Source organism: Promicromonospora alba (assembly GCF_042654905.1).
GTDB classification, from domain to species: Bacteria; Actinomycetota; Actinomycetes; order Actinomycetales; family Cellulomonadaceae; genus Promicromonospora; species Promicromonospora alba.
Map to the genome: position 1 here is coordinate 1 of NZ_JBHSFI010000002.1, position 115343 is coordinate 115343.

Consider the following 115343-nt stretch of genomic DNA (forward strand, 5'->3'; position numbering starts at 1 on the left):
GCCCAACGCCTCAAGCAACTCTTCGAACAAGCCGCATAACTTGCACTGACCGCTTGACAACGCCGGCCTCGGCTGGCAGCAGGTGCATGGTCATCGGGCGGCGCGCCGGCCACCGCTGCGCTTGGCACACTTTTCGGCCGGTGACCAGCGATGACGCCGTCGTCTTGAAGGGTGGACGCTTTTCCGTTCACATCGCGGTCATGCTTACGATCCAGGTCAATCATCCAGAGCGGTCGAGAGTCCTGGCTCAACGACACCGCAGCAACCTGCCTCCGGAGCGCCAATTCCGGGCAAGGTGCTAACGCCAGGTCCGATGGAGCTGATACGCATGGCAGTCGAGTTCACGCACCTTCCCCACGCCACGATCCTGGGTTACCCGCGCATCGGCCGACGACGCGAGCTCAAGCGCGCCGTCGAGTCCTTCTGGGCCGGGCGCACCACCACCGACGAGCTGGAGACCACAGCCCGCGACCTGCGGCTGGCTACCGCTCGGCATCTCGCCGGACTGGGCCTGGACGGCGCGGCCGCCGTCCCCGGCTCGTTCTCGTTCTACGACCAGGTGCTCGACGCCGTCGCCCTGCTGGGCGCGGTGCCCGAGCGGTTCCGGGACCTGGTCTCGACGGACTCGGCCAGCGACGGCGCGGGCGCGCTCTCCCTGGAGGGCTACTTCACGCTGGCCCGCGGCGAGGGCGACAAGCCGCCGCTCGAGATGACCAAGTGGTTCGACACGAACTACCACTACCTCGTCCCGGAGATCGGGCCGGACACCCCGATCGGGTTCGTGGACGACCGCGTGGTGCGCCAGTTCACGGAGCTCGCCCGGCCCGCCGACGGCGGCCAGGCAGTCGTGACCCGCCCCGCGCTCGTGGGCCCCGTGACGTTCCTGCTGCTCAGCAAGGCGGCTGACGAGGCACCCGACGGCTTCCACCCGCTCGACCGGCTCGACGACGTCGTCGCCGCCTACGCCGACGTGCTGCGCGCGCTGGCCGCCGCCGGCGCCCCCTGGGTGCAGCTCGACGAGCCCGCGCTGGTCACCGACCTGCTCGACGTCCCGTTCCCCGATGTAGCCGACGCCGTCCGCCGGGCCTACACGCGGCTCGCCACGGAACTCTCCCCCGCTACCGGCGCGACCGGCACCGCCGAGCGCCCCTCGATCCTGGTCACCGCGCCGTACGGCGACCTGCGCAGCGAGGCGGGCGACGGCCTCGCGCTGCTCGCCGGCACCGATGTCGAGGCGATAGCCGTCGACCTCGTCAAGGGTGCCGTCCCCACCGGCCCCGTGGCCGGCCTGGACACCAAGACCCTGGTGGCCGGCGTCGTCGACGGGCACAACATCTGGCGCGCCGACCTCGACGCGCGCCTGACCACGCTCGAAGGCCTGTCCGCACTGCAGGCCGGAGCGATCGCCGTCGGCACCTCGACCTCGCTGCTGCACGTGCCGCACGACGTCGCCGACGAGCCCCGCCTCGACGCCGGCCTGAAGTCGTGGCTCGCGTTCGCCGACCAGAAGGTCGCCGAGGTCGTGACGCTGGCGACCGGCCTGACCGGCGGCCGGACGGCGGTCGCCGACGCGCTCGCCGCCTCGACGGCCGCGGTGCGGTCCCGCGCCGAGGCGCCCGGCGTCGTCGTACCGGAGGTGCGCGAGCGGACGGCGGCCCTGACCCCCGCCGACGTCGAACGCGCGCCGTACGCCGAGCGGGCCGCGGCCCAGCAGGCGAAGCTCGACCTGCCGCCGCTGCCGACCACCACCATCGGCTCGTTCCCGCAGACGGCGGAGATCCGCAAGACCCGGGCGGCCTGGGTGCGCGGCGAGCTGTCGGACGCCGAGTACACGACGGCCATGCGCGCCGAGATCGCGAGCACCGTGGCGCTCCAGGAGGAGCTGGGCCTGGACGTGCTGGTGCACGGCGAGCCCGAGCGCAACGACATGGTGCAGTACTTCGCCGAGCAGCTCGACGGGTTCGTGACCACGGTGCACGGCTGGGTGCAGTCGTACGGCTCGCGCTGCGTGCGCCCGCCGATCCTGTGGGGCGACGTGTCCCGGCCCGCGCCGCTGACCGTGGAGTGGACGGCGTACGCGGCGTCGCTCACGGACAAGCCCGTCAAGGGCATGCTCACGGGTCCGGTCACGATCCTCGCGTGGTCGTTCGTGCGCGACGACCTGCCGCTGGGCGACACCGCCGACCAGGTAGCCCTCGCGCTCCGGGACGAGGTGACGGACCTGGAGGAGGCGGGCATCGGCGTCGTGCAGGTGGACGAGCCCGCGCTGCGCGAGCTGCTGCCGCTGCGCAGGGCCGACCACCCGGGGTACCTCGACTGGTCGGTGCGCTCGTTCCGGCTCTCGACCGCCGGGGCCGACACAGCCACCCAGGTGCACACGCACCTGTGCTACTCGGAGTTCGGCCAGGTCATCGGCGCGATCGACGGCCTGGACGCCGACGTGACGTCTGTGGAGGCGGCGCGGTCCCGCATGGAGATCGTGCCCGAGCTGGCCGACGCGGGCTACGGGCGCGGCATCGGGCCGGGCGTCTACGACATCCACAGCCCGCGCGTCCCCTCGGTCGAGGAGGTAACGGAGCTGGTGCGGCTAGCCGCCAAGTCGATCGACCCGCGCCTGGTCTGGGTCAACCCGGACTGCGGCCTCAAGACCCGCGCCTACGCGGAGACCAAGGAGTCCCTCCGCAACCTGGTGAAGGCAACGGAAGAGGTCCGCGCCACCCTCTGACCCACCCGGCCCGCCCGCACGGGTCGCCGAAGTAGAGCGCCTGTCCGTGTCTCCCTGGTGATCCCAGGGAGACACGGACAGGCGCTCTACTTCGGCGTACCGATGTCAGCCGACGCGCCACTTCTGGGCCGCCGTGCCGTTGCAGGTCCAGATCTGCAGCTGCGTGCCGTTCGCGCTGTTGCCGTTGGGGACGTCCACGCACTTGTTCGCGAGGATCGAGACCAGGTCCCCCGCGCCGCTGAGCGTGAACCGCTGGGCAGCGTTGCCGCTGCAGTTCGCGAGCTGCACCGCGGTGCCGTCCGCTGTGTTGGCCCAGGCGACGTCCATGCACTTGCCGCCGGCGCGCAGGGTGCCGTCGGAGTGGAAGGTCCAGCGCTGCGCCGCCGTGCCGTTGCAGGTCCAGATCTGCAGACGCTTGCCGTCGATGAACTCGGAGTTGGGGACGTCTATGCACTTGCCGCCGACGCCGATCAGGGCCTGTCCGCCGCCGCCCGACGTCGTCGTGAGCTGCAGCCCGTACGTGCTCAGGATCGGGTTCAGCGGCTGGTAGATGAACCGGCCGCCCGAGGAGCAGTCGCCGATCCGGCCGGACGTGACGCCCTGCGCCTGGTCGCCCGACAGCACCGAGCCGCCGGAGTCGCCGCCCTCGGCGCACGCCGAGCCCGTCGCCATGCCGGGGATGTCACCGTTGCCGTAGTTGATGGTGACGTTCTTCTCCTGGATGACGCCGCAGCGCCAGCCCGTCGTGCGGCCCGAGCGGCACACCGTCGCGCCGATCCCCTGCTCCGCGGAGCCGGCGACCGCCGCCGTCCCGCCCGCGTAGTTGTTGACGCGCGGGGTGGGCGTCCAGTTGCTGTTGGTCGCCACCCAGGCCCAGTCGTGCCCCGGGAACGTCGACGCGCGGTAGGTGCCGAGCGCCGCGCCGTCGGGTGCGTTGACCGGGTTGCCGGCCGCGCCGCAGTGCCCGGCGGTCACGAACCCGCCCTGCACGGCGAAGCCGATCGAGCACAGCGTGACGAACCCGTCGCCCGTCGGCCGGTGGAACTCGTCGCCGCCGCGGATGTCGCGCGCGATCTCGGGCGCGACCTTGGACTTCTCGATCCGCACGACGCCGGCCGGCAGGTCCGCCTCGGCGACCATCGCCCTGGCCTCGGCGACGTCGGCGGCCCGGACGACCACCTCGTTGGTGGTCGGATCCGCGTACCAGGCGTGCACCGACGGCGCGGCGCCCACCTTGTCCAGGGACTCCTTCCACGAGGTGAGCGCCTCGAGGCTGTGCGGGACGACGACGGCGTCGGCGCCCGCCCGCTCCGCGATCTTGGCCGCCGCGGGAGTGGTGACGGCGACCCGGGGCGCGTCCGCGCCGTCGGGCAGCCAGGTGCCCGCGTAGGCGCCGCCGAGCCGGGCCGTGAGATGGGCCTCGACGATCGCGGCCTCGGCGTCGAGGGCGAGCCGGCCGGGGATCTCGGCGCGGGTGAGGCCGAGGTCGCGCACCATCGCGCGGACCTGGGCGTCGGGGAGGTCGGTGGCGGACTGCTTCGTGCTGAGCTGGGCGGTGCTGGACTGGCTGGTGCCGGCCGACGTCTGCGAGGGCGGCGCTGCCCCCGCTGCGGCGGCTCCGGTGAACGTTGTACCGACGACGATCGCGGCGGCCGACAGCGCTATCAGAGAGCGGGAGGCTCTCAGGGATCGTGACATGGTGTGCTCCTCATCAGGCCTGGGGAACCGGGTGCCTGGGAGCGTATTGACGCCGCGTCACCACCAGAACGGGTGGGACGGCGTCGTGTGGAAAGTACGTATCACCCCTTATGTGCCCCAGAGGTGGGGCAAGGGACGACGAGAACCGTCAGCGGGGCGGGCGCTCCCCGCTCCCCCGGGCGACCACCCGGGTCGGCAGCACCACGAGCTCGACGGGCCGCGCGGGGTCCGCCGACCGCGCGACGGCGAGCTCGGCAGCACGGCGGCCCATCTCCACGGCGTCGTAGGCCACGACGGTGATGCCCAGCAGGTCGGCGAGCTCGAAGTCGTCGAAGCCGACGACCGCCACATCGTCGCCGCCCGGCGCGTCCCGCAGCGCCTGGAGCGTCCCGACGGTCACGCGGTTGTTCGCGGCGAGCACCGCGGTGGGCGGGTCCGGGGCCGCGAACAGCTCCACCACCAGGTCACGGGCGGCAGCGACGGAGTGCGCGCCCGAGCGGTGCAGCCGCTCGGCGTCGGGCACCCCGGCGTCGCGCATGGTGGCGAGGAACTCGGTGCTGCGTTCCTGGTACGTCCACAGGTGCGGCTCGTCGCCCACGAAGGCGATGCGGCGGTGCCCGCGCGCGAGCAGGTGGTCGACGGCGGCCCGCGTGCCGCCGCGGTTGTCGATGACCACCGTGTCGACGTCCATCCCGGCCGCCGGCCGGTCCACGGCCACCACGGTCAGCCCGGCGGCGATCTCGGCCTGCAGCGCCGAGTGGTCGGCGCCGGCGGGCGTCACGATCAGCGCGCCGACGCGCCGTTCGAGCAGCTCGCCGGTCAGCGACCCCTCGCGCGCGGGGTCCTCGTCGGACGATGCCGTGAGCAGTTGCAGCCCGTGCTCCCGCAGCTCCCGCTCGATGCCGCTGGCGAGGGCGGAGTAGAACTGGTTGGCGAGGTCGCCGGTGATGAAGCCGACCAGGCGCGAGAAGCCGCCGCGCGCGAGGTCGGCGGCCACCGCGTTGCGCCTGAAGCCCAGCGAGGTGGCGGCGTCCTGCACCCGTTCACGCGTGGCGGCGGCCACGTTGGGCTCCCCGTTGAGCACGCGGGAGGCTGTCTTCAGGCTCACCCCCGCGGCCTCGGCCACCACTGCCAGCGTCGGACGACGGATCATTCAGGCCTCCCGGCGCTTGCGCAGCAGCATGTCGATGATGATCGCCAGCAGCAGGACGGCACCGGTCACCATGTAGCGGGCCGCCTGGTCGACGTTCATCAGCGTGAGCCCGTTGGCGATGGACTGGATGACGAGCACCCCGAGCACCGCGGACCACGCGCTGCCCCGTCCGCCGAACAGGCTGGTCCCGCCGATCACCGCCGCGGCGATCGCCACGAGGTAGGTGTCGGCGCCGCCGGTGCCCTGGTTGGCGGCGCCCAGGCGGCCTGCCGCGAGGACACCGCCGAGCGCGGCGAGCGTCGAGCAGGCCACGAAGCACAGCACGACGGTGCGCCGCACGGGCACGCCCGCGAGCATCGCCGCCCGCCGGTCACCGCCCACCGCGCGCACGGACCGGCCCCACCGCGTACGGCGCAGCAGCACGTCGGTGACCACCACCAGCAGCGCGAACAGGAGCACCGACCAGCCGATGCCGCGCGCGGTGCCCGCGTACAGGTAGGCCACTATCGCCGACAGCACCGCGGCCAGGACGAAGGTGCGGACGACGATCTGCGGCACGCTCGCGCAGGCGAGGTCCGCGCGCCGTCGTCGGGCCCGGGCGGCGACCTGCAGGGCCGCCGAGGCGACCACCGTCACGGCGACCAGCGCCCAGGCGAGGCCCGGGGGCAGGAACCCCTGCTGCACCGAGCGGACGAACCACGACTCGAACGGCAGGTTGATCGAGCCCAGCGGGCCGAGCACGCGCAGCTGCACCCCGGCGAGGAACAGCAGCCCGGCCAGGGTGAACACGAAGCTGGGCAGCCCGAGCCGCGTCGAGAGCGCGCCGTAGCCCAGCCCGACCACTACCCCGCAGGCCAGGGCGGCGAGGATCGCGACAGCCACCGGCCAGCCCAGGGTCACGGAGCCGACGGCGACCACCGCCGCCGCGAGCCCGCTGAGCGACCCGACGGACAGGTCGATCTGGCCCACGAGGAGCACGAGCACGACGCCGAGCGCTATGACACCGACGGGGGCGCTCTGCAGCGTGAGGTTGACGAGGTTCTCGGGGGCGAGGAAGGCGGGGTTGACGGCGCCGAGGATCAGCCAGATGCCGGCGAGCGCGGCGACGATCGGCAGCAGGCTGTTGCGGCCGCGCATGCGCTGCCAGACGGCGCCGGGCAGGCCCGCACCGGTGACGCTCGGCCCCGCGCTCATCGGCGTGCCGCCCGGTCCGGTCCGGCCTGCTCTGTACCCGTTCGCTGGGCTCCGGCCGGCTTGGTCCCGGACTGCTTGGCCCCGGGCCGGACGGCGCCCGTCATCGCGGCGAGCAGGTCCTCGTAGGACGCGTCGCCGTCGAACACGTCGTGCACGCGGCCCAGTCGCAGCACGAGGATCCGGTCCGCGACGGCCTGCAGGTCGCCCGCCTGGTGGCTGACCAGGACGACGGCGTGGCCGCGCTCCCGCAGGCGAACGATCAGGTTGAGCACCTCGGCGGTCTGGCGTACGCCGAGGGACGCCGTCGGCTCGTCGAGGACGACCACGCGCGGCGAGCCGAGCAGCGCACGCGCCACCGCGACCACCTGGCGCTGGCCGCCGGACAGCGTGCGCACCGGTTCGCGCACGGTGGGCACGCTGGCGGCGAGCTGGTCGAGCAGGCGCCAGGCCTCGCGTTCCATGGCCACCTCGTCGAGCAGGGGCCCGCGCCGGGTCTCGTGCCCGAGGAACAGGTTCTCGACGACGTCGAGGTCGTCCACGAGCGCCAGCTCCTGGAACACCGCGGCGATGCCGAGCGCGCGGGCCGCGGCGGGCGAGCCCAGCACCACGGGGCGCCCGTCGAGCAGCACCTGACCGATGTCCGGCCGGTGGGCGCCCGCGAGGACACCGGCGAGCGTGGACTTGCCCGCGCCGTTGTCGCCGACGACGGCGAGCACCTCGTGCTCGTGCACGTCGGCGTCGACGTCGACCAGGGCGCGGACGCCGCCGAACCGCTTGGACACGCCCCGCAGGGAGAGCACCGGGTCGCTCATGACTCCTCCTGCCCGATCAGGCCGGCACGCTCGCACGCGGCCTCGTACGCGGGCACGCAGATCTGCTCGGTGGAGTAGACCCGTCCGTCGACGATCACGTGCTGGACGTCGGCGGCCGCGACCGCGCGGGGTGCCAGCAGCATCGTCGGCACACCCTTGATGACCACGCTCGCACGGGGGTCCTCCCCGCGCAGCACGCGCACTGCCAGCTCGGCGGCCGTCTGGGCCTGCTGGTCGGTCGCCTTGTAGACGGTCATGAACTGGTCCCCCGCGATGATCCGCTGGACCGCGGCGAGCTCGCCGTCCTGCCCGGTGGTGACGGGCACGGGGTCGAGTCCGGCGGCCTTCGCCGCGGCGATCGCGCCGCCCGCCATGCCGTCGTTGGCAGCGAGGATGCCGTCGACCTGGCCCGGGTACCTGGTCAGCATCGCCTCGGTCCACTCGGTGGCCTTGTCGGGGCTCCAGTCGGGCGTGTAGTGCTCGGCGAGCACGTCGATGTCCTCTCCTTCGAGGGCGCGGCGGGTGCCGGCCGCGATCGCGAGCGCGTTGGGCTCGGTCGCCGAGCCGTGCACCAGCAGTACCCCTGGCCGTCCGTCGTCGGAGCCGTCCGAGCCGTCGTCGGCCCGTTCTCCTGCTCGCTCGTCGACTCTCTCCTTGACCGCGCCGACCAGGGCCGAGCCCAGCAGGAAGCCGATGAACTCGTAGTCGTACGACACGTAGTAGTCCGCGCCGTCCACGAACCGATCGTAGGCGATCACCTGCGCACCGAGCCTCTTGGCCTGCACCACGATGCCGACGGCGGCGACGGTGTCCACGGCGTCGAGCACCAGCACGTCGGCGCCCTGCGCGAGCATCGACTCGGCCTGCTGGAGCTGCGCGGCGGCGTCCTGCCCCGCGTTGGCGTACAGGACCGTGCAGCCGGGGCAGCGACGGTCGACGACCGACACGAACGTGGGCCGGTCGGAGGCCTCGTACCGCGCGGTCTGCGCCTCGGGCAGGAGCAGCCCGATGGTCCCCTCGTGCACGGCCCCCTCGGCTCCGGCCGACCCCCCGGGCCCGCTAGCCCCACCCCCGCTACACCCGCCAACCAGAAGCCCAACCGCCACCACCCACCCCACCGCCCGTTGAGTGCGTGATATCTGCCCCCTCGAAACGGTTCGACGGGGCAAATACCCAGCACTCAACGGGCGAAGAATCGGGAAGGTCACTGGGCCACTCCTAGGGAGCCGAACATGCGGGCCTGGTCCAGGGCGGCCGCCAGGGCGCCGCGGACGCCCGCGTCCGCGCCCAGGGTCGACGGGATCACCTCGACGGGGCCGCGGGACGTCGCCACGATGCGCTGGCCGAGCGCGGTGCGCAGCGGGTCGAGCAGCACGTCCCCGGCCTCGGCGAGGGTGCCGCCGATGACCACGACGTCGGGGTCCACGAGGTTGCACAGGTTGGCCAGCGCGATGCCGAGGTGCCGGCCGGCGTCGAACACGACGCGCCGGCAGCCGGCGTCGCCGTCGAGCGCGCGGGCCACGAGGTCCGCGAGGGTGAGGTGCCCCGCCTCGGGAGGGAGCATCGACAGGAGGCTGGTGGCGCCCACCAGCATCTCGAGGCAGCCGCGGTTACCGCAGCGGCAGACGGGACCGTGCTCGTCGACGGACACGTGCCCGATCTCGCCGGCCACCCCGGACCTGCCGTGCAGCGCCCGGCCGCCGAGCACCAGGCCGCCGCCCACGCCGTGCGAGACCCGGACGTAGGCGACCGAGTCGTATCCCGCTCCGGCGCCGAACCGGGCCTCCGCGATCGCGGCGAGCGTCGAGTCGTTGTCGGCGGTCACGGGGACGTCGAGCTCGGCGCCCAGGATCTCGTCGACGTGCACGCCGTCCCAGCCGCGCATCATGCCCACGGTCACCACCTGGCCGGTGCGGATGTCGACGGGCGCGGGCACCCCGACGCCGACGGCGAGGAGCTCGGACGGGTCGGCGTCCACCGCCTCCATCATCTCCCTGACCAGCATCGCGACGCGCTGCAGGCCGGCGTCGGCGCGGTGGTCGGGGGCGAGCGGCATGCGCTGCTCGGCCAGGACCCGCATGGAGGCGTCGGAGAGCGCGACACTGAGCGAGCGCATGCCGAACCGGATGCCGGCGACCACGCCGAGGTTGCGGGCCAGGGTCACCTGGAGGGCGCGCCGGCCGTTGCGCGTGGACTGCGCTGTGTGGAGCACACCGGCGGTGGTGAGCTCCTTGACGATGTTGGAGATAGTGGCTGGGGACAGCCCTGTGACGCCGGCCAGCTCGATCTGCGTGAGCGAGCCACGCTGCTGGACGGCGCTCACGATACGGGCTCGGTTGGCCTCACGGAGTGAGGTCTGCGAACCCGGTGTTACCCGATCCGCGCGCACAGCGCCCAGGGTAACCGCCTTCCGGGGCACTATGCGGGGTTTGGATACACGAACTGAACCTTGAGGTCACGATCAGGCGTCGCTTGCGTTCAATTCTTGACACCAACGCGGCTCGGTCGTTCGAATAGGACCCGGGTTCACGGGCGTACAGGCGCGCCCGGCCGGTCGCGGGAACGATGTGGTCCTGGGCGCGAAGTGACTTCACCTTCGGCGCGCACCACGACGTCGTCCGGGTCGGTGCTCCAGCGACCGAGGAAGGTTGAGGGACCCCAGATGCGTTCGAACCGGAGGATTACCGCGACGGTGGCGACAGCCGCTGTTCTCGGTCTCACGCTGGCCGCGTGCGGCGGCGGGAACACGGGTGGCGACGGCGGCGGCCAGGGTGGCGGCGACCAGGTCGAGGTGTTCACCTGGTGGGCGGCCGGCTCCGAGAAGGCAGGCCTCGACGCCCTGGTCGGCGAGTTCGAGAAGCAGCACCCCGACATCGAGTTCGTCAACGGCGCCGTCGCCGGTGGTGCGGGCTCCGCCGCCAAGGACCTGCTGCAGACCCGCCTGCAGGCGGCGGACCCGCCGGACACGTTCCAGGCCCACGCGGGCGCGGAGCTGCAGGACTACATCGACGCCGCGCAGATCGAGGACGTCTCCGACCTCTACGACGAGTTCGGGCTGACGGACGCGTTCCCGGCCGACCTGGTCGACCGGCTCTCGTCGGACGACGGCGCGATCTACTCGATCCCGTCGAACATCCACCGCGCGAACGTCGTCTGGGCCAACCCGACGGTGCTCGAGGAGAACGGGATCGACCCCGAGGCCGAGTACGCGGACCTCGACGCGTGGATCGCCGACCTCGAGACCCTCGACGCCGCAGGCGTCACGCCGCTCTCGGTGGGCACCACCTGGACCCAGGTGCACCTGCTCGAGACGGTGCTGCTCGCCAGCCTGGGCGCCGACGCGTACAGCGGGCTGTGGGACGGCAGCACCGACTGGGAGGGCGCCGAGGTCACGGCCGCGCTCGAGAACTTCGAGACCCTCATGGGCTTCACCAACGACGACCGTGACGGTCTCGACTGGCCCGAGGCCACCCAGATGGTGATCGACGGCGGTGCCGCGTTCAACGTCATGGGCGACTGGGCCGTCGCGGCCTTCGAGGAGCAGGACAAGGCGCTGGGCACGGACTTCACGGCGGCCCCGGTCCCGGGCACCGACGGGACGTTCGACTTCCTCGCCGACTCCTTCACGCTCCCGGTCGGCGCGCCCGACCCCGAGGGTGCCAAGGCCTGGCTGGAGACCGTCGGCTCGCTCGAGGGCCAGGTCGCGTTCAACAAGGCGAAGGGCTCCATCCCCGCCCGCACCGACGCCGACCCCGCGGACTTCTCCGAGTACCAGCAGACCGCCATCGAGTCGTTCGCGAACGACACGATCGTGTCCTCGCTGGCCCACGGCGCGGCCACCCCGGTGGCGACGCTCAACGCGATCTCCGACGCGACCAGCAAGTTCACCACCGGCGCGTCCGACCTGGCCGGGTTCCAGTCCGAGCTGGCAGCCGCCGCACAGGGCTGACACCGCCGCACGTCGCGCGCCGTCGGGGCTTCCCGACGGCGCGCGGCTGCGCCCACCGTCTCGCCCACCCATCTCGCCCATCCATCTGGGGTACCTACATGATCAACAAGCTGCGGCGACTCGGGCCACCGCTCCTCCTGCTCGCCCCGTCCCTGATCCTCATCGGCGTCTTCGTCTACGGGCTGATCGCGGCCAACTTCACGACGTCGCTGACGGACAACCACACCGCGGCGCAGGCCACCGGTCAGAAGCCCACCGCCTTCGTGTGGTTCACGAACTACCTCGACCTGCTGGCCAGCGAGGACTTCCAGCACTCGCTGATGAACCTCGTCCTGTACACGATCGTGTTCCTGGCCGGGACCATGGTCATGGGCTTCCTGTGGGCCTGGATGCTCGAGAAGCCGGTCAGGGGCGAGGGGCTCTTCCGCTCCGTGTACCTCTTCCCGATGGCGGTCTCGTTCGTCGCCTCGGGCGTGGTGTGGCGCTGGCTGCTCAACTCCAACCAGGACGACAAGGCCTCCGGCCTGAACCGCCTGTTCCAGATGGTCGGGCTCGACGCGCTGCAGAACAACTGGTGGAACAACGTCACGTTCGGCATCGTCGCGATCGCCATCCCCGCGATCTGGCAGCTGTCCGGCTACGTGATGGCGCTGTTCCTCGCCGGGTTCCGCGGCATCCCCGAGGAGCTGCGGGAGGCCGCGCGGATCGACGGCGCGAGCGAGTGGAAGCTTTACCGATACGTCCTGTTCCCGCAGCTGTCGCCGGTCGCGCTGTCCGCGCTGATCATCATCGGCCACATGTCGCTCAAGGCGTTCGACCTCATCATGTCGATCTCCAAGCCGGCCAACTACCAGACCAAGGTTCCCGCCGTCGACATGTACGTGTTCAAGTCGAGCTTCGACTACGCGAACGCCGCCGCCGTCGGCTCGATCCTGCTGATCATCGTCGCGCTCGTCATCGTGCCGTACCTGATCCGCACGAACCGCGAGGAGAAGCGATGACCGCCGCGACCAACGTGCTCGCCAGCCCGCGCCCGGCGCCCGCCGGCCCCCCGCCGCGCGTCAGCAGGAGCCGCTACTCCCTGGCCCGGACCCTCAAGTACGCGGGCCTCATCTTCTTCCTGGTAGTGGTCCTCATCCCGGTGTACGTGCTGCTGGTGACCAGCTTCAAGGGGACCGGCGACGCCGACCCGAGCCGCGCGTGGGCGCTGCCCCAGCTCTGGACGCTCGACAACTGGGCCACCGCCTGGACCGCGCTGTCCCCCGCGATCCTGCGCAGCCTCGCGATAGTGGTGCCGAGCTCGATCATCTCGGCGTTCCTCGGGTCGCTGAACGGGTTCGTGCTGGCCCGGTGGAGCTTCCGCGGCGCGGACCTCGTCTTCACGCTGATCCTGTTCGGGATGTTCATCCCCTACCAGGCGGTGATGATCCCGCTGAACCAGCTGGTCCTGAACCTCGGCGTGCCCACAGGTGTGCCGACGCTGATCATGCTGCACGTCGTCTACGGCATCCCGATCACCACGCTGATCTTCCGCAACTACTACATGACGGTGCCGCACGAGCTCATCGAGGCCGGACGCGTCGACGGCGCGGGCATGCTGCGCACCTACTGGTCGATAGTCCTGCCGATCTCGATCCCGAGCTTCGTCGTGGTCCTCATCTGGCAGTTCACCTCGGCATGGAACGACTTCCTGTTCGCGGTGTTCTTCTCGTCGTCCCAGAACGGCCCGGTCACGGTCGCCCTGAACAACCTGGCCAACGGTGCGCTGCTGCAGAACTACGGCGTCTCGATGGCGGGCGCGCTGTTCGCGTCGCTGCCCACGCTGCTGGTCTACATCGTGCTGGGCAAGTACTTCGTGGGCGGCCTGATGTCGGGGTCGGTCAAGGGCTAGTTCCAGGGCCGAGGGCTAGGGCGGCTCGGGTGGCGGCTCGTGTCATGATCGGCGCATGTATCGCCTCGTGGACGAGCCGCCCACCCTGGACGAGTACCTCGAGCTGCGCCGGTCCTCCGGCCTCTCGCCCAAGACGCCCGAGCAGGGCGCGCCGGCCCTGACCGGCAGCTGGTACTTCTGTCACGTCCGGACCGACGCCGACCACGCCGACCCCGGCCGCGCCGTCGCGATGGGCCGGATCATCGGCGACGGCGGCTGGTACTTCCACATCGCCGACATCGCGACGCTGCCGGAGTTCCAGCGCCAGGGGCTCGGCCGGATGGTGATGGACCGCCTGCTCGACGAGATCCGCGCCAAGGCGCCGGCGGACCCGTACGTGACCCTGATCGCCGATCCCCCGGGGCGCCGCCTCTACGAGAGCCTCGGCTTCGTCGACGCCGACCCGAGCCTCGGGATGCGGCTGAGCCGGTAACCGGGACCGGCAAGCCCGCGTACCCAGTGATTCGGCCCGAAGACGGACGGTGTTCGGGCCGAATCACTGGGTATGCGCAGCAGGTCGCTGCCCCCCGCGGCCTACCCTGGGACCCATGACAGCGGAAGCCGGCAGCGGCGTCGATCCCGACAGCGGGTTCGGCGCCGGGTTCGATGCCGTGGGAATCGACGACGACACCCGCCTCGTCTACCGCTACGTGCTCGCCCAGGGCACGGTCCGGGTGGACGACGTCGTGCGCGACGTCCCGCTGGAGGGGACCGACGCCGCCGGCATGCTGGCCCGGCTGCGGGCCGCCGGGCTCATCAACCGCACGAGCGGCGGGGAGGGCGAGTACACCGCCGTCGACCCGCGGATCGCGCTGCGCGCGCTGACCGAGCGTACGGAGACCCACCTCGACCGGATCCGGGCGGCGATCCCCGACCTGGCGGACCTGTTCGAGCAGACCGCCGACGCCGGCGAGTCCGGCGCCGGCGTGCACGTGATCGACGACCCCGCGCTGATCGGCGCCTGGTACACCCGCCTGGAGCACGAGGTGACGGGCGAGTTCATGGCGTTCGACCGGCCGCCCTACGTGCTGGCGGGCGAGAACCCCGTCGAACCGCTCGTCCTCGAGCGCGGCGTGCTGTGGCGCGCGGTCTACGCGGCGGAGGTGCTCGACCGGCCGGGCGCCTGGGCCGAGATGCGCTACGCCGCGAGCAAGGGCGAACGGGCCCGCATCGCGCGGACCCTGCCGACCAAGCTGGCCATCGCCGACCGGCGGACGGCGCTCGTCAGCTCCACGCTCGACCCGCACCGGCCGACGGCGATCGTCGTCGAGGGCGGGCCCCTCGTCGACCTGCTCTGCGCCGCCTTCGAGGCCGTGTGGGCCGACTCGATAGAGGTGCCGGCGACCGACAGCCTGGAGGGCGCCGCTCCCCCGGACCGCGGTCCGGGCAAGGACGACCGGGCGCTGCTCGCCCTGCTCGGCTCGGGCGCGAAGGACGAGACGATCGCGCGCGAGCTCGGGCTGTCGGAGCGCACGCTGCGCCGGCGCAGCGCGGACCTGCTGCGCCGCCTCGGCGCGGCCAACCGCTTCCAGGCCGGTGCGCAGGCGGTCCGGCGCGGCTGGATCTGACCCGCCACGACGTGTCAGACGCTCAGGTCACTCGGTTGACCTGTGTGTCTGACACGTCGATCGGCGGGTGAAAAGACGCCGCCCGCGTGACAGACGTGTAAACAGTGGCGGCCGGTACCGGCCAGTGGCCGGAACCGGCCATTACCGCCATTGCCGATCCGGTACGACGGCGGCTAGACAACCCTTATGCAACCTCGTTCCTCCGGCCGCCGCTGGGGTGCTCTCGTCACGGGCACCCTCGTCGCTGCCTCTGTGGTCCTGTCGCCGGGCGCCGCCGTCGCCGCCCCGGATCCCGCCTCCCCGAGCGACCCGGTCCGGGTGATCATCGAGCTCGACGCACCGAGCGCCGCCGACGTGGTCGGTGCCGATAAGGTCGCCGCCGCCCGTTCCGGCGCGGGCTCGGCCCGGGCGCGCAGCGCCTTCGCGGCCGAGTACCGGGCCGCCGTCGAGAGAGTCGAGGACGCCCAGGGCGGCGTCACCTCGTGGGCCGTCCGCAACGACGTCGTGCTCGACGACACGCGGTCGGTGACCGGGGTGCTCAACGCGATGGCCGCCACCGTCGACCCCGCGAACCTGTCCGAGCTGCGCGCCGCACCCGGCGTCGCACGCGTCACCGAGGACGCACCCGTCCGCCTCCTCGGTGAGGCAAACATCCCCGCCACGGGTGCGCCGCAGGTCTGGGAGCGCACCGACGCCGACGGCGCCCCCGTCAGGGGCGAGGGCCGCACCGTGGCGATCATCGACACGGGCATCGACTACACGCTGCCCGACCTCGGGGCCGGTTTCGGCCCCGGCCACCGGGTCGTGGACGGGTACGACTTCGTCAACGACGACGCCGACCCGATGGACGACCACATGCACGGCACCCACGTGGCGGGCATCGTCGGCGCGGGCGGGGACAACCTCACGGGCATGGCGCCCGACGTCACGCTCACCGCGTGGAAGGCCATGGACGCCAACGGCGGCGGCACCACCGAGGGCCTGCTGCTCGCGCTGGATGCCGCGATCGACCCGCTGGGCGACGCCCCGGCCGACGTCGTGAACATGAGCCTCGGCACGCCCGGCGACGGCACCGACCCGCTGGGCCGGGCGTCCACCGCCGCCGTCCGGCAGGGTGTCGTGGTCGTCGCCGCAGCGGGCAACTCCGGGCCCTACGGCCAGAGCGTCAGCTCGCCGGCCGCCGCCGACGGCGTCATCGCCGTCGGCGCGAGCGTGACCGGCGTCGCCGACCCGACCCTCACGCTCGACCCGGCCCGGCGGGGCGGCGAGCGCCGGCCCCTGGACGTGACCCGGTTCCCGCTGTCGGCGAACCCGCCCGCAGGCGGCCTCAAGGCCCGGCTGGTCGACGTCGGCGACGGCTTCGACGAGGAGGACTACGAGCAGGCGGGCGACGTGCGCGGCGCGATAGTCGTCATGAACAGCCTCACGGTCGACTCGCTGGGCGAGGTCCAGGCCCCGCACCTGCTGCAGGCGCAGCTCGCCGAGGAGCACGGCGCCGTGGGCGCGCTGCTGTACACGCCGAGCCCGACCGACCCGGCGGGCGACGACGGCGCCGGTCCCCAGGGCTCGGCCGGCATCCTGGCTGGCGGCGGCTTCGACCTGCGCCGCGAGCGCCTGGTCATGATGAACATCAGCTCGGCCCAGTACCAGACGTTCAAGAAGGAGGTGCTGGCCGGCACGGCACGCGGCACCATCGGGTCGGTCGACCGGACGGACACGGTCACCGGCTTCAGCTCGCGCGGCCCGAGCGACGCGATGACGCTCAAGCCGGAGATCGTGGCGCCGGGCTTCGAGATCATGTCGGACATCCCCGCCGAGTTCGGGGTGGACGGCGACCAGTACCGGATGTCCGGGACCTCGATGGCCGCGCCGCACGTCGCGGGGGCCGCCGCGCTCCTGGCCCAGGCGCGTCCCGAGCAGTCCGGGGAGCAGCTGCGCGCGACCCTCATCGGCAGCGCGCGGGAGCTCCGGTCCGACGACGCCGACGCGTCGCCGTCGGCCCAGGGCGCCGGAAAGCTCGACGTGGCCGCCGCCGTCGACCAGCGGGTCACGGCCTCCCCCGACGCCGTCTCGCTCGGGCTGGCCGACATGGGAACGAAGCCCGCCCGCACCAGCACCGTCGTGCTGCGCAACTCCGGCACGAAGTCGGTCACGGTGAAGCTGGCGGCCGAGCCGGCCGAGGGCAGCACCGGCAAGGCCGAGCTCTCGGCCCGCCAGGTCAAGATCCCGGCCGGTCGCAGCGCCTCGGTAGACCTCACCGTCACGCCGGACACCGCATCCCCGGAGGCCGGCTCTGTCGACGCCGAGACGTCCGGCGTCGTCGTCGGCAGGATCTCGGACGGCAGCACCGTGCGCGTGCCGTACGCGGCGTACGTGCGCCCGCTGCAGGTCCAGGCCTCGCCGTCGCTGGCGACCGGGACCACCGAGGTCTTCGTCCACGCGCCGATGACGCCCGAGGCGGCGCCGACCGTGCGGGCGACCGCGCCCTCGGGCAACGTCTACACCGCCGCCCTGACCGCCGTCGGCTCCAGCCCTGGCTGGTTCCGCGGCACCGTGCCGCTCGACGAGCCGGGCACCTACCGGCTGGACGCCCGGGCGACGGTCACCGGGCGCACCATCACCGGTTCCGGCGGCGTGCAGTCCGAGGGCGCCGACCAGCCGGGCGACTGGGAGCAGGTGGGCCTCTCGGGCACTGCGCGCGAGCTGGCCACGTCGCCGACGGCGCCGGGCACGGGCCTGGCGATGACGCCGACCGGCGTGCACCCGTTCGTCACCACCGACCACGGCGCCACCTGGCAGCGGGTGCGCAGCATGCCCGTCGCCGACGGCTGGGGCATCGCCGTGGCCGACACGGCGACGCCCGGCGGGTTCTACGTCGCGCTCAACGGCGCGTCCGGCAGGGTCGTCCTCGACCCGAGCTACTCCGGCCGCATCGTGCACACCCCGGACGCCGGGGCCACGTGGACGGTCCTGCCGTTCCCGGACGTCGCGGTCCGTGAGCTCGTCGCCGACGGGGACGCGCTCGCCGCGGTCACGGACGACGGCCTCTACCTCAGCCAGGACGGCGGGCAGCGCTGGCGCCGCGTCGCCCCCACGTGGGGCAGCCTGGTCTACAACGCGGCCTTCGCGGGCGACGACCTGCTGATCGCCACGTACGAGGGCGTCTACCGGATCGCCGACGTGCTGAGCGGCGGCAGCGAGGTCACGCAGCCCTACGTCACCACCGACTACCTCGACCGGCCCCAGGGGGTCGTGGCCGAGGGCTCCACCGCTGTGCTGATCCGCGGCGACGGCGTCTCGCTGACCTCGGCGGACTCCGGGGCCACCTGGACGGAGGGCGCCGACACCGGTCAGTCCTACGTCACCGTGACCACGCTGACCGACGGCACCGTGTACGCCTCGGGCCTGTCGTCCTACAGCACGAGCTCCGACAAGGGCGCGACGTGGCAGAGCCACCCGCTGCCCGTCCAGGGCCCGCTCGCCTCCGACGTCGACCACTGGCCCGGGGCTCCCGCCGGCCAGGTGATCATGGCGATGGAGGGCGCCGGGTACTACACGACCGACGACGGCGAGGAGTGGACCAAGACCGGGGTGTCCGGCAGCGACATCTCCGGCGTGCACGCCGGGTTCGACGGCGACGGCGAACCCGTCCTGAGGGCGGTCGACTACGAGGGCCTGCACCAGCAGCCGCTGGCCGGGCTGGACCCGGGCGCGCAGGACTGGGGCTCTATCGGCGCCGAGGGCGTCGTCGGGCGTCAGCTCACGCACGTGGCCCAGTCCCCACTCGGCGACCGCGACGTCTGGGCGGTCGGCACCAACGCGTTCGGCGGCGGCCGCATCCTCACGGCCGGCGCCGGCGAGTCCGACGCCGACCTCGCGCAGGTGGGCCCCACCGGGGGCTTCAGCCCGACGGCGCTGGCGGTGTCCCCGCACGACGAGGAAACCGTGGCGGTGGGCTACACGTCGATCATCGACTCGGGCCTCATGGTGTCGCGCGACGGGTTCGAGACGTGGACCAGCTACGACCACGGCCTGCTGATCCAGCAGGTGGTGGCGGACCCGGTGGACGACGAGCGGCTGTGGCTGGCGACGTCGTCCGGCCTGTACCGCTCGGACGACCTGGGCAAGACGATCACCCGGCTGACGCAGGACGAGGCCCGGTCCGTCTGGGTCGACCCCGAGGACACCGGCCACGTGGTGGTCGGCGAGCTGCCGGGCATCCGGGTGAGCACGGACGGCGGCGAGTCGTTCCAGGCCGCGGAGGTGCCGAACACGTCCGCCGCGGTGGACACGTTCGTGGCCGTCGAGGTGCCGGACGGGCCGGCCGCCGGGACCGGGCTCCTGGTCGCGGGTGCCGCACGGTGGCGGCCGTACGGCCTGGCGGCCAACGGCGCCGGGGTGCTCGTCTCGGCCGACGGCGGCGCCACGTGGGCCTCGGCGTCGAGCGGTCTGACGGCGATGTCCGTGCGCTCCCTGGCCGTGAGCCCGGACGGCGCGTGGGTCTACGCGGGCGCCTCCGATGGCGGGGTGCACCGCACGGCGGTCAGCGCGCTCGTGCCGGACGACCTGCTGCCCGCGGCGACCAGCACCGGGATCGAGGCGCCAGGTTCGGTGCGACCGCTGGAGCCGTTCCTTCTGAAGGTGACGGTGTCCGCGGAGGACGTGACGCCGTCGGGGCGGGTGACCGTGACGGTCGGCCGCGAGGGCGACCGGCACCCCTACGAGCGGACGGTCCGGCTGCGGAACGGCCGCGCCGAGGTGCTCGTGCCCCCGCTGCTGCGGCCGGGCGCGTACACGGTGACGGCGCGGTACGAGGGCACGGACGACCTGGCGCCGTCGAAGGCGAGCGCCGACCTGAAGGTCCGCCGCCGCTGAGATACGCCCGACAGGGTGATCGGTAGAACGTCAGGTGGTCGGCAGCCCGGGTTGCCGACCACCTGACATTCTGCCGATCACCCGGGTCCGGCCCGCGCAGGCCGAACGGGGCGGTGGCATGGTGGGGGCATGACACATGCAGGGGTGCCCGCAGGGGTTGACGCCGTTCTTGCGCCGCTCGGCGGGCTGCGGCAGGAGCTGTACGACACCTATGTCGACCTGCACCAGCACCCTGAGCTGTCCTTCGAGGAGCACCGGACCGCTGCCGTCGCCGCGGAGCGGCTCACGGCCCTCGGGTACGTGGTGCACTCCGGCCTGGGCGGGACCGGCGTCGCGGGCGTGCTCGGCAACGGCGACGGACCGTGCGTGCTGCTGCGCGCCGACATGGACGCCCTGCCCGTCACCGAGGAGACCGGCCTGCCGTACGCCAGCACCGTGCGCGCCACCACCGCTGACGGGGTCGAGTCCGGCATCATGCACGCGTGCGGGCACGACGTGCACGTCGCCGCCCTGCTCGGTGCGGCCGACCTGCTGGCCCGGGGCCGGTCGGCCTGGTCGGGCACGCTGGTGGTCGTCTTCCAGCCCGCGGAGGAGCTGGGCCGCGGCGCCCGCGCCATGATCGACGACGGCCTGTACGACCTCGTGCCCCGCCCCGACATCGTGCTGGGCCAGCACGTGGCGCCCGTCTCGGCGGGCCTGCTCGGCGTCCACGCCGGCCCGGCGTTCGCCGGAACCGACGTCGTGAACATCCGGCTCGTCGGCCAGGGCGGCCACGGGTCGCGGCCGGAGGCGACCGTCGACCCGGTGGTCATGGCCGCCTCCACGGTGATGCGGCTGCAGACCATCGTCTCGCGCGAGGTCGCGGCCGGCGACGCCGCCGTCGTCACCGTGGGGACGCTGCACGCCGGGACGAAGGAGAACATCATCCCCGACGACGCGTACCTCGGCGTGAACGTCCGCTCCTACGACGAGGCCGTGCGGACCCGGGTCCTGGCCGCCATCGAGCGTGTGGTGCACGGCGAGGCGGCCGCGGCGGGCGCGCCGGAGCCCCCGGCGATCACCACCGGCGACTCGTTCCCGCCGGTGGTCAACGACCCGGTCGAGACCGAGCGCACGCGAGGCGTGCTCGCCGACCGCTTCGGCGCCGAGCGGGTCATCGACCCCGGCCCGGTCGCGGGCAGCGAGGACGTCGGGCTGCTGGCCACCGCAGTCGGCGTGCCGATCGTGTACTGGCTGCTGGGCGGGTGGGACCCGGCCGCCTACCAGGCGGCGTTCGCCGCGGGCACCACGGATCGCGACATCCCCTCCAACCACTCCCCGCGGTTCGCGCCGGTGCCCCATCCGACGCTCGAGATCGGGGTCGAGGCGCTCGTGGTCGCGGCCCTGGACCGTCTGGCGGCGCCGGCCGCCGGCTGAGCCGTCGGTCAGAGCGGACTTCTCAGCGACGCCCCGTCGTGGTTGGCTTCGGCCGTGGAAATCATCGTGACCAGCATCGTCGCCGTCCTCGGAACGCTGCTCGGTTCGCTCGCGACGCACTACTTCCAGCGACGGAACCGGGCGGATGCCGAGCGCTTCGCGCGCAACGAACGCCTGCGCCAGGAGCGGGTCAGCGCGTACACGACGTACGGCGGCGCGCTCGTCAGCCTGCGGCGGGCGCAGATCGACCGCTGGTACGCGGTGCACGAGGGGCGCCAGCACGCCGACCCCGACGCGATCCGCTACGAGACCTACCGGCTGCGGACGGCTGCGCTCGAGGCGATGTTCCGGGTTCAGCTCGTCACGGAGTCGCGGCAGCTGATCGACCTCGGGCAGCAGGCGATCGACAGCGTCGACCGCCTGAACCTGCGTATCCCGGCAGAGGAGTTCAAGGACGCCCGCGACGTGTCCAGGCAGCACATCTTCGACTTCGTCGAGGCCGCGCGAAAGCACGTCGACGTGGCGTAGAACCCCGCAAAGTGGACGCCGCGTGTGTCCAGTCGGCTGCCCGCCCTGAGATTTACCTCATCGGCTCACCCGTGCGCCTTTGATACTCAGCTCGAGCGAGATAAAGCAGGTTCTCAGCCGATTGAAGCCTTGGAGCGACAAAGTTGCTGAAGCGCTCCGAGTTCTCGAGCACCGCCCGCACCTCCTCCTGCCCAGCGAGCAAGCATGCGCACCGAGCGTAGAGGAAGTGATCGGCGGTCTGCTCCAGAACCAGACCGTCCGCCGATGCAACTTGGACGGAGGCAAGAGAACTCACATCCAGCGCATCCAGATTCCGATCAAGCAGATCTTGAAAGCCGACCAGGTCCGGCAGGTCCAGCGTACGTAGCCGACGCTCAACGTGCCGCACCGCCGCTTCGACGTCCTGTCGACTCGTCACAGCATTCGAACCCACCACCGACCAGAAATCAGCAGCCATTACTGCCCCCACTCCTCGGCGCCAGGAAGCATCGGCTGGTTGCGCCTGTCAAGAATCGACCGCCCAGGCGATTCTTTGATATTCGACAGGGAGATACCCAGCTTGCGCAGTTGCTGAATCCTGAGGTGTTCGGCCACAAATACGTCGTCCTCACATCCACAAACATGCGTGATCTTGACGTCATCCATGCTCGCCAACCGACCACTACCGAGGTGGTCCCCCAGACGATTCGTCAAGTTTATTGACTTGCCAACATAGGTCTCGCCGGGGTTGTGCTGGTCCGGGAACTCGTAGATTCCTTGGTCTTTCCCGCAGTTGTGTACGAGTACGGGTGTGGTGCCGGCGAGCACATAGTACGTCTGGTCCCGGTCGACCGTGACGTTGTGCACCACCGCGCGCTTGTGTTCGACGTCGACGTCCACCACCTGTACCCAGGTGCCGGCGCTGGACTTGAGCCACTCGCCCGAACGGAGGTCGACCGCATCGACCCAGGTGCGCTTCTCAGGGTTCCAGAAGGGGTGCTCGTCCGTAGCGACGATCTTCTGCTTGTCACCGTCGCCGTCCCGGATGGTCACCGTGACAAGAGTCTTCTCGCCACCGCCTGTGATGTGGGCGGTGACAAGCTGTCCACCCGAACGCTTGCCGGTCTCCTCGTCACCAGCAAGAACTTCTTCACCTGGCTCAAGGTCCTCGATCGGCTTTCGACTACCATTTGCCAGCAGGACCAGGGTGCCCGGCAAGAAGCTGTTGCTGAGCTGACAGCTCGCCGGTTCATCGGCCTTTGCGCCGTCTCCCTTACCGGTCGTGTCAGCCTTCTTCTTGGCCGCATCGGCGCGCGCCTTCGCCTTCGCCTCGGCGGCCAGCTGCTTGATCTTGGCATCTGCCGCCGCCTTGGCCTTCGCCGCCTTCTCAGCCGCCGCGCGCGCCGCCTTCGCCGCGGCTGCCTTCGCCGCCTCGGCAGCCTCTTTCGCCTTCTTGGCGCCGGAGAGGATCTGCTTGGCCCACTTGAGCTCGCCGGAGAACGCCATCACGGCCTTGCCGGCCTTGTAGATGGCCTCGCCGATCTTCGCCGCCTTGAAGATCTTGCCCCACGGCAGCGCGCCGACCACGAGCATCACGCAGGCGCCGAGGTCGCCGTCGAGGCAGTCCATGAGGTCGGTGATCCCCAGGAACTCCATGAGGATCTGCCCGCCGGCCTCCAGGATGACGTCCAGCATCGACTTCGACTCGAGCTGCTGAGCCTTCGCGATGTCCTCGGCGCTCGGCCCCTCGACCTCCGCGCCGGGGTCGTTGGGGTTGGAGGTGGTGCTGCCGCCCGTCGGCCCCTCCAGCTCCCGTTCGCCCGTCGGGTCCGTGTAGACCAGCGGGTTGCCGCCCGCGAACGCGTACGGCGAGGAGCCGATCGGCTGGGCTCCCGCCGGGTCCCTGGTCGAGAACCGCCCCGTGCCCGGGTCGTAGTTCCGGGCCCGCATGGCGTAGTTGCCCTCGCCGGTGGTCGAGTCCTGGTACGCGCCCTGGAACTGCATCGGGTTCGTGATCGCGGCGGCCGGTTCGGCCTCCTCGGACGCCGCTCCACCGGGCACCGCTCCACTACCGGCCGCCTCAGCAACGGCCCCGGCAAGCGTCGCCCCCTGTCGCGGGTTCCCGAACGGGTCGTAGTCGTAGCCCTCCTCGACCTGCCCGTCCGCCGACAGCATGTTCGCCACGCCACCGAGCCAGTCGTGGGTGTACGAGTGCGCACCGCCCTGCGCCTCCAGCAGCGCCAGCGGCTCGTCGGTCGGCCCGTAGGCGAAGGCCTGCCGGCTCATCACCGCCCCGCTCGCGCCGGTCACCGTGTCGACGGCGATGTTCTCCAGCGACCCGTTCGTGTCCCAGGCCCAGTGCCGCGTCTTGGCGCCGGCCCCGATCCCCGAGATGGCGTCGAGCCGCATGCGGGTCGCGTCGTAGGTGTACCGCGTGACCACCCCGTCGACGTTCGCCTTGGCCAGCGTGCTGTCGAGGTTGTACTCGAGCCGGTCGTCGCCCGCACGTGTCTGGTTGCCCAGCACGTCGTACTCGTAGTCCTTGCGGTCGACCCCCTCCTTGCCGACCACGATCTCCTTGACGAGCTGGCTCGCGTCGTCGTACGAGTAGCGCGTCACGTCGTTGCCCGCCGAGCCGGACCGCTTCTGCTCGGTCCGGTTGCCGAGCAGGTCGTACTCGTACGAGATCCGGCCCGCGTCCTTGCTGTGACGGTCGCACTCCTGCGCCGCGTAGCAGGCGGTGGTCACCCGGTTGGCGTCGTCGTACGCGTAGGCGACGGCCTCCGTCACGCCGCCGCGCGTCGTCTGCACCTGGGTCGGGTTGCCCACCGGGTCGAGCGTGAGGTCGAACGCGGACACCGGGTCCTGCACCCCGTCGACCGGCTCGCCCGTGCGTTCCGTGCCGATGAACGTGAGCCGGCCGGCGTCGTCGTACTCCCGCTTCTCGGTGAGGCCCGTCGATGCCGGCAGGGTGGTCGCCGTCCGGCGCCCGGCGACGTCGTACGCGTACTCCCACTTCGCGGTCTGGCCGCCCGTGGAACCGCCGGACGCCGTCGTGGAGGCGAGCCGCGAGTCGTCGTCGTACGTCGAGGTGATCTCGGTGCCGTCCGGATACGTCCGCTCGGTGATGTTCCCGCGCTGGTCGTACCCGTAGGTGAAGGTCTCGGTGGCCTGGTCGGGCTCCTCGCGGACCACCTTGGTGATCTGGTCCTCGTCGTCGTACGTCACCGTGCGTACGCCCAGCGGGTCGCCGTACGACGTCGTCCGGTCCTTGGCGTCGTAGCCGAAGGTGTACCTCGGACCCGTGGACCCCACCTGCTGGCTGGTGAGCCGGCTACGCAGGTCGTACTCGGAGGTGATCGTGCGCTCGGCGCGCTCGGCCTCGGACAGCTCGTCCAGGTCCTCGTGCCGGTCGGTGGTGATGCTCCAGAGCGCGTTCGACTCGGCGTCGTACCCCATGTGCGCGGTGCGGCCCAGCGGGTCCGTGGTGGTCACGGGCCGGCCGGCGTCGTCGTACGTGATGTGCGAGCGCCCGCCCTGCGGGTCGCGGACACCGACCACGCGGCCGTCGTCGTCATAGGTGAGCACCGTCGCGAAGGCCTTGCTGAAGATCGGCAGGTTCGGCGCGTCCGGCTGCCGCACATGGCTGATCTGGTCGTCGTCGCGGTAGGCGTAGTAGGTCGTGCCGCCGCGCGCGTCGGTCATCTCGGTAGGCCTGTTGTTCGCGTCGTACGTGACCGACGTCGTGTTGCCGAGCGGGTCGATCTCCTTCGTCCGGTTCCCCACGAGGTCGTACTCGAACCGCGTGGTGAACCGGGCCTTGTCCGCGCCCTCGACGTTGCCGCGCGGCTCCGTCACCGAGGCGAGCAGGCCGTCGTCCGTGTACGCGTAGGTGGTGATCCCGCCGGTCGGCGAGATCTCCTTGATCTTGTTGCCCGCCGCGTCGTACTCGGTGCGGGTCGTCTTGTTCCCCGAGTCCGTCCGCTCGGTCTGCCGCCCGTTCTTGTCGTACCCCATCCGGGTGGTGCGGCCCTTGGTGTCCGTGACCGAGTCGACCTGGCCCGTGTTGCTCCGCTCGAAGCTGGAGGTCTTGTTCAGCTCGTTGATCGACGCCGTCGTGCGGTCCAGCGCGTCGACCTTGATGTCCCGGTCCGTGTGCCCGCCGCCCGGGTACGGCATGCGCATCCGGATCGGGTTGTCGTTCGCGTCGTAGAAGTACTCGGTGGTGAAGTCCGCCTTGTTCGCGCCTGGCACGTTGCCTCGCGGCGACGTCACCGTCTTGACCAGGCCCTTCGCGTCGTACGTGTACGACGTCGTGAGGTCGTCGCCCTTCCTCTGCACGCTCTCGGACTGACGCCGCCCGGCGTCCGTGTAGGCAAAGGTCAGCACCCGGCCGCCACCCTCGACCCGCGACTGCAGGCCGTTGTCGAGGTACCTGGTCCGGGTGACCGCGCCCTCGGGCGTGATCTGGTGGGTGAGCCGGCCGACGTCGTCGTAGACGGTGCGCCAGCCGCGGTGCTTGCCGGGCTCCACGACCTCGACCACGCGGTCCTGCTCGTCGTATCGCGTCTCGATCGTGTAGTGCCGCCGCTGCCGCGGGTCGGCGGTACCGCGCGGGTCGGTCTGCGCGACCTGCCGGCCGGTGTGATCGTAGAAGCTCTCGGTGCGGCGCCCCTCCGGTGAGACGACGGCGAACAGCAGCCCGGCGTTCTCGTCGCCGTCCGGCAGGTACTCGTACCGCGTGACCTTGTCCCGCTGGTCGGTCGTCGAGGTGCGCAGGCCACGGACGTCGTAGGCGTACGTGATGTCGTTGCCCTCGGCGTCGACGCTGCGGACCAGCTCGTCGAACTCGTTGTAGGTGTTCTTCCAGACGTTGCCCTTGGCGTCCGTGTACTCGATCGGGTTGTTGCGGTCGTCGTACTTCGTCTTCTCGTCGAAGCCCTGCGGGGCCACGGCCTGCGTCGGGTTGCCCTTCGCGTCGAACTGCACCACGTGCTGGAACTGGTTGCCGTTGACCACGAGGTTGCGGTCGAGGCGCCGGTTGTAGCGGTGGTTGTCGGCGTCGCCCGTGCTGCGCTGGCTGTAGATCAGCACGTTGCCGCGGTAGCCGTCGTAGATGGAGATGTCGTCCGCGTCGGTGCTGCGCGCCTCCTGCTTGCCGGCGTCCCACGCGAACGTCATCTGAGCGCCGACGCCGTCGCGCTGCGCGACCACGCGGCCGTCCGCGCCGTACTCGTTGTGCACCGTGACGACCTCGTGCGGGTCGACCACCTGCGCGAGCCTGCCCTCGGCGTCGTACCGGTACCGCCACTCGTTCCCGCGGGCGTCCTCGACCTCGGTGAGCAGTCCGTCGGTGTACTCGAAGCGCACGTGGCGGCGGTCCGGGAGCGAGAGCTTCTCGATCAGCCCGTCCACGACGTGCGCGACGGCGGTGCGGCCCGACGCGTCGGTGATCCTGACCTCGTCGCGGTCCTCGTCCTTGCCCTTGTCGTCGACCTCGACGTAGTCCAGGCGGACGCCGTCGTCCCGTGCGCTGAGCACGGCGGCGAGCCGGCCCGTCGCCCCGAACTCGTACCTCACCTGCTGGGGCGTGACCAGCACCCAGCCGTCGCCGTCCCGCCTCAGGTCCGACCGCACGCCCGGCGGGCGCGTGTACCCGTCGCCGTCCGGGGTGTAGAGCGCCTCGGCGCCGTCCTCGGCGCGCACGATGACGCCGTCGTCCGTCTCGGTGACGCGCATGTCGTAGGACCACGCCCAGCCGACGCCGAACGGGCCCTGGCGGTTGTTCGCCGAGGAGTACGTGCGCGCGCTGGCGAACGGGATGCCGAACGACGCCATCTGCAGGTCGCGCTCGACCCGCACGAACGCGCCGGTGCCCGTGTTGACGCCCACGCCGCGCTGCGCCTGCCCGCTGGCGGTCGGCGCCAGCGCGTTCTCGCACCCGCAGCCCGCCGCCTGGTCGTCCGGGATGCTCGGCGGCAGGATCGTCGCACGCGGCCTGGCCTCGCCCGAGCGGTCCGAGACCACCTCGTCGCCGCCGGGCAGCACCGCCGCGACCGTGACGAAGTAGTCCTTGTCCTCCTCGAGCTCCCAGCCGTCCTCCGTGCCGAAGCTGCGGCAGAAGTCGGCGCTGCCGCAGAACCGAGGCCCCTCCAGCTCGGCACGGGTGAGCCGCACCGACTCCTGCTCGGTCTGGTCGTCACCCTCGTACAGCCGCACGACGGCATGGGTCCAGGCCGGGTCGACCTCGCCCGCGGAGAAGTAGAGGACTACCGACGTATCGCCGAGCAAGAAGCCCGGGCGCAGGTCCAGCCCGTCGAAGCTCCCGGGGGCGGCGAGCTGCCGGGCGGGCGCGGTGAGCGCCCGCCACTCCCCCGCGGTGACCTCTGTCGCGTCGCCGTCGGCGGACACCGCCTCCGGGACCACGGGCGGGCGTTCGTCCTCCGGCAACGCGGTGGAGCGACGCACCCCGTCGGGCATCGGCCGGTCGGTCGGCCCCTGGCCTGCGGTTGCCGACGGCACGTCCGGTGCCGCCTCGGCGGCCTCCTGCGGTCCGACGGCGATCAGCAGCGATGCCGCGAAGCCGACGGCGACCGCGGCTCCGAGCCAGCGCCGTTCCAGTCGCGTGATCACCAGGTCGTGCAGACGTGCCTCGGACATCGCCAACCCCCGTGTTGGTGTTTCCTGAGAAATGACCCGACACCGAGTGTGATCACGCTGAACGAGGCTGACAACCAATTTATCCGCTATATCGGATTCATATGCATTTAATGTGCTGCGACTGCGCAGGTCAGAACGGCGAGGCTCGTCCGCGAATCAATGTCAGATCAATCGTCGCGGCCGGCCGGAGAAACGATTCGAGCCCGAGCCTCGGGCGCAGGTTTGCGGGCCGAACGGCCCGACCGTTCAGCCCCGCGGTCCGACGGCGGCCATCGCCCGGTCGACGAGCACCGCCATCTTCTGCGTCGCGCCGCCGGCGAGCCACGCGTGCTCCGCGGCCAGGACACAGCTCAGCGCGGCCGCGACGACGGCGCGCGGTGTCGGGTCATCGACGGCCCACGGCCTGCCCGCCGCGGCCGCGCGCTCGCGCACTACCAGCTCCGCCGCGCTCTCGACCCGCTCGATCTTCTCCAGGTACCGCGCGCGCAGGCCTGGCGTCTCGAGGATGATGCGCTGCATCGGTGCGGCCAGACCTGTGGAGCCCGCGTGGTCGAGATGCGCGATCATCCCGTCGAACGAGTGCCGCAGGGCGGTCCAGACGGGTTCGGCCGCCGGCCGTTCGCGCAGCGCGGCGAGCACCTCGTCGCCCACCACGTCGAGCTTCCCGAGCACCACGTCCTCGCGGGTCGAGAAGTACCGGTAGAGGGTGCGGCGCGACATCCCGACGGCCTCGGCGATGTGCCCGATCGTCGTCGCCTCGTAGCCGCGCTCGACGAACAGCCGCTCGGCGGCCTCGGTGATCTCCTTCTGGACCGCGAGGCGGGTGCGTTCCCGGAGGCGGGTGCGTGCCTGGTCGGTGTGCGCCTGGTCCATGCTGCGAGAGGTTACACGATGCGTCGTTGTTGACACACTGTGCCACTCGCTACATGCTGTGCAATATGCACACCACCACCCCCAAGATCATCGTCATCACGGGCGCGAGCGACGGGATCGGCGCCGCCGCGGCCCGGCTGCTCAGCGCTGCCGGCCACCGCGTCGCCGTCGTCGGGCGGTCACCGGAGAAGACCGCGCACGTCGCCCGCGAGGTCGGCGGGGAGCACTTCGTCGCCGACTTCACGAACCTCGCCGACGTGCGCCGCCTGGCCGCTGAGCTCGACGCCGCCTACCCGCGTATCGACGTCCTGGCGAACAACGCCGGCGGCATCCTCGGCGATCGCACCAGGACCGTCGACGGCCACGAGCGGACGCTCCAGGTCAACCACCTCGCGCCGTTCCTCCTGACCAGCCTGCTCCTCGACAAGCTCCTCGCGAGCCGCGCCGCCGTCATCCAGACGTCGAGCGTGGGCGCCCGGCTCTTCGGGCACCTCGACCTCGACGACCTGGACCATGACCGGGACTTCACCGCGCACCGCGCGTACGGCACGGCGAAGCTCGAGAACATCCTGTTCACCACGGAGCTGCACCGGCGGTTCCACGACCAGGGCGTGTCGTCGGCGGCGTTCCACCCGGGCGGCGTCGCGACCAACTTCGGCGCCGAGAGCACCAGCTTCTTCCGGCCGCTCTACCAGAGCCGGATCGGGAAGATGGTCCTGGCCACGCCCGAGAAGGGCGCGTCGCAGCTGGTCCGGTTCGCGCAGACGGAGCCCGGCGCCGGCTGGCAGTCGGGCGCGTACTACGAGGGCGGCAGGGTTGCGCGGCGCGTCAACCCCCAGGCGCGCGACGCCGACCTCGCCCGCCGCCTGTGGGACCGCTCGGCGGAGCTGGTGGGGGTCGACGCCCGCTGATCCCCGGCCGCGCCCGTCACCTGGACCGTCATCGGCCGGCTGCGCGCGGCCCGCGGGCGGTGAGCCGGGCGCTCCCCCACCGCGCCACGACGTCCCGGCAGGCGGGCACGTCCTCGTCGGCGACCAGGAGCACCAGGTTGCCGACGTGGTCGCTGTACTGGACCAGCACGTTGACCCCGGCGTCGCCCAGCCGGCGGGCGAGCGTACCGAGCTGGCCGGGCACCTCCTGGTCCAGCCGTGCGAGCACCACGTCGCGCACCGCCACCGGGCCCAGCCCGGCCGCACGGACCGCCGCGAGCGCGCGGGCGCCGTCGTGCACGAGGTAGTGCGCCACCGCGCGGCCGTCGTGGGTGAACACGCCGCCGCCCTCCAGGCTTACGCCGGCCTCACCGAGCGCCTGGCCGAGGTCGGCGAGGGCTCCCGGACGGTCGGGCAGGTGGACCTCGAGGTCGTGGGTCGCGGCGCTCGTTGATCGATTCATGGCGGGAGCGTAGGCCGGGAAGGCTTCGGTGGACGCCGAAATGTCCCGGCCGTACCGTCGGCTCATGACCAGGGATCGCGACTTCACCGCGCTGGGCCGGGCGCTGTCCACCCCCGCCCGGTCGACGTTCCTGAACCTGCTCATGGACGGCACGAGGCGTCCGGCGAGCGAGCTCGCCCAGGCGGCAGGGGTGAGCGCGTCGACCGCGTCCGAGCACCTGGGCGTCCTGGTCGACGCCGGTCTGGTCACCCGCGAGAGCCGCGGCCGGCACCGCTACTACTCGCTCGCGGGCGGGGAGGTCGCCGCCGCCCTGGAGTCCCTCGGCATGGTCGCGGACGCCGCCCCCGTCTCGGGGTACCGCCGCAGCCGGCGCGCGGAGTACCTGGCGACGGCCCGGTTCTGCTACGACCACCTGGCGGGCCGGCTCGGCACCGCCCTGACCGACGCCTGGGTCCGGGCGGGCTGGCTCGCGGGCCGCGACGAGCTCGCCCTGACCGACCCGGGCGCCGTCGGCCTGCGCGAGCTCGGGGTGGACGTCGACGGCGCCGTCGCCGCCAGCCGCCCCACCACCAGGGCGTGCCTGGACTGGACCGAACGGCGCCCGCACCTGGCGGGCGCGCTGGGCTCGGCGGTCGGCACGCGGTTCCTGGAGGCCGGCTGGGTCACCAGGCACCGCTCGGGCCGCGGCCTGACCGTGACGGAGTCGGGCCGCGCCATGGTCCGCGACTCGTGGGCCATCACCCTGGCCGACGCCGATCCGGGTCACCAGGCACGTTGACCACAGCGGTTGCTGCCAGAAGCCGGCCCGGTCTGGCAGCGGCTGCTGTGGTCAGCTTCGCTGGCCGCCCAGCGGGGCGGCGGCGTCAGACCGTCTCGCGGGGGCCCCGGCCCGCGCCACCGGTCCACTGGCGGCGGAACCAGCCCTCCCAGGTGTGTCCGCCGAACCGCTCGCCCGCGGCGATGAGGTCCGCGAACGAGTGGTAGCCGCCAGGCAGGCCCAGGCGCAACCGCACCGGGGGCAGGCCGGGCAGCGGTGCGGGCTCCTTGACGCGGTACCGCTTGAGTCGGGGCAGCTCGAGCAGCTCCTCCTCGCGCATCGGCACCATCTCCAGCGCGATGCCCCGCTTGTCGGTGATGCGCAGCGCACCGTAGAGCCGGTCCTTGAGCCAGCCGCTCAGCTTCGCCTTCAGGTGGGCAACGGGTCCGCCGATGGTCGGCAGCTCCGGCGGCATCTCGTACGACAGGCCGACCCGGGCCGCCTGCGTCCACCGGACCAGGTCCCACGAGGTGCCGTGCCAGAACCAGATCCCGGCCGCGTCGACGACGACGCCACGGGGCCGGGTCACGCGCCAGAAGTTCGCGATGAACAGGACGCACAGCCCGCCGAACAGGAGCCCGAAGAAGCCTGCTATCGCCTTGGCGACGGGGTCCGGGTCGGTCACCACCGCGTAGCCGCAGGCCCACCCGAGCGGCCCGGTCAGCAGGATGCCGACGACGAGGGTGATCGCGCCGAGCCGTCCGAGGTCGAGCCGGTGCGCGTCCGGGGAGAAGACCGGTTCGGTGGCCGACGTCGGGCCACCCTGCGCCGAGCCCATCATGTCCTGGTTTGTCACCCGCGTGATCGTAGCGGCTGGGCAGGTCGCACGGGTCGCCAGGGCCCGGCTCTGCGGCCCGGACGCCGAACCCCTACGCGCGCCCCTCGCCCGGCTCTTCCTCGCCCGGCTCCGCGGCAGCCTGCCCGAGGGCACCCTCGGCAGCCGCGCCCTCGAGGAGGTCCGCGAGGGCCCGCAGCTTCTTCGCGACACCCTCGCCGAGCGGCGTCAGCGCGTACTCGACGCGCGGCGGGATCGTCGTGACGACGTCGCGCGTCACCATGCCGTCCCGTTCGAGCGCCTGCAGCGTCTGGGACAGCATCTTCTCGCTGACCCCCTGGACCCGCCGGCGCAGCGCGTTGAAGCGGTAGCTCCCCTCGCCGAGCGCGAGCAGCGCGAGCGAGGCCCACTTGGAGGTGACGACCTCGAACGCGGCGCGCGAGCCGCAGTCGCGCGCGAAGACGTCCGCCACCAGCTCCTGCGGGGGGCTGTCGGATCCCAGGTCGGTGATGCTCACGGACCCAGGGTACCGCGCACGGCGGGAATGTGGTGTACTTTCGATTCGTTAGTGCTACCTGCCAGCAACTACCCGAGCAATGGAGAGCGTTATGACCACCTACGCCGTCACTGGAGCCACCGGCGGCCTCGGCCACCTCGTCGTCGAGGAGCTCCTCTCCCGCGGCGTTCCCGCCTCGGACGTCGTCGCGATAGTCCGCACGCCCGGCAAGGCCGCGGACCTCGCGGAGCTCGGCGTCCAGGTCCGCGAGGGCGACTACGCCCGGCCCGAGACCCTTCCCGCCGCACTGGCCGGGGTGGACCGTCTGCTGCTCGTCTCCGCCAGCGAGCCGGGCACGCGTGTCGCGCTGCACAGCGCCGTGATCGACGCCGCGAAGGCCGCCGGCGTGGAGCGCATCGCGTACACGGGCATCCTCAAGGCGGGCAACACCTCCAACCCGCTCGCGGGCGAGCACGAGGGCACCGAGGGAGCGCTGCGTGCGTCCGGCCTCCCGATCAGCATCCTGCGCAACGGCTGGTACTACGAGAACTACACGTCGCAGCTGGGCCAGTACCTCGAGCGGGGCGAGATCGCCGGCGCCACCGCGGACGGCAAGATCTCCGGGGCCGCGCGCGCCGACTACGCCGCCGCCGCGGCGGGGGCGCTGCTGACCGACGAGGGCGACGAGGTCGTCCACGAGCTGGGCGGCCCGACGTTCACCCTCGCCGACCTCGCCGCGACGATCAGCGACGTCACCGGCACCAAGGTGGCCTACCGCGACCTGTCGGTCGAGGACTTCCAGGCCGAGCTGCAGCAGGTCGGGCTCGACGCCGGCACGGCCGGCTTCGTCGCGGGCCTCGACGCCTCCATCGCCGCGGGCGACCTGGAGACCGACAGCGACGCCCTGACCCGCCTGGCGGGCCGTCCGGCCACGTCGCTCGCCGACGCGGTCCGCGCCGCGCACGCCTGACAGCCCCGCCGGGTGGTCGGCAGCCTGTCAGATGATCGGTAGCCCGGACTGCCGACCACCTGACAAGCTGCCGACCACCCGGCACCTGCACAATGGGCACATGCGAGGAGCAATCATTCATGCGCCCGGGGACGTCCGCTTCGAGGAGCGACCCGACCCCGTCATCGTGGAACCCACCGACGCCGTCATCCGGACCGTCGCCGCCTGCGTGTGCGGCTCGGACCTGTGGCGCTACCGCGGCATCTCCCAGGTCAAGCGGCCGACGCCGATCGGGCACGAGTACGTGGGCGTCGTCGAGCAGGTCGGTGCCGCGGTCACGACCGTCCAGCCCGGTGACTTCGTCGTCGGCGGGTTCCTGCACAGCGACAACACCTGTGCGGTGTGCCGCAAGGGCATGCAGGCCAACTGCCTGCACGGGGGCGGCTTCGACGGCTGCCAGGCCGAGAAGATCCGCATCCCGAACGCGGACGGCACCCTGATCGCCACCCCCGGCGAGCCGGACGCCGAGCTGATCCCCAGCCTGCTAAGCCTCTCCGACGTGATGTGCACGGGCTGGCACGCGGCGGTCTCCGCCGGCGTCGGGCCGGGTTCGAGCGTCGTGGTGGTCGGCGACGGCGCCGTCGGCCTGAGCGGTGTGCTAGCCGCGGCCCAGCTCGGCGCGACGACGATCATCGCGATGAGCCGGCACGAGTCGCGGCAGAAGGTGGCGAAGGAGTTCGGCGCCACCCACATCGTCGCCGAGCGCGGCGAGGAGGGGCTCGCGAAGGTCCTCGAGCTGACCGAGGGCATCGGCGCGGACGCCGTGCTGGAGTGCGTGGGCACCGAGGAGGCGCGCGCGCAGTCGGTGGGGCTCGTGCGCCCCGGCGGCATGATCGGCCTGGTCGGCGTGCCGCACGGGGACCTGCCCACCGACATGCTGTTCTGGGGCAACAAGGGCGTCCGCGGCGGCGTCGCCCCCGTGCGCGAGTACCTTCCGCACCTGCTGGACCTGGTGTGGAAGCGCGAGATCGACCCGGGCAAGGTCTTCGACCTCACCCTGCCGCTGGCCGAGGTGGCCGAGGCCTACCGCGCGATGGACGAACGGCGCGCCATCAAGGTGCTGCTGCAGAACTGATCCCTGACTGTCACGGCCGGCCCGTCGGCCGTCAGAGATGACCATGCACTTGCTGCCAGGATCCGCCGGCTCGGTCTGGCAGGAAGTGCATGGTCATCTCACCGCTCAGTGGCTGAGCGCCGCCGTCAGGTCGGCCTCGACGAGCTGACCGGGGAACCCGAGAGCGGCGACCCCCAGGAGAGTGCTCGCGGTGGTGAACGCCTGCGCGAGCGGGCCGTCGTTCAGCCGCTGCCAGACGGCGGAGAGGTCGGCCCGCTCGCCGCTCGCCACGTAGATGACGGAGCGGACGACGTCGCTCGGCGCGGCTCCGGCGGCCGACAGGGCCGCCAGGGCGTTGGTCGCCACCCGGTCGGTCTGCGCCAGGAGGTCGCCGGGTCCGACGAGGGTGCCGGACCCGTCGAGCGGGCACTGGCCCGCGAGGTAGGCGGTCCGGCCCGAATCGACGATGGTCACGTGGTGGTAGCCCGGCGTGGGGTGCAGGCCGTCGGGCTGTACTCGGTTGATGTGCATCGTCGGAGTCTCGCAACGCGCTGCGCGTCGTGCGACCTCTTTCGGCGGGCCGGAACCGCGTCGCCCGTGTCCCCTGCCCCTGAGCCGTGCGAGCATGGTCCCGCGCGAGTGGAACACCCCGTCCGTTTCGGCGAAACGAGAGACATGACCGAGCACCAGTCCGAGGCCGCAGGGACCACCGTGGCCGCGCCCTCGGCGCACGAGCTGCGCTCCGACGCGCGCGACAACCGCGACCGCATCCTGCAGGTGGCGCGCGCGATCTTCGCGGAGGAGGGCATCGACGTCCCGATGCGCGAGGTGGCCCGCCGCGCCGGCGTCGGCCCGGCGACGCTGTACCGGCGGTTCCCGACCAAGGAGGCGCTGGTCACCGAGGCGTTCCGGGAGCAGATGGCGACCTGCAACGCGCTGGTCGACGCCGCCGTCGCCGACCCGGACCCGTGGCGCGGGCTTCGTACGGTGATCGAGCAGGTGTCCGCGATGCATGCCGAGGATCGCGGCTTCACCGCCGCGTTCGTCTCGGCGTTCCCCCAGGCCGTCGACTTCGCCCAGGAGCGCAGCCGGGCCCTGGTGGCGCTGTCCGGGCTGATCCAGCGGGCCAAGGACGCGGGCGGTCTGCGCCGCGACTTCGTGCTGGACGACCTCGTCATGCTGATCATGGCCAACTCCGGCATCCGGGCGACCTCCCGCGAGGCGGTGCAGGCCGCCTCGCGCCGGTTCGTGGCGCTGCAGCTGCGGTCCATCAGCACTCGGCCCGACGACGGTCCCCTGCCGCCCGCCGTCCGCCTGCCGCTGCTGGCCGCGCTGCGCTGAGACCGGGCCTACGGCCCTGACTCGCCGTACCTGGCACATCGAGTCAGGGCCGTGGGCCAGTCAACCCGTTCCCGTCGGTCAGGGCTTGAGCGACTGGCTCTCGCCGAGCGCCCCGCGCACCTCGCGCACGATCCGGGCCATCGCCTCCTCGGCGGCCGGGCCGTCGCCCCTGGCCACGGCGGCGGCGACCGCCTCGTGCGCGTCCAGCGCCTCCGGCTCGGGGTAGGCGGGCATCAGGCCCAGGTGGGTGCGTCCGGAGATGACGACGGCGACGACGCCGGCGAGCGCGCTGAACAGCTCGTTGCCGCTGGAGCGCAGGAGGAGCTCGTGCATCTCGATGTCCAGCGCCAGGAACTCCTCGCCGTCGCCCTTGCCCGCCTCGCCGAGCTCGCGCATCCGGCGCGCGATGCCGACCAGCTCGTCGCGGACGGCGGCGGTGGCCGCGCGTGCGGTGCAGGCGGCGGCGAGCGGTTCGACGGCCTGGCGCAGCTCGGTGAGCGAGCGCAGCTGCGACGCGCGGCCGGGACCGGCCAGCCGCCACTCGATGACCCGGGGGTCGAGCACGTTCCAGGCGTCGTGCGGCAAGACGACGATGCCGACGCGCGGCCCGGAACGGACCAGGCCGACCCCTTCGAGGAGGCGCATCGCCTCGCGCGCGACGGTGCGTGAGACCCCGAACTCGGCCCCTATCCCGTCCAGCGTCAGCGACGCTCCGGCAGGCAGCTCGCCTGCGGTGATGCGACGGCCCAGGGCATCGAGGACGGGGCCGTGCAGGACTGGGGACATCCCCCAAGAGTAGGGCGCTCTGCGGTCGCACCTGGTGTGGCGCTCGTGAGCAACGGACGACGGCGGCACGGCCGCACGCTGCCGAAGTAGAGCGCCTGTCCGGACACACGCTCTACTTCGCCTATTGGTGACATTAATCACGCGTCAATGGTGTCATCAATGGGTGAGGATAGGGAGATGGACACAGACGTCACCGAGACAGCGAAGTTCTCGGCCCAGGCAACCAGCAGGCCGCTCAGCAGCGGGTCATCGAGAAGCGGGACGGACCGCGCACCCCGGGCGATAGTCGTCATGGGCGTAGCCGGATCGGGCAAGACGACGGTCGCCGCGCTCCTGGCCGGCCGGCTCGGAGCGTCGTTCGCCGAGGGCGACGACTTCCACTCGCCCGCGAACGTCGCCAAGATGGCCGCCGGCCACCCCCTGGTGGACGACGACCGCTGGCCGTGGCTGAACGGGATCCGCGACTGGTTCGCCAAGGAGCTCGCGGCGGGCCGGAGCGCCGTCGTGCCGTGCAGCGCCCTGCGCCGGAGCTACCGCGACCTGCTGGAGACCGCCGGCGACGGCACGGCGGGCACGGTGCAGTTCGTGCACCTCACCGGCTCCTACGACCTGCTGCGTGAGCGCATCCAGGGGCGGGCCGGGCACTTCATGAAGCCGGAGATGCTCGACAGCCAGCTCGCCGCCCTCGAACCCCTCGGCGACGACGAGCCCGGGTTCGCCGTCGACATCACGCCGCGGCCGGACCAGATCGTCGAGGAGGCCCTCCGCCTGCTCGGCGAGCCCGCCGGCGCACCTGCCACCGAAGCCGGCATCCAAGCCCGTACCGAGCACGAGGACCACTGATGTTCCACTCCACCACCCTGCTCGCCCAGGGCGCAGCAGCCGCACTCCCCCAGGCCGCGGCAGCGGCGGAGCCGACCGCCTCGACGCCCCAGCTCGTCATCGCCGCCGTCGCCGGGATCGCCGTCATCATCGTGCTCATCGTCTGGCTCAAGGTGCACCCGTTCCTGGCCCTCGTGCTCGGGTCCGGCGTGCTCGCGGTCACGGCGGGCATCGGCCTCACCGACACGTTCACCAGCTTCTCCGCGGGCCTCGGGTCGACGGTCGCCGGCGTCGGCGTGCTCATCGCGCTCGGCGCGATCATCGGCAAGCTGCTCATCGACTCCGGCGGCGCCGACCGCATAGTCGACACGATCCTCGACAAGACGCCCGCCAAGCGGCTGCCCTGGGCCATGGCGCTCATCGCGTTCGTCGTCGGCATCCCCCTGTTCTTCGAGGTGGGCGTCGTGCTGCTCATCCCGGTCGTGATGATCGTGGCGCGCCGCATGCGCACCAACCCCGTGCTGGTCGGCATCCCGGCGCTCGCCGGGCTCTCCGCGCTGCACGGCCTGGTGCCCCCGCACCCTGGCCCGCTGCTGGCCATCGAGGCGCTCGGGGCCGACCTGGGCCTCACGCTCGGGCTCGGACTGCTCGTCGCGGTCCCGACGGTGATCGTCGCCGGCCCGCTGCTCGCCATCCCGCTCACGCGCTGGGTGCGGCTCGCGCCGCCCGTCAGTGTCCTTGGTGTGTCCGACGGCGCGGGCGCGGCCGGGACCGCCGACGCCGGCGACAGCCCGGCGAACGCCACCGCGGGCCTGCGCAAGCCCACGTTCGGCATGTCCGTGCTGGTCGTACTGCTCCCGGTGATCCTCATGCTGGCGCGGTCCGTCGTCGAGATCGCAGGCGCCACCGAGACGGGCTACGGGACCGTGCTGGAGTTCCTCGGTGAGCCGCTCGTCGCCCTGCTCCTGACGTCGTTGTTCGCCCTGTTCGCCTTCGGCACCACCGTCGGGCGCACGCGCCAGCAGCTCGGCGACCTGGTCGGCTCGTCGTTCGCGCCGATCGCCGGCATCCTGCTCATCGTCGGCGCGGGCGGCGGCTTCAAGCAGACCCTCGTGGACTCGGGGGTCGGCGAGGTCATCGCCTCCGGCATCGCGGACGCCGGGATCACCCCGCTGCTGGCCGGCTGGATGGTGGCCGCCCTCATCCGGATCGCCACCGGGTCGGCCACGGTCGCGACCATCACCGCGGCGGGCATCATGGCGCCCCTCGCCGCCGGCCTCGAGCCGACGCACGCTGCCCTGCTCGTGCTCGCCATCGGCGCGGGTTCGGTGTTCCTCTCCCACGTGAACGACGCCGGGTTCTGGCTGGTCAAGGAGTACTTCGGCATGACCGTCGGCCAGACGTTCAAGACCTGGTCGCTCATGGAGTCTGTGCTCTCCGTGGTGGCGCTGCTGGTGGTGCTGCTCCTCGGCGCGTTCGTCTAGCGCCGTCCCGTCGGCTCAGTCGACGAGGCGCAGCAGCAGGCGGGCCAGCCGGAACCGCGCTCGCCCGTCCAGGGAGCGCGGGTCGTAGCCGAGGTCGTTCGTCAGGGCGTCGTGGCGCGCCTGGAGCGTCGAGTGGTGCATGCCCAGCGCCGCCGCCGCGGCACGGACGCTCTCGGCCGCCGCAAGCTCGTCGAGCACCGTGCGAGTGCGCGCGTCGAGCCGCGTCAGCGCGACGACGTCCGGCTGCTCGGCGGCGACCGGCTCCAGCGCGCTGACGGCGGCCAGCAGTATCCCGAGGGCGGCGGCGTCCACGACGGCGTCGCTCCTGGGAAGCAGCCGCAGCGCGAGCGCCGCCGTCCGGAAGGACTCCGGGAGCTCGTCCGCACGGAGCGGGACACCCACCCCGGCGGGGCCGGAGACCTGCGCGTCCCGGTCGAGGACCACCGCCCGCACCAGGCCGTGGGGCGTGGCCACCACGGTCGACGGGGCCGACCCTGCCCGCTGCTCGACCGGGTGGGCGAGCGGGTGCGCCACCACGCGGACGACGCGCGCGGGATCGAGCCGGAGCCGGGCCAGCGCGACCCGGCGCTCCTCGATGTCGCGGGCGGCGTCGAGGGCCGTCTCGAGCGCGCTGTCCGGTTGACCCGGGCGGCGCGCCCCGACGACGTCGACCGCGAGCGCCAGCCGTTCGATCACCATCTCGTCGTTGGCGTGCGGCGAGCCGTCCCGCTCCAGCCAGACCGTCCCGGTGCTGGTGGTGCGGGTCGGCCAGTCGGGCCGGGGACCGGCGGAACCGGCGCCGTCCGGCCGGTCGCCGTCCGGGCCGATGCGATGGGTCCGCCGGCCGTCGAACGCACCGGCGACCGTCCCGCTGAGCACCGCCGCACCGCGCAGCAGAGACTGGAGACCCACGCGGCCGGCGACCAGCACGTCGAAGTAGGCCACCACCTTCAGGGTCTCGCTGGCCTCGGGATCGAGTGCCGTCAGTCGTCCCACGAGCTCTTGCATAGTTCGCTCCATCGCGCGCGTGGGACAACCCTAAGCGACCTCAGTCGCCGAGCGTTCGGGCCACCCAGGAGTCCCGCGCCGCGCGTGCGGCCTTGGCCAGCACACTGTGCGGCGCCATCATGTCGAACCCGTGGAACCCGCCGGGCCACACGTGCAGCTCGGCCTGCACGCCCGCCGCCCAGAGCGCCGTCGCGTAGGCGACGTCCTCGTCGCGGAAGACCTCGGCGCTGCCGCAGTCGATGAATGCCGGCGGCAGACCGGAGAGGTCCGTGGCTCGCGCGGGTGCCGCGTAGATCGAGACGTCGTCCGTCCCACGCCGGTCGCCCAGGAGCGCCGACCAGCCGGTGACGTTCGAGCCGCGGTCCCAGACACCGATCCCGTCGATCTGCCGGGTGGAGACCGTCTGGTCCCGGTCGTCCAGCATGGGGCAGATCAGCACCTGCCCGGCCAGGGCGGGACCGCCCTCGTCCCGGGCGATCAGAGCGACACCTGCAGCCAGGCCGCCGCCCGCACTGCCGCCGGCGATGATGAGGCGGTCCGGGTCGATGCCCAGCTCCTCGGCGTGCTCCGCCGTCCAGACGAGACCTGCGTAGCAGTCGCGGACGGGGTACGGGTCGGGGAACTCGGGTGCGAGGCGGTACTCCACGGTGACCGCGACCGCGTCGAACTCGGTGATCCAGGCGAGGAGCAGGTCCAGCCCGGTGAACCGGTCGCCGATGATCATGCCACCGCCGTGGGTGTGATAGATCCCCGGGCCGACGCCGGCGCTGCCCTGGCGGCGCAGCACGGTCACCTGGATCTCGTCGCCGTTGTGCCCGGGGATCGTCACGTCCCGCCGCTCGACACCCGCCGCGGCGAGCGAGTCGTCGACGCTCACGTCGAGCCCCGGCATCCCCTGGCGCATCAGCGGGATCATCTCGGGCGTGATCGTCGACGGCATCTGCTCGGCCAGCAGCGTGAGCGCCGCCTCGAGCTCCGGGTCGAACGGGGGCCTGTTCAAGGTCTCGGCCACGAGAACTCCTTCGTTCCGTGCGCCGCACAACGGGGACGGCAGCGCGCTCTACCCGAAGTCTCTGCCACTGGCACCCGTGGAGGCACCCGCCGAACGGGGCGCTCTACCGCCTGACAGTCCGCCATCCGGCGGGTCCGGTCAGCCCCGCAGGTACGCGAGCACCGCCCGGACCCGACGGTGGCCCGCGTCGTCGGCGGCGAGCCCGAGCTTGGCGAACACGTTGCCGATGTGCTTGGCGACCGCCGCGTCGCTCACGACGAGCCGCTGAGCGATCTCGGGGTTCGCCCTGCCCTCCGCCATCAGTGCCAGCACCTCCCGCTCGCGGGGAGTCAGGGTGTCGAGCGGCGACGAGCTCCGGTCGAGCAGCGACCGGACGATCTGCGGGTCGATGACCGTGCCGCCGGCCGCCACGACCTCCAGCGACGTCATGACGTCGCTCACCCGCCCGATCCGGTCCTTGAGCAGGTAGCCGATCCCGCCCGACGAGCCCGCGAGCAGGTCCCGCGCATAGGCGTCGGCGACGTACTGCGAGAGCAGCACCACCGGCAGCGCCGGATGGTGGCGCCGGAGCTCCACCGCCGCGTCGATGCCGTCGTTCTGCAGCCGCGGCGGCATCCTGACGTCGGTGATCACCAGGTCGGGCAGCTCGCCGTGGGCACCGTCCGCCAGCACGAGCCGGACCAGCTCGTCGGCGTTGTCGGTCACGTGCACCACCTCGTGCCCGACTCGTTCGAGCAGCCCGACCAGGCCGTCGCGGAGCAGGATCGAGTCCTCGGCCAGCACTATCCGCATGTCAGACAGTCTCCGTCATGTTCTGCGGAGCGGACGGCGAGGCGTTCTGCGCAGCGGACGGGGGCTCGGCTGTTCGCGGCTCGGCTGTTCGCGGCCCGGCGTCCGGCACGGCCGCCCGCGCGCGGGCCGGCAGGAGCAGGGCGACCGTCGTCGGTCCGCCGGGCGGGCTGGCCACCGTCAGGCTGCCCCCTGCTGCCTCGGCGCGCTCCCTGAGCCCGACGAGCCCGGTCCCCGAGCCGGCACCCGAGGCTGCGCCCGAGCCGAAGCGAGCCCCGCCGACGCCGTCGTCATGCACCTGGACCGTCAGCACCTCACCGTCGCGAGCGAGCACCACCCGCGCCGTCCGCGCCTGGCTGTGCCGCGCGACGTTCGTCAGCGCCTCGCTGACGACGAAGTAGGCGCAGAGCTCGATCTCCGGGTCGAAGCGGTCCTCGACGGCGCTCTGCAGGGCCACCGGTACCGGCATCCGCGACGTCAGCTCGTGCACGGCCGCCGTCAGCCCGTGGTCGGCGAGCACCCGCGGATGGATGGCGCGGACTGTCGAGCGGAGGTCCTCGAGGGCGGCCTCGGCGAGATCGTGAGCCCTGCCCAGGTGGCCGTGCAGGCGCCCCACGTCGACGCCCGCCCGTGCCAGGTCGGCGGTGTCCAGCTCGGCCGAGCCCAGGGCAATCGTCAGCGTCACGAGCTTCTGCTGGACGCCGTCGTGCAGGTCGCGCTCGATGCGGCGCAGGTCGCCCTCGAACGACCGGACCAGGCTCGTGCGCGAGGCGGTGAGCCGCTCGATCTGGTGACGCAGCTCGGGGCCCCGCGGCGCCAGGAGAGCCCGCGCCAGGGCCGCCTGCAGGAGCGCGAGCAGCCCGAGGACATAGCCCACGGCGGGGACCGTGACGATCGCGGCGAGGAGTCCGAGCACGACTCCGGACGGGTTGTCGACCCAGACGGGGTCGCCGACCATCCAGTACTGGGGAACCGCGACGATCATGAACAGGGCCCACACGACGGCTATGTGCGCCGACGCGGCGACCCAGCCGATCGGCAGCGCGACAGCCACATAGGCCACCTCCCGCCAGGTCGCGGGTTCGCGCAGCCGGAACGCCACGCGGCGGAGCCCGCGGAGCCCGGTCGGCGAGTGCGGGTCCGCGATCGGCGTGCTGCCCACCCGGCGCACCCGGCCGCGGTCGAGCCGGGCGATCAGGGGGCTGAGCACCAGCATGGTCGCCAGGAGCACGGCGAACGCCCGCAAGGACGTAGGCCACTGCATGGCGCCGCTCAGGCCCACGGCGCCCAGCGGGCCCGCGATGATCGCGGTCAAGGACGTGAACAGCCACGCCTGCAGCAGCCACCTCGAGACGAGGTAACTGGGCCGCCGCAGGGCGAGGGCGAGGCTGTCTGATCGGCGCATTCGATCAAGGTACCGTCGCGGATTCAGGACCGGGATAGCGCCCGCTCGACCTACGGGGTAGTGCCTGGTCTACCCCCGGTCTCGCCCTCGCACCAGTGCCCCGCAGGCCCGCCCCCGGTGGGATCAGAGGCATGCTGACCACCGGCCCAGACGACCCCAACTCCCACGAGTTCCGCCCGCACCACCGCCGCCCCCGCAATCGCTCCGGACGGGGCGAGGGCATGCCCGGACCGCTCTCCGCACTCGGTCCCGCGCTCGCGCTGGCCGTGGCCTGGGCCGCCCTCGCGACGGTCGCGTGGCTCGTCCTGGCGGCAGCCACCCGCCCCGCGATGCCCCTGACCTGGGCAACGACGGTGCTCGCCGCCGCCGCGATCGCCGCGGCCTGGCTGGTCGGCATCCGGGCTGCCGTGCTCCTGGCAGCCGCGACCCGGCGTTCGCACCCCTCGGTCGGGATGCGGGCCCGCAGACCGCGCCCCGAGCTCGACGACCTGGTGGTCGCCCTGCTCTGCACGACAGCGGACGACTTCCAGCCCGACGTCGTGGAACGCAGCATGCGTCAGACCCATCCGCGCACCCGGACCGTCGTCCTCGACGACTCGCATGGCGCCGGGACCCGGGCTGCCGTGGACGCCTTCGCGGCCCGCACCGCCGCTGCCGACTCCGCCGCCGGAGCCGTCCAGGTGGTCCGCCGCACCGACCGCAGCGGGTTCAAGGCGGGGAACATCAACAACTATCTGCGCCATCATGCGCAAGGCGTGGACGCCGTGGTGATCATCGACGCCGACCAGGAGATCGGCCCCGACTTCGTCCGGACGGCACTGCGCCACCTCCACGCGGGCCCTGAGGTGGCGGTGGTGCAGGGCGCCATCCGCTCGCGGCGGGGCGAGACCCAGTTCGTCCGGGACTTCCGCGGGATGTTCGACACCCACCTGCGCGCGACGTCGGCGGGCCGGGCCTGGTTCGGCATGGCAGCCTTCGACGGCCGGGGCGCGCTGCTCGACGTCGGCGCGGTGCGTGACGCCGGCGGGTTCCCCGAGGTGGTCACCGAGGACGCCGCGCTGACCCTAGAGCTGGCGCGCCAGGGACGCACCGTGCGCTACGTGCCGGACCTCGTCTCCGTCGAGGACGCCCCCACCGACTACACCGCTTTCACCACGCAGTTCGGCAAGTTCACCGAGGGTGCCATGCAGCTGCTCGGCCGCGACCGCGGCCTGCTCTTCGACACCCGGCTGCGCCCCGCCCGACGGCTGGACGTGTTCCTGAACCTGGCCTCGCCGCTCGTCGGCACCAGCATGATGGTCGCGCTGTTCGGATTCGCCCTCGCTGCGGCCGCCGAGCGGATACCAGGAATTCCGGTCGCGCTCGGTGCCTCGCTCGGGATCCTCGGGTCTGTGCCGCTGCTGCCCGAGGCGATCCGTAGCATTCGCCGCAGCGGCCCCGTGACCGCGTGCCTGTTCCTGCTGCGCGGCGGCCTGCTCTACGCGTCCGTCGCGATCGTCATGCTGCGGGCGGTGCTGCGGGTATGCCTCGGAGTCCGAGCGCGGTTCGTGGTCACGCCCAAGGCGAACGACCGGGCGGGGCTGGTCACCGCCGTCCGCAGACGACAGCCGGAGCTCGCGGCCGCTGCCGCGTCGATCCTGGCGGCGGTCCTGCTGACCGGGACCGTCGCACCGGCGGGGGTGTTCTGCGTCGTGGCGGCCACCGCCGTCGGGTACTCGCTGACCGGCGGCCGCGCCGCCCGTCCGCGATCACGCTGACCCGCCGTCCAGTCTCAGTCGGCGGTATCTGCGCGTCGGCAGTATCTGCGTCAAGAACGCCCGATGCACGTATCAGGGAGTCATTTTCGGAGATATTAACTTCAACGTAACTAATTTGGTTATTTACAGCCTCTTCGTAGCAAACGCCACTCTGACAGTCAACGAAAATGCCATGCTTTGGCCCGTTATCACCCTATCCCTGTCAGGGAGTGGCTCGCGCTGCCGGGAAGGCGGTGTGATGGCCACGCCGCGGAACGAGGACGTGCCGAGGAGCCAGAGCCGGCCGTCCTCGTTCCGCTTTGTTGTGCCCAGGTCTGTTGTCCCAATTTGTTGCACCCGGGTTTGTTCCAGCCAGGGTGTGTTCTCGCCAGAGTGGTGGTTCGCAAGGGAACCGTCACCTGACGCTGAAGACACAGGGAGTCGTCGTGAGCGCCATGACCACCCAACGCCTGTCCTTCTCCAGCGACCTCGCGTCCGCCGTCGTGCTGCACGACGCCGTAGGGGTCCCGATCACCGAACGCAGCATCGTCGTGAACTGCGCGACGACAGACGCGCTCACCGGCACCACGCAGCCCTCGCCCCTGCCTCCGCTCAGCTCCACGATCGTCACCGCGGGCACCGTCACCGGCGAGCTCGTCGTCGTGCTCGTCCCGGACGACTCTCCCGACCAGGAACACCGCGCTCGTGAGCTCGGCTGGTCGGACTTCTACGGCGGCGGAGGACCAGTGCTGCTGAAGTCGCCGCAGGACACCGTCGGCACGGTCTCGATCGACCGCAGCGCCGTGCTCCGCCAGCCCGGGCTCGCGCCGGGTCGCCAGGCGTTCACCGTCCGGGCGAACCTCTGGTTCAGCCCCGCGGGGACCGACTGCGGGATCCACAACATCCACCCGTTCATCGAGGTGCACACCCAGGTCAGCGGATACGGACGCATGCAGAAGTTCGACGCGTCGGACCACGCGAGCATCTACGAGGACCAGCAGCTCAGCCCCGGCGCCATGAACCCCGTCCCGTTCTGCATCGACCAGGGCGGCGAACTGGTCTACCCCTGGCACCAGTACCGGGCGGACACCGACTGCATCTGGCTCGCGCTGGAGTACCACCAGGCCTGAGGCCGCACCTCCCGCTCGCCCCCGCGCGGCACCCGCGCCACCCCGCACCGCCTCACCCCGCACCGCCTCACCACGCATGACGTCGCCGGCGACCAACCGGTCCCTTCGGCGTACCCCGAACCAGGCAGGAGCATCCCATGAAGACGCTCGGCATCGTTTTTGGCACCAGACCCGAAGCCGTCAAGCTCGCACCGATCATCCACACCCTGCAGGACGACCCACGCTTCCGCATCGTGCTCATCTCCACCGGCCAGCACCGCGAGATGCTCGACAGCACGCTCGAGGAGTTCCGCATCACGCCGGACGTGAACCTCCGCGTCATGCAGGACGGCCAAACGCTCTCCGAGGTCACCTACCGCATCCTCGAGCGCCTGTGCGCGGGCGGGCACCTCGACGACCTCGACGCGCTCCTGGTGCACGGCGACACCGCGACCACCCTCGCCGGCGCGCTCGCCGGGCTGCACGCCCAGGTGCCGATCGTCCACGTCGAAGCCGGGCTGCGCAGCGGGAGCAACGAGTCGCCGTTCCCCGAGGAGGCCAACCGCAAGCTCGTCGGCCAGGTCGCCGCCCTCCACCTTGCCGCCACCCCGGGCAACCACGCCAACCTCATTCGCGAGGGGATCAGGGAGAGCGCGATCACCGTCACCGGCAACAGCATCGTCGACGCCCTCGCCTGGGGGATGCGGAACCTGCGCTCCTACGGCGACCCGCGGCTCGAGGACCTCGACGACGACCCGCGCCGCGTCATCCTCGCCACCACGCACCGCCGGGAGAGCCACGGCCAGCCCATGCAGGAGATCGCCGAGGCACTGGCCGACATCGCCACCCGCGACGACGTCCGGATCGTCGTCCCGCTGCACCTCAACCCCAAGGTCCGGTCGGTGATGCTGCCCGTGCTGTCGGACATCGACAACGTCGACCTCGTCGACCCGCTGCCCTACCTGTCCTTCTGCCGCCTGCTGCGGCGCAGCGACATCATCCTCTCGGACAGCTCCGGCGCAGAGGAGGAAGGCCCCGCGCTCGGCAAACCCACCCTGGTGCTCCGGGAGATCACGGAACGCAGCGAGTCGATCCTCACGGGCTCGTCCCGGCTCGTGAGCCGCTCCCGCGGCCAGATCGTCGCCGAGGTGCAGCGGCTCCTCAACGACCCGGTCGCGTACGCGGAGATGTCCGACGCCATCAACCCGTACGGCGACGGCCGGGCCACCGAGCGCACGGTCGCCGCGATCGCGAACTACTTCCGCATGGGCCCAGCGGTGACACCTTTCGTGCCCGGCGCCGACGTCGCCAGGTCCCTCACGTGACCGGAAGCAGCCGCATGCCCGCAGGCCTGGCCGCGCTCGCCCTCGGCGGCTTCGGCATCGGGCTGACCGAGTTCGTCATCCTCGGGCTCCTGCCGGAGGTGGCGGCCGACTTCCGGGTGACCATCCCACAGGCCGGGTATCTCGTGTCCGGCTACGCACTCAGTGTCGCGGTCGGTGGCGTACTGGTCACCGCCGGCACCGCGCACCTCCGGCCCAAACGCGTGCTCGTGGGCCTGATGGTGCTCTTCGTCATCGGGAACCTCCTCTCCGCGATCGCCGAGACCTACTCGGCGATGATGGTCGGCCGGGTCGTCGCGGCGCTCTGCCACGGCGCATTCTTCGGCATCGGATCCGTCCTCGCGGCCTCCCTCGTCCCGCCGCAGCGGAAGGCGCAGGCGATCTCGATCATGTTCCTCGGCCTGACGCTCGCGAACGTCCTGGGTGTCCCACTCGGCACCTTGCTGGGCCAGGGCCTCGGGTGGCGGTCCACGTTCTGGACGATCACCGCGATCGGGGTGGTCGCGCTCCTCGGGCTCCTGGCGTTCATCCCCGACCGGACCGCCGACGCCCGCCCACCGGGGCAGCTCCGACGCGAGCTCGCGGCCTTCCGCGACGGCCAGGTCTGGCTCTCGATCCTCGTCACCGTGTTCGGCTTCGGTGCGATGTTCGGCGCCTTCACCTACATCGCGCCAATCCTCACGCAGGTCACCGGACTCCCGGACGGCGCGATCCCCTGGATGCTGGTGCTCTTCGGCGTGGGCCTGTTCGCCGGCAACCTCGCCGGCGGCCGAGCCGCCGACCGGGACCTCGACCGCACCCTGCTGACCCTGCTGGGCTCGCTCACCGTGGTCCTGGTCGGCTTCGCCCTCGTCGTCGGCAACCCCTGGGCCGCCGGGATCGCCCTGTTCCTCCTGGGCGCCGTCGGCTTCGCGTCCGTGCCTGGCATGCAGATGCGTGTCCTCGAGTTCGCGTCCGCCGCACCGACCCTGGCGTCCGGCGTGAACATCAGCGCCTTCAACACCGGCAACGCCATCGGCGCCTGGCTCGGCGGAGTCACCATCGCCGCCGGCTACGGGTACCGGTCGCCGATCGTCGTCGGCGCCGCCCTCGCCGTGGTCGCCCTCGCCGTCATGGCGCTCGCGGCGGCTTCCCACCGTCGCCTCGCCCAGCGGCAGGCGACCGCACCACTGACCAGCTCCACCACGGCTCACTGACGAAAGGCACTGGCATGACCACACCGATCGTTCGCAGCACCTCGGTACCGAAACTGGCCGTCACCGAACCGGCCTTCGGCTCCGAGACGGTCACCGACTTCCTCCGCGACGGGTACTGGCTCGAGGCGTGCGACATCGACGGCGACGGCAACCTGGACCTCGTCGGCTACGGCCTCAACGTCGGCGAGATCTACTGGTACCAGAACCCGACCTGGCGCAAGCGGCTCGTCGTCGACAAGATCAAGGAGCCGGTCGGGGCCGGGTTCGGGGACATCACCGGCAACGGGCTGCCCGACCTCGTCGTCTGCTACCAGCTCTACGGCCCTGGCGGCACGATCCACCACGCCGACGGCGAAGGCGGCAAGATCGACTGGCTCGAGAACCCCGGCGACCCCGCCGTCAGCACGGAGAACTGGAAGCGGCACTACGTCGGGCGCGCGACCGGCATGCACCGGCTCCGGGTCGGGCACTTCTCGCGCGCCGACCGCCTCCAGATCATGGGGTTCCCCATCGTCGCCGTCGAGGACGTGCACGCCGTCCTCCCCGTCATGCTCTTCACCCAGCCCGACGACCCCACCGACGAGTGGGACGCGGAGGTGATCAGCCGCACGGACTTCCGGATGATCCACGGCGTCGCGCGCAAGCCCGGCCTCATCCCGGGCTCGCCCCTCGACTCGATCCTCATGGCGTCCGACGAGGGCGTCACCTGGCTGTACTTCGACGAGGACGCCGGCGCTTTCGCGTCGGAGCACATCGGTGACGGCGAGACCGGCCAGTTCGAGCAGACCACCTTCAAGGGGTCCGGCGACCTGGACGGCGGACGCGTCGGGAACGACCCGCTCGCCTACGTCGCGGCGATCGAGCCGTTCCACGGCAACACCGTCGCCGTGTACACGCGGTCCGCCCAGGACAGCGAGGCCTCCGTGTGGCGCAGGCACCTGCTCGACATCTACGGCGACCCGAACGAGAACGGCGAAGGCCCCGGCCACACGGTCATGTGCCGCGACTTCGACGGCGACGGGGACGACGAGTTCCTCGTGGGCCTGCGCGGCCCCGAACCGTGGCAGGGGGCGTACTACTACAAGGTCGTGGACCTCGAGAAGGGCCTGTTCCTGAAGTGGAAGGTGTCCGGCGAGTCGATCGCCCGTATCGTCGCCGGCGACTTCGGCAACCGCGGCGTCGACGACTTCGCCACGATCTCGTACTCGGTGCAGCACTACTTCGTCGCGCCGAAGTCGGAGATCACCCTCCACCGCAACCTCACGCCGCAGCGGGAGGCCTGAGATGACCGCGAAGGTCAGCGCACACCCCGAGGGCGAGCAGGACCACTCACCTGTGGATCGCCGGGGCTTCCTGCTCGGCGCCGCGGGCACGGCCGCCGCAGGGGCGATGGTCGCCCTCCAGCCCGCGAGCCCGGCCGCGGCCCTCGTGGCCGGCGCGGCCCGGACCACCGGGGCGGCGACCACGAGCATGCCGGCCGGCGCCGTCGTCACGGCGTCGGACTCCCGGTACCTCGACATGATGACCGGCAACAACGTCCGGTTCGTCGCCACGCCCGACTACGTCCGCCTCATCAGCTCCGCCCGCGACGCCGAGGCGGCCGTCCGGACCGCGGTCCGGACGGGGAAGAAGGTGTCCGTCCGGAGCGGCGGGCACTGCTTCGCCGACTTCGTCTGCAACCCGGAGGTCGAGGTGATCCTCGACCTGTCGACGATGACCGACGTCTTCTACGACCCCGCGATGCGCGCGTTCGCGGTCGAGCCCGGGGCTCGGCTGCTGGCCGTGTACGAGAAGCTGTTCAAGGGGTGGGGTGTCACCATCCCTGGCGGGATCTGCTACAGCGTCGGCGTCGGCGGGCACATCGCCGGCGGCGGCTACGGCCTGCTCACTCGCGCGCACGGGCTGGTCGTCGACCACCTCTACGCCGTGGAGGTCGTCACGGTGGACGCGCGCAACACCGTGCGGACCCAGGTCGCCACCCGCGACTCCCGCGGAGCGCTCGGCGACCTCTGGTGGGCGCACACCGGCGGCGGAGGCGGGAACTTCGGCATCGTCACCAAGTACTGGTTCCGTTCGCCGGGCGCCACCGGCTCGAACCCGTCCGACCTGCTCGTCAAGGCGCCGTCGAGGGTGCTGGTCAGCGCCCTGTCGTTCCCCTGGGACCAGGTCGGCGAGACGGAGTTCCGTCGCCTGATGACCAACTGGAACGAGTGGCACGAGCGGTACAAGGACCCGGGCACTCCCGAGTCGCACCTGTCGAGCCTCTTCAACCTGAGCCACAAGGCGAACGGCAGCCTGGGGATGTTCACCCAGATCGACGCGGACGCGCCCGACGCGGCAGGGGTCCTCGCGCGATTCGTCGCGAAGATCACGGACGGAGTGAACGTGAGCACCGCGCCGATGACCGCCCCGTCCGGCGAGCTCCCACCGATGCCGGCGTTCTACGAGACCCAGGAGGTCTCCTGGATGCAAGCGACCCGCACGGTCGGGACGAACAACCCGACGATCACCAACCCGACCAGCCGGGGGGCGCACAAGTCCGCGTACTTCAAGAAGGGGTTCACGGCCGAGCAGCTCGGTGTCATGTGGGCGCAGCTGACCCGGCCGGACTTCACCAACCCGGACACGATGATGGTGGTCTTCTCGTTCGGCGGGCAGGTGAACGCCGTGGCACAGGACGCGACGGCGAACGCCCAGCGCGACTCGATCTTCAAGATCTGCCTGCAGACGTTCTGGCAGGACGAGGCGGAGGACGACTTCTACCTGGGCTGGGAGCGGGAGACCTTCGAGGCGATGTTCGCCGGGTCGGGCGGTGTCCCGGTGCCCGACGAGCAGGTGGACGGCTGCTACATCAACTACCCGGACGTGGACATGGCGGACCCTGCCCGGAACCGCTCCGGAGTCCCCTGGTCGACCCTCTACTACAAGGGGAACTACGCCCGCCTGCAGCGCACGAAGCTGGAGTGGGACCCCACGAACTTCTTCACCCACAGCCTCGGCGTCGAGCTCCCGGAAGGGGCTGATCTGCCATGACGACCGACGTCTCGACCGCCGGCGCGGCGGCCACGCGGCGGCCGCCGACGCTGCCCTCGCTCACCGGGCTGCGGTTCTTCGCCGCCCTTCTGGTGTTCGGCTTCCACATCACCCTCTCCGCGTCGCCGATCCCGCCCAACGACCCGATCAACCCGTTCGCGGACCCGGCGGTCGCCGCGGCGGCCGAGCGCGTCTTCGTGACCACCGGGTACATCGGCGTCTCGTTCTTCTTCGTGCTCAGCGGCTTCCTGCTCGCGTGGGCCGCCAAGCCCGGGGAGCGGATGACGCTCTTCTGGCGGCGGCGCATCGTCAAGATCTTCCCGAACCACCTCGTCATGTGGGTCCTGGCGATGGTCCTGTTCGCCGCGGCGATCACCCCGGTGCACGCGTCGGTGCTCAACTTCTTCCTGCTGAGTGCCTACTCGCCCGACGGCGCGGTGAACGTGGCGGTGAACCCGCCGTCGTGGACCCTCTGCATCGAGCTGCTGTTCTACCTGCTCTTCCCGCTGCTGTTCCTGGGCGTGCGCCGGATCCGTGTCGACCGGCTGTGGCTGTGGGCGGCGCTGATGGTGGTGGGGATGGTCCTGATCCAGGTCATCAACCTCACGCTCATCCCGGACACGCCGAAGTCGGCGATCACCCCGGTGTCGTCGTACCAGTTCTGGTTCGGCTACATCTTCCCGCCGTCCCGGCTGTTCGAGTTCGTGCTCGGCTCGATCCTCGCGCGGATCGTCCTCGAGAACCGCTGGCCGGCCTTCCGCACGTGGCACGTCGCGCTGGTCTGCGTCGCTGGCTTTGCGCTGGTGAACGTGGTGCCGTTCGTGTGGACCTTCAACGTCGCGACGATCGTCCCGATCGCGATGCTGATCGCCACAGTGGCGGCAGGCGACGCCGCGGGGAAGAAGAACTTCCTGCAGTCTCGGCCCATGCAGTGGCTCGGCGACACGTCGTTCGGGTTCTACCTCTGCCAGGGCGTGGTCATCTTCTGGGCGCGCCAGGCGATGGGCAACGCCACGTTCTCGACGCCGGTCGCGCTGCTCGTGGTCGCCGGGTTCTTCGGGCTCACCATCCTGGGCGGGTGGGCCCTGTACTCCCTGGTCGAGAAGCCGATGATGGACCGGTTCGCCCGGCCGCGCCGAATTCCCGCGCCGGTGGCGGTCGCCCCGGCCTGAGCACGCGGTGAAGGCCGGACCTCGTCCGAGGTCCGGCCTTCCCTGCGGCGTCCGCGTTCTGGCGCCTCCGGGGTTCCCGGCTCAGCGCCCCGGTCGCACGACCGAGCCCCTGGTCGTCTCCACGTCGCGGCCGAGCAGCTCGAGCGCCTCAGCGCCGGGACCGGGGTCCGGGGTGTACATCAGGACCCGGTGACCGGAGTCGTCCGGCGGCGTCAGCACCTCGAAGGTGAGCTCGAACTCACCGACCTCCGGATGCCGGAAGTACTTCACGCCCGACACGCACCGCTCCACGGGGTGCTTGGCCCACATCCTGCTGAACTCCGGACTCTTCACGGTGAGCTCACCGACGAGCGCGGTCAGCTCGGGATCCTCCGGGTTCTTGCCGCCGAGGACGCGGAGCGACGCCACGGCACGGACCGCCTCCTCGTGCCACCGGGCGTACAGCTCCTTGGTGTGCTCGTCGAGAAAGAGCATCCGCGTCATGTTCGGCCGGTCCGCGACGTGCCCCGGGCTGTCGAAGCCGAGGTGGCCGGCGACGAGCCGGTGCCCGAGCCGGTTCCAGCCCAGCACCTCGCTGCGCCGGCCGATGACGACCGCCGGTGTGCCGAGCAGGGAGTTGATCAGCCGCAGGGTTCCGGTCCGCGCGCGATCGGGCTTCACGACCGTTCTCCGCCGAGGAGTCCGTTCCGGTCTGGCCACGTTGAACAGGTGCGCCTGCTCGTCCCGTGTCAGGTTCAGCGCCCGCGCTATCGAGGCGATCACCGCTTCGGACGCGTTGGTGCTCAGCCCCTGCTCGAGGCGTGAGTAGTAGGTCGGGCTCACCCCGGCGAGCATCGCGAGCTCTTCGCGACGCAGCCCGGGCACCCGGCGCACGCCGTAGCCCTGCAGCCCGACGTCCTCGGGTTGCAGCGCGGCGCGACGGACTCGAAGGAATTCCCCCAGCTCGTTCGGTCCACTCATCCCCACAGTCTGGGCGACGCCGCCCCGTCCTGCCTATCCCTGGCAGTGACAGGCAGGACGGGGTGTGGCTGTCCACGACGGTGGGCCGGATCGTTGGTCGCGAAGGCCAGTCCGCGTCGAACCCGACGCGCTCGTACTCCAAGACTCGTACTCCAAGAAAGGTTCCCTGTGCCCACGGACCAGGTAGCAGACCACGAAACCGTCGAGGTGGCCGAACCGGCGCCGGGCGCCGTGATGACGGGCCGGCAGCGCGTCGCGCTCGTCGTCCTGCTCACCGCGAGCTTCACGCTCGCCGTCGACTTCTCCATCCTCAATGTCGCACTGCCCACCATCGGCGCCGACGTCGGCTTCGGCATCGAGAACCTGCAGTGGATCGCGACCGCTTTCGCGCTCTGCTCCGCCGGGTTCACCCTGCTCATGGGCCGCGTGGCCGACATCGCCGGGCGCCGCCGCATGTTCGTGATCGGGATGGTCCTGCTCGGCATCGGCTCGATCGTCGGCGGGCTCGCCACGACCCCGGCGGTACTGCTCGTCGCCCGTGTCGCGCAGGGCCTCGCCACAGCCATCGTGGTGCCTGCGGCGCTCGCCCTCCTGATCGGCTCGTTCCCCGAGGGCCCCGCCCGCGACAAAGCGCTCGGCCTCAACGGGTCGCTCATGGCCGCCGGGTTCACCACCGGCGCGATCCTCGGCGGGCTCCTGACCGACCTGCTGTCGTGGCGGTGGGCCTTCTTCATCAACGTGCCGATCGCGATAGCCGTTCTCGTCGTGGCACCCATGGTGCTCAAGGAGGGTCGGGCCGCGCAGCGCACCCGCCTGGACGTTCCCGGCGCCGCCCTTGTCACGCTCGGCCTGCTCACGCTCGTGTACGGGCTCACCAACGCCGCCGAGACCTCGTGGACCGACCCGATCACGCTTGCCTCGTTCGCCGCCGCCGTCCTCCTCCTCACGGCGTTCGCGCTCGTCGAGCGGCGGGCCGAGTTCCCGCTGGTCCCGCTCGGCGTCCTCGCACGATCGAACGTGGCCTGGGGCAACATCGCGGGCACGCTCGCGTTCGTGACCGAGACGTCGCTGGTCTTCCTCCTGACCCTCTACCTCCAGGAGACGCTCGGATACACCCCGCTCGGCGCGGGCCTCTCCTTCGCCGTGCTCGGCCTCGGAACCGTCCTCGGCGGCCTCCTCGGTCCCCGCGTGATCGGCAGGTTCGGCAGCAAGGCGGCCATCGTCGGAGGATTCCTCGTGCAGGCCGCGGCGACCCTCTCGCTGGTCCTGATCTCCGACGCCCCCGGATCCATCTGGCTCGTCCTCGTCGCGACCTTCGTCGGCGGCGTCGCGAACCTGGTCGTCATCGTCGGGTTCATGGTCACCGCCACGTCCGGTATCCCGGACTCCGAGCAGGGGCTGGCGACCGGGCTGACCACCATGAGCCAGCAGGTCGGCATCACGATGGGCACCCCCATCATGAGCGCCGTGCTCACGGCGGTGGTGCTCGCGAGCGCGGCACCGCAAGGACAGGCTGTGCTCTCCGGCGTCACCACGGCCATCTGGGTCAACGGCGGGATCTGCATCGCAGCCGCCCTGGCCGTGGCGGCGCTCCTCCGCGTACCGCGGACGACCGCCTGAGATCAACCGCCTGCCCGTTGGCCGAGCTTGTCGAGACCCCTCTCGCGGGGTCTCGACAAGCTCGGCCAACGGACGGGTCAGGTCCCAGCGAAGGGTCAGCCCTACGACCCGCAGCTCGACCCCTCGTAGGCGTGCTCCGTCGTGACGCCCGCCGCCGTGACCGTCACCGATCCGGCCGCGAGCGCCGCCGAGCGGGTCGGGAAGGTCTGGCGCCAGGTGTCACCAGGCGCCAGGTCCGTCGTCGACCGCTTCCCGAGGTCGCTCGCTATGCGGACGTCGAGCGGCTCGTCCGAGACGTTCCGCGTGCTGACCGCGAGGAACGCACGCGACCCGCGGCAGATCGCCTCGGCGGTCACCTCCGTGACCGCCTGGACTCGTTGCGCCGCGAGCGGCGACACCGTGATCCGGTCGACGACCGGCGCCCAGCGCGACCGCAGCGGGAAGTCCGGCCAGACGTCGGACGCGTAGGTGGTGCCGTCGAAGTTCGGCGACTCCTGGGAGCTCAGCGTGATGCTGTTCGCCCCCTCCTCCAGGTCGAGCACCACCGTCTTCTCCCAGAAGCTGTTCGCGTGGAACGTGTGCGGGAAGAGCACCGGGACCGACGCGCCGCCGTTCACCGACACGTCCGCCCGGCGGGCGATCGGGTCCGGGTTGTAGTGCGACGCCGGGGACTGCTCAGGGTTCGAGTACCGCAGGACGACGGCGTGCGGGCCGGCCTGGCCTGCCTCGACCTGGAAGGTCAGGGTGCTGTCGTTGCCCGGCTCTCCCCCGACGTCCGTCACTGCCTTGCCGCCCTCGGCGAGCGAGAAGTCGGCGACCTTCGCCGAGCCCGCGAGCTCGGCGGTCTCGGCCTGGTACTCGGTCGCCGCGAGCGCCCCGGTCCCGGGGGCGACGGTGAGCCGGTCGACGACGACGCCGTCGGCGCCGCCCGTGACGACCACCTTGTTGACGCCCCCGGTCAGGTGCGCGGCCACCTCGTGGGCCCGTGCCGACCCGCCCTGGCCGAGATCGAGGACCTCACGGCCGTTGACCGTGAGCGTGCCGGTGCCTGCACCGAGGGTGTCGACGCCGAGGGTCGCCTCGCCGTCGCGGGCGCCGTACACCCAGAACGTGGCGGTCTCGCCCTCGGCCAGCTCGACGCCCCCAGCGCCGGAGACCGTTGCCGGGTCGACGCCGTCGGGCGCCTCGTACAGCGCGCGGCCGCCATCGAGCGTCGCGTGCTCCGCCTCGTAGACGGCGGTACCTGCGTCGGGGTTCGGCAGGGCGAGGGTGATGCGGTCGAGGATCGCGTCACCCAAGGTGGCGCCGGTGCCGTCGAGGCTCCGCGCGGCGAGCGAGATGGTGTGCGTGCCCGCCGTGAGCTCCACGGTCGTGTCGGCGTGGTCCCAGACCACCCACTTGTAGCCCAGCGGCAGGTGGAGCTCCTGCTCGGCGGCGCCGTCGACCCGGACGAACACGTTGGTCGGGCCCTGCTCGGCCACCGCGTCGTACGTGTTGGCGCTGTTGGCGAAGACCGCCAGGTCGTACGTGCCGTCCTCGGGCACCGTGACCTCGAAGTCCAGGACGCCGTCGGAGCCGGTGCGCAGCCCGCCGACGTCGTACCCGCCGGAGGTGTAGAACTTGCCGACGTCGGACGGCGAACCCTCCGGGCCGTTCAGGCTGTAGCCCGACCCGGTGTAGGTGGCGTCCTCGGCCTCGTAGCTACCCTCCCAGGACGTGGGCGCCTTGCTGGTGCTCTCGCCGACGCCCGCGGGCGTCACGACGATCTCGTAGGCGGACGACTCGCGCAGCAGCGGGAGGGTCTCGCCGTCGAACTCCACGGCTACCTTGCCGTCGGCGACCGGGAGCGTCAGCTCGGCGAGGTGGCGCGGCTGGGCGGAGTCGCCGAGCTGGCCGGTCCACGGGATCTCCCGGACCGTGACGCGAACGTCGTCGCCGAACACGTCACCCGGCACGTTCACGAGCTCGACGGGCGCTGCGCCGTCGGCCCCGCCGACGATGGTGCGCGACATCGCGCGCTCGGTGTCCAGGGTGGAGACACCCTGCAGCGTGTAGTTCTCGCCCGGGAACGGCGGCGTGACCTTGACCGTGCTACCGCTCATCTGGGCGTACGCGTTGAACAGCCACCACTGCCCGTTGCCGCGGTCGGACTGGACGGCGGAGTCGGACAGGTTGCCGTCGATGTTCCAGTACGCGATGTCGGCGTCGACCTTGGAGTCCTCGATGGCCGAGATCCACTGGATCATCTGTCCGGGGACCGAGGTGTGGTAGTTGAAGGCGTACTCGTTGATGTTGATCGGCAGCTCGGTGCCGGCGAGGTCGGTGCCGGCGAAGACCTCGGCCTCCCAGTCGCGGTAGGTCGCCACGGACTCGCGGATCTTCTCCGGGTGGGACAGCTCGTGCCAGGTGATGACCTCCGGCACGGTCCCGGCCTCGACGGTGTGCTCGAGGAAGCCCTTGACCTGGCTGTACAGGATGCTCGTGTTCGGGCCCGCGATCCGCGCGTCGGGCATGCGCTCCTTGATCAGCGCGTGCACCCGGTCCCAGGCGGCGAAGTAGTCCGTCGGGTCGTTCAGCCACGACGTGCCGTCATAGCTCCACTGCCCGGTCCCGAACATGTTGCCCTCGGGCTCGTTGAACGGGACGAAGACGATGTTGTCCTGGTACTCCTCCGGGAGCTGACGCACCTGGTCCACCTGGGTGGCGATCTTTTCGACGAAGCCGTCGAGCTTCTCCTGCGGGGTGTCGCCCGGCCACTCGTACGGGAACCCGCGGTGGATGTCGGTCATGTAGATGTAGACGTCGCCGTCGGTCGCGTCCGCGAGCGGCCGCACCACCTCGAGCGCGTCGGCGCCCGGGTGCTGGGGGCCGTCCTGCGCCTTGGTCGAGACGGTACGCACGCCCATGCCCTCGATCAGGTTGTCGCTCGGCAGCCCGTCGCCGTAGAGCCCGTACAGGGTGCCGGACGCGCCGCCGTGGAACGTCCCGGTCTCGGAGCCGAGGTCCACCCGCAACTCACCCCGGTGCACCGTGACCGTAGCGGTCACGGGCGTGCCGGCGGCGTCGCCGGCGACCGTGAACTCCCCCGGCTGCGCGTACTGCGCGGGGTCGATCTCGTCCCAGGTCACCGGCACGTCACGGTCGTAGCCGTCGGTGAAGACGGCGCGCACCGCCTCGGGCAGCTCGGGCGCCGCGGCGACCGTCGTGCGCACCTCGAAGGTGTCCTTCGTCAGCTCCACTATGTCTGGCCTCTCCTCCACGAGCTGGGCCACCTGGTCCCCGCTCAGGGCCGCCCGGTACAGGCGGAAGTCGTCGATCGCGCCGTCAAGGAGCGGATCAGGATAGAACGACCGGCCGATGTAGCCGGCCGACTGCGCGGCGTCCGTGAGCAGGTCGCCCGCGGCCACCGTGGACCGGGCGCTGCCGACGGCCACGCCGTCCAGGTAGGTGGTGAGCCGGTCGGCGTCCGTGTCGAGGGTGGCGGTGAGCGTCACCCAGTCGTCGGCACGCAGCGGGCCGTAGCCGCTGTTCTGCGCCTCGCCGCCCCCGCCGTTCGTCGTCAGCGCGGTGCGCAGACGGCCGTCACCGTTCGACGGCGTGGCGAACAGGTACCGCGAGGTGTCCGTGCCGAGGTCGAAGACCCGCTGCCACGCGCCGCCGGTGCCGCCCCAGCGCACGCGCGCCGACACGGTGACGTCGGTGGCGTCCTCCAGGGCCGCCCGCGGGATGGTCACGTAGCCGCCGCCCGATCCGCCGGGCAGGTCGAGCGCCGTGCCGCCGCCCTCGGCGTCGACGACGCTGGTCGTTCCCGAGATCGCGCCGTCCAGCCCGTTCCCTGAGGAGTCCGGGACGACGGCGCCCGCGACGTCGTCCATCGTGTAGTGCAGGTCGGGCGCCGGGAGCTCCTGCGCGGTCGCCGGGGCGGCGAGCGCCGCGCCGAACGTGCTGCCGGCGAGCGCCAGGGCCGCGAGCGCCGCGACGGCGGAGCGCCGGGACCTGCGCCGGGTGGGTCCGCCGCGCGCGTCGCTACTGCTTGAAGGTGTCGTGCTCATCGTTGAGTGCCTTCCTTCTCATCGTGGGTGGAACAGGTTCGCGGGTGGAACAGGTTCGCGGGTGGAACGGGTTCGTGGGTGGAACGGGGACCGGTCACTTGGCCTGGAGCTTTGAGTTCGGTCGGTTGCTGGGTCCGGCTCCTTGAGTTCGGTCGGTTGCTGGGTCCGGATCTTCGAGATCGGTCCCTTGCTCTGAGATCGGTCGTTTGATTGACCGATCTCAGAGCAAGGGACCGATCTCATGGGCTAGCCCGGTGCAAAGGACCGAACCCACGCCTGGACGGGGCGGCAGACCGGTCACGTCGAGAGATTTCCCGCCCAGCGAACCGGTTCGACGATGCACAGCCGAACGGCCTTTTTGGGAGGTAAGCCCCCAGGTCGGCCGTCCGCTGCGGGCCGCCCGCGAGGTCGGCAATTCGCATCGAGGTCGGTCCAGCGCTGGACCGATCTCGATGCCATGTGCCGACCTCGTGCGGGACTGCCGAACTCGCGGGGCGAGGCGCCGGCCGGGATGCAGCGGGCACACTCAAACCACCCCAGCCGTACTTGGCCCAGCACCAGCCGACCCAGCGCCATCTGGCCCAGCACCAGTCGGTGCCACACCGGCCGATCCTGCAACGGTTGGCCCAGCACCAGCCGGCCCAGCCGGCCCCGCCCCTCCGGCGGGCGCACCCGGCGCCACCCGCCCCGTCGTGCGGCCGACCAGGTGCGGCAGGGCGCCGTCCCGCAGGAACACCGGCACGACGTCGAGCGGGGCGTCCGCGCGGACCGTGACCCCGCCGTCGTGCACCTGCCCCGTGGCGGCGTCGGTCCAGCGCGAACCCGCGGGCAGGTAGACATCGCGCTCACGCGCACCGGCCACCAGGACCGGCGCGACCAGGACGTCGGGCCCGAGCAGGAACTGGTCGTCCACGTCCCACGCCCGGGAGTCCCCGGGGAAGTCGTGGAACAGGCCGCGCATGACGGGCTGGCCGTCGGTGTGTGCGGCGCGCATGGCGTCGCGCACGTAGTCACGCAGACTCTCGCGCAAGTGGACGTAGCGTTCCAGTACGCCGAAGACCTCCTCGCCGAAGCTCCACAGCTCGTTGGGGCCGCCCGAGCCCAGCCGCGGCGAGCCGTCAGAAGCCGTGACCCCGTGCCCCGGCAGCCGATCCCCGTGCAGCCGCATCACCGGGCTGAACGCCCCGAACTGGAACCAGCGCACGAGCAGCTCGTGGAACGCCGGGTCGGTGACGTCGCCCCGGTGGAACCCGCCGATGTCGGTGGTGAACCACGGGATGCCCGCTACCCCCATGTGGATGCCGGCGGTGACCTGCCGCGCCAGGTCCTCGAACGTGGAGGAGATGTCGCCGGACCAGGCCAGCGCGCCGTAGCGCTGGCTGCCCGCCCACACGCACCGGACCAGGTTGACGACCTCGCTCTCGCCGTCCGCCACCTGGCCCTCGTAGAAGGCCCGCGCGAACGCCTGCGGGTACACGTTGCCGACCCGCAGGGCCGGGCCGAGGTGGTACCGGAAGGCGTCGTAGTCGTAGACGCCGTACTCCGGCTCGGCCTCGTCCAGCCAGAACGTGCGGATGCCGTGGGCGCCGTAGTTGCGCCGGCAGATGTCCCAGAGCCAGCGCCGCGTCTCGGGGTTGGTCACGTCGAGGAAGGTGCTCGGGCCCTGGAACGACATGTGGACGTCGAGTCCGCGGTCGGCGCGCACCAGCAGGTTGTTCCGCCGCAGGTAGGAGTCGTTCTCCGACTCCAGCGAGACCTGCGGCCAGACCGAGACCATGAGCTCGGCACCGAGTTCCTTGAGCTCGGCGACCATCGCCGCCGGGTCCGGCCAGAACTCGTCCTCGAACCGGTAGTCGCCCATCTTCGGCCAGTGGAAGAAGTCGGCGACGATCACGTCCAGCGGCAGCCCGCGCCGGTGGTGCTCGCGCGCGACCTCCAGGAGCTGCTCCTGGTTCCAGTACCGCAGCTTGCACTGCCAGAACCCGAGCCCGCGCTCGGGCATCATCGGGGCGTGCCCCGTCGCCTCGGCGTAGGCGCGCGAGATCTGCGCCGGGGTGCGGCCGGCGGTCACCCAGTAGTCGAGCTGCTTCGTCGACTCGGCGTGCCACTCGGCGCGGTTGCGCGCGAACGTCGCGCGGCCGATCGCCGGGTCGTGCCACAGGAACCCGTACCCGCCGCTCGACATCACGAACGGCACGCTCGCCTGCGAGTTGCGGTGCGCCAGCTCGAACGTGGAGCCCTTGAGGTCCAGCACGTGCTGCTGGTACTGGCCCATCCCGTACAGCTTCTCGTCGGGGTCGGACTCGAACGACGCCGTGAGCGTGTGCCCGTCGTCGCCGAGCCGCGGGCGGAAGTTCCGTGCCCGCAGCTGGAGCGAGCCGCCCTGGCCGAGCTCGCGGAGCAGGAGCCTGCCGTCCGCGTCGTAGAAGGCCAGCTCGCAGCGCGCCACCTCGTAGCCGACCGACTCGTAGAACCCGCTGGTGGTGGTGAGCTCGACGCGGATGCCGCCGTTGACGAGCGTCGCGCCGTCGGCCCTCAGCTCGACGCGCGCGGTGGCGTGGGCCTCGGGGTCGGGCGGCAGCAGGGCCCAGTCGGTGTCCTCGACGTCGCCGAGGACCGTCGCGCGCACCCGCACGCTGTCGCGGCCCCACGGCTCGACCACGACGGTCTCGCCGCCGCTCCGCCAGGTCAGGCGGGTGCCGTCGGCGCGGACCGGCAGCGGCTCCGCGGCGCGCACCGGCGTGGTGAGGTCGGTCATCGAATCTCCTCGGGTCGTGCAGTGGGTCGTGCAGTCGGGACAAAGACGCGCATGGTCGACGGGCCGCGCTCGGCCCAGCGGTGATAGGGCACCAGGGTCAGGTCGAGCGCGGCGGGTACCCCGGTATCGGACGCCGGTGTGGGTGCGCCCGTGTCCGACGTCGGCTCGGGCGCGCCGCCCGGACCGCCCGGGCCGAACGGCGGGGTGCCCGCCCCGCCCCCGGGCAGCGGCACGACGGCGGCACGGACCACCGCGCCGTCGCCCTGCGCACGGGGCGCGACCGCCGGGTCGAGCCGCACCTGGTCGAGCAGCACGCCGTCGGGCAGGTCCACCGACTCCAGCGCGAGCACCAGCGGGCCGCGTTCGACGGCGACGGTGCCGCGCACGGCGTCGACCCGCGGGTCGGGCCAGGTCAGGCGCGGGGCAACGGGCAGGTCGAGCGTCACCACGTCGCCGAGCGCCAGGGTGGCGGCGTCGGCCCACCCCGGCCGGACGGCGATGGTGGTGCCGTCGGGCCCGGTGAGCGTCGCGCTGTCCGCCCAGTGCGGTACGCGCAGCCGCAGGGTGACCGGCCGGTCGGGGACGGCCGTGACCTCTACGCGGATGCGGCCGTCGTGCGGGTACTCGGTGGTCACCCGCAGGGCGAGCTCGCCACCGGGCTGCCCGGGGTCGCGGTCGTCGACCGACAGCTGCAGGTCGCCCGCGGCGTACTGGGCCAACGACACGACGACTCCGCCGTCGGCCGTACCGCCGTCCACCGCGACGCCGTCCGACGAACCACCGCCGGAAGAACCCCCCGGCACCTCCTCGACGAACGCCGCGTACGCCTGCCACGAGGCCAGGGTGCGCGCGACGTTCGTCGGGCAGCACGACACGTCGAACCACGGCGCCCGCACCCCGCCCTCGGCGCGCGGGTTGACGGCGTCGGGCCGCACGTCCGCGCCGGGCTCGCGCTGCTGCAGCGGGTTGGCGTAGAAGAACGCGCGCCCGTCGGCCCTGGGCGACGTCGCCACGACGTTGTAGAGGGTGCGCTCGATGAGGTCCGCGTAACGCACCTCGCCGGTCGCGAGCAGCAACCGCCAGGAGACCATGACGGAGGCGACGCCCGCGCACGTCTCGCAGTACGCGCGGTCCGGCGGCAGCTCCCAGTCGTCGCCGAATCCCTCGTCCTGGTGCCGCGAACCCATGCCGCCGGTGAGGTAGGTGCGGCGCTCCACGGAGCGGGTCCACTGCCGTTCGACGGCGGCGCGCAGGTCGTCGTCCTGCGTGTCCACGGCGACGTCGACCGCCCCGGCCGCGAGGTACAGGGCGCGCACGGCGTGGCCGCGCCAGACGTCGGCGTCGCGCACCGGGACGTCGTCCTGGAAGTAGGCGGGGCTGAGGAGCGCGATCGGGGCGAGGGTGCCGCGCCCGCGCCGCTCGACGAAGAGCCGGGCCTGCTCGGTGTACCGCGGCTCGTCGAGCGCACGGCCCAGCTCGGCGAGGCCGACCTCGATCTCGGGGTGACCGCAGATGCCCGCCTGCCCGTCGGCGCCCCGGCCGTCGGCGCCGAACTCCCGGCAGACGTGGTCCGCGGCGCGGCGGGCGACGTCGACCAAGGCGTCGTCCTCCCCCACCGTCCGCACCCGCGCGACCGCGGCCTGCAGCAGATGACCCGTGACGTACAGCTCGTGGCCGGCCGAGAGATCGGTGTACCGGCCGGCCTGCCCGGCGTGGCCGAAGCAGGTGTTCAGGTAGCCGTCCTCGTCCTGGGCGGCCGCCACCCGGTCCACCACCTTGCCCAGCAGGGCGCCTGTGGCGGGGTCGCCCGTACGGCCGTACTCCCAGGCCAGCGCCTCGAGAAGCTTGTACACCTCGGAGTCGGAGAACTGCCAGCCCGGCCGCTCCCCGCCCGTGGCACCCTCCGCGACACGGTCGAAGTTGCCGAGCCAGCCGAGCTGCTCCATCCAGTCCAGGCAGTGCTGCAGCGTGGCCCCAGCGTTCGTCTCCTGGAGCGCGCCCCAGAAGCCGCCGTCGAGCCGCAGCTCGCCGACGCCGAGCCCGCGGCGCGGGCCGCGCGGGACGACCGGACGCGCCCGGGCCGCCCGAAGCCGCGACGCGACGGTGCGCGTCGAGTGGTGCTCTGTCACAGGGTTCCTTTGTCTCTGTCTCTCGGTGCTCATCAGTCCTTGACCGCGCCCGCGGTGACACCCGCCGCCACGTACCGCTGTGCCACGACCAGCAGGATCGCCGCCGGCACCGACGCGACGACGGCGGTCGCCATGATCGCGTTCCACTGCGTCGTGTTGTTGCCGATGTAGTTGTAGATGCCGAGCGTGATCGGGATGAGCTCGCCGTTGCGGTTCAGGGTCGAGGCGAAGATGAAGTCCGACCACGCCCACAGGAACGCGAAGAGCGAGACCGTGAGCGTCGAGTTGCGGCTCACCGGCAGCACTATCGAGCGGAAGGTGCGCCAGGCACCCGCGCCGTCGACCCGCGCGGCCTGTAGCAGCTCACGCGGGATGCCCGACATGAACGCCGTGTACAGCAGCACGCCGAACGGCACCGCGACCGTCGAGTCGGCGATGATCAGCCCGCCGACGGTGTTGAGCAGCCCCAGGCTGTTGTAGACCGCGTAGAACCCCATGGCCATGACGACCGCCGGGATCATCTGCGCGACCAGCAGCAGGAAGTTCAGCGTGCGCCCGCCGCGCAGGTTGAGCAGCGCGAGCGCGTACCCGGCCGGCGCGGCGATCACCACGGTGAGCGCCACGCAGCCGAGCCCCACCAGCAGGCTCGTGCCGAGGGCCGGGAGCTGCTGCTGGAACACCGCCGTGTACCCCTCGAACGTGGGGTCCCAGGGGAACCAGCGCGGCGGGTCGGACCGCAGGTCGCTGGTCTGCGTGAGCGAGACGTTCACCATCCAGTAGACGGGGAACAGCATGAACGCGGTCAGGACGAGGCCGAGGGCGGTCTTCCACCAGGGCTTCTGCGGGGTGCGTCGCGTAGGACGAGGGCTGGTCATGAGTCCTCCTGGCGGCGCTGGAGCTGCAGGTGCAGGAATCCAAAAACGAGGGCGATGAGGATCAGCAGGTTGCCGACGGCGGCAGCGGGCGAGAAGTCCGGCTGTCCGGTCCCGAAAGCCTCCCGGTAGGACCAGATCGCGAGCGTCGTCGACGCGTCGCCTGGCCCGCCGGTGGTCATGATCCAGATGACGTCCACGACCTTGAGCGTGTAGATCAGGCCCAGCAGGATCGTGATGGCGGAGACCGGCCGCAGCAGCGGGAACGTGATGCTCCAGAACTGCTTCCACGGCCCAGCGCCGTCGAGCGACGCCGCCTCGTACACCTCGCCCGGGATGTTCTGCAGCCCCGAGTACAGGATCACGAGGTTGAACGGGATCCCGAGCCAGATGTTCGCGATCGTCACCGACAGCAGCGCGGTGTCGGGCGAGGTGAGCCAGTTGATCTGCTCCAGCCCGAAAGCGCCCAGCACGGAGTTGACTATGCCGTTGTCGCTGTTCAGCATCCACGCCCAGGTCGACGCCGACACGATCAGCGGCAGCAGCCACGGCACGAGGAACATCGCCCGCAGCAGGCCGGACAGCCGGAACCCGGAGCGGAAGAACACCGCGAGCGCCAGGCCTATCGCGTACTGGAACACGATGGAGACGACGGTGAAGACCGCGGTGTTCCACAGCGCCGTCGGGAACGTCGCGGAGCTGAAGATCTCGGCGTACTTCTCGAACCCGACGAACTCGGCGTTGCCCTGCACGAACGCGCGGATCGTGTAGTCGTGGACGCTGAGGTCGATGTTGCGCCAGAGCGGGTAGACGTAGAAGAGGGTCAGGTACACGAGCAGCGGCGCGGCGAACCCGGCGGCGGCCCACTGAGAGGCGGCGGGCCCGCGTCGCCGGCGCGGCGTCGGCTGCCGGTCCGCGCCGACCGCCGTCGCCGCACCCACGATGGTGGTCATCAAAAAGTCCTTAGGTCTTTCCGTTGAGTGCTGGGTATTTGCGGCTCAAGAGGCGTTCAGGGCGCAAATACCCAGCACTCAACGACGGGGGGTGGTCAGCTGGTGGCCGTCTCGGCCTCTGTCTGGGCCGTCTTGAGGGCCTCTTCCGGGGTTGCCGCGCCCGAGAGGGCGTTCTGGACCGCCGTCCAGAGGGCCTCGGAGATCACCGGGTAGTCGGCGCCCAGGTCGTCGCTCGTGCGGCCCTTGGCGTTGCGCACGGCCTCGACCCACGGCTCGAGCTCGGGCTTCTCCTCGACGAGCGCGGCCTGGCCGTCCGCCGTCGGCGGGACGTAGTACGCGAACGTGTTCGCCGTCTCGACGAAGCCCTCGGGCGTCGTCATGCACTCGACGATCTGGCGGGTGACGTCGTAGCGCGCGGTGTCCTCCTGGACGGGCGCCATGATGAACTCGCCACCCGTCGGCGCCGGTGCGACGCCGCCGTCACGTGCCGGAAGCTGCACGATGCCCGTCTCGAAGCCGGCCTCGGCCGCGCTGTTGACCTGCCACGTGCCGTTCTCCGCGAAGGCGAAGTCGCCGGTGAGGAACTCCTCCCAGACGGTGTTCTGCGAGTTGTTGATCACCGAGTTGGGCGCGTAGCCCTCGTCGAGCCAGCCCTTCCAGAGCTCGAGCGCCGCGACGGCCTCGGGCGAGTCGAGGTCGCGCAGGTCGGCGCCAGCCCCCCAGAACCAGGGCAGGAACTGGAACGAGCCCTCCTCGGTGCCGATGCCGGCGAACGTGATGCCCTTGTCGCCGTTGTCAGTGACCGTCTTCAGGGCCGCGGTGAGCGAGTCCCAGTCGGTGATCGAGGCCGGGTCCACGCCCGCCGCCTCCAGGACCTCGGCGTTGTAGTACAGCGACAGCGTGTTGGCACCGATCGGGATGCCGTATGTGTCCCCGCCGACGACGCCGGCGGCGAGCAGGTTCTCGTCGATCGCGGAGGTGTCGAGGCCGAACTCCTCGACCGTGGTGAGCATGCCCGTGTCCGCGAGCGTGGACACCGCCGGGTTGTCCAGCAGGATGACGTCGGGCGACGTGCCCTCCTGCGCGGCCAGCAGCGCCTGGTTGGTCAGGGCGGTGGTGTCGTAGGCGGTGCGCTCGATGGTGACGCCGGCCTCCTCGCCGCACGCCTGGACCCGGCCGGCCCAGTCGGACGCGTCGTCGTGCTGGGGGTACGGGTCCCACCAGGTGTAGGTGCTGTCGTCGCCGCCGGTGCTGCCGCCGGCGGCCGCACCGCCCGACGAGCAGGCGCTGAGCACGCCGACCAGGGCGAGCGCGGAGAGGGCCGCGAGCGTGGTGGGCCTGCGCCTGGTCTGCCGGTCGGGCTGCGGGGTCTGGTCCGCGGTGTGGTGCATGGTTCCTCCTTGAACATGTCCGGCACGACGACGCAGTCGGCCGGCTGGGGGTGCTGGTTCTGCTGGGGCAGGCTGTGGGGAGCTGTCAGGCAGGCCGGGGCACGCCGGTGCTGCCGCGGTCGACCAGCTCGGGGGTCACGAACCGCACGACGTGCGCTTCGTCGGCCGCCACCTCGCCCTCGATCCGGCGCACGAGCTGGCGCACGGCCATGCGGCCGAGCCGGTCGGGGGCGCTCTCGATCGAGGAGTAGGGCAGCGAGAACGTGCGGGCGAACTCGTCCGAGTACCGGCCGACGACGGACAGGTCGCTGGGCGCCGTCAGCCCGCGCTGGTGCAGGACGGTCGGCAGGGCCGCGGCCGCCGCCTCGTTGTTGATCAGCAGCCCGGTGACGGCGGGGTGCGTGTCGAGCAGGGCGTTCAGGTCCTGGCCGACGTCGGGCTGGTGCGACGACGCCGACACGGTGTGCAGCGTGATGCCGCGCGCCCGGGCGGCCTCGACCGCTGCGTTCTGCAGGCGCCACACGTACGCGCCGCCGCGCTCGATCACGTGCTCGGGCTGCGACACGAGAGCAACCTCGCGGTGTCCGAGCCGGTGGAGGTGGTCCACCATGAGGCGGCCCGCCTCCTCGAAGTCGAGATCGAAGACGTCGACGCCGGTGCAGTCGGCGGGCAGACCGACGAGCGCGCCGGGCTGTCCCGCGGCGCGCAGGATCGGCAGGCGCTCGTCCCGCTCGGCGACGTTGAGCAGCACGACGCCGTCGACCATCCGGGAATCGGTGATGCGGCGCAGGGCGCGCGTACCGTCCGCCTCGGTGACGAGCAGGATGTCGTAGCCGAGCTCGCGGGCCGTGTTGGAGACGCCCAGCATGTACTGGAGCATGGCGGGCGCGAACTCGTCCTCGAGGAACTGGGCGAGCAGCCCGATCACCATCGTCTGCGACGTGGCGAGCGCCCGCGCCCCGGCGTTCGGCGTGTAGCCGAGCTGCCGGACGGCGTCCTCGACCCGGCGGCGCACGTCCGCCGAGATCGCCCGCTTGCCCGACAGCGCGTACGACGCCGTGCTGCGGGAGACCCCCGCCGCCTGGGCGACATCCCCGATGGTGGCCACTCCGCCTCCTGTGCTGCTGCTCGCTCCGTTGCCAACCGGTCCGCTTCCGTTGCGAACCGGTTCGACTCTAACCACACCGATCCGGTGATCGCAAGAACGAATTTTTGGGACTCTTGCGCCGGACGGCGTTCGAAACTAGCGTCACCAGGGACGGAACGTCGAACCGGTTCGCAATCTCAACGAGGAGATTCCATGAAACGCACCCTGTCCCGCGCCAGCATCCTCGCCCTCGTCCTGGGCGTCGCGCTGGTCTCTCCTGCCGGCCCGGCGCAGGCCGCCGGCAACACCCTCACGGTCGACGTCGGCTCCGTCGTCCGCCCCGTGACGCACGTCGGTTCGGGCGGCCTGTACGGCGTCGGCTCGAACTCGAAGCCCACCACCGACCAGCTCCTGCCGCTGAGCCCCAGCGGGTTCACGCAGCCCGCGCCGGGCACCACCCACCTGGGCAACGGCGCGACCGAGCCGTGCTGTGACGCGCTCGATGTCGCGGGCAACATCACGCGCGCCGGCGCCCAGCAGCTCGTCCGCATGCCCGACATCTACCCGTCGTTCCCCTACCAGTGGCAGGGCTGGGCGGACTGGGAGCAGAAGGTCCGCACCATGGTCCAGAAGCGCCTGGCGGCCACCTCGACGACGAACATCCGCGGCTGGGAGCTGTGGAACGAGCCCGACTGGACGTGGAACACGTCGGCGGCCGGCTCGTTCAACGACGGCTGGACCCGCACGCACCGCCTGATCCGGTCGCTCGACCCGGTGACGCCGATCGTGGGGCCCAGCGACTCGCACTACAGCCACAGCCGGATGCTGTCGTTCCTGACCCACGCCCGGGACACGGGCACGCTCCCCGACGTCATCGTCTGGCACGAGCTGGGCGACATGGACTGGAACTCGTTCGACGACCACGTGGCCGACTACCGGGCCATCGAGAACCAGCTCGGCATCAGCCCGCGCCCGATCGCGATCAACGAGTACAACTCGCTCAACCAGATGGACATCCCGAGCGTCGCGGTGCACTGGATCTCGGTGCTGGAGCGGCACGGCGCACGTGAAGCGCACCGCGCGTACTGGTTCGAGGCGGGCACGTTCGACGGCCTGTTCACACTCCAGGGCCAGCCGACCGCGTCGTACTGGGCCTACCGCTGGTACGGCGCGATGGCCGGCAACGTCGTGCGGACGACGCCACAGAGCTGGCTCGACGGCGTCGCGGCGTACGACTCGAGCCGCAAGATCGTGAACGTCGTGCTCGGCGGGGACAGCGGCAACAACAGCGTGCGGGTCAACGGGCTGGGCTCGTTCGGCTCGTCGGTCCAGGTGACCGTGAACGCGGTGCCCGGCAGCGGTCGGCACACGCACGTGGCCGCGCCGACGGTGCTGTCGACGTCTACCCTCGCCGTCTCGAACGGCAGCGTCACCGTCCCGGTCAACGGGATGACGGCGGAGGGCGCCTACCAGGTGGTCGTCACCCCGGCCGGCGGCCCGACGTCGAGCTGGCAGCAGGTCTACGAGGCCGAGAACGCGAACGTCGTGAACGCGCAGACCCGGGGCTCCTCGGCGGCGTCGAACGGCTCGTACGTCGGCGGCATCGACGGCACCGCCGACATGCGCTCGCAGAGCTTCGTGGACTTCACGGTGAACGTGCCCACGGCCCGCAGCTACACGATGGCGGTCCGGTACGCGAACGGCACCGGGTCGACGTCGACCCACGGGCTCGCGTACAACGGCGGCGCGTTCTCGACGGTGTCCTATCCGCCGACGGCGGGCTGGGGCCAGTTCGGGACGACGAACGTGACGGTCTCGCTGCGGGCCGGCTACAACGTGATCCGGCTGGCGAAGGGCTCGCCGAACTTCGGCGGCGGCACGGGGTACGCGGAGCTGGACAGCATCACGCTGTCCTGACCCGGCTGTCCTGACCCGGCTGTCCTGATCCGGGCGGGTGCGCGGGGGCTGACTTCGGTCCCATGCCATCCCCGCGCATCCGAGATCGGTCGGTTGCCTCGAGATCGGTCCATCAACCGACCGATCTCGAGGCAACCGACCGATCTCACCGGCCCCTTCCGGGCAGCTGACCGATCTCGTTCCCGCCCTTGACCCCCAGTCGAAGGCATGGTTCGCTCTCCGCGTTGACTACGTAGTCAATCGGTCAGCCGGGCCGAGCAGGGGTTCAGCGAGGGAGCTGCATGGGTGCCACACCACGGGTGTCGATGACCGACGTCGCCCGCCGCGCCGGCGTCTCCCAGAAGACCGTCTCGCGGGTCGTGAACGGCGAACCGCACGTGACCGAGGCGATCCGGGCCCGGGTCCAGGCGGTCATCGACGAGCTGGGGTTCCGCCCGAACGCCGCGGCACGCGCCCTGGTGACCCGCCGCAACCAGCGCATCGGCATGGTCACGCCGAGCACGGCGCTGTACGGCCCTGCGTCGATCCTCGAGGGTGTCGACGGCGCGCTGCGCGGCTCCGGCTACCACCTGAGCGTCGCGCGCACGCAGGGCAACGGCGTCGCCGACCTGCAGGCCGCCATCGACGAGCTCGTCACCCAGGACATCGCGGGCCTGGTGCTCTCCGAGCCGATCGACCTGGGCCACCCCGACCTCCGCATCCCGCACGGGCTGCCCGTACTCAGCTTCGGCTCCGCGAAAGCCGGCTCCCCCAGCGCCACCGAGTCGGTCGCCCGCCCCGACGAGCTCGTGCTGGGCGCCGACGAGACGACCGGGGCCCGCTCCGCGGTCGAGCACCTGCTCGCGCTCGGGCACCGCACGGTGCACCACATCGGCGGCACGGAGGGCTGGTCGGCCACGGCGCGGCGGATCGCGGGCTGGCGCGCCGCCCTGTCGGACGCCGGCGCCGAGGCGCCGCCCGTCGTGCACGGCGCCTGGACCCCCAGCTCCGGGTACGAGGCCGCACGCGACCTGCTGCGCCGCGCCGGCGTCACCGCGATCTTCGCCGCGAACGACCACATGGCCATCGGCGCGATCCGGGCCGTCGAGCAGGCCGGCCTCCGGGTCCCCGAGAACGTCAGCATCATGGGGTTCGACGACGCCCCCGAGGCCGAGTTCCTCTCCACCTCCCTGACGACGGTCCGCCAGGACTTCGCCGAGGTCACCCGCCTGGCGGTGCACCGCCTGGTCGGCACCATCGAGGGCCGTCCGCCCGCGGAACGCCACCGGCTCATTCCCGCCCAGCTGATCGTCCGCGAGAGCACGGCGCCACCGCCGTCATGACCAGCACCCGCCGACGTGTCAGAACCACAGGTCACCGGAGTGACCTGCGTGTCTGACAGGTCCCGTCCCACTGAGCCTGAGAGGCAAGCATGAGCACACTGCACCACCTGACCGACGGGGTCCTGTTCGGCGCCGCCTACTACTACGAGTACCACCGCCCGGAGCAGCAGCGCGCCGGGCAGCTCGAGCGGGACCTGGACCTGATGGTCGAGGCGGGCTTCACGGTGATCCGGGTCGGCGAGTCCGTCTGGTCCACCTGGGAGCCGGAGAACGGCCGCTTCGACCTCGACTGGCTGCAGCCCGTGCTCGACGGCGCCCACGAGCGGGGCATCAAGGTGATCCTCGGCACGCCGACCTACGCCGTGCCGATGTGGCTGGCGCGGCTGTACCCGGAGATCAACGTCGTCCGCCGGGACGGGCAGGCGATGGGCTGGGGCGCGCGCCAGGAGATCGACTACACCCATCCGGCGTTCCTGTTCCACGCCGAGCGGATCATCCGCGCCGTCGTCGCCCGGTACGCGCAGCACCCCGCGGTCGTCGGGTACCAGGTGGACAACGAGCCGGGTAACGAGATCTTCCACAACCGGCAGGTCTTCGAGCGGTTCGTGGACCACCTGCGCGCCCGGTACGGCACGGTCGAGCGGCTGAACGACGAGTGGGGCCTGACGTACTGGTCCCACCGGCTGTCCACCTGGGCGGACCTCTGGACGCCGTCGGGCAACGGCCAACCCCAGTACGCGCTGGCCTGGCGCAAGTTCCAGGCTCAGCTCACCACCGACTTCATCGGCTGGCAGGCCGACGTCGTCCGCGAGTACGCGCGCGAGGACCAGTTCGTCACCACCTGTATCTCCTACGACCGCCCCACCGTGCAGGACGACGCGCTCACGCGCAGGCTGGACGTGACCGCCGGCAACCCGTACTACCGGATGCGGGACCACCTGGCCCTGCCCCTGACCGCCACCCCGGACGAGTCGTGGATGGCCTCAGGCACGTGGGCGCTGTACGCGATGGCGGACCGCATGTACTCCTCGAAGCAGGCGCCGTATCTCGTCACGGAGACCAACGCGCAGGCGATCGGCGGACCTCACCAGAACGAGCCCGCCTACGACGGCCAGTGGCGCCAGGTGGCCTGGGCCCTGGTCTCCCGCGGCGCCACGATGATCGAGTACTGGCACTGGCACACGCTGCCGTACGGCACCGAGACGTACTGGGGCGGGATCCTGCCGCACTCGCTCGAGCCCGGCCGGACCTACCACCAGCTCGCGGCCCTGGGCGGCGAGCTGCGCACTGCCGGCGCCGCGGTCGCCAACCTGACCCCGGACGCCGACGTCGCGCTCGTGTACTCCAGCAACAGCAAGTGGTCGCAGGCGGAGTTCCCGCAGATCGGCGGGGGCGCGGGGGAGGACCGGGGAGGCTACGACCGGATCCGCGACAGCTTCTACCGCGGGGCGTTCGACGCGGGCCTGCAGGCCCGCCTGCTGCACGACACCCAGCTGACCGACAGCACGCCCGAGGAGATGGCCGCCGCGCACCCCGTGCTCGTCGCGGCCGGCGTCACGATCGCCGACGACGCCTGGCTGTCGTGGCTGGAGCGGTACGCGGCGGCCGGCGGGCACCTCGTGCTGGGCATCCGCACCGGGTACGAGGACGAGGAGGCCCGCGCCCGCGCCGAGCGCAAGCCCGCGCACCTGAGCGAGGCGGCGGGCGTCTTCTACGACGAGTTCGCGAGCATCGACACGCCGCTGGCGGTGCAGGGTACGGACGGCTTCGAGCTGCCCGACGACGCCCGCGCGACCAGCTGGGTCGACAGCCTCCAGGTGCTCGACGCCGACGTGCTGGTCCGCTACGACCACCCGCACTTCGGCCGCTGGCCGGCCGTGACCACCCGGGCGCACGGCTCCGGCCGGGTGACGACGGTGGGCACGATCCCCGATCCGGCGCTGGCGCGCGCCGTGCTGGGGTGGGCAGTGGCGCACGGGCGACCCGCTGCGGCGTCGGCCGGACCGGAGTGGCGCCCGCAGGGGCCGTCGCAGACGGTCGCCGGCGCGACCAACCCCGCGGGTGAGCGCGTGCGGTTCGTGCACTCGTGGTCGTGGGAGCCGAGCACCTTCGTCCTGCCGGGCGCGGTGCGTGACCTGCTCAGCGGCGAGGAGCTGGCCGCGGGGGCCGAGCTGGAGCTCGGCCCGTGGGACGTGCGGGTGCTGCTGGAGACGTGATCAGGCGGGGCGTGATCAGGCGAGGCCCTGTCAGGCAGGGTCCTGGTCGGAGGCCGCCAGGTCGTCGAGGAAGCGGATGACGATCTCCCGCTCCTTGGCGGTCAGGCGGGCCGCGGCGTCGAACCGTCGGGCGTGGCTGCGCCCGACGGTCTCGCGCGCGGCGTGCCGCGTCTCCGGGGTGACCTCGATCGCGAGGCTGCGCCGGTCGGAGGCGTGCGGGGTGCGCCGCACGTGGTCCCCCGCGGCGAGCCGGTCGATGAGCTTCGTGGTCGACGCCGTCGTGATGCCCAGGTGCTCGGCGATGGCGCCCGGCGTCACGACACGGCCGTGGTTCTGCATGGCGATGAGGAAGCGCAGCGCGCGCATGTCGGTGTCGCCGAGCTTCATGTAGCGCCGTGAGGCCTCGCTCATCCGGCGCTCGGTCTCGCGCCAGCGGCGCAGTGCCTCGAGGACGCGCACCACCTGGTCGATGTCGGCGTCGTCCAGGCCCGCGAGCCGCACGATCTCCTGGTCGGGATCCATGACGCGCGGATCCATCATCGACGGCTCGGCGTCCTGGCGGGGCAAAGCTTCGGGATCCACGTTCGGATATTACCCCCTTACCTTATTGCGTCATTTGCTTACAGGTAGCCAGGCTAGCTAAATTGGCAGGCGGATGGCCGGGCACCCGACCCGGCCGACGTCACAGGAGGTGCCGACGCATGCGGCTCTGGTCATTGGATCCGGCACTGCTCGACCGGCAGGGCCTGACCGCATGCTGGCGCGAGGCGCTGCTGGCACAGGCGGTGCTGCTGGGCCGCACCCGGGGCTACACCGCGCACCCGCAGCTCGACCGCTTCCGCGAGCACCCGCAGCCCGCCGTCGCCATCTCGGCCTACCTCCACGGCGTGCGGGACGAGGCGACACGGCGCGGCTACCAGTTCGACGCGCAGCGGATCGCCCAGCCGCTCGACGAGCTCACGCACGGCACGGCACGGATCGTCGTGACCGCCGGGCAGCTCGACCTCGAGTGGCAGCACCTCCTGAGCAAGCTCGCGATCCGCTCCCCCGCGCACCGGGCCCAGATCGTCACCACCGGACCACCGACCGCCCACCCGCTGTTCGTGGTCGTCCCCGGCCCCGTCGCGAGCTGGGAGCGCGCTTCATGAACGCCGGATCGGGCGTGCCGCGCTGGCTCCGGGTGACGCTGCCGGCCGTGCTCATCCTGGTCTGGCTGGTGGGTGCGGCGATCGGCGGCCCGTACTTCGGCCGTGTCGACGAGGTCTCCTCCAACGACCGCACCGCCTACCTGCCCGCCACCGCCGAGGCGACCGAGGTGCAGGAGCGGCTCTCCGGCTTCACCGACGGCGACGCGGTGCCCGCGGTGGTGGTCTTCGTAGCCGACGAGAGTGCGGCCGAGCTCACCGACGACGACCTCACCGCGATCGGCGAGCGGCTGACGGCGGCCGGCGAGCTGGAGGTGGTGGACGGCGACGTCTCCCCGCCCATCCCCTCCGAGGACGGCGCCGCCGCGCAGGCCTTCGTGCCGCTGTCGGGCTCGGCAGACCTCGGCGAGGCGACCGGCGAGCTGCGGGACACGCTGAGCGAGGGCCTGCCGGCCGGCGTCGACCTCTACATCACGGGTCCCGCGGGTTTCACGAGCGACCTCGCGTCCGCGTTCGCCGGGATCGACGGGCTGCTGCTCGGCGTCGCGCTCGCGGCGGTGCTGGTCATCCTCGTGGTGGTCTACCGTTCGCTGCTGCTCCCGCTCGCCGTGCTCGCGACGAGCATGTTCGCGCTGTGCCTCGCGCTGCTGACGGTCTGGCACCTCGCCAGGTCCGGGGTCCTGCTGCTCAGCGGGCAGACCCAGGGCATCCTGTTCATCCTCGTCATCGGCGCGGCGACCGACTACGCCCTCCTGTACGTCGCGCGCTTCCGTGAGGAGCTGGTGCGCACCCCCGACCGGTGGACCGCCACCTGGCGCGCGCTGCGCGGCTCGTTCGAGCCGATCCTCGCCTCGGGCGGCACGGTCATCGCCGGCCTGCTCTGCCTGCTGCTGAGCGAGCTGCGCTCCAACAGCACACTGGGTCCGGTCGCCGCCGTCGGCATAGCGTTCGCGATGCTCGCCGCGCTCACGCTGCTCCCCGCGCTGCTGCTCGCGCTCGGCCGCGCGGCGTTCTGGCCCCGCCGTCCGGCATACGACCCCGCCGCCGAGCGGGCCGGCTCGGCACGCGACGGCGAGCACGGGCTGTGGGGGCGGGTCTCCCGCGCCGTCCGGACCCGGCCGCGAACCATCTGGATCACGACGGCGGCGGTCCTCGCCCTCGGCTGCGTGGGGATCACGCAGCTCCAGGCCTCGGGCGTGCCGCAGTCGGAGCTGGTCCTCGGTGCGTCCGAGGCGCGCACGGGGCAGGACCGGCTCGCCGAGCACTTCCCCGCCGGTTCGGGGAGCCCGGTCTACGTCGTCGCGCCCGAGGACGAGCTGCAGCGGGCGGCCGACGTCCTGCTGCAGGAGGACGGGATAGCGCAGGTAGCGGTCTCGGCGGACACCCCGAGCGGGACCGCCCCGGTCACGGCCGAGGGCATCCAGGCGGCGGGGCCGCCGCCGGTACCCGAGCCGACCGTCTCCGACGGCGAGGTGCTCCTCCAGGGCACCCTCGAGGACGCCGCCGACTCGGCCGCCGCGGAGCAGACGGTCCGTGACCTGCGCACCGCCTACGCCGACGTCGTCCCCGAGGCGCTGGTCGGCGGCGAGTCCGCGACCGACCTCGACACGAACGACGCGTCGATCCGGGACCGGACCCTCATCGTCCCCATCGTGCTCGTCGTGATCCTGCTGATCCTGATGCTGCTCCTGCGCGCCGTCCTCGCGCCGGTGCTGCTGGTCCTCACGACCGTGCTGTCCTTCGGGACGGCGATGGGTGTCTCCGCCCTGGTGTTCAACGACCTGCTGGGCTTCCCGGGCGCCGACCCGGCGGTGCCGCTGTTCGGCTTCGTCTTCCTCGTCGCGCTCGGGATCGACTACAACATCTTCCTCATGACCAGGGTCCGCGAGGAGTCGATAGTGCACGGCACGCGTGAAGGCGTGCTGCGCGGGCTGAGGCTCACCGGGGGCATCATCACGTCGGCCGGGCTGGTGCTCGCGGCGACGTTCACGGCGCTCGCGGTGATCCCCGTGCTGTTCCTCGCGCAGCTGGCGTTCATCGTCGCCTTCGGAGTCCTGCTCGACACGTTCGCCGTCCGGTCCTTTCTCGTCCCCGCCCTCGGTTACGACATCGGCCGGGCGATCTGGTGGCCCTCCAGGCTGGCGCGTCGGCAGGGGTAGTGGGCGTTCGCCGCTGCGCCCAACGGTTATCCACAGATTTCCGTTTCCCCGATCCATACGCACATCCGTTCGATAGAATCGGACAGTGGTCGGGGAGCCCGATCGTGGTGCGTTCAACGTGAGCGCACGAGGTGGGCGAGGGGGTGCGGACGATGGCAGAAGGCAAGCACGACGCCGGTGCCCAGCGCCCCGTGGAGGACGTGCTGACCGACGTGGAGGAGCTGCTGGACGAGCTGACCGCGAAGGTCATGACGGAGGCCAGCACGGGGTCCGGCGGCACCGGCCAGATGGATGCCGGCTTGAACGGGCTCGGAATGTCGCGTCTGGCACACCTCTCGGCCCGGCTGCGGGTAGCGGGCACACGGTTGGATGCGGTCCGGTGGTCGGTGCTGCCTCGGATCGAAGCAGCGGGTCTGTGGGCCCAGTCGGGTGCGCGGACGTTCGCGGTGTGGCTGGCGCGGGTCGAGGACGTGCAGACCGTGACCGCCAAGCGGGACGTGCGTACGGCTCGGGCCTTGCGTGATCATCTGCCCGCGACACTGACCAAGGCGTTGTCCGGCGAGATCGGTACCGACAAGGTCAGAGCTCTGGTCGACGTCGCGACCACCAGCACCGAACGCATCAACGCCCTTGCAGCCCCCGCGATCGACGTGGCCACACTCGAGCCCACGCCCGTCGCCGACGACGGTGTCGGCAGTCCTGTCGACGGCACCGCCGACGCATCTGATCCGGACGGCACGGACACTGCTTCCGATCCGGCGTCCGGCCTGATGTCGCCGACCTGGGAGGAGCAGCTGCTGGACTGGTCACGGGAGAACGGTCCGGACCGGTTTCGCGGTCTGGTGCGCTACTTCGCCCGGCATGCGGACCCGGACGCCGACGAGCGCGGCCACCGCAAGGCCAAGGACCGCGAGTACCTCGATATCGCACCGACGTTGGGTGGGTATCACCTGTCCGGGTTCCTGACCGAGGAGCACGGCCTGGCCCTGACGACCGCGGTCGGCTCGATCATGGGCGCGCCCGCAGCGGGGGACGACCGCAGCCCTGGACAGCGCCGCGCCCAGGCTCTTGCAGACCTGGCCCGCATCGTGCTGGACAACGCCCACACCGGTACCGGCGCGGCCGTGCGCCCGCACCTGTCCGTGACGGTGTCCTGGACCGAGCTACAGGCCATGGTCGCGAAGAGCCGGATCAAGGACACCAGCACGGACGTGACCGGCACGGGCACCACCAGCGCTACCGGCGCCGGGTTCACCGGCATGGCCGGGGTCACGGGCCTCGGTTTGCCCGGCAAGGCTCTGATCAAGGCGCCGGCGGTGTTCACTGAGACGAACACACCGGTACCGGCCGGTGTGTTGCGGCGGATCGCGTGCGACAGCCAGGTCACCCGGATCGTGTTCGGCCCCGACTCCCAGGTCCTGGACGTCGGACGTACCCAACGCACGATCACCGGCCAGCTCCGCAAAGCAGTCATCGCCCGCGACAAGCACTGCGTGCTCGGGCAGTGCGACCAACCCCCTTCGCGCTGCGAGGTCCACCACGCGGTGCGGCACTGGGCCGACGGCGGGGAGACCAGCGTCGCCAACGCCGCCCTGCTGTGCTGATATCACCACGACCTCGTCGATACCCAGCACATCACCATGCACTACGACAACGGATGGCACTTCACCGACCGCGACGGACGCCGGCTCCACACCATCGCGAGCAGCGTATGACCGCGCCCGATCGCAGACCGGCTCTGGCCGTGGCTGGTTGTCACGATCCGGTGCGCTCAGTCCCCCGCCGGGCCGAACCGCTCCGTCCGGACCCGGGCCGGGTCGTGGCCCTGGGCCACGACCATGCGCGAGACCGCCTCGACGAACCCCGTCGGGCCGCAGACGTACACGCGCGGTTCCAGCTCGGCCGGCCAGCCCCACGAAGCCAGCTCGGAGTCGGTGAGGCGTCGCGGGCCACGCAGCGCGGTGAGCGAGACCGCCCTCGTGAAGATGGTGCTGGCCTCGAAGCCGTCGCCACGCGCGACGAGCTGCTCCAGCTCCTTCGTGTACAACCGGTCCTCGGACGTGCGCACCGAGTAGATCAGCCGGAACGGCGTCCGGTCACCGGCCTGGCGACGCGCCCGGACCATGGCCATCACCGGGACCAGTCCCGACCCGCCGGCCAGGAGCAGGACGGGCGTGCCGGCGTCGGACGCCGGGTCCCAGACGAACCAGCCACCGATGGGGCCGCGCACCTCGATCGCGGAACCGGGAGGGAACTGGTCGACGAGGTACGGGGAGACCTCGCCGCCCCGGACCCGCTGGACGGTCACCTCGACCTGGCCGCTGCCGGCCGCCGTCGGCCCGCTCGCGAGTGAGTACGACCGTTCTGCCGTGTAGCCGTCGGGTGCGGTGAGACGCAGGTCCAGGTGCTGGCCGGCCAGGTGTCCTGGCCAGCCCGGGACGTCGAGCACGAGCGTCATCGCCGTCGGGCTCTCGGCCCGACGTTCGACCAGCGTCGCGACCTGCCAGCCCGAGGGGACGGCGTACCTGTCACCGAGCCGCGAGCCGGCGGGCCGGAGCTCAGTCACCCTGGTACCTCTGCTCGCGCCACGGGTCGCCGAGGTCGTGGTAGCCGAGCTTCTCCCAGAAACCAGGCCGGTCCGTCGGCATGAGCTTGAGCGAGCGCACCCACTTGGCCGACTTCCAGAAGTACAGGTGCGGCACCAGCAGCCGGGCGGGGCCACCGTGCTCGGGGTGCAGCGGCTTGCCGTCGAAGGTGTGCGCGATCCACGCCTTGCCGCCCAGGAGGTCCGCCACCGGGAGGTTGGTGGTGTAGCCACCGTAGGAGCCCACCATCGCGAAGTCCGCGGTGGACTCCACCTCGGCGAGCAGCACGTCGAGGGAGACCCCGCGCCAGCGGGTGCCGAACTTGGACCAGCGCGTAACGCAGTGGATGTCCACGGTCGGCGTGTCCTGGGGCAGCGCCATCAGCTCGGCCCAGGTCCACGACTTCGTGGCGCCCGCCTCGTTGGTGACGGTGAAGCTCCAGGTCGCCGTGCTCACGTTGGGCGTGGGGCCCGCGGAGAGCACGGGGAACCCCTCCTCCGCGTACTGCCCGGGAGGCAGGGTCACGCCTTCGGGACGCGCCCGTCCGCGGAAGCCGGGGGTGAGGGTGGCGCCGTGCTCAGGTCCGGCAGGGTCGGGTCCGCCCGGTGCGGGCGGGGTCGCGCTGGTCATGCCTCAAGGTAGTGCGACGACGGGCACCGCGTCATGTACGGGATCACCCTCATTGCCCGGTCACTGACCCGCCCATAGCATCCACCTGTCGCGATTTTCACCCGCCCTCGTCACACCCGGTCAGGCCCGACGAAAGGCCAGTCATGCACCGACCTCTCTCAGCGCGTCTCGTCGCCACGCTCGCCGTCACTGCGCTCGCCCTGACCGCCCCCGCGGCCGCCGCGCACGCGGACCCGCCGCCGAACCTCCCGCAGAACGCCACGGGGATCGAGCAGTCCTTCTCCCCCGCCTACGACTACGACGGCGACGGCTGCTACGCGACGCCCGCCATCGGCCTCGACGGCACCATCGCGCCCGGCCTGAACATCGGCGGGGCCGTCAACGGGAACTGCCGCGACCAGTGGGACCTGGACAACTCGCAGACCTACTCGCGAGAGAAGTGCAACAACGGCTGGTGCGCCGTGATGTACGCGAGCTACTTCGAGAAGGACCAGACGATGGACGGCCCGATCGCGATCGGCAGCCACAAGCACGACTGGGAGCACGTCGTCGTGTGGGTGAACCAGGCGTCGAACCAGGTCGAGCACGTCTCGATCACCGAGCACAGCGGGTCTGCCACCTATCCCCGCTCCCAGGTCCGGTTCGAGGGATCGCACCCCAAGATCGTGTTCCACAAGGACGGCCCGAGCACCCACCTGTTCCGGCTGGCGAACGGGAACGACGACCCGCCCGAGAACCACTACGGCAGCTGGCGCTACCCGCCGCTCGTGGGCTGGGACGGCTGGCCCAGCACGTCGCTCCGCGAGCGCCTCATGACCGCCGACTTCGGCGGGGCGACCATCAAGATCGACGACGGCGACTTCACCTACTGGCTGGAGCGGATGAAGCCGGCCGGGATCCCGTTCAACCCCGCGGCGTAGCACCCCACCTACCGAGCAGGCTGCCGCCCCGGCTGGTGAGCTGGTGAGCTGCCGCGCGGCGACCTGCGACACCCTGATGATGCGGGCGATGTCACCGTAGGAGTAGTCGAACGCCTCGCGGAGCACGTAGGCCGCGCGTTCCGTGGGGGTCAGGCGTTCGAGCAGCACCAGCACCGCGACGTCCAGCGCCTCGGCACGCTCCGCGCCCGACGCCGGGTCGCTTCCCGCACCCGTGCGCGCGCCCGTGCTCGCGTCCGCGCCGGCGTCCACCGGCTCGGGGAACCAGCGTCCCGTGCAGATCTCGCGCCGGGAGCGCGCGCTCTGGAGCACGTTGAGCGCCAGCCGTGTGGCGGTCGTCGTCAGAAGTGCCTGTGGGTTCCTGACGACCGATCGGTCGGTCGTGTGCCACCGGATCCAGGTCTCCTGCAGCACGTCCTCGGCCTCGGCGACAGAACCGAGCATGCGGTGTCCAGGTCTGGGGCGCCCCGTGTCGTCATGTTTCTCCCTGCGATGGCTCAACCGTCACAGCCGGCGCCCCCACCCGGTCGTACCTGTGAGACCGGGCCACAAGGACCGTCTCGACATCTCAAATGTCCCACCGCGGCCTGCGTCTGTCGCAGCGCAGACCTGGGCTCCGCGGACACCAGGAGTTCACCCTCCACAGCGGGCCACCCCGTGACGGAGGGCCCGTCCACACAGCAAGGAGAGATCTATGAGCGACCACGTGCTCGAGCCGGCGGCCCAGGCGTTCGCCGACGCGACGGCCCGACCACCGTTCATCTACGAGCTGGGCGTCGAGGGCGCCCGCAAGGCCCTGGACGACGTCCAGGCGGGGCCGGTCGAGAAGCCGGACGTCGACGAGAAGTGGATCACCGTCCCGGCCGACGTCGGCGACGTCCAGGTCCGCATCGTCAAGCCCGTCGGCGCCCACGCGGGTGCGCACGTCGAGGCGCAGGGCCTCCTGCCGACCATCCTCTACGTGCACGGCGGGGGCTGGATCCTCGGCGGCACCGCCACCCACGACCGGCTCGTGCGCGACCTGGCCGCCGGCGTCGGCGCCGCGCTCGTCTTCGTGGAGTACACCCGGTCGCCCGAGGCGCAGTACCCGGTGGCCATCGAGCAGGCCTACGCGACCGCGCGCTGGATCACCACCGACGGCGCTGCCGAGGGCCTGGACGCCTCGCGCCTCGCCGTGGCCGGCGACTCCGTGGGCGGAAACATGACGGCCACCCTGGCAATCCTGGCCAAGCAGCGGGGCGACGTGACGTTCGTCCACCAGTCGCTGTACTACCCGGTGACCGACGCCGGGCAGGACACCGCCAGCTACCGCGAGTTCGCCGACGGCCCGCACCTGACGGCGAAGGCGATGGCGTGGTTCTGGGACGCCTACCTGCCCGACCTCGACCGGCGTGCCGAGATCACCGCGTCCCCGCTGCGGGCGACCGCCGAGGACCTCGCGGGGCTGCCAGAGGCCTTCGTGATCGTCGACGAGAACGACGTCCTGCGTGACGAGGGCGAGGCGTACGCCCGCAACCTGACCGCGGCCGGCGTGCCCACCACGAGCGTCCGTTACAACGGCACGATCCACGACTTCCTCATGCTCAACCCCGTGCGCGGCACCGCCGCGACCACCGCCGCCCTGGAGCAGGCGATCCACGTCCTGCGCAAGGCGCTCGACAAGTCCGTATCCAGCCAGTCCGTATCCAGCCAGTCCGCATCCACCAAGGGAGAACTGTCATGACCACACCCACCGTCGTCCTCGTCCACGGGGCGTTCGCCGAGTCGTCGAGCTGGAACGCCGTCGTCGGGCACCTTCAGCAGCAGACGCTGCGCGTCGTCGCCGCGGCCAACCCGCTGCGCTCGGTCTCCGGCGACGCCCAGTACGTCCGTGACGTGATCGCGTCGATCGAGGGGCCGGTCGTCCTGGTCGGCCACTCGTACGGCGGCATGGTGATCACGGAGGCCGCGGCGGGCAACGACCAGGTCGTGGGCCTCGTCTACGTCGCGGCGTTCACGCCCGACACCGGGGAGAACGCGTTCACGCTGTCGGCCAAGTTCCCCGGCAGCACCCTCGGCGGGTCCATCGCCGCCTACCCGGTCTCGACCGGCGGCAACGAGCTCGTCATCCGGCCGGAGGTGTACGGCGAGCAGTTCGCCGCCGACGTCGACGACGACCTCACCGCACTCATGGCCGCGACCCAGCGGCCCGTGACCGAGGCCGCCCTCACGGAGGACCTGCCCACGTCCAGCCCCGCGTGGCGGACGATCCCGTCCTGGTTCGTGTTCGGCGAGGCCGACCGCAACATCCCGGCCGAGCTGATCCGGTTCATGGCGGAGCGGGCGGGCGGGCGCACGGTCACCGAGGTCCCCGGGGCCTCGCACGCCCTGGCCGTGTCCCACCCGGTGGTCGTGGCGGAGACCATCTTCGCCGCGGTCCAGGCGACCAAGCGGTAGCGGTAGCGGCCGGAAGCCGGTGTGACCACCACCACGTCACATCCGATCGCGCTGCGTTGTCGATCAGGTAAGACCACCAGGAGGTTGTGATGGGAAACATCTCGGGACAGACACCGGAGAAGATCCTGATCGTCGGCGGTGGTTACGCCGGCTTCTACACCGCGTGGGGACTGGAGAAGAAGCTCCGCCGGGGCGAGGCAGAGGTCACCCTCGTCGACCCGCACGGTTACATGACCTACCAGCCGTTCCTACCCGAGGTCACGGCCGGTTCCATCGAGGCACGGCACGTCATGGTGTCGCTGCGCAGGCACCTGCACCGCACTACGATCATCGCCGGCCACACGACGTCCATCGACCACGCGCACCGCACGGCGACCGTCCGGACCAACGACGGCGCGCTGCGCGAGATCGGGTACGACACGATCGTCGTGACCGCAGGCGCAGTGACCCGCACGTTCCCGGTCCCGGGGATCGCGGACGAGGCGATCGGCCTCAAGCACGTCGAGGAAGCCGTCGCGATCCGCGACCAGCTCCTCACCGCCTTCGACCGCGCGGCCCTGCTCCCGCCGGGCAACGAGCGTCGGCGGCTCCTGACGGTGACCGTCGTCGGGGGCGGGTTCACGGGGGTCGAGGTGTTCGGTGAGCTGCTGTCCCTGGCCACCGGCCTGCTGCGCTCCTACCCGGAGCTCGGCCGCGACGACCTGGCCTTCCATCTCGTCGACGCGAACAAGCGCATCCTGCCCGAGGTCACCGACGAGCCCGGCCGCTGGGTGGTGGAGCACCTCAAGCGCCGGGGCGCGCGCATCCACCTGGGCACCCAGGTCGTCTCGGCCGCGGACGGCCGAATCCTGCTGTCTACGGGCGAGTCGTACGGCAACGGCCTGCTGATCTGGGCCGCGGGCAACGGCAGCAACCCCGTCGTCGCGCGGAACACGGACCTGCCGGTCGACGAGCGCGGCCTGGTCCGCGTCCGGGCCGACCTCCGGGTCGGCACGGACGAGGCGCCGGTCCCTCACGCCTGGGCCGCTGGCGACAACGCAGCGGTTCCCGACCTCGCCTCCCCCGTGCCCGGCGCACGGACGGTGCCCAACGCGCAGCACGCGGTACGCCAGGGCAAGCTGCTGGCCGCCAACCTGGTCGCCGACCTCCGTGGCAAGCAGCCGCGGCAGTACCTCCACCACAGCCTCGGCGTGGTGGCCACCCTCGGCATCGGGCAGGGCATCTTCCAGTACCGCCGCCTGGTCATCAAGGGTTTCCTGGCCTGGCTCATGCACCGCGGCTACCACGTCCTGGCCGTCCCCACGTGGGAACGCAAGGTGCGCGTCCTGCTCGTATGGGTCTCGGCGGTGTTCTTCGGGCGCGACATCATCCCGCTCGCCACCGTGCAGCGGCCGCGGGCCGCCTTCCTGGCGGGCGGCGACCCGTTCGCGGGAGTCGACGGCGCGCTGGCCGACCTCGCGCGGGTCGCCGATGCCCAGGCCACCGACACCCGGCCCGAGCTGAGCGTGGTGCGCGATGCCGGCTGACTCGGCCGGGCGCACCGTACGCGCCACCGTCCGCACGTTCGTCACCGACCTGGGCCGACGCCGGGTGTACCTGCGCTGGTCCAACCTCTTCGGCGTCGTGACGTTCGCCTGCCTGCTCGTCCTCGCGGTGACCGGGGTGCTGCTGGCGACCTGGTACACGCCGTCGAACGAGCTCGTCACCTACGTCGGCCCGTACGGGCCGCTGCAGGGTGCGACGGTCACCGAGGCCTTCGCCTCGACCATGCGCATCTCCTTCGAGCAGACCGGTGGCCTCCTGGTCCGCCAGACGCACCACTGGGCGGCGCTCGTCATGCCGGCGTCGATGATCATGCAGCTCCTGGTCACGTTCTTCACCGGCGGGTTCCGCCGTCCGCGGCAGCTGAGCTGGGTGCTGCTGGTGGTGGCCTTCATCCTGGTGCTCGCCGCCGGGTGGAGCGGGTACGCGCTGCCGGACGACATGCTGTCCGGCACCGGCCTGCGCATCGTCGAGGGCGTGGTGCTCAGCATCCCGTTCGTCGGCACGTGGGTGGCCGGCTGGATGTTCGGCGGGCCGTTCCCGGGCCAGATCATCGAGAACCTGTACCCGGTCCACGCCGTCATCGCGCCAGGGCTGCTCGTGGTGGTCATGGCGGTGCGCGGGGTGCTCAGCCTGCGGCACGGGCAGGCGGCCCACCCGCGGCCGACGCCGGCGGCGTCGCTCGGCCTGCGCCTCTGGCCCGACGCCGCCCTGCGCGCCGCCGGGATGACCGGGATGACGAGCGCGGTGCTGGTACTGCTCGGGGCGACGTCGACGATCAGCCCTGTCTGGTCCTACGGGCCCGCGTCCGTGGGCGAGGTTGGCGCCGGGAGCCAGCCCGACTGGTACATGGGCTTCCTCGACGGCGCGCTGCGGCTCGTCCCCGTCGGCTGGGAGACCGAGTGGATGGGCTGGACCATCACCTTCGCGACCCTGGTACCCCTCGTCGTGATCGGCGGCTACTTCGCGGTCCTGATCGTCTACCCGTACCTCGAGGCGTGGGTCGACCGGGACAGGGAACTGCACCACGTGCTCGACCGGCCGCGAAACGTCCCGTTCCGCACCGGGGTCGGCGTCGCCGGCGCGCTGTTCTACGGGATCCTGTGGGGCGCCGCGAGCGCCGACATCGTCTCGACGGAGTTCGGCGTGCCGTTCGAGACGATCATCACGACGCTGCAGGTGGCGCTGCTCGCGGGTCCCCCGCTGGCGTTCGAGGTGACCCGCCGGATCTGCATCGGGCTGCAGCGCAAGGACCGCGAGATCGCGCTGCACGGGCACGAGACGGGCCGCATCGTCCGGATGCCGAACGGTGGCTACGGGGAGATCCATCAGCCGGCGACCGAGGACGAGCGGGCGCTGCTGTCCGTGGCCCCGGTTCCGGCGGTCCCGGGCCGTCCCGACCAGCGCGGGCACCTCAGCGGGCGCGAGCGCCTGCGCGGGGCGCTGTCGCGGCAGTTCGGCACGGGGCACGTCGTACCGGCGGTGCTCGACGAGGCCTCCGCCAGGACCAAGGCCTTGTCGAGGAGCGAGGGCCCCTCCAAGAGCACAGTCTCCTCGAAGCGCAGGGACCTGACGCGGATCGAGTGAGACGCGGCAAGCGATGTCGTCGCGCCGGCTCGATCCCGAGCCAGCACGACGACATTCAGCTGCGCGAAGGTATTCGCCTGACGGCACCCGTCGATCTGCGGGCGGTCAGCTCACCTTTACCGTCACGCCGCCGGAGAAGAACGAGTCGTGCAGCTCCAGCGCAGTGATCTTCGCGTCCTTCGGGACGTCGAAGACAACAATCCCTTCCACGGTGTTACCCGGGTTGATCTCGTTGATGAACGAATTCGACTCGTCGAGATAGATTGCCGCCTCGGTGTCGGCCGAGAACTCGCGATCATCGACATCGAGCGCGGTGAAGTTCTCCCCGAAGAACGTCTGCGCCTCGTCGCCGATGTTCTCGACCTTCACGTGGACGAGCAAGAACTGCCCCTGGGCCTCCTTGCCGAAGTATTCGTCGCCGATCTCCGCCACACCCGCCTCGATCTTCGTGACCGTGAACTCGAGCTTGCCGTCGCGTACGGGGTCGCCGAGCCCTGCCGCCTTCGGCTCGTCCGCGGACTTCGGCTCGGCCTCCGCTTCATCAGCGGCTGCCGACCCGGGACCCGCTTCGCCGTCCTCGGTCCCGGCCGGCCCTGACTCGACCGCAGCTGGCGCAGCAGCCCCGGACCCATCGCCCGACAGCGCGATCGCGGACGCAACGGCGATGCCGATGAGCAGAGCGATGGTGCTCAGGACCGTCGCCCAGACCACTCTCGCCCCACGCGTGCCGGAGACGAGCTCGAGGACGGCGAGCAACAGCCCGACGGCTGCGAGCACGATCCCGAGGATCGGGACCCACGCGAGGACGAACGCGCCGATACCGAGAGCCAGAGCCCATCCGGCCCTGGCACCCCCGCGACGCGCCCCTTCCGGCGGCTGGCCGCCGGGCGCGGTGCCGACCGGGTGGCCCGCAACGGGAGCCATCTGTGGGGTGGTCCGGGTGTCGGCTCCCCACTGCGACCCGTCCCACCAACGCTGCCGAGCCTGGTCGTCCGGAATCGGATACCAGCCTGCGGGCGGCGGCCCACCCGATGTCGACAGTGGCATGTGTTCCCCTTGGTCGCTCAGAATCTCGTACTCGGATCAACGCTCGGAGCGTCACGACAATCGAACCTGAATACGCAGAGTCCTGGAGACTTTCTGCGGGTGAGATCGGCCGGAACCGCGGGTGAACTCTCAAACTAAATGCATTTGCACGAACGGTCGCCGGATCACCCGGGTGATCTTGCGTCCTGTGATGAGGATTCCCGCCCTGACAGCGAGAGCGCCGTCTAGCATCCGGGAACGAGCTAGACCGGTCATCAGAGCAGAGGCCCACCCATGGATATCGCAGAGCGTATTGCGTCGCTTGCCGCCAAGATCGAACAGCAGAAGGCAAACATCGCTACAGAAGAAGCCACGAAGAACGCATTCATCATGCCGTTCATCGCGCACGTCCTCGGCTATGACGTGTTCAATCCTGACGAGGTGGTTCCGGAGTTCACCGCCGACGTCGGCACCAAGAAGGGCGAGAAGATCGACTACGCCATCGTCAAGAACGGCGAGGTCCAGATCCTGATCGAGGCCAAGGCAGTCGGCGCACCGCTCACGCTGAACCATGCTTCTCAGCTCTTCCGCTACTTCGCGGTCGCCAACGCGCGGATCGCGATCCTGACGAATGGTCAGCGATATCACTTCTTCACGGACCTCGACAGGCCCAACCGCATGGACGACACCCCGTTCCTGCAGCTGGACCTCCTGGAGCTCGACGAGTCGCTCATCCCCGAGGTCCAGAAGCTGACCAAGGAGACCTTCGATGTGGAGTCCGTGGTCAGCGCCGCCGAGGAGCTCAAGTACATCGGGTCGCTCAAGCGGGCTCTCGCATCCCAGTTCCGGGAGGCTGACGACGAGTGGGTCAAGGGCCTGACCAGCCGGGTCTACGAGGGCGCGTTCACCCAGAAGGTCCGCGAGCAGTTCCGTGGCCTGGTGTCGAAGGCGATGCAGCAGTTCGTCGCAGACCAGGTGAACGAGCGGATCAAGGCCGCGCTCGGCGGGCGGGTCTACGCCACCGCCGGCACGACGGATCTCACCGCCGAGGCGCCCGTCGAGGCAGACCTCGACGAGTCCGGTTCGGGGTCAGAACGCGGTCTCGAGACCACGTTCGAAGAGATCGAGGCCTTCCAGATAGTGCGCGCGATCGCCTGCAGCGAAGTGCCACCGGTCCGGATCGTCCAGCGCGACACGAAGAGCTATATGGGCGTCCTGCTGGACAACAACAACCGCAGGCCCATCGCTCGGCTGCACTTCAACACCGGGCAGAAGTACCTCGGCCTCTTCGACGAGGAAAAGACCGAGACCCGGCACGCCATCGAGTCGCTGGACCAGATCTACGAGCACGCTGAGCACATCCGCAAGACGGTGCACTACTACGAGTGACGCAGCATTACGCCGTGGGCCGGACATCTTCCGACCCGCAGATCCCGCCTGCCGACCTTTTTCCACTCACCTACCCGGTTTGTGCAGGCGCTCGGCTCTAGAAGGCCGGTTTGGTCGTTACCGATACGCCATCCTGCCCCGGTGTTGTCGTTGTCTTCGTCGTCGTCTCGGCTTGCTTTCCAGCCAGGAATCCGGCAATAGTTCCAAGGAGAGTGAACGCGGCTGCTTTCGCCTCGACTGCCACACCCGTGACTGCGAGCATCGTAGCCAGCACGGCAACCACGATGAGTGCGTACAGACGAACGAACGTAATCCCCTTCGCCTTTCCTGTGAGGACTACCAGCGCATATATCGCGCAGCCCACGACAATCGCAGCTACCCCGAACCATACGAGGGGAACCAGAGCGTCCGCTCCTCCCGTACCGATCGCTTCGCCACTCGAAGGCGACGGGCTGGGCGAGGGAGTCGGGCCGGGCGAGGTGGTCGGACCGGGCGAGGGCGCCGTGCCCGAGTACAGAGATCCGGACGTGCCTGACAGCGCCATGCGATCGGCCTCTCATCAGTTGCTACGAACTTTGCATTCGATCCAGTGACACCACTGCCGTGTGGGTAGGACACGAGCCGCGCGTTGGCCCAGCGGACCATTGGCGAACCGAGATGCGACGTATAACAGGCGACTAACGAGCGACTAAGACTGGGTCCATGATTTTACGCGAGAATTTGCTATCCGCATCCTGAAGCCAGGATCGCAGGTCACTCGACCTGCACCACAGTTGGCTGATTTCGGAGGCGCCCTCCGAACGCGGATCCTGCCTGCCGACCGTTGCCACTCACCTACGCTGGGCCGATGAGTCCCACGTCCGAGTTCTCGTCCCCGCGCGAGGCCGCGTACGACCCCCGGATCCTGGTCTTCGGCCGGCTGCTCGGCGCCGCGAACCGGCTCGACTACATCCTGGGCCGGGCGCTCGAGGAGCAGACCGGCCTGAGCCACACGGTGTTCGAGCTGCTGCTCGTGGTGGGTCGCGCCGGCCCCGACGGGGTCCCGGTGCGGGACATCGCCCAGGCGCGGGTCCTCACCTCGGGCGGCGCGACGCGCCTGGTCCAGCGGGCCGCCGACCAGGGGCTCATCGAGCGCAGCCCGTCCCCCGACGACGGACGGGTCCAGCTCATCCGCCTGACCCCCGCCGGCGAGGACCTCCTGCTCCGGGCGAGCGCCGTCCACGCACGCAACATCGAGCAGTACCTGGTGGACGTGCTGCCCGCGGACCAGGCGGAGGTCTTCGCCGTCGCCATCCGCACCCTGAGCAAGAACGCGGAGCAGCAGCTCCCTGTCATGCCCTGAGCGCGCTGCAGCTCGGGTTCCGCTCCTCGGGAATAGCTGACTAGTCAGCCTTTGTTCCGTCTGCACGCGGCCACCACGCCGCGCCACCCGCCACCGGGCGTCCCGAGGTAAGGAACACACCATGTCGCTGTCCTTCGAGGTATTCGACCTCGACTTCCCCGCCGGTTCGAAGAACAAGTCCGCGGTGCTCGTCACCGGCGAGAACGAGGCCTTGCTGGTCGACGCCGGCTTCACGCGCGCCGACGGGCACCGGCTCGCCGCCGCCGTCCTCGACTCGGGCAAGAGCCTGGGCACGGTGTTCGTCAGCCACGCCGACCCCGACTTCTACTTCGGCCTCGAGGTCATCGCCGACGCCTTCCCCGACGCGCGGATCGTCGCCACGCCGATCGTCATCGAGCACATCGACGCCTCGTACGAGAGCAAGCTGAAGGCCTGGGCGGCTCTCAGAGCGAACCTGCCGACGCGGCTCGCGAAGATCGAGCCGCTCACCGACGACTTCATCGACGTCGACGGCGCGCGCTTCGAGCTCCGCGGCGGCTCCGCCGTCCTGCCCGACCGCCACTACCTCTGGAACGCGGAGCACCGCGCGATCATCGGCGGCGTGCTCCTGTTCCAGCAGGAGCACGTCTGGGTGGCGGACACCGCGACGCCCGAGCAGCGTGCCGCCTGGATCGCGCTGCTCGACCAGATGCAGGCGCTCGACCCCGAGCTCGTCGTCGCCGGGCACCGCCTGCCCGGCACGGCGAACGACGCGAGCGCCATCGACTACACGCGCACCTACCTGCGCGACTTCGAGCGCATCCTCGACGCCTCGGCAGACGGCGCGTCGACGACGGCGGCGCTGGTCGAGGCCTACCCCGCCTCGGGAATGCTGATCGCGGCCCAGCTGGGGCCGAAGGTCGCGAAGGGCGAGATGACATGGGGCTGACCGTGAGCACGGCCATAGAGAGCACGGCCAACGCGAGCACGGCGGCGTTCGAGACGTCGGCGGCACCCCGCGACGTCGTCCGCCGGCAGTACCTGGCCTCGGCGGCAGGTGACCTCGACGCGCTCCGCGCCACCATGGCACCCGACGTCGAGTGGACCGAGATGGCCGGGTTCCCCCTGGCCGGCACCTACCGCACGCCCGAGGGCGTCACGTCGAACGTCATGACGAAGCTCGGCCAGGAGTGGGAGGGCTGGGCGGCCCACGACGACAGCTATGTGGTCGACGGCGAGAACGTGGTGGTGCTCGCGCGCTACACCGCGACGCACCGGGACACCGGCAAGGACCTGAACGTCCGCGTCGCGCACCACTTCGTCGTGCGGGGCGGGCTCATCGTGCGCTTCGAGCAGTTCGTCGACACCGCGCTCATGCGCGACGCGGCGACGGCGTAGGAACCACCCACCGGAGGCCGACGGCGGGTCCGACGCGGAGCACTGCTCTCCGTGCCGGACCCGCCGTCACGCCTTCTCGAGAGTCACCCGCACCTGGTCGCCCGCCGCCTTGCCGATCGCCTTGCGGGTGGCCGCCTTGACCGGCCCCACGTGCGCGCCGTTGCCGGTCGGCATCAGCGTGATGGCGACCGCGTGGCCGTCGATCGTCCCGGTGACCCGCACCGGCTTGCCCGTTCCGAAGAACGCGCGCGATCCGGGCACGTCGAACACCGTCCACGAAGCGGCCTCGGGCGATACCCGCAGCTCCGCCTCGAACGTGAGAGATTCCGGGCTCTCCGCCATGTCGATCTCCTTCTCTCGCCTGATGTTTTCTAGACTGACAAGTCTAATAACTAGACTCTAGACTGCTCGGTATGATGTCGCAAGGAGGTGCCCGTCCGATGCGGCAAGGTGACCGGCTGACGCGACCGAGCTCGCGCAAGAAGCACGATGCCGCGCTCGCGGCCGCGGAGGTCCAGTTCCTCGCCACCGGGTTCGAGTCGGTGACCATGGACTCCATCGCCAAGGAGTCGGGGGTGTCCAAGCAGACGCTCTACAGCTACTTCGGCAGCAAGCAGGAGCTCTTCCTGGCTCTGGTCACGGAGAAGACCCGCGTCACGAGCCGTTCGGTGCTCTCTTCCGTGCCACGGGTGACCGACGCCGGGACGGCGCGGGACGAGGTCCGCGACCTCCTGGTCGCTCAGCTGGCGGCCGTCATGAACCCCGAGGTCCTGGCGCTGCGGCGCCTCGTCATCGGGGAGGCGGTGCGCTTTCCCGAGCTCGCCCGGGCGCTCTACGAGAACGGTCCACGCGTAGCGATCGCGTCGCTCGCCACCGTCATCGGAGACCTCGCGGACCTCGGGCTCGTCCGGATCGCCGGCCCCGACGCCGCCAGCGATACCGACAGAGCAGCGACCCAGCTGAACTGGCTCGTCATGGGCGACCCGATCAACCGCGCGATGCTGCTGGGCGACGACGCGATACCGACGCCGGCCCAGCTGCGCGCCCACGTCGACGCCGCGCTCGACATGTTCTTCGGGGCGTACGGCGCATGACGCCCGCCTGGCAGGCACTCGGCGCGGCCATCGACGGCGAGCTGCTCCGGCCCGACGACGACGGGTACGCCGAGGCGAGCCTGCTCTTCAACCGCCGGTTCGACGACCTCCGACCGGCCGCCGTCGTCCTCGTGACCTCGGCCGCCGACGTCGCGGAGTGCCTGCGGTTCGCCCGGGCGCACGGCATCCCGCCGGCAGTCCGGAGCGGCGGCCACTCGTACGCGGGCTGGTCCAGCGGGAACGGCCGGCTGGTCATCGACGTGCGGCGGATGAACGACATCACCGTCCACCCGGGCATCGCGCACATCGGCGCCGGAGCCGTCCTCGGCGACGTCTATGCGGCGCTCGCCGAGCACGGCGTCACGATCTCGGGCGGCACGTGCCCGTCCGTCGGCGTCTCGGGTCTGACGCTCGGCGGTGGGCACGGCCTGCTGTCGCGCGCGTACGGCCTCTCGTGCGACAACCTCGTCGAGGCGACGGTGGTGACGGCGGACGGCGCGGTCCTGACCTGCAACGCGGAGCGGGAGCCGGACCTGTTCTGGGCGTTGCGCGGGGCGGGGAACGGCAGCCTCGGCGTCGTCACGGAGCTGCGCCTGCGCACTCACGCCGTCCACGAGTCGTCGTCGGCCGACCTGGCGTGGCCGTGGTCGCGCGCCGCGGCCGTGCTCGCGGCCTGGCAGGACTGGGCGCCCGACCTGCCGGACGAGATGTGGGCGGCCCTGCGCCTCCAGAACGACGACAGCGGCCCCTCGGTGTCGGTCGTCGCCTTCGCGCTCGGCGGCCACGACGACCTCGCCGAGCAGCTGGCAGCGCTGCCCGACGGCCGCACCCGCCACGAGATCCGCACCGAACCACACCTCGCCACGGTTCGGCGGTTCGCCGGGGAGACCTCCGGCCGGCCGAGCGGCCGTGCTACGACGTGCGGAGCGACTTCTTCGCGCGCTCGATGCCCGCCGAGGCGATCGGTGCGGCCCTCACGACGGTGGAGAACGCCCCCGCCGGCGTCGCCGCCTCGGTGGCGACCGTCGCGATGGGCGGCACCGTGAACCGCCGGCCGGCGCACGAGACGGCGTTCGTCCATCGGCACCACCGTTTCCTCGCGCAGTACGAGGCGAGCTGGGACCGGCCCGACGACGCGGCCGCCGCCGAGGAATGGCTGGCCGCGATCCACTCCGCCATGCGGCCCTACGCATCGGGCGCGGCATATCAGAACGACTTCGACCCTCGCCTGCCCGACTGGCGCCGCGTCTACTACGGGTCCGCCGCGGACCGCCTCGCGGAGATCGAGCGTCGTTACGACCCGGACCGGATCTTCGACTTCCCGCGGACCCGCTGAGCCCGGGGACCCGCCGGTCCGTCACTTGCGGGCAATGGTGGCGTAAGCCGCAAGTAGTGACGAAGTCATGCATATCGGCCAGGCTGTACGAATCTGCCGGGTTTCACCCTGGCACCCTCGACGACTGGAGCACGGTATGCGGACACGTAAGGCATTCGCCAGACCCGCACTGGCCACGGCCGCCCTGGCCACGATCGTCCCGCTCGTCGCCGCGATCGGGCTCGCCGCCCCGGCGTCAGCGTCGGCATCCGGACCGGCATCGCCGTCGGCCGTCACGAGCGGGTCGTTCTCGATCCTCAGCTACAACATCGCCGGGCTCCCCCTCGGGATCGGCGACGGCGACCCGGAGACCAACACCCCGATCATCGGCTCGCGCCTGGCCCCCTACGACGTCGTCCAGGTCCAGGAGGACTTCAACTACCACGCCGCGCTCTACGCGGCGGACCGTCATCCTCATCGGACGCCGACGAGCGGCGGCGTCCCGTTCGGCAGCGGTCTCAACACGCTCTCGGACCTCCCGTTCGAGGACTTCGAGCGCGTCGCCTGGGCCGACTGCTCGTCGGGATCAGGCGACTGCCTGACGCCGAAGGGCTTCACCTTCATGCGGGCCCGCCTCGCCGAGGGCGTGTGGGTGGACCTGTACAACCTGCACACCGACGCCGGCGTCGAGCCAGGCGACCTGGCCGCCCGGCGCGCGAACCTCGCGCAGCTCACCACGTTCATCCGGTCCCGCTCGGCGGGGAACGCCGTGATCGTCTACGGCGACACCAACACCCGCTACACCCGCGCCGACGACACGATCGCCGAGCTCGCGTCCGCGAACGGCCTGACCGACCCGTGGGTCGACCTCGTCCGCGGCGGCGACGCCCCCGACAAGGGTGCACCCGCGCTCGTGTGCGACGACGCGACGGTGGACGAGACGTGCGAGGTCGTCGACAAGGTCCTCTACCGCGGCGGAAACCACGTGGCCCTCGACGCGGTCGAGTACCGCAACGACCACGCCGCCTTCCGCGACGGCGCGGGCAAGAACCTGTCGGACCACTACCCCATCGCGGTCGAGCTCAACTGGTCCCTCAGCCCCGGCTTCCGGATGAGCGACCAGTTCGGCGGCCCGCACGGCACCTTCTTCACCGACGTCGACGACCTCACCGCCAGCTCGCGGCCCACCGAGCTGCGCGTGCGCGGCGCGTCCAGGGTGGACCAGATCGGCCTGACGCTCGCCGGTGGGACCCGTGTCGAGCACGGGGGTAGCGGGGGCACCCTCGGGACGCTGGCCCTCGCCTCCGGCGAGTACCCGGTGAGCCTGCACCTGTGCCAGGTGAAGCACGAGGACCACACCCGGATCGCCTACGCCCGCTTCACGACGAGCACCGGCCGGACCCTGGCGGGCGGCACCTCGAACAGCGACTGCACCACGTACACCGCCCCGTCCGGCTGGCAGATCGCGGGCTTCCACGGCCGCGCGGGCGACGAGCTCGACAAGGTCGGCGTCATCTACACCCGGCGCTGAGCCGAGGGTGCCGAACTGCAAGACCGATCTGACGCCCCCAGGCTCCTGACGGCCGAAGTAGAGCGCCTGTCCGGACGCACGCTCTACCTCGCCGTCTACTTGTCGGCGAGGTAGAGCGCCTGTCCGGACAGGCGCTCTACTTCGGCGACTAAAGTCTGGGGCCGTGAGCCAGCGCCGAAGCGATGGGTGGAGGTCGCCCTCGCTAGAGGTCCGCGAGCGCCGTCCCCAGCCGACGCGCCCCCTCGGTCAGCTCCGCGTGGTCGGCCGCTGCAGCGAACCCGATGCGCAGGTGGGCCGCTGTCGGTTCGGCGGCGAAGTAGCGGCTGCCGGCGCTGACCGCGACGCCGTGCTGTCGTGCGGCACGGGCGAGGGCGCCGTCGTCCACGCCGGGCGGCAGGCGGACCCAGAGGTGCAGCCCGCCGGTGGGCAGCCCGGTCAGGGTCGCGCCGGGGACGTCGAGCAGGACGGCGTCGGCCAGGACCGCGCACCGCGCCCGCAGCGCCGTGCCGAGCGAGCGGACGTGCCGGTCCCAGGACGGTGAGCTCAGGATCTCCAGCGCGGCCTCCTGGAGCGGGCGGGTGACGAAGAAGTCGTCGACCAGGCGGACCGCCCGCATGCGCTCCATGACCGGCCCGCGGGCCACGAGCGCGCCGATCCGTAGGCTCGGTGCGCCCGGTTTGGTGAGCGAGGTGACGTGGACGACGGTGCCGTCGCGGTCGTCGGCGACCAGGGGCCGGGGCACGGGGCTGCCGTGCCCGAGGTGCCGTGCAAAGTCGTCCTCGAGCACGAACGCGCCGGACGCGCGCGCGATGTCGAGGATCTGACGGCGCCGCTCGGGTGCCAGCACGGTGCCCGTCGGGTTCTGGAAGGTCGGCTGGCAGTACAGCAGGCGCGCGCCGGTCATCGCGAACGCGTCGGCCAGCAGGTCCGGCCGCAGGCCGGCGGCGTCGAGCGGCACGGGGACCGGGCGCAGCCCCGCGGCGCGGGCTGCCGCGAGGGCGCGAGGATAGGTGGGCGACTCGACCAGGACGGGGCTGCCGGGCGCGGCGATGGCCCGGAAGGCTATGGACAGGGCGCTCTGCCCGCCGGCGGTGACCAGCACGTCGTCGGCCGTGACGGTGCCGCCGACCAGCCGGGCGAGCACGGTGCGCAGCGCCGTCAGGCCGCCGGCCGGGGCGCGGTCCCAGGCGTCGGGGCGGCGCGCTGCCCGCGCGAGCGCGGCGCTCAGCGCCCGGGTGGGCTGGAGCGAACGGTGGATGTAGCCGCCGTCGAGGGAGATGGTCCCGGCCGGTACGGGACCGAGCGGGTCTCCGATGAGGTGGGTGTCGACCGTGCGGTCCGTGAGGGCGACGGTCTGCCAGTCGGTGTCGGCGGCGGCGGCGTCCCCCTCGTCGCCGCTGCCCGGACCGCACGCCACGTACGTCCCGCTGCCGGGGCGGGTCACCACCGCACCCTCGGCGGCCAGCGCGGCGATCGCGCGCGCCACCGTCGCGGGCCCGACCCGGTACTGGTTGATCAGCTCCCGGCTGCTGGGCAGCCGGTCGCCGACGGCGAGCCCGGCGACCAGCCCGCGGAGGCTGTCGGCCAGATCCGCAGAAGTGCTACTGTCATTCATGAACGCCAAGAATAGCGCTACCGGGTCAGCGCGAGAAGCACTTCAGCTCGACGTCGCCACCCTCCGAGCCGACACCCCGGGGACCGACCGGGTCATCCACTTCAACAACGCGGGCTGCGGCCTGATGGCGAGGCCCGTGACGGCGGTGATGGTCGACCACCTCAACCTCGAGGCCCAGATCGGCGGCTACGAGGCCTCGGCCGCCCGGGCCGCCGAGGTCCGCGGCTTCTACACCGAGATCGCCGCCCTCGTCAACACCTCACCCGACAACATCGCGTTCGCGGGCAGCGCCACCCACGCCTACGCCACGGCCCTGTCCTCGATCCCGTTCGAGGCCGGCGACGTCATCCTCACGACCCGCGACGACTTCATCTCCAACCAGATCGCCTTCCTCTCCCTGCGCAAGCGGTTCGGCGTGCGCATCGTGCACGCGCCCAACACCCCGGAGGGCGTGGTCGACGTCGACGCGATGGCCGCGCTGATGCGGATCCACCGCCCCCGGCTCGTCTCCGTCACCCACGTCCCCACCAACTCGGGGCTCGTCTCCCCCGTCGCCGAGATCGGTCGCCTCTGCCGCGAGCTCGACCTCCTCTACCTGGTCGACGCCTGCCAGTCGGTCGGCCAGCTCGTCATCGACGTCGAGGAGATCGGCTGCGACCTGCTGACCGCCACCTGCCGCAAGTTCCTGCGTGGCCCGCGCGGCTCCGGGTTCCTCTACGTGTCCGACCGTGTGCTGCGCGCGGGCCACGAACCGCTCTTCATCGACATGCACGGCGCGCGCTGGACCGCACCGGACGCCTACGAGCCCGCGGCGACGGCGGCCCGGTTCGAGGAGTGGGAGTTTCCCTACGCGACGGTGCTCGGCAGCGCCGCCGCCGTCCGGTACGCCCGCGACGTCGGCATCGAGGCCATCGCACGGCGGACGCCCGCGCTCGCCGCCAGGCTGCGCGACGGGCTCGCACCGATCCCCGGGGTCCGCGTGCTCGACCGCGGCCCGAACCCGGCCGCGCTCGTCACCTTCGAGATCGCGGGCTGGCAGCCGCAGGCGTTCAAGGCCGCCATGGACGGTCGTCGGATCAACTCGGCGCTCAGCTTCCGGGAGTTCGCGCAGTTCGACTTCGGGGACAAGGACGTCGACTGGTGCCTGCGCCTGTCGCCGCACTACTACAACACCGAGGACGAGGTGGACGTGGTCGCGGACGCCGTGGCCGAGCTCGCCGGAAGTCTTTCCTGACCATTCTTTCCTGAATGCTGTACGAGCGCTGGCTCCGCGCTGCACAGCCCCTTCCCGGCACATCGCGAGGCTGGGACCACTCCCGATCGAACCCCGGGAGCGGCCCACCGCCTGGATCCTCAGGCATCAGGGGTCACGACTTCGAAGCACTGGAGCTGTGATGAACTCATCGGTCAAGAAGCCCCGCCGGCTGCGCAAGACGGTCGGCCTCGTCGCGGTCACCGCAGTCCTCGCTGCCGCCGCCACCGTGGGCATCACGGGCATCGCGACGGCCGACAACCGGGAGGCCGCGAGCCAGTCAGGCAAGAAGACCGGCAAGGCGCCCACCGAGCAGGAGATCGCCGCCCTGTTCGACGAGTGGAACGCCGCGCTGGGCACGGGCGACGCCGAGGTGGTGGCCGACCGCTACGCGCCCGACGGCGTGCTGCTGCCCACGGTGTCCAAGCAGGTCCGGACCGACCGCGCCGGGATCGTCGACTACTTCGAGCACTTCCAGGAGAACGACCCGGTCGGCGAGAAGACCGAGACCATCATCACCGTGCTCGACAGGAACACTGCCGTCGACGCCGGCACCTACGTGTTCACGCTCACCGACCCCGAGACCGGCGAGGTGCGCGACGTCGAGGCCCGCTACACCTACGTGTACGAGAAGATCGACGGCGACTGGCTGATCGTCAACCACCACTCCTCGGCGATGCCGGCCGGAGACTGATCCGGACGCCGAGCCCGCCAGGGGCCGGCGCGTCCCGTAGCGTCACCGCGCCGCCGTCGTCGGTCACCAGCTGCTTGACGATGGCGAGCCCGAGGCCCGAGCCGGACCGACCGGTGAGCCCGTGCCCTCGCCAGAACCTGTCGAAGGCGCGGGCCTTGTCGGCGTCGGACATGCCGGGGCCCTGGTCGAGGATCTCCAGCACCACCTCGTCGTGGTGCGGCTCGGCCCACGTCGCGCGAACGGTGATCGTGCCGCCGTCCGGAGACACCTCCAGGGCGTTGGACAGCACGTTGTCCAGCACCTGGTCGAGGTGACCCGGGCTGGCCAGCACCTCGAGACGGTCGTCCGCCGGGCCGGCCAGCATCGGCCCGGCCAGCGTGATCGTGACCCCACGCTCGTCGGCGGCCGGCTGCCAGAGAGTCAGGCGTTCCTCCAGGATGTCGCGCAGCGGCAGCGGCTCGGCGACGGTCGCCTGCGCCTCGGCGCGGGCCAGCACCAGCAGCCCGTTGACGAGGCGACTCATCCGCACCACCTCGGCGGTGGCCTGTTCGACGTCCTCCGTCACGTACGGGTCGTCGACGCCGTCCGCGATGTTGTCCAGGGACAGGCGCAGGGCGGTGAGCGGCGTACGCAGCTGGTGCGACGCGTCGGCGACGAAGACCCGCTGCGCTGCGATCAGCGTGTCGAGGCGTTCGGCGCCCTGGTTGAGGGTGCGGGCAAGGGTCTGCGTCTCGTGCGGCCCGGTGACCGGGGAACGCGCGGTGAGGTCGCCGTCGCTGAACCGGCTCGCCATGGCGTTGAGCTGGCGCAGAGGACGGGTGAGCCAGCGGGCGGCCAGATAACCGAGGCCCGCCGCGATCACCAGTACCCCCACGGCGAGGATCGCGCGGAAGCCCCAGATATTCCAGAACCGGTCGGTGAGCTCCTGGGTCGGGAAGCTGACTCGAACGGCGCCCACAACCCGGTCGTCCAGCTCGCCTTCTCCCGCTGAATCAACCCCCGTTCCGGCTCCTGCGTCGGCGGGCAGCTCGCAGGCCGGGACCGTGATCACCAGGTGAGGTCCCCAGAACCAGGAGGATCCCCAGTCCGTGGTCAGCTCTCCCCCGCGCAAGGCCCGCTCGACAGCCGCGTCCTGTTCGAGCCGGGGCAGGCCCGGCACCCTGGTGCCGTTGGCGTTCACGGCTTGGACCGTGCTGCCCGTCTCGAAGGAGTACGCACCGGCCATCTGCATCAGCGCCTCGTGCGAGGCGGCGTCCCCGCCCCCGAGGAGCAGCGCCATGGTCGTCGCCTCCCGCCGCACGGAGGCGTCGGTGTCGCCGCGCAGCTGGCCCGTGAGCGTCACGGCCACCGGGACCGTGAACGCGGCGAGGGCGACCGCGACGAGCAGCACGTAGCTGACGATCAGCCGCCGGATCATGCGGGCAGCGCCGGCGCGTCCAGGATCTCCAGCCGGAATCCGACGCCGCGTACCGCCTCGATGGTGACCGCTCCGGCGAGCTTGCGCCGTAGCGCGGCCACGTGGACGTCGAGCGTCTTGGTCGGGCCGAACCAGTGGGCGTCCCAGACCGCTTCCATGATCTGCTCGCGCGACATCAGCGCACCCGGCTCCTCGGTGAGGAAGCCGAGCAGGTCGTACTCCTTGGGCGTCAGCGCCACCGGGCTGCCGTCCAGGTGCACCCGGCCCGCGCGGCGGTCGATGGTCAGCCGGGGACCATACCGGTCCGGGCCGCTCGGCACGGCCGCCGGCCGGGCGCGGCGCATGACCGCCCTGATCCGGGCGATGACCTCGCGCATCCCGAAGGGCTTGGTGACGTAGTCGTCCGCGCCGAGCTCGAGGCCGACCACCCGGTCGGCCTCGTCGCTGCGCGCGCTGATCACGATGATCGGCACGGCACTCCGCTCGCGCAGCGCCCGGCAGACGTCGAGGCCCTCGACGTCTGGCAGCCCGAGATCGAGGAGCACGACGTCGTAGGATTCGCCGCCGGACGGTTCGCCGTCGGACAGCTCGCGCACCGCCGTCAGCGCCTCCCGACCCGTCGGCACCCAGTCCACGGTGAAGCCGTACCGCAGCAGCCCGCGCCGGAGCGACTGGGCCACCGGTTCGTCGTCTTCAACCAGGAGTACGCGCACGGGTGAACCTTACGGTCCGACGACACCGTACCTGCGCAGATCCGGTACCGTCCGCCGTCGCGGCGGCCCCGCCCAGCGTTTGACGGTACTGTCCGGCAGGCACCACCGCGCCCCGCCCCAGCTCCGAAGGACGACCGTTGCCGTTCACGCTCTCGCATCCCGCCGCCGTGCTGCCGCTCCTTCGGCGCCCCTTCAGCGCCGCGGCGCTGGTCGCCGGGGCCCTGGCTCCCGACCTGCCGTACTTCGCGCGCAGCACGCCCGTCCCGGTGGGCGCCCAGTCCTGGTACGAGCCGTACATGAACGCCACGACGTCGCACACCCTGCTCGGCGCCCTGACCGTCAGCCTGCCGTACGCGGTGGCGCTCTGGGGTCTGTTCCTGGTGGCCCGCCGCCCGGTCGGCAGCCTGCTGCCCGCGCCCGCCGGCCCGCGTCCGCCGGAGCGCGACGGTGGCGCAGGCGCGCTGCTCCGCCGCGCCGGCTGGGTGCTGCTCTCCCTGCTGATCGGCATCGCGACGCACCTGGTGTGGGACTCGTTCACGCACAGCGACGGCTGGGTCGTCATGAACGTGCCGTTCCTGAGCACGCAGCTCGCCGGCGACCTCACGTGGGCCAGGGCGCTGCAGCACGTCAGCACGATCGGCGGGCTGGTGATCATCGCGGTGTACCTGTGGCGCCGCCGCGCCCGGCTGCGGCCCGCGACGACGGACGGACGGCGGAGGGTCTTGCGGCTCCTCGTGATCGTCGCCGGCGTCGCCGCGGTCGGCGCGGTGGCCGGCACCCTCGAGTGGTGGGGCGGCGGCTCCGGGCTCGGGGCGCGGGACGTGGTCGAGGGCGTGCTCTCCGACGTCGCGACCGGCGCGGGCGCCGCACTCATCGCCGCGGCGCTGCTCTACGTCGCCGGGTGGTGGGTGGCGCGCGCCGTCGACGGCCGTCGCTGAGCTCAGTCGGTTGGCGCTGTCGGCGGCGAAGCCGATCACGTGACCTCGAGATCGGCACGCAGGATCGAGGTCGGCCGTCGGCAGTCGGCATCGAGATCGGTCCAGCGCTGTGTCGACCTCGATGCCAACTGCCGACTTCGGCGAAGAGCGCCAGCAAGGTGCCGACCTCGACGGCGGGCAACTTGAGCGCGGGCGACTTGAGCGCGGGCGACTTGAGCGCGGCGACTTCGGCGCGGGCGACTTCGGTCCTTCGCATCCGGCGTATCGCGACTTCGGTCCGTTGCTCTGAGATCGGTCGGTTGATTGACCGATCTCAGAGCAACGGACCGAAGTCGCGCGGCCGGGCCAGCGAAGGACCGAAGTCAACACTGCAGCACCAGCAACCGACCGAATTCAGCACGGCAGCACCAGCAAAGGACCGAACTCAGCACCTGCCCCTACCCCACCCGCACCCAGTCAGTCCCGGTGCCGGCGCCAGGCCTGCCACAGCCGGGCGTAGCTGCCGCCCGAGGCCAGGAGCTCCGCGTGCGTGCCCTCCTCCGCGATGCGGCCACGGTCCATCACCACTACCCGGTCCGCCGCGGCGGCCTGGCTCAGCCGGTGCGCGACGACGAGGGCGGTGCGCCCGTCGATCACCGCCTGGGCCGCACGCTCGAGCCGGCCCGCGTCGCTCGAACCCGCCTCGGCGGTGGCCTCGTCGAGGATCACGACGCCGGGATCGGCCAGCAGCACCCGGGCGAGGGCGAGCTGCTGCGCCTCGGCCGGGGTGAGCGCCGAACCGTCGAGGCGGGTGTCGAGGCCGTCCGGGAGCCGGTCCAGGAGCGGTTCGGCGCCCGCGACGCCGAGGGCGTGCCGCAGTGCGGCGTCGTCGGCGTCCGCCCGTGCGAGCGTGAGGTTGTCGCGCAGGCTGGCGTCGAACACGTGCACCTCCTGCGTGACGAGCACGACGCCGTCCGGGGTCTCGACGGTGCCCGACGTCGCGTCGTGCACCCCCGCCGCGAGCGCCGCGAGCGTGCTCTTGCCCGCACCCGAGGCGCCGACGACGGCGACCGTCTCGCCCGGCGCGACCCGGAGGTCGACGTCGACGAGGACCGGGTGGTCGGCGGTGTACGAGTGGCCGACGCCGCGCAGGCCGATCCCGGCGCCGTCCGGGGCGCGGCGCCGCGACGGGAAGCCGTCCTCCCCGGCGGCCTCGCGCCCGGCCCCGACGACGCCGGTGATCCGCGCGAGCGACGCCAGTGCCGACTGCATGTCGTCGATCACGAACAGCAGCTGGCCGATGGGGTTGAACAGGCGCAGGAACAGCAGCATGGCCGCCGTCGTGCCGCCGATGGTGCCTCCGCCGTCCCGCACCACGAAGAACCCCACGACGAGGAGCGCCGTCATGCCCGCGAGCTCGGCGGCGTTGATCCGCCCCGAGAACGCGTTCTGGACGGCGCGGGCGTGCATGGTCCACCGCACCACCGCCCAGGACGCCGCGCGGATCCGCACCAGGTGCCGGCCGGACAGGTCGAAGGCGCGCACCGTCTCGGTCCCCCGGAGCGAGTCGAGCAGGTGCTGCGCGCGGTGGGCCATGGCGGCGCGCTCGCCCGCGTACAGCCGCGGGGCCCCGCGCAGGTACCGGCGCACCGCGAACGCGTGCACGGGCAGGATGACCAGCAGCGCCAGGGCGTAGCGCGGGTCGATCACCACCATCCCGCCGAACGTCACCACGATCGTGAAGAACGAGCCGGTGAGCGCGGGCACGACGGCGGGGATCGCCTCGGCGACCTCGGCGACGTCGTCCCCCGCGCGGGAGATGAGGTCGCCCGTCCCGGCGCGCTCGACCTGCGACTGGGGCAGCCGCAGCGCGGCCGCGACCATGTCCTCGCGCAGGCGGGCGAGCATCCCCTCGAGCAGACGCGACGCCCCGATCATGCCGACGGCGGCGAGCACCGCGCCGGCCACCACGGAGCCGACCATGATCGCGCCGGCGATCCAGACGGTGCGTGCCTCCCCGCCGGCGGTGACGGCGTCGACCACCCGGCCGATCGCGAGCGACGGCAGGACCCCGGCCGCCGCCGTCGCGACGAAGACGACCACCAGTCCTGCGAGCCGCCAGCCGCGGCGGTCCAGGGCGCGCCACATCTCGCACAGCACCGTGCGCCCGTCGGCGATGGGCAGGCTGTGGTCCGTGCTCATCGGTGCTCCCCCGCTGCCGCGTACTCCATGTGTTCCGTGCGTTCCGTCCCGGCGCCGTCCCCGGGTGCGACCGTCACCACCCGGTCCGCGACCTGCAGCAACACCGGGGACCGCGTGAAGATCACTGTCCGCCGGCCCGCGCGCACGCGGCGCAGCCCGTCGGCGATCGCGGCCTCGGTGACGGCGTCGACCGCGGTCGTGGGATCGTGCAGGACGAGCAGCGGGGCGTCCGTGGCGAGCGCGCGGGCGAGCGCAACCCGCTGGCGCTGGCCGCCGGAGAGGGACGCGCCGCCCTCGCCCACTGGCGTGTCCCAGCCGTCCGGCAGGATCTCGGCGAGCTCCCCGCATCCCGCGGCGTCGAGCGCGGCGGCGACGCGGTCGGCGTCGGCTCCGGGGAGCGCTACGTTCTCGCGCACCGTGCCGGCGAACAGGTGCGCCTCGTGCGGCACGACGAGCGCATCGAGTCGCGCGCCGCGGATCGTGTCGAGCAGGGCCCGGGCGGTGCGCGCGTCGGCGGCCACGGCGACGAGCTCCCCGCCGGGCACGTCCTGGGCGAGCTCGGCGACCAGGCTCTCGGCCACCGGCCCCGCCGGACCGACGGCGTCGTCCCCAGCTCCCTGCGCAGGTCCCGGGTCCTCGCGCAGCAGCTCAAGGAGCCGCGCGGCCGACGCGTTGGCCGACGCCCACAGTGTGCCCGCGTTCCGGGCGAGCGACTGCAGCGGCTCCAGGAGGAACTGCGTGAGCCCGACGACCGTGACCAGCTCGACGATCCCGATGGCACCCCGCACGGCGAGGATGCCCGCGGCAACCGTGATCGCCGTGACGAACAGCCCGGTGGTGAGGTCCATCGTGCCGACGAAGAGCCCCTCGGCCCGGCGCGCGCGCAGGGTGCTCTCGAGCGCCACGCCGCTCGCGCGCCGGTAACGGCGTCCCGCCTCGACCTCGGCGTGGACGCCCTTGAGCACCCGGTAGCCGGACATGAGGTCGGCGGCCTCGCCCGCCGCCGCGGCGGCTGCCTCCTGCTCGTCGCCGCTGCGGCGGCGCAGCGACCCGCCGGTCCGGTCGGTGAGCCACAGGACCACCGGCGCGCCGAGCAGGACGGCGAGGCCGAGCGGCCAGGAGATGACGAGGAGCACCGTCCCGCCGAAGACGACCGCGGCGAGCTGCCCCACCGGGTACACGCCGATCGCCACCGCGGACGACAGCCGGCTCACGTCGGACGTCGCCAGCGAGAGCGCGACCCCGGGCGCCGCCGACGCACCGCGCGACGGCGCCCTGGTGAGCAGGTGCGCGCTCACCATCGAGCGCAGCTGGTGCTGCACGACCAGCGTGCCGAGCTCGGCGAGGCGGGAGCCGAACCGCCAGGAGAACGACAGCAGCGCGAAGTCCGCAGCGAGCAGCGCGACCCACAGCACGAGCTGGGCGACGTCGCCGGTGCTGACCGCCCGCTCGATGGCGACCCCCATGAGCACCGGGACGAGCGCCTCGCCGAGCTGGTGGGTGATGCTCAGCGCCGCGGCGGGCACCGTGTACCGGCGCGCGCCGGTCATGACGCGCAGGGTGAGGCGGCGGGGGGTCGTGCGCTCGTCGACGCGGATCTCGCGCGTGCGCACGGGCTCGGCGGGCGTCTGCAGCCAGGTCCGGCCCCGGCCGGTGCTGCGGCTCATCGGGCACCCCGTCGGTCCCGGACGCGCCCGATGGGCGTCACCGACGGCGTGCCGGTGACCGGGTCCGGCCGTACGACGCAGGCCAGCCCGAACACCTCCTCGACCAGCTCGGCGGTCACGATCTCGGCGGGCGCGCCCTGGGCGACCACCGCGCCGTCGCGCATGGCGATGAGGTGGGTGCCGTAGCGGGCCGCCTGGTTGAGGTCGTGCAGCACGGTCACGAGGGTGCGCCCTTCGTCGTTGAGGTCGGCGAGCAGCTCCATGAGCTCGATCTGGTGGGCGATGTCGAGGAACGTCGTCGGCTCGTCGAGCAGCAGGAGCGGCGTCTCCTGCGCGAGCACCATGGCCACCCAGACCCGCTGCCGCTGCCCGCCGGAGAGCTCGTCGACGAGGCGGCCCGACAGTGACGTGACACCCGTCGCCTCCATCGCGGCGCGGACCGCTTGCTCGTCGGCGGGCGACCACTGGCGGATCATGCTCTGGTGCGGGTGGCGGCCGCGGGCGACGAGGTCGGCGACGGTGATGCCGTCGGGTGCGAGCGACGACTGCGGGAGCAGGCCCAGCACCCGGGCGACCTCCTTGGCGCGGTACGACGAGATGGCCCGCCCGTCGAGCACCACCTGGCCCGCGCTGGGCGGAAGCAGCCGCGACAGCGCGCGCAGCAGCGTCGACTTCCCGCACGCGTTGGGGCCGACGATCATCGTGAACGAGCCGTCGGGGATCTCGACGGACAGCTCCCGCGAGATGACCCGCTTGTCGTAGCCGAGCGTGATCGCGTCGGCGTGCAGGCGGTTGGCGCCGGACTGGCTGGTATCGGTGTTCATGGTCGCTTCCGTGCTTCGCGGACGAGGAGCCAGACGAGGTAGCCGCCGCCGACGACGATCGTGACGATGCCGACCGGCAGCGGCTGCGGGAGGAGGTGCTGCGCGACGACGTCGGACACCACGAGGATCAGGGCGCCCAGGAGCGCCGCGGGGACGAGCGCCGTGCCGGCGGAACCGGTGAGGCGCCGGGCGATCTGGGGCGCTGAGAGCGCCACGAAGGCGATGGGTCCGGCGAACGCGGTGACGGCGGCGGTGAGCGCCACCCCGCACAGGACGAGCGCGAGCCGGACGGGTTCGGCGCGGATGCCGAGCGCGCGGGCCGCGTCGTCGCCGAGCTCGAGCTGCCGCATGGGGGCGGCGAGCCCGCCGATGACCACGAGCACGACGGCGATGAGCAGCACCGACGGAAGCGCCTCGGCCCAGCCGATCCGGTTGAGCGAACCCGCACCCCAGATGGCGGCGGTCATCGCGATCTCGAGGCGGGCGCGCAGCACGAGGAGGGTCGAGACGGCGCCCAGCATCGCCGACAGGCCGATGCCCACGACGATCAGGCGGAAGCCCTGGATGCCGTCCCGGTAGGCGAGCAGGTAGACCAGCGCCGCCGCGATCAGGCCGCCGGCGAGCGCGCCGCCCGCGACGAGGTACGTGCCGCCGCCGAGGACGATGATGACGATCAGCGCGCCCGTGTACGAGCCGGCCGACAGCCCGATGATGTCGGGGCTGGCGAGCGGGTTGCGGGTGAGCGACTGGAAGAGCCCGCCGGAGACGCCGAGCGCCGCGCCGAACACGGCGGCGGCGAGCACGCGCGGGGCGCGCCACTCCAGGACGACGGTCTGGACGATGCCGCTCTGCTGGCCGGCGAACGCGAGGAACACCTCGGGGGCGGTCAGCGGCAGGTCGCCGAGGCAGAGCGCCACGAGCGCCCCGGCGAGCGTCGCGACGAGGAGCAGGGCGCTCACGACCACGGTGCGGACGTGCAGGCGCAGGGAGAAGCCGCCCCAGCGGATGACGGCGACGCGGGCGCCGAAGTCGATGGCGGTCACAGGGTGCTCGCCGTCCGCCGTCGGACCAGCCAGATGAGCACCGGGGCGCCGACGAATGCCGTCACGATCCCGACGGGCACCTCACCGGGCCAGAGGACGACGCGGCCCACGACGTCGGACACGAGCAGCACGACCGGGGCGAGCACCGCCGAGTACGGGAGGATCCAGCGCTGGTCGGGGCCGACCAGCCACCGGGCGACGTGCGGCACCATGAGGCCGACGAAGCCGATGGGGCCGGCGACGGCGGTCGCGGCGCCGGCGAGCAGGGTGATGGCGGTGACCGCGAGCGCGCGGGTGAGGCCGACGTGCGTGCCGAGCGCCGAGGCGAGGTCGTCGCCGAGCCCGAGCGTGTTGAGGGAGCGGGCGCAGACCAGCGCGATGACGAGCCCGGCGCCGACCACCGGGACGGCCGGGAGGACGACGTCGAGGTCGCGCTCGACGAACGTGCCCGCCGCCCAGCCGCGCATCTGGTTGAAGGTGCCTGGGTCCAGCAGGGTGATGGCGGTCGTGATGCCGGAGAGCACCGCGGCGACCGCGACTCCCGCGAGCGTGAGGCGCACCGGGTCGGCGCTGCGGCCGGCCGCGCCGATGAACAGCACGACCACTGTCGCGACGAGGGCGCCGACGAAGGCGAAGCCGAGATGCTGCGCGGGCACGCCGGTGCCGAACAGCGCTATGCCGCACGCGACGCCGAGGGACGCTCCGGCGTTCACGCCGAGGATGCCCGGGTCGCCGAGCGGGTTGCGGGTGAACGCCTGGATGAGCGCGCCCGAGACGCCCAGGGCCGCGCCGACGACCACCGCGGCGAGCGTGCGCGGGAGGCGCAGCTCGAGGACGATCCGGTCGACGTCGGACCCGGTGGGCGCCACCAGCGCCTGCAGGATCTGTGCGGGGAGCAGCTGCTTGGAGCCCACCATGACGCTCAGCAGCGCCGCGAGGGCGAGGGCCGACACCACGAGGGCGAGCCCGGCCGCCCAGCGGCGCTGCTGCTGCTGCGTGCGGCTCATCACCCCTCGGTGCTGCGCGGGGCCTCGCCGGCGACAGCGCTCTCCAGGCGGGGCAGCAGCTCCTCGAGGACGTGCTTCTGGCTGAGCGGCGTCAGGAAGTAGATCGCGCCGGCGAGCTCGCCGTCGGTGTAGATGGCGCGGTTCTCCTCGACGGCGGGCAGCGTCGACAGGGTGCCGAAGTCGAGCAGGCCGTCGATGGCGTCCGGCTCCTCGGTCGCGAAGACCACAACGTCGGCCTCCAGCAGGCCGGTGTTCTCCGCCGAGATCTGTGCCTGCACGCCCTCCTCGGGCGCGTGCTCCTCGAGACCCGGCGTGATGGTGAACCCGAGGTCGGTGAGGAAGTCGGTGTTCAGACCCTCGGGGTAGACCCACAGGTTGCCCTCCCAGGCGGCGCCCTGCGAGAACGTCGCGGTGAGGCCGGCGAACTCGGGGTGCGCGGCGGCGGCCTCGGCGTAGGCGGTCTCGACACCGTCGATCAGGTCCTCGCCCTCCGCGGAGCGGCCGACCGCCGCGGCGACGACGCGGGTCTGCTCCTGCCAGCTGGAGAAGAACGGCTCCGAACCCTCGACGCTGGCGACGGTCGGCGCGATCTCGGAGAGCTTGTCGTAGGTCTCCTGCTCGAGGCCTGCGTTGGTGCCGACGATCAGGTCGGGCCGCAGCGACGCGATCTTCTCGTACTCGAAGCCGTCGGTGGTGGAGAGCACCTCGGGCTCGGCGTCGCCGAGCAGGTCGACGGCCCAGGGCCACACGGCATAGGGCTGCTCGCCGTACCACTCGGTGGTCGCGACGGGGGTGACGCCCAGCTCCAGCAGGATGTCCTGCTCGGTGAGGCCGACCACGACGACCCGCTGCGGCTCCGCCTCGACCGTCGTCTCGCCGAACTGGTGCTCGACCGTCACCGGGAACGTGTCGCTCGGCTCCGTCGTGTAGTTCGGGTTCTCGGTGGATGCTTCCGAGGACGTGCACGCGGAGAGGACAGCGGCGAGCACCAGCGTGAGGGAGGCTGCGACGGCACGGTGCGAAGGCTTGAGGTTCATGAGATCTTTCGGCCGTTAATGGCGGATTGGGCGAGGTCAGATTAGCCTTACCTAACCTGGTGCACCATGGCGCTCAGCGGACACGATCACTCTTGGAAGGACATCGTCTTGTCGGTTGTGGAACATTCGGCGGTGGATGCGGCGCCTATCGGTGCTGTCGATGCCGTCGAGGAGACATCGGCGATGTTCACGGTCTCCCGCGACGTCCTGGGCCCGGGCAGCCAGTTCGAGCGGCACTCGCACCAGGAGGACCAGGTCGCGTGGCTGGTGTCGGGCTCGGTCGAGCTGGAGGTGCTCGGCGAACGCTGGCACCTGCGGCGCGACCACCTGATGTGGATCCCGGCGGGCACCATGCACGAGATGGTCTTCCCCGAGGGTGCGGAGATCATCAGTCTCTACGTCGACCCGCTCCTGCGGCCGGAGGGCGACTGGGCGACACCGCGGACGCTCGAGTCCGATCCCCTGGTGGGCGCCCTGATGCTGCACCTCACGGAGGGCGTGCCGACGCCGCGGCGGCGGGCCCTGTGCCGCCGTCTGCTCGCGGAGGTCCTCGGCGACCTCGCAGTGGTGCGCGACGTGGTGGCACTCCCCCGCGACCCGCGTGCGCGGGCCGTTGCCGCCCGACTCCTCGAGGACCCTGCGGACGGTCGTGAGCTGGAGGCCTGGGCCTCCGAGCTCGGCGTGAGCACGAAGACCTTGGCCCGCGCTTTCGTGCACGGCACCGGGTCCACGTTCCGCGACTGGAGGGTGCACGCGCGCCTGCACGCCGCGACGCGACACCTCGCCGAAGGCGCCCCCGTGCAGGACGCGGCACACCAGGTCGGCTACACGTCGGTGAGCAGCTTCATCGCCGCGTTCCGACGACGGTTCGGCGTGACCCCGGCGCGGTACGCCGCCGACCTGAGCCGTCCGACGCCAGGTGCTACGAGCGAACCGTGAGAGGCGCCCTGCCTCACCGCAATCCGCCTCACCGCAACAGACGCTCCGGAACCGCCAGATCCTCATGAAGCGACAGCCGGGCGATCGCCGTCGCGTCGCCCTGAGCACAGGTCTCGGCCAGCGTGTCGATGAGCTGGTCGTAGTCGGGACCGGTCTTGCCCTCGTAGGCGTCGGTCATCCGGCCCCACTCGTCCCAGGGCAGCATCTCCTGGTTGCGCAGCGCACCAAGATCGCGGACGGCGTTGCCGCTGATCTCGGCCGGCCCCCAGGCATGGTCCGTGCCGAAGACACCGAACATCTGCGCGTCGATCAGGCCGGCCCGGAACCGCTCCCAGGCCTCACCACCGGTCAGGAATTCTCCCGGGGCGAGATCCTCAGGGCGCTCGACCTGGCCCTTGCCGAGAAGCTCGGTGTCGACGCGCACCCAGCGGTTCTCGTCGGCCGCCCAGTACTCGGTGATCCAGTGATCGAAACCCCGCCCCTCGACGAAGTACGTGCCGAAGCCGCAGCGCGCCCGAGCGGGTATGCCCCGCGCCCGCAAGAACGCACAGGCGAGGACCGTGAAGTGCCGGCACGTCCCGACGACCCGCGCCGCGGGCTCTCTGGCATGCTGCAGCGGAGAGGCGTCGAGAGCCGCGAGCACGGCGACCAGCCCGCTCGCCGCTCGGATGTCCTTCTCCGTGAGCCGGTCCGCGCCGATCCCTGCCGCGGTGGCGTCATGCGGCTGGATCACGAGACCCTGTGCGACGGCGCAGATCCCGACAGGATCGTCGGGCAAGCCCTCGATCAGCGGGACCTGCGCCGCATCGAGGGTGGTGAAGAGTCCAGGACGGGAGTAGTCGAGCACGCCATCGGCCATGCTCGGGATGGTACGGGGGACTACTGACAGTGGATGTGCTGGTGGTCTCGGGATTGCTGGGGCTGCCGGTCACAACGCTCTGGTCATCAGCCCAGCGCCACAGCGTTCACCGAGGAGATGAGCGTTCCACACGGCAGGTCAGCTCTCCTGAGCCCGAACAGCAAGACCATGAACTCGGTCTCTTCCACGAGGTCGGGATCGGCCGGATAGTCGAGCTGCGCCGACCCCTCGGCTCATAGATGCGCCCGTCGGCCAAGAAGCGGATCGCGGAGCTCTCCTCGTACCCGGGGACCATGCACAGAGCGTACGGTCACCGCCACCAACCTCTGCCGTAACCCAGCCGGTCGAGACCGCACGCATCTACGGATCAGAAGGGTGGTTCGTCTGGGTGGGCCTGGCTCGTCGGGTCGGTCGGGTGGTCCGGTCGGTTCGGAACGGAGCCGGGCTCGGTGGTGGCGTAGGCGCGGGGTAGGCGTTGCCCGGTCAGGGCTCGGAGGGACAGGTCGTGGCTGGTGTCGGGGTCGATCCCGTCGAGGTCGATGTGGGTGTCCAGCACGGTGGGTGGCCGGGTATGGATGCGGCCGGTGGGTGTGGTCCAGGTCGTGATCCCGGTGCGCGGGTCGCGGACGATGTTCCAGTCGGCGTGAGTCTTGAGCAGGTGGTGCTTGCGGCACAGGGCGTGCAGGTTGTGCGCGTTCGTCTGCCCCCGTCCGGTGGTCGTACTCCCCTTGGTGCTGTTGGCGTTCTCGTGGTCGTGGTTGAAGGGTTGGATGTGGTCCAGGTCGCACCGCTCGCCCGGGGTGTCGCAGCAGGGGAAGGTGCACGTGGTGTCTCTGGCCTCGACTGCGCTGCGCAAGGTCTTGCCGGGTTGGTAGGTGGTGGTCGAGTAGTCGGTCAGGACCCCGGTGACGGGGTCGGTCAGCAGGCGTTGCCAGGTCGCATCGGCCGCGATCGCTCGTGCGGTCTCGGCAGGGATTGGCCCAAAGCCAGCGAGCTCTCCGGGCGCGTTGTCCAGGCCGAGCAGTGCAGTGGCGGGGATCGTGACCCGGACCACGGGGCGGGTCGGGATGATCCGTACCGGCCGCACGACCTCCTGGACAACGTGCTGCACGGGCGGGCGGCCACCGCAGGTGCAAACCCGCGTCGATCCGTCCTCCGCTCCGGTCTGCGTATCCGTAATGCTCCCTACGTCTTCAGTGGTCCTGGGCCCGGTCGCCGTCGCCGTGTCGGTTCCGGTGTCGGAGTCGGTGGTGTCGGGGTCGGTGTATCGGTCGGCGGGCAGGAGCCGGCCGGTGACGATCCCGGTCAGGGAGTCGGCGCGTAGCTGGCTCAGGGTGCGCTCCTCACCCGTGACATGGCGCAGTTGGTGGGCCATGTCGTCCACCACGCCCCATACCGCTGCGGCGTCCACGGCCGGCAGGTACGCGGACAACCACCCCATGTCGTTCTCCGCCCGGTCCACCTGCACACTGCGGCGTTGCGCTTCGGCCTGAGCGGTCACGGAGGCGCCGTGCAGGTTCTTCGCGAACGCGAGCATCCTGGCCTGCAACCACTTCCACGTTCGCGCCGGAGCCTGGGGCAGGAACCGGCGGATCGCCTCAGCGCGCTCCGCGACCGTCAGCCGGGACGCGGAACGCAGCAACGTGTGCGCCTTGCGGGTATCGATCCTGCCTTTCAGCAGGGCAGTAATCACCGTGGGGTGCTGGGTCCCGGACTCGGCCCGCACCACGACCTCCGTCGCTTCCGGGGCTGTGACCACCAGCTCGCCGGTGACCTGCCCGACCAGCGAGCTGTGTGCCAGCGGGTGCGACTCCCGCGCGGCGCGTTCCGCCACGACCCGGGCCTGCACACCCGCTACCCAGGACTGCAACCGGCCACACGCGACGACCACGTCGGCCAGGGCCTCGTCCGACAGGTCAGCCAGCACACTGAAACCCACGGCACCGCCCGCACCACCTGCAGCACCACCGCCCCCGGCCGGACCAGCACCCGCGCCCGAGCCCGAGTCGGAGTCCGAGTCGGAGTCGGAGTCGGAGTCGGAGTCCGAGTCCGGGTCGGCGGCGACGGGCATACCGATCTCCAGGTTCCCGTCCACGTCGAGAGCCTCAGCGACCACGCGCGCCAGCCGCGCACCGGGCGCGTCCTGCAGCGCTCGGCGCAGGACGTCCTCCGGCCAGAACGCGACCGGCACGACCTCTGGAGGCCAGTCCGGCACCATGCCCGGATCCGGAGGCGTCGCGGAGGGCGTCTCCTGCAGGTCACGCGGCATCTCGACGGGCGCCACCGCGTCCGGGTACTCACCGGCCATGCGGTCGTCGAGCAGTTCCTCGTACATCCCAGCCCACCTCCCCCTGTGGCTCATTACTCAAGAAGAGTAAACCGAGGCCGTCATCCATTCGGACCTTTGTTCGATTCTATGCCTCGCCACTGACATCGGCGCGTTCTCTTGTGTCCCCCGCCTAAGGGCGTGCAAGCATCGCTGCCTCCCTGTACGCGGCGCCTCCCTGCACGCGCCACGTCCTTGACCTCCTCGCCACGACCGACCCCGCGCGGACGCGCGAGCACGCGGCGCACACCATCCGCGCGCTCGCCCCGAGGCGCCAACGCGAGACCTAACGCGCAGTCCAGCCCGAAGTCCCAGCGCA

At 71.6% G+C, this 115343-nt stretch carries 90 protein-coding genes, 1 pseudogene and 1 riboswitch; of the genes and pseudogenes, 48 read left to right on the forward strand and 43 right to left on the reverse strand.

Annotated features, from left to right (window positions below):
* Nucleotides 1-217: 217 nt before the first annotated feature.
* Nucleotides 218-320: riboswitch (SAM riboswitch) on the forward strand.
* Between the two features lie 8 nt (nucleotides 321-328).
* Nucleotides 329-2725 (forward strand): 5-methyltetrahydropteroyltriglutamate--homocysteine S-methyltransferase, encoded by a 2397-nt coding sequence (gene metE, locus ACFO6V_RS03200; protein ID WP_377132157.1) that lies wholly within the window; start codon nucleotides 329-331, stop codon nucleotides 2723-2725.
* A gap of 105 nt (nucleotides 2726-2830) precedes the next feature.
* Here metE and ACFO6V_RS03205 read toward each other — a convergent pair whose 3' ends face one another.
* The 6 genes from ACFO6V_RS03205 to ACFO6V_RS03230 all read right to left on the reverse strand — a co-directional run bounded on the left by ACFO6V_RS03205 (nucleotide 2831) and on the right by ACFO6V_RS03230 (nucleotide 9905).
* Nucleotides 2831-4423 carry a ricin-type beta-trefoil lectin domain protein gene (locus tag ACFO6V_RS03205; protein ID WP_377132160.1) on the reverse strand — a complete coding sequence of 531 codons (1593 nt, stop codon included), beginning with the start codon at nucleotides 4421-4423 and terminating at the stop codon, nucleotides 2831-2833.
* Between the two features lie 148 nt (nucleotides 4424-4571).
* Nucleotides 4572-5576, reverse strand: coding sequence for a LacI family DNA-binding transcriptional regulator (locus ACFO6V_RS03210; protein WP_377132162.1), 1005 nt, complete (start codon nucleotides 5574-5576; stop codon nucleotides 4572-4574).
* On the reverse strand, nucleotides 5577-6770 hold the full coding sequence (locus tag ACFO6V_RS03215; RefSeq protein WP_377132164.1) for a sugar ABC transporter permease: 1194 nt from the start codon (nucleotides 6768-6770) through the stop codon (nucleotides 5577-5579).
* The gene (locus ACFO6V_RS03220) at nucleotides 6767-7582 is read right to left on the reverse strand and encodes an ATP-binding cassette domain-containing protein (RefSeq protein ID WP_377132166.1); all 816 of its coding nucleotides are present in this window, start codon (nucleotides 7580-7582) and stop codon (nucleotides 6767-6769) included. Before ACFO6V_RS03220 ends, ACFO6V_RS03215 begins: the two co-directional genes overlap by 4 nt.
* Nucleotides 7579-8607 (reverse strand): substrate-binding domain-containing protein, encoded by a 1029-nt coding sequence (locus ACFO6V_RS03225; protein ID WP_377132168.1) that lies wholly within the window; start codon nucleotides 8605-8607, stop codon nucleotides 7579-7581. The genes ACFO6V_RS03220 and ACFO6V_RS03225 overlap by 4 nt, the downstream gene beginning before the upstream one ends.
* 179 nt (nucleotides 8608-8786) lie before the next feature.
* Nucleotides 8787-9905, reverse strand: coding sequence for an ROK family transcriptional regulator (locus ACFO6V_RS03230; RefSeq protein WP_377132171.1), 1119 nt, complete (start codon nucleotides 9903-9905; stop codon nucleotides 8787-8789).
* A gap of 339 nt (nucleotides 9906-10244) precedes the next feature.
* Between ACFO6V_RS03230 and ACFO6V_RS03235 the strand changes: the two genes are divergently transcribed.
* The 8 genes from ACFO6V_RS03235 to ACFO6V_RS03270 all read left to right on the forward strand — a co-directional run bounded on the left by ACFO6V_RS03235 (nucleotide 10245) and on the right by ACFO6V_RS03270 (nucleotide 21848).
* Nucleotides 10245-11531, forward strand: a complete 1287-nt coding sequence (locus tag ACFO6V_RS03235; protein WP_377132174.1) for an ABC transporter substrate-binding protein — start codon at nucleotides 10245-10247, stop codon at nucleotides 11529-11531.
* A 98-nt stretch (nucleotides 11532-11629) separates the two neighbouring features.
* The gene (locus ACFO6V_RS03240; RefSeq protein ID WP_377132177.1) at nucleotides 11630-12532 is read left to right on the forward strand and encodes a carbohydrate ABC transporter permease; all 903 of its coding nucleotides are present in this window, start codon (nucleotides 11630-11632) and stop codon (nucleotides 12530-12532) included.
* Complete coding sequence (locus ACFO6V_RS03245; protein ID WP_377132180.1) at nucleotides 12529-13422, forward strand: carbohydrate ABC transporter permease; 894 nt, start codon at nucleotides 12529-12531, stop codon at nucleotides 13420-13422. Before ACFO6V_RS03240 ends, ACFO6V_RS03245 begins: the two co-directional genes overlap by 4 nt.
* Before the next feature lie 55 nt (nucleotides 13423-13477).
* On the forward strand, nucleotides 13478-13894 hold the full coding sequence (locus ACFO6V_RS03250; protein WP_377132182.1) for a GNAT family N-acetyltransferase: 417 nt from the start codon (nucleotides 13478-13480) through the stop codon (nucleotides 13892-13894).
* A 115-nt stretch (nucleotides 13895-14009) separates the two neighbouring features.
* A complete protein-coding gene (locus tag ACFO6V_RS03255) occupies nucleotides 14010-15029 on the forward strand; it encodes a helix-turn-helix transcriptional regulator (protein WP_377132184.1) in 1020 nt (339 codons plus the stop codon).
* Nucleotides 15030-15215: 186 nt separating this feature from the next.
* Complete coding sequence (locus ACFO6V_RS03260) at nucleotides 15216-19904, forward strand: S8 family serine peptidase (RefSeq protein WP_377132186.1); 4689 nt, start codon at nucleotides 15216-15218, stop codon at nucleotides 19902-19904.
* A 129-nt stretch (nucleotides 19905-20033) separates the two neighbouring features.
* Nucleotides 20034-21320, forward strand: coding sequence for an amidohydrolase (locus ACFO6V_RS03265; RefSeq protein WP_377132188.1), 1287 nt, complete (start codon nucleotides 20034-20036; stop codon nucleotides 21318-21320).
* A 54-nt stretch (nucleotides 21321-21374) separates the two neighbouring features.
* Nucleotides 21375-21848 carry a hypothetical protein gene (locus tag ACFO6V_RS03270; protein ID WP_377132190.1) on the forward strand — a complete coding sequence of 158 codons (474 nt, stop codon included), beginning with the start codon at nucleotides 21375-21377 and terminating at the stop codon, nucleotides 21846-21848.
* Between the two features lie 52 nt (nucleotides 21849-21900).
* On the opposite strand, the gene ACFO6V_RS03275 is transcribed toward ACFO6V_RS03270, so the two are convergent.
* The 3 genes from ACFO6V_RS03275 to ACFO6V_RS03285 all read right to left on the reverse strand — a co-directional run bounded on the left by ACFO6V_RS03275 (nucleotide 21901) and on the right by ACFO6V_RS03285 (nucleotide 29360).
* Nucleotides 21901-22305 (reverse strand): DUF4240 domain-containing protein, encoded by a 405-nt coding sequence (locus ACFO6V_RS03275; RefSeq protein ID WP_377132192.1) that lies wholly within the window; start codon nucleotides 22303-22305, stop codon nucleotides 21901-21903.
* Entirely contained in the window at nucleotides 22305-28487 is a 6183-nt protein-coding gene (locus tag ACFO6V_RS03280) for a polymorphic toxin-type HINT domain-containing protein (protein WP_377132194.1), read from the reverse strand. Before ACFO6V_RS03280 ends, ACFO6V_RS03275 begins: the two co-directional genes overlap by 1 nt.
* Before the next feature lie 246 nt (nucleotides 28488-28733).
* Nucleotides 28734-29360 (reverse strand): TetR family transcriptional regulator, encoded by a 627-nt coding sequence (locus ACFO6V_RS03285; RefSeq protein ID WP_377132196.1) that lies wholly within the window; start codon nucleotides 29358-29360, stop codon nucleotides 28734-28736.
* A gap of 65 nt (nucleotides 29361-29425) precedes the next feature.
* Here ACFO6V_RS03285 and ACFO6V_RS03290 point away from each other — a divergent pair, with 65 nt between their 5' ends.
* Complete coding sequence (locus ACFO6V_RS03290) at nucleotides 29426-30271, forward strand: SDR family NAD(P)-dependent oxidoreductase (RefSeq protein ID WP_377132198.1); 846 nt, start codon at nucleotides 29426-29428, stop codon at nucleotides 30269-30271.
* Between the two features lie 28 nt (nucleotides 30272-30299).
* Here ACFO6V_RS03290 and ACFO6V_RS03295 read toward each other — a convergent pair whose 3' ends face one another.
* Nucleotides 30300-30752 carry an ACT domain-containing protein gene (locus ACFO6V_RS03295; RefSeq protein ID WP_377132200.1) on the reverse strand — a complete coding sequence of 151 codons (453 nt, stop codon included), beginning with the start codon at nucleotides 30750-30752 and terminating at the stop codon, nucleotides 30300-30302.
* Nucleotides 30753-30816: 64 nt separating this feature from the next.
* On the opposite strand from ACFO6V_RS03295, the gene ACFO6V_RS03300 reads away from it, so the two are divergent.
* Nucleotides 30817-31530, forward strand: coding sequence for an ArsR/SmtB family transcription factor (locus tag ACFO6V_RS03300; protein WP_377132202.1), 714 nt, complete (start codon nucleotides 30817-30819; stop codon nucleotides 31528-31530).
* Nucleotides 31531-31615: 85 nt separating this feature from the next.
* On the opposite strand, the gene ACFO6V_RS03305 is transcribed toward ACFO6V_RS03300, so the two are convergent.
* Nucleotides 31616-32365: a hypothetical protein gene (locus ACFO6V_RS03305; RefSeq protein WP_377132204.1), complete on the reverse strand. Its 750-nt coding sequence runs from the start codon at nucleotides 32363-32365 to the stop codon at nucleotides 31616-31618.
* Nucleotides 32366-32438: 73 nt separating this feature from the next.
* Nucleotides 32439-32861: a winged helix-turn-helix transcriptional regulator gene (locus ACFO6V_RS03310; RefSeq protein ID WP_377132206.1), complete on the reverse strand. Its 423-nt coding sequence runs from the start codon at nucleotides 32859-32861 to the stop codon at nucleotides 32439-32441.
* A 91-nt stretch (nucleotides 32862-32952) separates the two neighbouring features.
* On the opposite strand from ACFO6V_RS03310, the gene ACFO6V_RS03315 reads away from it, so the two are divergent.
* Together ACFO6V_RS03315 and ACFO6V_RS03320 are read left to right on the forward strand one after the other, a co-directional pair.
* Complete coding sequence (locus ACFO6V_RS03315; protein ID WP_377132208.1) at nucleotides 32953-33810, forward strand: SDR family oxidoreductase; 858 nt, start codon at nucleotides 32953-32955, stop codon at nucleotides 33808-33810.
* A 100-nt stretch (nucleotides 33811-33910) separates the two neighbouring features.
* A complete protein-coding gene (locus tag ACFO6V_RS03320) occupies nucleotides 33911-34924 on the forward strand; it encodes a zinc-dependent alcohol dehydrogenase family protein (RefSeq protein ID WP_377132210.1) in 1014 nt (337 codons plus the stop codon).
* 105 nt (nucleotides 34925-35029) lie between these two features.
* Here ACFO6V_RS03320 and ACFO6V_RS03325 read toward each other — a convergent pair whose 3' ends face one another.
* Entirely contained in the window at nucleotides 35030-35434 is a 405-nt protein-coding gene (locus ACFO6V_RS03325; RefSeq protein WP_377132212.1) for a RidA family protein, read from the reverse strand.
* Between the two features lie 144 nt (nucleotides 35435-35578).
* Between ACFO6V_RS03325 and ACFO6V_RS03330 the strand changes: the two genes are divergently transcribed.
* Nucleotides 35579-36244, forward strand: a complete 666-nt coding sequence (locus tag ACFO6V_RS03330; RefSeq protein ID WP_377132214.1) for a TetR/AcrR family transcriptional regulator — start codon at nucleotides 35579-35581, stop codon at nucleotides 36242-36244.
* A 78-nt stretch (nucleotides 36245-36322) separates the two neighbouring features.
* On the opposite strand, the gene ACFO6V_RS03335 is transcribed toward ACFO6V_RS03330, so the two are convergent.
* A complete protein-coding gene (locus tag ACFO6V_RS03335) occupies nucleotides 36323-37030 on the reverse strand; it encodes a FadR/GntR family transcriptional regulator (RefSeq protein WP_377132216.1) in 708 nt (235 codons plus the stop codon).
* A 291-nt stretch (nucleotides 37031-37321) separates the two neighbouring features.
* On the opposite strand from ACFO6V_RS03335, the gene ACFO6V_RS03340 reads away from it, so the two are divergent.
* Together ACFO6V_RS03340 and ACFO6V_RS03345 are read left to right on the forward strand one after the other, a co-directional pair.
* The gene (locus ACFO6V_RS03340) at nucleotides 37322-37873 is read left to right on the forward strand and encodes a gluconokinase (protein ID WP_377132958.1); all 552 of its coding nucleotides are present in this window, start codon (nucleotides 37322-37324) and stop codon (nucleotides 37871-37873) included.
* Nucleotides 37873-39336, forward strand: a complete 1464-nt coding sequence (locus tag ACFO6V_RS03345; RefSeq protein WP_377132218.1) for a GntT/GntP/DsdX family permease — start codon at nucleotides 37873-37875, stop codon at nucleotides 39334-39336. Before ACFO6V_RS03340 ends, ACFO6V_RS03345 begins: the two co-directional genes overlap by 1 nt.
* Nucleotides 39337-39351: 15 nt before the next feature.
* Here the strand turns inward: ACFO6V_RS03345 and ACFO6V_RS03350 are convergent, their stop codons facing one another.
* The 4 genes from ACFO6V_RS03350 to ACFO6V_RS03365 form a co-directional block, all read right to left on the reverse strand.
* Nucleotides 39352-40344: a hypothetical protein gene (locus ACFO6V_RS03350; RefSeq protein ID WP_377132220.1), complete on the reverse strand. Its 993-nt coding sequence runs from the start codon at nucleotides 40342-40344 to the stop codon at nucleotides 39352-39354.
* Nucleotides 40345-40384: 40 nt separating this feature from the next.
* Nucleotides 40385-41356, reverse strand: a complete 972-nt coding sequence (locus ACFO6V_RS03355; RefSeq protein WP_377132222.1) for an alpha/beta hydrolase — start codon at nucleotides 41354-41356, stop codon at nucleotides 40385-40387.
* Between the two features lie 138 nt (nucleotides 41357-41494).
* The gene (locus tag ACFO6V_RS03360) at nucleotides 41495-42148 is read right to left on the reverse strand and encodes a response regulator (RefSeq protein WP_377132224.1); all 654 of its coding nucleotides are present in this window, start codon (nucleotides 42146-42148) and stop codon (nucleotides 41495-41497) included.
* A gap of 1 nt (nucleotide 42149) precedes the next feature.
* Nucleotides 42150-43550 (reverse strand): sensor histidine kinase, encoded by a 1401-nt coding sequence (locus ACFO6V_RS03365; protein ID WP_377132226.1) that lies wholly within the window; start codon nucleotides 43548-43550, stop codon nucleotides 42150-42152.
* A 131-nt stretch (nucleotides 43551-43681) separates the two neighbouring features.
* Here ACFO6V_RS03365 and ACFO6V_RS03370 point away from each other — a divergent pair, with 131 nt between their 5' ends.
* From ACFO6V_RS03370 to ACFO6V_RS03400, 7 genes are all read left to right on the forward strand, one after another.
* Nucleotides 43682-45307 (forward strand): glycosyltransferase family 2 protein, encoded by a 1626-nt coding sequence (locus tag ACFO6V_RS03370; protein WP_377132228.1) that lies wholly within the window; start codon nucleotides 43682-43684, stop codon nucleotides 45305-45307.
* A gap of 425 nt (nucleotides 45308-45732) precedes the next feature.
* Nucleotides 45733-46416 (forward strand): hypothetical protein, encoded by a 684-nt coding sequence (locus ACFO6V_RS03375; protein WP_377132230.1) that lies wholly within the window; start codon nucleotides 45733-45735, stop codon nucleotides 46414-46416.
* A gap of 137 nt (nucleotides 46417-46553) precedes the next feature.
* Entirely contained in the window at nucleotides 46554-47720 is a 1167-nt protein-coding gene (gene wecB / locus ACFO6V_RS03380) for a non-hydrolyzing UDP-N-acetylglucosamine 2-epimerase (protein WP_377132232.1), read from the forward strand.
* Nucleotides 47721-47734: 14 nt separating this feature from the next.
* Complete coding sequence (locus ACFO6V_RS03385; protein ID WP_377132960.1) at nucleotides 47735-48934, forward strand: MFS transporter; 1200 nt, start codon at nucleotides 47735-47737, stop codon at nucleotides 48932-48934.
* A 14-nt stretch (nucleotides 48935-48948) separates the two neighbouring features.
* The gene (locus ACFO6V_RS03390) at nucleotides 48949-50217 is read left to right on the forward strand and encodes an FG-GAP repeat domain-containing protein (protein ID WP_377132234.1); all 1269 of its coding nucleotides are present in this window, start codon (nucleotides 48949-48951) and stop codon (nucleotides 50215-50217) included.
* A 1-nt stretch (nucleotide 50218) separates the two neighbouring features.
* Nucleotides 50219-51967, forward strand: coding sequence for an FAD-binding oxidoreductase (locus ACFO6V_RS03395; protein WP_377132236.1), 1749 nt, complete (start codon nucleotides 50219-50221; stop codon nucleotides 51965-51967).
* Entirely contained in the window at nucleotides 51964-53139 is a 1176-nt protein-coding gene (locus tag ACFO6V_RS03400; RefSeq protein ID WP_377132238.1) for an acyltransferase family protein, read from the forward strand. The genes ACFO6V_RS03395 and ACFO6V_RS03400 overlap by 4 nt, the downstream gene beginning before the upstream one ends.
* An 81-nt stretch (nucleotides 53140-53220) precedes the next feature.
* Here the strand turns inward: ACFO6V_RS03400 and ACFO6V_RS03405 are convergent, their stop codons facing one another.
* Nucleotides 53221-54099 carry a helix-turn-helix transcriptional regulator gene (locus ACFO6V_RS03405; RefSeq protein ID WP_377132240.1) on the reverse strand — a complete coding sequence of 293 codons (879 nt, stop codon included), beginning with the start codon at nucleotides 54097-54099 and terminating at the stop codon, nucleotides 53221-53223.
* Nucleotides 54100-54333: 234 nt separating this feature from the next.
* On the opposite strand from ACFO6V_RS03405, the gene ACFO6V_RS03410 reads away from it, so the two are divergent.
* The gene (locus ACFO6V_RS03410; protein WP_377132962.1) at nucleotides 54334-55719 is read left to right on the forward strand and encodes an MFS transporter; all 1386 of its coding nucleotides are present in this window, start codon (nucleotides 54334-54336) and stop codon (nucleotides 55717-55719) included.
* A 101-nt stretch (nucleotides 55720-55820) separates the two neighbouring features.
* On the opposite strand, the gene ACFO6V_RS03415 is transcribed toward ACFO6V_RS03410, so the two are convergent.
* The 7 genes from ACFO6V_RS03415 to ACFO6V_RS03445 form a co-directional block, all read right to left on the reverse strand.
* Nucleotides 55821-59771: a LamG-like jellyroll fold domain-containing protein gene (locus tag ACFO6V_RS03415; protein ID WP_377132242.1), complete on the reverse strand. Its 3951-nt coding sequence runs from the start codon at nucleotides 59769-59771 to the stop codon at nucleotides 55821-55823.
* 526 nt (nucleotides 59772-60297) lie between these two features.
* Nucleotides 60298-62529, reverse strand: a complete 2232-nt coding sequence (locus ACFO6V_RS03420) for a glycoside hydrolase family 31 protein (protein WP_377132244.1) — start codon at nucleotides 62527-62529, stop codon at nucleotides 60298-60300.
* Nucleotides 62526-64658 (reverse strand): glycoside hydrolase family 127 protein, encoded by a 2133-nt coding sequence (locus tag ACFO6V_RS03425; RefSeq protein WP_377132246.1) that lies wholly within the window; start codon nucleotides 64656-64658, stop codon nucleotides 62526-62528. Before ACFO6V_RS03425 ends, ACFO6V_RS03420 begins: the two co-directional genes overlap by 4 nt.
* Before the next feature lie 32 nt (nucleotides 64659-64690).
* Nucleotides 64691-65533, reverse strand: coding sequence for a carbohydrate ABC transporter permease (locus ACFO6V_RS03430; RefSeq protein ID WP_377132248.1), 843 nt, complete (start codon nucleotides 65531-65533; stop codon nucleotides 64691-64693).
* Complete coding sequence (locus tag ACFO6V_RS03435; protein ID WP_377132250.1) at nucleotides 65530-66483, reverse strand: carbohydrate ABC transporter permease; 954 nt, start codon at nucleotides 66481-66483, stop codon at nucleotides 65530-65532. The genes ACFO6V_RS03430 and ACFO6V_RS03435 overlap by 4 nt, the downstream gene beginning before the upstream one ends.
* A gap of 95 nt (nucleotides 66484-66578) precedes the next feature.
* Nucleotides 66579-67874, reverse strand: coding sequence for a sugar ABC transporter substrate-binding protein (locus tag ACFO6V_RS03440; RefSeq protein ID WP_377132252.1), 1296 nt, complete (start codon nucleotides 67872-67874; stop codon nucleotides 66579-66581).
* A gap of 85 nt (nucleotides 67875-67959) precedes the next feature.
* Nucleotides 67960-68982 (reverse strand): LacI family DNA-binding transcriptional regulator, encoded by a 1023-nt coding sequence (locus ACFO6V_RS03445; RefSeq protein ID WP_377132254.1) that lies wholly within the window; start codon nucleotides 68980-68982, stop codon nucleotides 67960-67962.
* 192 nt (nucleotides 68983-69174) lie between these two features.
* Here ACFO6V_RS03445 and ACFO6V_RS03450 point away from each other — a divergent pair, with 192 nt between their 5' ends.
* The 3 genes from ACFO6V_RS03450 to ACFO6V_RS03460 all read left to right on the forward strand — a co-directional run bounded on the left by ACFO6V_RS03450 (nucleotide 69175) and on the right by ACFO6V_RS03460 (nucleotide 74416).
* Nucleotides 69175-70878, forward strand: a complete 1704-nt coding sequence (locus tag ACFO6V_RS03450; protein ID WP_377132256.1) for a hypothetical protein — start codon at nucleotides 69175-69177, stop codon at nucleotides 70876-70878.
* 281 nt (nucleotides 70879-71159) lie between these two features.
* The gene (locus tag ACFO6V_RS03455; protein WP_377132258.1) at nucleotides 71160-72200 is read left to right on the forward strand and encodes a LacI family DNA-binding transcriptional regulator; all 1041 of its coding nucleotides are present in this window, start codon (nucleotides 71160-71162) and stop codon (nucleotides 72198-72200) included.
* An 89-nt stretch (nucleotides 72201-72289) separates the two neighbouring features.
* Complete coding sequence (locus ACFO6V_RS03460; protein WP_377132260.1) at nucleotides 72290-74416, forward strand: beta-galactosidase; 2127 nt, start codon at nucleotides 72290-72292, stop codon at nucleotides 74414-74416.
* Nucleotides 74417-74446: 30 nt separating this feature from the next.
* On the opposite strand, the gene ACFO6V_RS03465 is transcribed toward ACFO6V_RS03460, so the two are convergent.
* A complete protein-coding gene (locus tag ACFO6V_RS03465) occupies nucleotides 74447-74998 on the reverse strand; it encodes a MarR family winged helix-turn-helix transcriptional regulator (protein ID WP_377132262.1) in 552 nt (183 codons plus the stop codon).
* Between the two features lie 119 nt (nucleotides 74999-75117).
* Here ACFO6V_RS03465 and ACFO6V_RS03470 point away from each other — a divergent pair, with 119 nt between their 5' ends.
* The 3 genes from ACFO6V_RS03470 (at nucleotide 75118) to ACFO6V_RS03480 (ending at nucleotide 79324) form a co-directional block, all read left to right on the forward strand.
* Complete coding sequence (locus tag ACFO6V_RS03470; protein ID WP_377132264.1) at nucleotides 75118-75564, forward strand: pyrimidine dimer DNA glycosylase/endonuclease V; 447 nt, start codon at nucleotides 75118-75120, stop codon at nucleotides 75562-75564.
* A complete protein-coding gene (locus ACFO6V_RS03475) occupies nucleotides 75561-77720 on the forward strand; it encodes an MMPL family transporter (protein WP_377132266.1) in 2160 nt (719 codons plus the stop codon). The genes ACFO6V_RS03470 and ACFO6V_RS03475 overlap by 4 nt, the downstream gene beginning before the upstream one ends.
* Before the next feature lie 152 nt (nucleotides 77721-77872).
* Nucleotides 77873-79324, forward strand: coding sequence for an HNH endonuclease (locus tag ACFO6V_RS03480; protein ID WP_377132268.1), 1452 nt, complete (start codon nucleotides 77873-77875; stop codon nucleotides 79322-79324).
* 167 nt (nucleotides 79325-79491) lie between these two features.
* Here the strand turns inward: ACFO6V_RS03480 and ACFO6V_RS03485 are convergent, their stop codons facing one another.
* The gene (locus tag ACFO6V_RS03485; RefSeq protein WP_377132270.1) at nucleotides 79492-80286 is read right to left on the reverse strand and encodes a ferredoxin reductase; all 795 of its coding nucleotides are present in this window, start codon (nucleotides 80284-80286) and stop codon (nucleotides 79492-79494) included.
* Nucleotides 80279-80935 carry a sulfite oxidase-like oxidoreductase gene (locus tag ACFO6V_RS03490; protein ID WP_377132272.1) on the reverse strand — a complete coding sequence of 219 codons (657 nt, stop codon included), beginning with the start codon at nucleotides 80933-80935 and terminating at the stop codon, nucleotides 80279-80281. Before ACFO6V_RS03490 ends, ACFO6V_RS03485 begins: the two co-directional genes overlap by 8 nt.
* Before the next feature lie 143 nt (nucleotides 80936-81078).
* Between ACFO6V_RS03490 and ACFO6V_RS03495 the strand changes: the two genes are divergently transcribed.
* Nucleotides 81079-81855 carry an NPP1 family protein gene (locus ACFO6V_RS03495; RefSeq protein WP_377132274.1) on the forward strand — a complete coding sequence of 259 codons (777 nt, stop codon included), beginning with the start codon at nucleotides 81079-81081 and terminating at the stop codon, nucleotides 81853-81855.
* 60 nt (nucleotides 81856-81915) lie between these two features.
* Here the strand turns inward: ACFO6V_RS03495 and ACFO6V_RS03500 are convergent.
* Nucleotides 81916-82317 (reverse strand): annotated as a pseudogene (locus tag ACFO6V_RS03500) (sigma factor-like helix-turn-helix DNA-binding protein); the annotation flags it as partial.
* Between the two features lie 250 nt (nucleotides 82318-82567).
* Here ACFO6V_RS03500 and ACFO6V_RS03505 point away from each other — a divergent pair.
* From ACFO6V_RS03505 to ACFO6V_RS03520, 4 genes are all read left to right on the forward strand, one after another.
* Complete coding sequence (locus ACFO6V_RS03505; RefSeq protein WP_377132276.1) at nucleotides 82568-83596, forward strand: alpha/beta hydrolase; 1029 nt, start codon at nucleotides 82568-82570, stop codon at nucleotides 83594-83596.
* The gene (locus ACFO6V_RS03510; RefSeq protein WP_377132278.1) at nucleotides 83593-84309 is read left to right on the forward strand and encodes an alpha/beta fold hydrolase; all 717 of its coding nucleotides are present in this window, start codon (nucleotides 83593-83595) and stop codon (nucleotides 84307-84309) included. The genes ACFO6V_RS03505 and ACFO6V_RS03510 overlap by 4 nt, the downstream gene beginning before the upstream one ends.
* An 89-nt stretch (nucleotides 84310-84398) precedes the next feature.
* Nucleotides 84399-85835: an NAD(P)/FAD-dependent oxidoreductase gene (locus ACFO6V_RS03515; protein ID WP_377132280.1), complete on the forward strand. Its 1437-nt coding sequence runs from the start codon at nucleotides 84399-84401 to the stop codon at nucleotides 85833-85835.
* Entirely contained in the window at nucleotides 85825-87438 is a 1614-nt protein-coding gene (locus tag ACFO6V_RS03520; protein ID WP_377132282.1) for a cytochrome b, read from the forward strand. Before ACFO6V_RS03515 ends, ACFO6V_RS03520 begins: the two co-directional genes overlap by 11 nt.
* 105 nt (nucleotides 87439-87543) lie before the next feature.
* Here the strand turns inward: ACFO6V_RS03520 and ACFO6V_RS03525 are convergent, their stop codons facing one another.
* Nucleotides 87544-88485, reverse strand: coding sequence for a DUF4352 domain-containing protein (locus tag ACFO6V_RS03525; protein WP_377132284.1), 942 nt, complete (start codon nucleotides 88483-88485; stop codon nucleotides 87544-87546).
* A gap of 273 nt (nucleotides 88486-88758) precedes the next feature.
* Here ACFO6V_RS03525 and ACFO6V_RS03530 point away from each other — a divergent pair, with 273 nt between their 5' ends.
* From ACFO6V_RS03530 to ACFO6V_RS03545, 4 genes are all read left to right on the forward strand, one after another.
* Nucleotides 88759-89853 carry a type I restriction endonuclease gene (locus ACFO6V_RS03530; RefSeq protein WP_377132286.1) on the forward strand — a complete coding sequence of 365 codons (1095 nt, stop codon included), beginning with the start codon at nucleotides 88759-88761 and terminating at the stop codon, nucleotides 89851-89853.
* An 847-nt stretch (nucleotides 89854-90700) separates the two neighbouring features.
* Nucleotides 90701-91195, forward strand: coding sequence for a MarR family winged helix-turn-helix transcriptional regulator (locus tag ACFO6V_RS03535; protein ID WP_377132288.1), 495 nt, complete (start codon nucleotides 90701-90703; stop codon nucleotides 91193-91195).
* Between the two features lie 121 nt (nucleotides 91196-91316).
* Complete coding sequence (locus tag ACFO6V_RS03540) at nucleotides 91317-92123, forward strand: MBL fold metallo-hydrolase (protein ID WP_377132290.1); 807 nt, start codon at nucleotides 91317-91319, stop codon at nucleotides 92121-92123.
* A gap of 2 nt (nucleotides 92124-92125) precedes the next feature.
* Complete coding sequence (locus tag ACFO6V_RS03545) at nucleotides 92126-92572, forward strand: nuclear transport factor 2 family protein (protein WP_377132292.1); 447 nt, start codon at nucleotides 92126-92128, stop codon at nucleotides 92570-92572.
* 66 nt (nucleotides 92573-92638) lie between these two features.
* On the opposite strand, the gene ACFO6V_RS03550 is transcribed toward ACFO6V_RS03545, so the two are convergent.
* On the reverse strand, nucleotides 92639-92914 hold the full coding sequence (locus tag ACFO6V_RS03550) for a DUF1905 domain-containing protein (protein WP_377132294.1): 276 nt from the start codon (nucleotides 92912-92914) through the stop codon (nucleotides 92639-92641).
* Between the two features lie 98 nt (nucleotides 92915-93012).
* On the opposite strand from ACFO6V_RS03550, the gene ACFO6V_RS03555 reads away from it, so the two are divergent.
* The 4 genes from ACFO6V_RS03555 (at nucleotide 93013) to ACFO6V_RS03570 (ending at nucleotide 96512) form a co-directional block, all read left to right on the forward strand.
* Complete coding sequence (locus ACFO6V_RS03555) at nucleotides 93013-93666, forward strand: TetR/AcrR family transcriptional regulator (protein WP_377132296.1); 654 nt, start codon at nucleotides 93013-93015, stop codon at nucleotides 93664-93666.
* Nucleotides 93663-94712 (forward strand): FAD-binding oxidoreductase, encoded by a 1050-nt coding sequence (locus ACFO6V_RS03560; protein WP_377132298.1) that lies wholly within the window; start codon nucleotides 93663-93665, stop codon nucleotides 94710-94712. The genes ACFO6V_RS03555 and ACFO6V_RS03560 overlap by 4 nt, the downstream gene beginning before the upstream one ends.
* On the forward strand, nucleotides 94649-95002 hold the full coding sequence (locus ACFO6V_RS03565; protein ID WP_377132300.1) for a BBE domain-containing protein: 354 nt from the start codon (nucleotides 94649-94651) through the stop codon (nucleotides 95000-95002). Before ACFO6V_RS03560 ends, ACFO6V_RS03565 begins: the two co-directional genes overlap by 64 nt.
* A gap of 136 nt (nucleotides 95003-95138) precedes the next feature.
* Entirely contained in the window at nucleotides 95139-96512 is a 1374-nt protein-coding gene (locus tag ACFO6V_RS03570; RefSeq protein WP_377132302.1) for a jacalin-like lectin, read from the forward strand.
* 202 nt (nucleotides 96513-96714) lie between these two features.
* Here ACFO6V_RS03570 and ACFO6V_RS03575 read toward each other — a convergent pair whose 3' ends face one another.
* A complete protein-coding gene (locus tag ACFO6V_RS03575; protein WP_377132304.1) occupies nucleotides 96715-98127 on the reverse strand; it encodes an aminotransferase-like domain-containing protein in 1413 nt (470 codons plus the stop codon).
* On the opposite strand from ACFO6V_RS03575, the gene ACFO6V_RS03580 reads away from it, so the two are divergent.
* Both ACFO6V_RS03580 and ACFO6V_RS03585 read left to right on the forward strand, forming a co-directional pair.
* A complete protein-coding gene (locus ACFO6V_RS03580) occupies nucleotides 98126-99361 on the forward strand; it encodes an aminotransferase class V-fold PLP-dependent enzyme (RefSeq protein WP_377132306.1) in 1236 nt (411 codons plus the stop codon). The two genes, ACFO6V_RS03575 and ACFO6V_RS03580, sit on opposite strands and share 2 nt — an antisense overlap.
* A 160-nt stretch (nucleotides 99362-99521) precedes the next feature.
* Nucleotides 99522-100073 carry an SgcJ/EcaC family oxidoreductase gene (locus ACFO6V_RS03585; RefSeq protein ID WP_377132308.1) on the forward strand — a complete coding sequence of 184 codons (552 nt, stop codon included), beginning with the start codon at nucleotides 99522-99524 and terminating at the stop codon, nucleotides 100071-100073.
* Here ACFO6V_RS03585 and ACFO6V_RS03590 read toward each other — a convergent pair.
* Together ACFO6V_RS03590 and ACFO6V_RS03595 are read right to left on the reverse strand one after the other, a co-directional pair.
* Nucleotides 100036-101490: a sensor histidine kinase gene (locus tag ACFO6V_RS03590; protein WP_377132310.1), complete on the reverse strand. Its 1455-nt coding sequence runs from the start codon at nucleotides 101488-101490 to the stop codon at nucleotides 100036-100038. The two genes, ACFO6V_RS03585 and ACFO6V_RS03590, sit on opposite strands and share 38 nt — an antisense overlap.
* Entirely contained in the window at nucleotides 101487-102203 is a 717-nt protein-coding gene (locus ACFO6V_RS03595; RefSeq protein ID WP_377132312.1) for a response regulator transcription factor, read from the reverse strand. The genes ACFO6V_RS03590 and ACFO6V_RS03595 overlap by 4 nt, the downstream gene beginning before the upstream one ends.
* 137 nt (nucleotides 102204-102340) lie before the next feature.
* On the opposite strand from ACFO6V_RS03595, the gene ACFO6V_RS03600 reads away from it, so the two are divergent.
* A complete protein-coding gene (locus ACFO6V_RS03600) occupies nucleotides 102341-103141 on the forward strand; it encodes a DUF4184 family protein (RefSeq protein WP_377132314.1) in 801 nt (266 codons plus the stop codon).
* Between the two features lie 109 nt (nucleotides 103142-103250).
* Nucleotides 103251-103430, forward strand: a complete 180-nt coding sequence (locus tag ACFO6V_RS03605) for a hypothetical protein (RefSeq protein ID WP_377132316.1) — start codon at nucleotides 103251-103253, stop codon at nucleotides 103428-103430.
* 167 nt (nucleotides 103431-103597) lie between these two features.
* Here ACFO6V_RS03605 and ACFO6V_RS03610 read toward each other — a convergent pair whose 3' ends face one another.
* The 6 genes from ACFO6V_RS03610 to ACFO6V_RS03635 are packed head-to-tail and all read right to left on the reverse strand — an operon-like array spanning nucleotide 103598 to nucleotide 110900.
* Nucleotides 103598-105322 (reverse strand): ABC transporter ATP-binding protein, encoded by a 1725-nt coding sequence (locus ACFO6V_RS03610; RefSeq protein ID WP_377132318.1) that lies wholly within the window; start codon nucleotides 105320-105322, stop codon nucleotides 103598-103600.
* Nucleotides 105319-106989, reverse strand: coding sequence for an ABC transporter ATP-binding protein (locus ACFO6V_RS03615; RefSeq protein ID WP_377132320.1), 1671 nt, complete (start codon nucleotides 106987-106989; stop codon nucleotides 105319-105321). The genes ACFO6V_RS03610 and ACFO6V_RS03615 overlap by 4 nt, the downstream gene beginning before the upstream one ends.
* Entirely contained in the window at nucleotides 106986-107813 is an 828-nt protein-coding gene (locus ACFO6V_RS03620; protein ID WP_377132322.1) for an ABC transporter ATP-binding protein, read from the reverse strand. The genes ACFO6V_RS03615 and ACFO6V_RS03620 overlap by 4 nt, the downstream gene beginning before the upstream one ends.
* Nucleotides 107810-108856, reverse strand: coding sequence for a FecCD family ABC transporter permease (locus tag ACFO6V_RS03625; protein ID WP_377132324.1), 1047 nt, complete (start codon nucleotides 108854-108856; stop codon nucleotides 107810-107812). Before ACFO6V_RS03625 ends, ACFO6V_RS03620 begins: the two co-directional genes overlap by 4 nt.
* Complete coding sequence (locus ACFO6V_RS03630; RefSeq protein WP_377132326.1) at nucleotides 108853-109863, reverse strand: FecCD family ABC transporter permease; 1011 nt, start codon at nucleotides 109861-109863, stop codon at nucleotides 108853-108855. Before ACFO6V_RS03630 ends, ACFO6V_RS03625 begins: the two co-directional genes overlap by 4 nt.
* Nucleotides 109863-110900, reverse strand: coding sequence for an ABC transporter substrate-binding protein (locus ACFO6V_RS03635; protein ID WP_377132328.1), 1038 nt, complete (start codon nucleotides 110898-110900; stop codon nucleotides 109863-109865). Before ACFO6V_RS03635 ends, ACFO6V_RS03630 begins: the two co-directional genes overlap by 1 nt.
* 132 nt (nucleotides 110901-111032) lie before the next feature.
* Here ACFO6V_RS03635 and ACFO6V_RS03640 point away from each other — a divergent pair, with 132 nt between their 5' ends.
* Nucleotides 111033-111839 (forward strand): helix-turn-helix domain-containing protein, encoded by an 807-nt coding sequence (locus ACFO6V_RS03640; RefSeq protein ID WP_377132330.1) that lies wholly within the window; start codon nucleotides 111033-111035, stop codon nucleotides 111837-111839.
* A gap of 28 nt (nucleotides 111840-111867) precedes the next feature.
* On the opposite strand, the gene ACFO6V_RS03645 is transcribed toward ACFO6V_RS03640, so the two are convergent.
* Nucleotides 111868-112698 carry a transglutaminase-like domain-containing protein gene (locus ACFO6V_RS03645; RefSeq protein WP_377132332.1) on the reverse strand — a complete coding sequence of 277 codons (831 nt, stop codon included), beginning with the start codon at nucleotides 112696-112698 and terminating at the stop codon, nucleotides 111868-111870.
* Between the two features lie 367 nt (nucleotides 112699-113065).
* The gene (locus ACFO6V_RS03650) at nucleotides 113066-115033 is read right to left on the reverse strand and encodes an HNH endonuclease signature motif containing protein (RefSeq protein ID WP_377132334.1); all 1968 of its coding nucleotides are present in this window, start codon (nucleotides 115031-115033) and stop codon (nucleotides 113066-113068) included.
* Between the last annotated feature and the right edge of the window lie 310 nt (nucleotides 115034-115343).

Coding starts and splice junctions, on each gene's coding strand:
- metE (WP_377132157.1), top strand. CDS start 329: ATGGCAGTCGAGTTCACGCACCTTCCCCACGCCACGATCCTGGGTTAC.
- ACFO6V_RS03205 (WP_377132160.1), bottom strand. CDS start 4,423: ATGTCACGATCCCTGAGAGCCTCCCGCTCTCTGATAGCGCTGTCGGCC.
- ACFO6V_RS03210 (WP_377132162.1), bottom strand. CDS start 5,576: ATGATCCGTCGTCCGACGCTGGCAGTGGTGGCCGAGGCCGCGGGGGTG.
- ACFO6V_RS03215 (WP_377132164.1), bottom strand. CDS start 6,770: ATGAGCGCGGGGCCGAGCGTCACCGGTGCGGGCCTGCCCGGCGCCGTC.
- ACFO6V_RS03220 (WP_377132166.1), bottom strand. CDS start 7,582: ATGAGCGACCCGGTGCTCTCCCTGCGGGGCGTGTCCAAGCGGTTCGGC.
- ACFO6V_RS03235 (WP_377132174.1), top strand. CDS start 10,245: ATGCGTTCGAACCGGAGGATTACCGCGACGGTGGCGACAGCCGCTGTT.
- ACFO6V_RS03240 (WP_377132177.1), top strand. CDS start 11,630: ATGATCAACAAGCTGCGGCGACTCGGGCCACCGCTCCTCCTGCTCGCC.
- ACFO6V_RS03245 (WP_377132180.1), top strand. CDS start 12,529: ATGACCGCCGCGACCAACGTGCTCGCCAGCCCGCGCCCGGCGCCCGCC.
- ACFO6V_RS03250 (WP_377132182.1), top strand. CDS start 13,478: ATGTATCGCCTCGTGGACGAGCCGCCCACCCTGGACGAGTACCTCGAG.
- ACFO6V_RS03255 (WP_377132184.1), top strand. CDS start 14,010: ATGACAGCGGAAGCCGGCAGCGGCGTCGATCCCGACAGCGGGTTCGGC.
- ACFO6V_RS03260 (WP_377132186.1), top strand. CDS start 15,216: ATGCAACCTCGTTCCTCCGGCCGCCGCTGGGGTGCTCTCGTCACGGGC.
- ACFO6V_RS03265 (WP_377132188.1), top strand. CDS start 20,034: ATGACACATGCAGGGGTGCCCGCAGGGGTTGACGCCGTTCTTGCGCCG.
- ACFO6V_RS03275 (WP_377132192.1), bottom strand. CDS start 22,305: ATGGCTGCTGATTTCTGGTCGGTGGTGGGTTCGAATGCTGTGACGAGT.
- ACFO6V_RS03280 (WP_377132194.1), bottom strand. CDS start 28,487: ATGTCCGAGGCACGTCTGCACGACCTGGTGATCACGCGACTGGAACGG.
- ACFO6V_RS03285 (WP_377132196.1), bottom strand. CDS start 29,360: ATGGACCAGGCGCACACCGACCAGGCACGCACCCGCCTCCGGGAACGC.
- ACFO6V_RS03290 (WP_377132198.1), top strand. CDS start 29,426: ATGCACACCACCACCCCCAAGATCATCGTCATCACGGGCGCGAGCGAC.
- ACFO6V_RS03295 (WP_377132200.1), bottom strand. CDS start 30,752: ATGAATCGATCAACGAGCGCCGCGACCCACGACCTCGAGGTCCACCTG.
- ACFO6V_RS03300 (WP_377132202.1), top strand. CDS start 30,817: ATGACCAGGGATCGCGACTTCACCGCGCTGGGCCGGGCGCTGTCCACC.
- ACFO6V_RS03315 (WP_377132208.1), top strand. CDS start 32,953: ATGACCACCTACGCCGTCACTGGAGCCACCGGCGGCCTCGGCCACCTC.
- ACFO6V_RS03320 (WP_377132210.1), top strand. CDS start 33,911: ATGCGAGGAGCAATCATTCATGCGCCCGGGGACGTCCGCTTCGAGGAG.
- ACFO6V_RS03325 (WP_377132212.1), bottom strand. CDS start 35,434: ATGCACATCAACCGAGTACAGCCCGACGGCCTGCACCCCACGCCGGGC.
- ACFO6V_RS03330 (WP_377132214.1), top strand. CDS start 35,579: ATGACCGAGCACCAGTCCGAGGCCGCAGGGACCACCGTGGCCGCGCCC.
- ACFO6V_RS03335 (WP_377132216.1), bottom strand. CDS start 37,030: ATGTCCCCAGTCCTGCACGGCCCCGTCCTCGATGCCCTGGGCCGTCGC.
- ACFO6V_RS03340 (WP_377132958.1), top strand. CDS start 37,322: ATGGGCGTAGCCGGATCGGGCAAGACGACGGTCGCCGCGCTCCTGGCC.
- ACFO6V_RS03345 (WP_377132218.1), top strand. CDS start 37,873: ATGTTCCACTCCACCACCCTGCTCGCCCAGGGCGCAGCAGCCGCACTC.
- ACFO6V_RS03350 (WP_377132220.1), bottom strand. CDS start 40,344: ATGCAAGAGCTCGTGGGACGACTGACGGCACTCGATCCCGAGGCCAGC.
- ACFO6V_RS03360 (WP_377132224.1), bottom strand. CDS start 42,148: ATGCGGATAGTGCTGGCCGAGGACTCGATCCTGCTCCGCGACGGCCTG.
- ACFO6V_RS03365 (WP_377132226.1), bottom strand. CDS start 43,550: ATGCGCCGATCAGACAGCCTCGCCCTCGCCCTGCGGCGGCCCAGTTAC.
- ACFO6V_RS03370 (WP_377132228.1), top strand. CDS start 43,682: ATGCTGACCACCGGCCCAGACGACCCCAACTCCCACGAGTTCCGCCCG.
- wecB (WP_377132232.1), top strand. CDS start 46,554: ATGAAGACGCTCGGCATCGTTTTTGGCACCAGACCCGAAGCCGTCAAG.
- ACFO6V_RS03385 (WP_377132960.1), top strand. CDS start 47,735: ATGCCCGCAGGCCTGGCCGCGCTCGCCCTCGGCGGCTTCGGCATCGGG.
- ACFO6V_RS03390 (WP_377132234.1), top strand. CDS start 48,949: ATGACCACACCGATCGTTCGCAGCACCTCGGTACCGAAACTGGCCGTC.
- ACFO6V_RS03395 (WP_377132236.1), top strand. CDS start 50,219: ATGACCGCGAAGGTCAGCGCACACCCCGAGGGCGAGCAGGACCACTCA.
- ACFO6V_RS03400 (WP_377132238.1), top strand. CDS start 51,964: ATGACGACCGACGTCTCGACCGCCGGCGCGGCGGCCACGCGGCGGCCG.
- ACFO6V_RS03405 (WP_377132240.1), bottom strand. CDS start 54,099: ATGAGTGGACCGAACGAGCTGGGGGAATTCCTTCGAGTCCGTCGCGCC.
- ACFO6V_RS03410 (WP_377132962.1), top strand. CDS start 54,334: ATGACGGGCCGGCAGCGCGTCGCGCTCGTCGTCCTGCTCACCGCGAGC.
- ACFO6V_RS03415 (WP_377132242.1), bottom strand. CDS start 59,771: ATGAGCACGACACCTTCAAGCAGTAGCGACGCGCGCGGCGGACCCACC.
- ACFO6V_RS03420 (WP_377132244.1), bottom strand. CDS start 62,529: ATGACCGACCTCACCACGCCGGTGCGCGCCGCGGAGCCGCTGCCGGTC.
- ACFO6V_RS03430 (WP_377132248.1), bottom strand. CDS start 65,533: ATGACCAGCCCTCGTCCTACGCGACGCACCCCGCAGAAGCCCTGGTGG.
- ACFO6V_RS03435 (WP_377132250.1), bottom strand. CDS start 66,483: ATGACCACCATCGTGGGTGCGGCGACGGCGGTCGGCGCGGACCGGCAG.
- ACFO6V_RS03440 (WP_377132252.1), bottom strand. CDS start 67,874: ATGCACCACACCGCGGACCAGACCCCGCAGCCCGACCGGCAGACCAGG.
- ACFO6V_RS03450 (WP_377132256.1), top strand. CDS start 69,175: ATGAAACGCACCCTGTCCCGCGCCAGCATCCTCGCCCTCGTCCTGGGC.
- ACFO6V_RS03455 (WP_377132258.1), top strand. CDS start 71,160: ATGGGTGCCACACCACGGGTGTCGATGACCGACGTCGCCCGCCGCGCC.
- ACFO6V_RS03460 (WP_377132260.1), top strand. CDS start 72,290: ATGAGCACACTGCACCACCTGACCGACGGGGTCCTGTTCGGCGCCGCC.
- ACFO6V_RS03470 (WP_377132264.1), top strand. CDS start 75,118: ATGCGGCTCTGGTCATTGGATCCGGCACTGCTCGACCGGCAGGGCCTG.
- ACFO6V_RS03475 (WP_377132266.1), top strand. CDS start 75,561: ATGAACGCCGGATCGGGCGTGCCGCGCTGGCTCCGGGTGACGCTGCCG.
- ACFO6V_RS03480 (WP_377132268.1), top strand. CDS start 77,873: ATGGCAGAAGGCAAGCACGACGCCGGTGCCCAGCGCCCCGTGGAGGAC.
- ACFO6V_RS03490 (WP_377132272.1), bottom strand. CDS start 80,935: ATGACCAGCGCGACCCCGCCCGCACCGGGCGGACCCGACCCTGCCGGA.
- ACFO6V_RS03495 (WP_377132274.1), top strand. CDS start 81,079: ATGCACCGACCTCTCTCAGCGCGTCTCGTCGCCACGCTCGCCGTCACT.
- ACFO6V_RS03505 (WP_377132276.1), top strand. CDS start 82,568: ATGAGCGACCACGTGCTCGAGCCGGCGGCCCAGGCGTTCGCCGACGCG.
- ACFO6V_RS03510 (WP_377132278.1), top strand. CDS start 83,593: ATGACCACACCCACCGTCGTCCTCGTCCACGGGGCGTTCGCCGAGTCG.
- ACFO6V_RS03515 (WP_377132280.1), top strand. CDS start 84,399: ATGGGAAACATCTCGGGACAGACACCGGAGAAGATCCTGATCGTCGGC.
- ACFO6V_RS03520 (WP_377132282.1), top strand. CDS start 85,825: ATGCCGGCTGACTCGGCCGGGCGCACCGTACGCGCCACCGTCCGCACG.
- ACFO6V_RS03525 (WP_377132284.1), bottom strand. CDS start 88,485: ATGCCACTGTCGACATCGGGTGGGCCGCCGCCCGCAGGCTGGTATCCG.
- ACFO6V_RS03530 (WP_377132286.1), top strand. CDS start 88,759: ATGGATATCGCAGAGCGTATTGCGTCGCTTGCCGCCAAGATCGAACAG.
- ACFO6V_RS03535 (WP_377132288.1), top strand. CDS start 90,701: ATGAGTCCCACGTCCGAGTTCTCGTCCCCGCGCGAGGCCGCGTACGAC.
- ACFO6V_RS03540 (WP_377132290.1), top strand. CDS start 91,317: ATGTCGCTGTCCTTCGAGGTATTCGACCTCGACTTCCCCGCCGGTTCG.
- ACFO6V_RS03550 (WP_377132294.1), bottom strand. CDS start 92,914: ATGGCGGAGAGCCCGGAATCTCTCACGTTCGAGGCGGAGCTGCGGGTA.
- ACFO6V_RS03555 (WP_377132296.1), top strand. CDS start 93,013: ATGCGGCAAGGTGACCGGCTGACGCGACCGAGCTCGCGCAAGAAGCAC.
- ACFO6V_RS03560 (WP_377132298.1), top strand. CDS start 93,663: ATGACGCCCGCCTGGCAGGCACTCGGCGCGGCCATCGACGGCGAGCTG.
- ACFO6V_RS03570 (WP_377132302.1), top strand. CDS start 95,139: ATGCGGACACGTAAGGCATTCGCCAGACCCGCACTGGCCACGGCCGCC.
- ACFO6V_RS03580 (WP_377132306.1), top strand. CDS start 98,126: ATGAACGCCAAGAATAGCGCTACCGGGTCAGCGCGAGAAGCACTTCAG.
- ACFO6V_RS03575 (WP_377132304.1), bottom strand. CDS start 98,127: ATGAATGACAGTAGCACTTCTGCGGATCTGGCCGACAGCCTCCGCGGG.
- ACFO6V_RS03585 (WP_377132308.1), top strand. CDS start 99,522: ATGAACTCATCGGTCAAGAAGCCCCGCCGGCTGCGCAAGACGGTCGGC.
- ACFO6V_RS03590 (WP_377132310.1), bottom strand. CDS start 101,490: ATGATCCGGCGGCTGATCGTCAGCTACGTGCTGCTCGTCGCGGTCGCC.
- ACFO6V_RS03610 (WP_377132318.1), bottom strand. CDS start 105,322: ATGAGCACGGACCACAGCCTGCCCATCGCCGACGGGCGCACGGTGCTG.
- ACFO6V_RS03615 (WP_377132320.1), bottom strand. CDS start 106,989: ATGAGCCGCAGCACCGGCCGGGGCCGGACCTGGCTGCAGACGCCCGCC.
- ACFO6V_RS03620 (WP_377132322.1), bottom strand. CDS start 107,813: ATGAACACCGATACCAGCCAGTCCGGCGCCAACCGCCTGCACGCCGAC.
- ACFO6V_RS03630 (WP_377132326.1), bottom strand. CDS start 109,863: ATGAGCCGCACGCAGCAGCAGCAGCGCCGCTGGGCGGCCGGGCTCGCC.
- ACFO6V_RS03635 (WP_377132328.1), bottom strand. CDS start 110,900: ATGAACCTCAAGCCTTCGCACCGTGCCGTCGCAGCCTCCCTCACGCTG.
- ACFO6V_RS03645 (WP_377132332.1), bottom strand. CDS start 112,698: ATGGCCGATGGCGTGCTCGACTACTCCCGTCCTGGACTCTTCACCACC.
- ACFO6V_RS03650 (WP_377132334.1), bottom strand. CDS start 115,033: ATGTACGAGGAACTGCTCGACGACCGCATGGCCGGTGAGTACCCGGAC.